Here is a 111,153-nt window from a genome sequence, read left to right on the forward strand (position 1 = left end):
GCTCGCTCGGACGTTGGAGGTCGGGCAGGAGCTCGGGGCGCTTGGGGCGATCGTGTCCGGGTCTGGGCCGACCTGTGCGTTCCTGGCTGCTGGGGAGGAGCAGGCTGAGAAGTTGGCTGTGGCCTTGATGGGGGCTGGGGTTTGTCGTACGGCGGTTACGGCCTATGGAGAGGTGCCTGGGGCTCAGATCATGGCCGCCTAGGTGGGTGAGAGCGCGTGGTCTGGTCAACCCGTTGATGGTGGGCGCCCGCTTACCGGGTCCGGTCTGAGCGGTTTGGTGACGAACCTCGATGGCTGGCTAGCCGGCTGGTTGGGCTTGAAGGATGGGCTGGACCTGGCCATGGGTGGCGGGAGGGCTCAGGCCGGGGCGGTGGTGCGGCTCGGCGGCGGTTCAGGTTGCTGTGCGGTGGTGGGGGGCGTGGGGGCCAGCCCTGGGTGCGCAGGCCAGGGGCTCAGCGGTGAGTGGTGCAGGCTAACTGAGCTCAGCGGTGTGTAGTGCAGGCTGGCTGGGATGAGCGGTGTGCGGTGCTAGCGGGCTGGGATAAGCGGCGGTGGTGCTGGAGGGCTGGGATAAGCGGTGTGTGGTGCTGGAGGGCTGGGGTCCAGGGATGGTGGTGCTGGCGGGCTGGGCTGAGCGGTGGTGACGTGGTGGGCTGGAGTTCAGTTGTGAGGTGTGCAGGCGGGGTGGGGCCTGGCGAGGGTGGTGTCGGCTCGGGCGGGGTGGGGCTGGGGGAGATGGGCGGTGTCGGGAGGCCGATACCCTTGGAGAGCCATGAATCTGGTCAATCTCGAGTCTGTTTCGCAAGCGTTCGGTCCCAAGCCGCTCCTCAGCGACGTCTCCCTCGGTATCGAGGCGGGCGAGCGCATCGGAGTGGTGGGCAGGAACGGCGGCGGCAAGTCCACGCTCATCGCGGTTCTAGCGGGCACCCTCAAGCCGGACAGCGGGCGGGTGACGCACACGAGGGGGACACGGATCGGGCTGCTGGCGCAGCGGGACGATTTCGATCCGGCGCAAGCCGTACGGGAGATCATCCTGGGGGATCGGCCTGAGCATGAGTGGGCCGGTGACCAGGGGATCCGGGAGATTCTGGCGAACCTGGTAGGGGACCTGGATCTTGACGCGAAGGCTGCTGAGCTGTCGGGTGGGGAGCGGCGGCGGGCGGCGCTGGCGAAGCTGCTGATCGACGAGCACGATCTGATCATGCTGGACGAGCCGACGAACCACCTCGACATCGAGGCGATCGCGTGGCTCGCCGGACATCTGGTGGCGCGGAAGTCGGCACTGCTGGTGGTGACGCACGACCGGTGGTTCCTGGACGCGGTGTCCACGCGGACCTGGGAGGTCGTGGACGGGCGGGTCGAGCGGTACGAGGGCGGCTACGCCGCGTACGTGCTGGCCAAGGCGGAGCGGGCCCGGATCGCGCAGGCGGCCGAGGAACGGCGCCAGAACCTGATGCGCAAGGAGATCGCGTGGCTGCGGCGGGGGCCGCCCGCGCGGACGTCCAAGCCGAAGTTCCGGATCGAGGCGGCGCAGGCCCTGATCGCGGACGAGCCTCCGGTGCGGGACACGGTCGAGCTGCTGAAGTTCGCGAGCGCGCGGCTGGGCAGGACGGTGTACGACCTGGAGGATGTGACGCTGCACGCTGGCGGGCCGGGGAGCGGGCCGCTGGTGCTGGATCGGACGACGTGGCAGTTCGGGCCGGGTGACCGGATCGGGCTGATCGGGGTCAACGGGTCGGGCAAGTCGAGCGTGCTGCGGCTGCTCGCCGATCAGGTGCAGCCCGACTCGGGGCGCGTGGTCCGCGGGCGGACGGTACGGCTGGCGTACCTGTCACAGGAGCTGGCCGAGCTGGACCCGACGCGCCGCGTGCTGGAGACCGTGGAGGAGGTGCGGAAGTACATCCAGGTCGGCAAGAAGGAGTGGAGTGCTTCGCAGCTCCTGGAGCGGCTCGGGTTCAAGGGCGACGCGCAGTGGAAGGTCGTCGGGGATCTGTCCGGCGGGGAGCGGCGGCGGCTGCAACTGCTGCGGTTGATCATGGATGAGCCGAACGTGCTGCTCCTGGACGAGCCGACGAACGACCTCGACATCGAGACGTTGAACGAGCTGGAGGACCTGCTGGACGGATGGCCCGGGACGCTGATCCTGGTGTCGCACGACCGGTACTTCCTGGAGCGGGTGACCGATCGGTCCGTGGCGCTGCTGGGGGATGGGCGGTTGTCCATGTTGCCCGGTGGGGTGGACGAGTACCTGGAGCGGCGGGCCGGGGGGAACGCGGTCACCGCTCGGGTGGCGGGGAAGGCCGCTGCCGGGGGTGGGGCTGTCTCTGAGGTGGTGGAGGCGCCTGGCCTGGATGCGGCGGGGTTGTCGGCCAAGGAGGAGCGGGAGCTTCGGAAGGAGCTCAACCGGTTGGAGCGGCAGCTCGACAAGCTTGGCGGGCAGGAGGCCAAGCTGCACGCGGCCATGGCGGATGCGGCCAGCGACTATGTGCGGGTGGGGGAGCTCGACGCGCAGTTGCGGGATGTGCTGGCGCAGAAGGATGCCGTTGAGGGCGAGTGGCTTGAGCTTGCGGAGCGGCTCGGGGAGTGAACAGCGGCTGCTCTGGCAGTGAGCCGTAGGACCTGAGGCCGGGCTCCTCTGGGTGGGGTGCGGGGGCCCCACCGGGGAGGCTGGGCGGGCGGCCAGGCCGGGTGGCCCAGAAGGTGGCCTCGGAGGGTGGTCGAGGCCGGGGCTCGTGCCGGGGAGTGGCTCGTGAGGGTGGCCCGGGCTCGTGGGGGGGCCCGGGGGCTGTCAGGTGTCGAAGGGGGCCAGGAGGGTGCGGAGGAGGTCGGCCAGGGAGCGCTGGTCGGCGGCGCCCAGGCCGGCCAGCAGTTCGCGCTCGCGGCGGAGCAGGTCGGAGAAGGCGGCGTCCACCCGCTCCAGCCCCTCGGGGGTGAGGGAGACGAGGACGCCACGGCGGTCCTCGGGGTCGGGGCGGCGGCGGACCAGTCCGGCCTGGGCCAGGCGGTCGATGCGGTTGGTCATCGTCCCGGAAGTGACCAGGGTGGCCCGCAACAGGGCCCCCGGCGAGAGCTCATAAGGCTTGCCCGCCCGGCGCAGGGCGGTGAGGACGTCGAACTCCCAAGGCTCGAGGTCGTGCTCGGCGAAGGCGGCACGACGGGCACGGTCGAGGTGCTTGGCCAGACGCGAGACCCGGCTGAGCACCTGGAGCGGCTCGACGTCCAGGTCGGGACGCTCCTGCCGCCAGGCGGAGACCAGCCGGTCGACCTCATCGGTGTTCATAGCGACAGAGTTTACTGTCTTGACGTCGAGATATCTCTCTTGATATCAATTATCTTCATGTCGAGAGATATCTGGGATCCGCAGGTCTACGCAACTTACGCCGACGAGCGCTCCCGGCCGTTCTTCGATCTTGTCAAAAGGATCGCCGCCGTGGAGCCGGAATACGTGGTCGACGCGGGCTGCGGTTCGGGCGAGCTGACCAGGACGCTGAAGGACCGCTGGCCCGACGCCGCGGTCCACGGGTTCGACTCCTCGCCGAAGATGATCGACAAGACGCCCGTGGACGTGGGTCTGACGTTCGAGGTGGCCGACGCGACGACCTGGCGCCCCGACCGCCCGGTGGACGTGCTGGTCTCGAACGCGCTGCTCCAGTGGGTGCCGACCCATCGCGAGCTGCTGGCCACCTGGGTGGGCCTGCTGGCGCCGAACGGCCGGCTGGCGTTCCAGGTGCCGGGCAACTTCGACGCCGGCAGCCACCGGCTGATCAGGGAGATGTGCCAGGCCGGCCGGTGGCGGTCCAAGCTCGGCGACCTGCCGCGGGAGCGCCCGGTGGACGACCCGGTGGACTACCTCGACCGGCTGACCGGCCTCGGCTGCCGCGTGGACGCGTGGGAGACGACCTACGTCCACCTGCTGCAGGGCGAGGACGCGGTGCTCAAGTGGATCTCCGGCACCGCGCTGCGCCCGGTGTTCGACCGCCTGACCGAGGCGGAAGCGCAGGAATTCACCCAGGAGTTGGGCGAACAGCTCAACGCCGTCTATCCGCGCAAGCCGTACGGCACGGCCTTTCCCTTCCGGCGAATCTTCGTGGTGGCCGAGAAATGATCGTCGCATTCCATCATGTGCTCCTGGCCGCACCGGCCGGCAGCGAGCCGCGGCTCAGGGAGTTCTACACAAGAATTCTCGGCCTGACCGAGGTGCCGAAGCCGCCGGAGCTCGCCAAGCGGGGCGGCGTCTGGTTCCGCGGTCCGGGGGTCGAGCTGCACCTCGGCATCGAGGAGGGCTTCGAGCCGCCCCAGAAGGCGCATCCCGCCTTTCTCGTCGATAATCTCGACGAACTCGCCCAGCTCATCCCCGGCGCCATTCCGGATGACCTTTTCCCGGGCTACCGGCGGATTTACGTCAAAGACCCGGTGGGGAATCGAATCGAGCTGCTCCAGCCCGTGTGATGTTCACCTTCGGGTGGCATGATTGTCCGAAATCAGCCGTCTAGGGGGTCTAGTGGGCATCGAGATCGAGGACAAGTTCGACGTACCGCCCGACTACCAGGTGCCGGATCTGAGCGGCCTGGCCGACCCGGTGCGGACGACGACCTACCAGCTCGTCGCCCTGTACTACGACACCCCCGACCTGCGGCTGGCCCGCCGGGGCATCACCCTGCGGCGGCGGCGCGGCGGCGCCGATCCCGGCTGGCATCTGAAGCTTCCCGCCGCCCGCGGCCGCCTGGAGATCGCCCGTCCGCTCACCCGGAGCGTGAAGGTCGTCCCGGAGGACCTGGCCGACCTGGTCGCGGGGTACACCCGCGGCGCGGACCTGCAGGTCGTCGCCGAGCTCGACACCAAGCGCACCGCCATCCGGCTCGGCAACCTGGTCGAGGTGGCCGACGACCGCGTCAAGGGCACGGCGCTCGGCCGCGAGCCGGTGCGCTGGCGCGAGGTCGAGGCCGAGGTGCTGGACGGCGACGAGAAGCTGCTGGCCAAGGTGGGCAAGCGGCTGCGCAAGGCCGGAGCCACGCCCGCGGCCGGAGCCAGCAAGCTCGCCCGGTTGCTGGAGCCCCAGCCTCTCGACCGGGTCGTCACCAAGTCCGGCAGCGCCGGCGAGGTCGTCATGGACTACCTGGGCACGCAGGTCGCCGCGGTGCTGTCCCAGGATCCCCGGGTACGGCAGGCGGAGAAGGACGCCGTCCACCAGATGCGGGTGGCGTCCAGGCGGCTGCGGAGCGCGCTGAAAGCCTTCAAAGTGGTCATCACCGGCACCGACCACCTTCAGGACGAACTGCGCTGGCTCGGCCAGGTGCTGGGCGAGGCCCGCGACCTGGAGGTCATGCGCGCCCGTTTCGCCCGTCACCTGCGCGGGCTCGCGCCCGAGCTGCTCGCCGGGCCGGTCCAGGCCCGGCTTGGCGACGATCTGCACGGGCGTGAGCAGCAGGCCCATGGCCGGATCCGTGAGGCGATGCGCGGTGAGCGGTACTTCGCGTTGCTCGACGGGCTCGATCGGCTGCTGGCGGAGCCGGAGTTGAGCAAGCGGGCCACCGCGCCGGCCACCGGCACGCTCAGGCGGGCCGCGGCCAAGGGGTGGGAGCGGGTGACGGAGGCCTACGACGAGGCTCAGGCGATCGAGGAGCCCGAGCGTCGGGAGCTGGCCATGCATGAGGTGCGTAAGGCGGCCAAGCGGGCTCGTTACACGGCTGAGGCGCTGAGTCCGGTGCTTGGCAAGCGGATGGCGGGGCTGGCGTCCGGGGCCAAGGCGATCCAGGAGGTGCTCGGGCGGCATCAGGATGGGGTGGTGGCGCAGGAGACCTTGCTCAAGGAGGCCGAGGTGGCTCGGCGGGCTGGGGAGGACACGTTCACGTACGGCCTGCTCATCGGGATCGAGCGGGCGCGGGCGGAGCAGGCGCACGCCGACTTTCCGGGGGTGTGGAAGAAGGCGGGCAAGAAGGTGGCCAAGTCGCTCTGAGCACCGCACGAGAAGGCCGCCGCACCAGAAAGGACAGGAGGGGGCACAGTCAGGCGGTGTGGTGGCGCTCTTCGGCGATCACCCGGCCGTCGGCGCGGTGCCGTACGGCGAGTTCGCCCTTCTCCAGCCGCAGCCCCAGCAGCTCCGTCAGCACCTTCCCGTGCGTGGAGAGCACGGCCGCCCCGGTGAGCCCGGAGACCAGGGCCGGGGTCTTGGCCGGGTCCATGCCCTCCTCGCTGAGCAGCGGCTCCAGGACCATGTCCGTGCTGTACGGCTCCAGCGTCTGCACGCACCGCAGGCTGGGCGAGCTCATCAGCAGTCCGGGTCCGTAGGCCGGCAGGATGCCCGCGAGCGTGCGCGCCTGGACGTGCCCCCGGGCGTCGAGCGGCCGCAGGTGGTCGGGCCCGTGCCAGGCCTCACGCGAGCCCGCGGTGCCGTGCCGTACGAAGATGAGCGGTTCGGAGGCGAGCGGCGCGGTGAGCAGCTCGCCGAGCAGGGCCCGGTCGCGGTCGTAGCTGAGCCGGTGGTGCGCCTGGTGCAGCGGCACCCACTTCAGGTCGTCGGCCTCGGGTCCGGGAGCGAAGTCGCCCGAGACGACGCGGGCCGACCAGTACCGCACCCGCTTGGGCTGGTCGAGGTGGAGGTAGTGGCTGGTAGGCAGGGGCCGGCCGAGCACGACGGTGAACCCGGTCTCCTCCTGCACCTCGCGCAGCGCGCAGGCCAGGTCGTGCTCGCCGGCCTTGGCCTTGCCCTTGGGGAAGGTCCAGTCGTCGTAGCGCGGCCGGTGGATGAGCGCGACCTCGGGAGCGTGCTCGTCGCCTCGCCAGACGACGGCGCCGGCCGCGCGGATCTCAGTTGTCAACGGTCCTCCACCGCCGGGTGCCGATCAGGTGGCTCTGCAGGTCGTCGCCGGGCTGGCGGGTCCAGGTGCCGTCGGAGTTGAGCCACCACGAGCTGGTGGTGTCGGCCATCGCGAGGTCCATGAGCTCGATCAGGTAGGCGCGGTGCTGCTGCCCGGTGACCTTGACCAGGGCTTCGACCCGCCGGTCGAGGTTGCGGCGCATGAGGTCCGCGCTGCCGATCCACACCTCTGGACGCCTGCCCAGTCCGAACTCATAAATCCGGGAGTGCTCCAAAAACCGCCCCAAGATTGACCGAACGCGGATGTTCTCCGACAGGTCGGGGATGCCGGGTCGGAGCGTGCAGATGCCGCGCACCCAGAGGTCGACCGGCACGCCGGCCCGCGACGCCCGGTAGAGCGCGTCGATCATCTCCTCGTCGACCAGCGAGTTGGTCTTGATCCTGATCCTGGCCGGGCGCCCGGCCGACTGGTGGGCGATCTCCCGCTCGATCCGCGCGAGCAGCCCGCCGCGCAGCGAGTGCGGCGCGACCAGCAGCCGCCGGTAGGCCGAGTGGTTGCTGTAGCCGGTGAGGTGGATGAACAGGTCGGTGACGTCCTCGCCGACCAGCGGGTCGGAGGTGAGCAGCCCGAAGTCCTCGTAGAGGCGCGCGGTCTTGGGGTTGTAGTTGCCGGTCCCGATGTGGCAGTAGCGCCGCAGCTCGCCGTCGGCCTCCTGGCGCACGACCAGGGCCAGCTTGCAGTGCGTCTTGAGCCCGACCACGCCGTAGACGACGTGGCAGCCGGCCTTCTCCAGCTTGCGCGCCCATTCGATGTTGGCGTGCTCGTCGAAGCGGGCCTTGATCTCGACCACCACCACGACCTGCTTGCCCGCCTCGGCCGCGTCGATCAGCGCGTCCACGATGGGGGAGTCGCCGCTGGTCCGGTAGAGCGTCTGCTTGATCGCCAGCACGTCGGGGTCGGCGGCGGCGGCCTCGATGAAGCGCTGCACGCTGGTGGCGAAGGAGTCGTAGGGGTGCTGGACGAGCAGGTCGCGCTCGCGCAGCACGGCGAAGACGTCGTCCTCGGCGTGCACGGCCTCGGCGGGCACGAAGGGCCGGTAGCTGAGCTCGGAGCGGTCGAGGTCGGCGATGGCGTGCAGCCCGCTGAGGTCGAGCGGGCCCTGGACCCGGTAGATCTCGTGCGGCGCCACGTCGAGTTCCTGGACCAGCAGGCGCAGCACCTCGGGGCTGATCGTCTCCTCGACCTCCAGGCGGACCGGCGGGCCGAAGCGGCGCTTGAGCAGTTCGCGCTCCAGGGCCTGCATGAGGTTCTCGGTCACGTCCTCGTCGACGTCGAGGTCCTCGTTGCGGGTGACGCGGAAGACGTGGTGCTGGACGATCTCCATGCCCTTGAAGAGCTGTCCGAGGTGGGCGGCGATCACGTCCTCCAGCGGGACGAAGCGCTCCTTGGAGGCGGCGACGAAGCGCGGGAGCTGGGAGGGCACCTTCACCCGGGCGAAGACGGTGTGGTCGTTGGCCGGGTTGCGCACCACGACGGCCAGATTCAGCGACAGTCCTGAAATATACGGAAAAGGGTGTGCGGGGTCGACGGCCAGCGGCGTGAGCACCGGCCGGATCCGCTCGCGGAACAGTTTGCGCAGCTCGGTGCGCTCCTCGCGAGCCAGGTCCTCCCACCGCACGATCTCGATGCCCTCGGCGGCGAGCTGCGGGCAGATGCGCTCGTGGAAGACGTCGGCGTGCCGCTTGGCCAGGCCGTCGGCGATGGTGCCGATGCGCGCCAGCTCCTCGCGCGGCTTGAGCCCGCTCTTGGTCCGCAACAACAACCCGGTGGCCATGCGGCGTTTGAGACCTGCCACCCGCACCCGGAAGAACTCGTCCAGGTTGCTGGAGAAGATGGCCAGGAAGCGCACTCGCTCTAGAAGGGGAAGCGAGGGATCTTCGGCCAGCTCCAGCACCCGTTCGTTGAACTGCAGCCAGCTCTCTTCCCGGTTGAGGAAGCGCTCCTGGGGCAGGGGCAGGTCATCTCCAGGGTGCAGCAGTTCCGCGGACATATTGGCTATATTGCCCAACTTCGTTGAACGGCACGTTAACTCCCGCTCAACGGATTACTCTGTCTGCCCCTCGACGACCGGTTCGATGAGTTGTTCCAGGGCCGGCTGCTCGGTGAGGATGCGCTCGACGGTGATCTGCTCGGCGCGTTCCTTGCCCGCGAGCCGGGCGGCGCGCTCGGCCAGCCGGGCCTCTCGCTGGCGCAGCTTCTCGGCGCGTTCCGCGGCCTTCTCCGCCTCGCGCAGTTGCCGCTCGCGCTCCTTCAGCGTGCGCTCGCGGGCCTTCTCCGCCTCGCGCTGCTCCTTGAGGCGGGCCTTCTCGGCCTCGCGGCGCTGGCGTTCGGCCTCGCGCGGGTCGAGTTCGGCGGCCGGCCGGGGCGGCAGCGTCCTGGGGATGTGGTTGCGGGTCGCGGCGGTGATCGCCGGGCTCGGGTTGAGTCCGGTCAGGCCGTTCCAGGCCAGGTTGACCAGGTGGGCCGCGACCTCCTCGCGGCTCGGCTTGCGCACGTCGAGCCACCACTGCCCGGTGAGCGCGACCATGCCGACCAGCATCTGCGCGTACATCGGCGCGAGCTTGGGGTCGTAGCCGCGGCTGACGAACTCGTCGGCCAGCACGTCTTCCACCTGGCTGGCGATCTCGCTGATCAGGCTGGCGAAGGTGCCGGTGCCGGAGGCGGCGTGCGAGTCGCGGACGAGGATCTGGAAGCCCTCGCTGCTCTCCTCGATGTACCGCAACAAGGCAAGGGCCGCGCGCTCCAGCTTGATGAGCGAGTGCGACGCGGCCAGCGCTTCGGTGATCATGCCCAGCAACTTCTGCATCTCGCGGTCGACGACGACCGCGTAGAGTCCTTCCTTACCGCCGAAATGCTCGTAGACCACCGGTTTGGAAACCTGTGCCGTCGCCGCCACCTCCTCTATGGAGGTGGCGTCGAATCCCTTTTCTGCGAAGAGCGAGCGGGAGATGCGGATCAACTGCTCCCGGCGCTCCCGACCGGTCATGCGTTTACGGGAGGTCACAGGTTCCATCATGCCGGTACTAGGAGATGCGCTTGGCGGCAAGGCGCTCCGCGGTGGGCCAGCGCACGTTGTAGGCCCAGCCCAGCTTCTCGAACATGCGGATCAGCTCGGCGGAGATGTCGAACTGGCCCTTGAGGGCGCCGTGGCGGGCGGAGGTGGGCTCGGCGTGGTGCAGGTTGTGCCAGGACTCGCCGAAGGACGGGATCGCGAGGATCCACACCTGGCGGGACTTGTCACGGGACTCGAACTGCTCGTCGCCGAAGACGTGGCAGATGGAGTTGATCGACCAGGTCACGTGGTGCAGCAGGCCGATGCGGACGAAGGAGGCCCAGAACAGCGCGGTGAAGGCGCCCCACCAGGACATGGTGACCAGGCCGCCGATGATCGCCGGGCCGAGGATGGAGAAGAGCGCGATCGGCAGGAAGGCCCGGTGCATCTTCATGATGTCGGGGTCCTTCATCAGGTCAGGGGCGTACTTCTCGCGGTTGGCGCGCTCGGCCTCGAACAGCCAGCCCATGTGGGCGTAGAGCAGGCCCTTGGTGAGGGCGCCGAAGCTGGTGCCGAAGCGCCACGGGGAGTGCGGGTCGCCGTCCTTGTCGGAGAACTTGTGGTGCTTGCGGTGGACGGCCACCCAGTCGAGGACGGACATCTCCAGGGAGAGGCTGCCCATGATGCCCAGGGCGATCTTCAACGGGCGCTTGGCCTTGAAGGAGCCGTGGGTGAAGTACCGGTGGAACCCGACGGTGACGCCGAGGCCGGAGAAGATGTAGAAGACGAACGCGATGATGACATCGGTCCAGGTCAGGCCCCATCCCCAGGCGAAGGGGACGGCCGCCGCGAGCGCGATCAGCGGGATCCCGACGACGAGACCGAAGACGACGAGTTCTGCCTTGGAGCGGCGGGACGGATCATGCTCGGGTTTCGGGGTCGGGGCCGGGCGTTCGACGGCGATGGTCATGGGCTACCTCTCACGACACAGATGGTGAAGTATGTCCGGGCTACGCAACCGTAACTTACGCCACCGTAGCTAAGGAACGGCTAAGAAGCGAATGTAGGGAAGGTGACGTTCTGTCCTGCCCCCTGATGTGCGTTCCATGCCTTGCCCAATTTCGGCTGGGCTGTTATAAGCCTGTCGAAGCGGCGAAGATCTCGGTCGGCTTGGGCGGTCGAAGGTCGGTAAGCTAGTTCCGGCACGCCGCGCGCGGCGTCCGATTGATCCCGGATCGTCTAATTGGCAGGACAAGTGGTTTTGGTCCACTTTGTAGGGGTTCGAGTCCTCTTCCGGGAGCCAACACGTTGCACGGGAGGCGGCGGGACGGCGCTGTGAGCGGGAAGGTATCCTCAGCGTGTCGGGAGGGTAGCCGTGCGGTAGCCGTACCGCACCAGATGCCCTGAACCGCCCAGTCACAGGGAGCCTCAGTCCGTGAGTGTGCCGCGCCCTAACCCGGTAAGCCCGGCCGCAGTGATCGTCCTCGCCGCAGGCGAGGGCACCCGGATGAAGAGCCAGACCCCCAAGGTCCTTCACGAGGTCTGCGGGCGCACGCTCGTGGATCACATGCTGGCCGCCGCCCGCGAACTCGACCCCGCCCAGCTCGTCGTCGTGATCGGTCACGCCCGCGAGCTCGTCGGCGGCCATCTGGCCGAGACCAGTCCCGACGCGCGGGCCGTCGTCCAGCGCGAGCAGCGCGGCACCGGCCACGCCGTACGCACCGTCCTGGAAGAGGTCGGCACGATCGCCGGCACCGTCCTGGTGACCTACGGCGACACGCCGCTGCTGCGCGGCGAGACCCTGGCGGGCCTGCTCGTACGGCACGCCGAGGACGGCAACGCGGTCACCGTGCTGACCGCCGAGGTCCCCGCGCCGACCGGCTACGGTCGGATCATCCGCGACGAGGCCGGCGCCGTGCTGGAGATCGTCGAGGAGAAGGACGCCACGCCCGCCCAGCGCGCCCTGCGCGAGATCAACTCCGGCGTCTACGCCTTCGACGGCCTGCTCCTGGCCGACGCGGTCAAGCGCGTCTCGACCGACAACGCCCAGGGCGAGGAGTACCTCACCGACGTGCTGTCCATCCTGCGCGAGGAGGGGCACCGGGTCGGCGCGCACGTGGCCGCCGACTACGTCGAGGTCGAGGGCGTCAACGACCGCGTCCAGCTCGCCTTCGCCCGCAAGGTGCTCAACCGGCGGCTGCTGGAGGCGCACATGCGCGCCGGCGTCACCGTGGTCGACCCCGAGAGCGTGTGGGTGGACGTCCAGGTCACGCTGGAGCCCGACGTCACCGTCTACCAGAACACGCAGCTCCGCGGCGCCACGCACGCCGAGACCGGCGCCGAGATCGGCCCCGGCGCCACGCTGACCGACACGCGGGTCGGCCCGGGCGCCAAGGTGCGCAACGCGGTGTGCGAGAGCGCGGTCATCGGCCCCGAGGCGCAGGTGGGCCCGTACGCCTACCTCAGGCCCGGCGCGGAGCTCGGCGTGCGGGCCAAGGCCGGCACCTTCGTCGAGATCAAGAACAGCACGGTCGGCGACCGCTCCAAGGTCCCGCACCTCACCTACGTCGGCGACGCCACGCTGGGGGTCGACGTCAACGTCGGCGCCTCCACGGTGTTCGTCAACTACGACGGCGTCGACAAGCACCGCACCACGGTGCGCGACGGCGCGTTCATCGGCTGCGACACCTCCCTCGTCGCGCCGGTGACCGTGGGCGACGGCGCCTACACGGCAGCCGGCTCCGTCATCAACGAGGACGTCCCCCCGGGAGCGATCGGGGTGGCCAGGGCGCGTCAGCGCACCATCGAGAAATGGGTCTTGCGCAGGCGCGCGGGCACGAAGTCGGCCGCGGCGGCCCAAAAGGCGCTGGCCGAGCAAGAACAGCAGGAGAGTGGCACATGAGCAGGCTTGGAAGCGGGCACGGGAGCGTGGCCAGGTGACGAGCATCAAGCAGCCCGGTGAGAAAGAGCTGATGTTCTTCTCCGGCCGGGCCTACCCCGAGCTGGCCGAAGAGATCGCCGAGCACCTCGGCATCTCGCTCACCCCCACCAAGCTGGTCGACTTCGCCAACGGCGAGATCTACGCCCGCTACCTGGAGTCGGTGCGCGGCAGTGACGCCTTCGTCATCCAGTCGCACACCCAGCCCATCAACAAGTGGATCATGGAACAGCTCATCATGGTCGACGCGCTCAAGCGGGCCTCCGCCAAGCGCATCACCGTGGTCATGCCGTTCTTCGGTTACGCGCGCCAGGACAAGAAGGGCCGCGGCCGCGAGCCGATCACCGCCCGCCTGATCGCCGACCTGTTCAAGACCGCGGGCGCCGACCGGCTCATGTCGATCGACCTGCACACCTCGCAGATCCAGGGCTTCTTCGACGGCCCGGTGGACCACCTGTTCGCCATGCCCGTCCTGGAGACCTACCTCAAGGACCGGCTCGACCTGGAGAACACCACGGTCGTCTCGCCCGACACCGGCCGCGTGCGGCTGTCGGAGCGCTGGGCCGACAACCTCGGCACCCCGATGGCCTTCATCCACAAGCGGCGCGACCTCGACGTCGCCAACTCGGTGAAGGTCAACGAGGTCGTCGGCAAGGTGCGCGGGCGCACCTGCGTGATCATCGACGACATGATCGACACCGCGGGCACGATCTGCAAGGCCGCCGACGCCCTCTACGACCAGGGCGCGACCAACGTCATCGTCGCCGCCACCCACCCGGTCTTCTCCGACCCGGCGGTCGACCGGCTGAAGAACTCCCGCATCTCCGAGGTCATCGTCACCAACACGCTGCCGCTGCCCGAGGAGAAGAAGTTCGACAAGCTGACCGTGCTGTCGATCGCCCCGCTGATCGCCCGCGCGATCACCGAGGTGTTCAACGACGGCTCGGTCACCAGCATGTTCGAGGGCGCCGTCTAACCGGCCCTCCCGCCGTCTGGCGGCCGGCCTGAGCGGGCCGCCGGACGGCGCTGAGGTCGCCGTGGTCCGGGAGGGCGGGTAGCCTATACGGGTTGCGCTCGTAACGCCTTCCGCTAGGGCGGGTGAGGGGGAGCGCAGTCACCTTCCTTCGCATCCCTAGGAGATGTCGTGTCCGAAGTCAAGATCGCCGCTGAGACCCGCACCACGTTCGGCAAGGGCGCCGCTCGCAAGATCCGCCGCGCCGACAAGGTGCCCGCCGTCCTCTACGGCCACGGCATCGACCCCAAGCACCTCACCCTGCCGGGCCACGAGATCCTGCTCGCCCTGCGCACGCCCAACGTTCTGATCCGCCTCGAGGGTGACGGCATCGACGAGATGGCCCTGCCCAAGGGCGTCCAGCGCGACCCGATCAAGGGCTTCGTCGAGCACGTCGACCTGCTCCTGGTCAAGCGCGGCGAGAAGGTCACCGTCGACATCCCGGTGACCACCGTCGGCGACGTCAACTCCGAGGGCATCCTCGACCAGCAGCTCATGTCGATCTCGGTCGAGGCCGAGGCCACGCACATCCCCACCGGCATCGAGGTGGACGTCGACGGCCTCGAGGTCGGCACCCAGATCACCGCGGGCGACCTCAAGCTGCCCAAGGGCACCACGCTCGTGGCCGAGCCCGACACCCTCGTCCTGCACGTGACCGCCAAGCCGACCGCCGAGGAGGTCGACGAGGAGACCGGTGGCGAGACCGCCGAGGCCGCCGAGGAGGCCGCCGAGGGTGGCGAGACCCAGGAAGAGGCCGCGGCGGAGTAACTCTCCCAGCGCCTGGAATCCGGGGCGGTCCGGCAGCGATCGAGCTGCGGGGCTGCCCCGTTTTCGCACGACCGCACGACACGAGACGGGAATGGGCGGATGGATCGCTGGCTGATCGCCGGGTTGGGCAACCCCGGCGCGGAGTACGCGGGCAACCGGCACAACGCCGGCTTCATGACCCTCGACGAGCTGGCCGCGCGGGCCGGCGGCCGGTTCAAGGCGCACAAGAGCCGCGCCGAGGTGCTGGAGACCCAGCGCGCGGTGCTGGCCAAGCCGCTGACCTTCATGAACCTGTCCGGCGGGCCGACCAAGTTCCTCGCCGACTTCTACAAGATCCCGGTCGAGCGGATCATCGTCGTGCACGACGAGCTCGACGTGCCCTACGGCGCGCTCCGCGCCAAGCTGGGCGGCGGCGACAACGGGCACAACGGGCTGAAGTCCATCACCAAGGCGCTCGGCAGCCGCGACTACCTGCGGGTGCGGTTCGGCATCGGCCGCCCGCCCGGCCGGATGGACCCGGCCGCCTACGTCCTGCGCGACTTCGCCACCGCCGAGCGCAAGGACCTGCCCTTCCTGGTGGACCGCGCGGCCGACCTGACCGAGTCGCTGATGGAGCGGGGTCTGGAGCCCACCCAGAACTCCTTCCACGCCATGGACCTGAACATTTCCGGCCCTCCTCGCTGATCCCCGCATAGGACCGTTCGCCCAGCCGCGCGGTTCACCCGCCGCTACGCTCTGGTCACCATCTGTTGACCGGCGGTCGTGGAGGCGTGCGTGAGCAAGGGCGAGGGGCTGATGACCGTCGTCCGGAGTGAGCCCGTCCTCAGCCGGCGGGCGGGCGCCGGCGGGCCCGGCTGGATCCGGCCCTACGTCTGGCTCGCCTTCCTGGCCGACCTCGGGTGCGCGGGCTTCGCCGCCGGGGTGGCCTTCCTGGTGCGGTTCGGCGAGGTGTCCACGTATGCCACGCCGTACGTCGTGCTGAGCCTGGCCCTGCCGCTGGTGTGGGTCTGCTCGATCGCGCTCAACCGGGCCTACGAGCCGCGCATGCTCGGCGTCGGCTCGGAGGAGTTCCGCCGGATCACGCGGTGCGGGCTGGTGCTGATCACCGGCCTGGCGGTCTGCGCCTACCTGACCAAGACCGACGTCGCGCGCGGCTACGTGGTGATCGCGTTGCCGCTCACCGTGCTGCTCACCCTGGTCTTCCGGTACGGCTTGCGCCGGGCCCTGCACCGGCGGCGCGCCCGCGGCCGGTGCCTGCGGCGGGTGGTCGCCGCCGGGCACCCCGAGGCGGTCGCCGAGCTGGTCGGATTGTTCCGCAAGGAGCGCTACCACGGCATGGAGGTGGTGGCCGTCTGCCTGCCGCGCGACGCGCCCGACGAGCGGGTCGCCGGGGTGCCGGTCGCGGGCGCCTTCGCCGACATCGCGCTGGCGGTGGGGCTGTACGACGCCGACACCGTCGCGGTGCTGGCCTGCCCCGAGATGGACGGCCTGGCGCTGCGCCGGCTGGCCTGGCGGCTGGAGCGCTCGCACACCGAACTGGTCGTCGCGCCCGCCCTGATGGAGGTCGCCGGGCCGCGCACCACGATCCGGCCGGTCGCCGGGCTGCCGCTGCTGCACGTGGAGCACCCCGAACTGGCCGGAGCCCGTCAGTTGCTGAAGAACCTGTTCGACCGCGCCGTCGCCCTGGCCCTGCTGGTCGCGCTGAGCCCGCTGCTGGTCGCGCTGGCGGTGGCCGTACGGCTCAGCAGCCCCGGCCCGGTGCTGTTCCGGCAGACCAGGATCGGCCGCGACGGCCGCCCCTTCACCATCCTGAAGTTCCGCACCATGTGGCGGGACGCCGAGAACCGCAAGATCACACTGACCAGCGACCGCGGCGGCGTGTTGTTCAAGATCCGCCACGACCCCCGGATCACCCCGCTCGGCACGCGCATGCGCCGGCACTCGCTCGACGAGCTGCCGCAGTTGCTCAACGTGCTGCGCGGCCACATGTCCCTGGTCGGCCCGAGGCCACCGCTGCCGGAGGAGGTCGCCCGCTACGGCGACGACGTCCGGCGGCGGCTGCTGGTGCGCCCGGGGCTGACCGGGTTGTGGCAGGTGAGCGGCCGGTCGGATCTGTCGTGGGAGGAGTCGGTCCGTCTCGACCTCCGGTATGTCGAGAACTGGTCCCTCATGCTCGACCTGCAGATCCTGTGGAAGACTTGGTCAGCCGTAGCTCGCGGACAGGGAGCGTACTGATGACGATTCGTGACGACCACGCGCTCGCCGCCGACCTGGCGGAGGAGGCCGGCCGGTCCCTGCTCCAGTTGCGCGAGCGCCTGGGGTTCGAGCATCCGCCCGCCCTGCGGGCCGAGGGCGACCGCAGCGCGCACCTGCTGCTGATGGAGTCGCTGGCGCGGCTGCGCCCGTCGGACTCGGTGCTGTCGGAGGAGGCCACGCGCGAGGAGCGCGGCGACCCCAGGCGGCAGCAGGCCCAGCGGGTCTGGATCGTCGACCCGCTGGACGGCACCCGCGAGTTCGCCGAGGAGGGTCGCGCCGACTGGGCGGTGCACGTGGCGCTGTGGGAGCGTGGCGAACTGGTCGCCGGCGCGGTGGCGTTGCCCGCGCAGGGCCGCACGCTGAGCACGGGCGAGCCGCCCAAGCTGCCGCCGTTCGACGGGGGCCGCTTCCGGATCGCGGTCAGCCGCACCCGGCCGCCGGAGTTCGTCCAGAAGCTCGCCTACCTGCTCGGCGCCGACCTGGTGCCGATCGGCTCGGCCGGGGCGAAGATCGCCGCGGTGCTGACCGGTGAGGTGGAGGCCTACGTCCACGCCGGGGGTCAGTACGAGTGGGACTCGGCCGCGCCGGTGGCCGTCGCGCAGGCGGCGGGGGCGCACACGAGCCGGATCGACGGCTCGGCGCTGACCTACAACCAGGTCGATCCCACACTTCCGGATATCCTTGTTTCCCTACCGGAACTAGGGCCAAGCCTTTTGGCCGGGATCCGCGATCTGCACCGCTAGAGGAGAACGAATGCTTCAGCGTGACTACACCACGTCGCAGCTCGATGTGCTAGAGGCCGAAGCCATCCACATCATGCGCGAAGTCGCGGCGGAGTTCGAGCGCCCGTGTCTGCTCTTCTCCGGCGGCAAGGACTCCATCGTCATGCTGCGCATCGCGGAGAAGGCCTTCTGGCCCGCCCCGATCCCCTTCCCGCTGATGCACGTCGACACCGGGCACAACTTCCCCGAGGTGATCGAGTTCCGCGACCGCAGGGCCGCCGAGCTCAACGCCCGCCTCGTGGTGGCCAGCGTCCAGGACTCCATCGACGCCGGCCGCGTGGCCGAGGAGACCGGCCGGCGCGCCTCGCGCAACCGGCTCCAGACCACCACGCTGCTCGACGCGATCGAGGAGCACGAGTTCGACGCGGTCTTCGGCGGCGCCCGGCGCGACGAGGAGAAGGCCCGCGCCAAGGAGCGCGTCTTCTCCTTCCGCGACGAGTTCGGCCAGTGGGACCCGAAGAACCAGCGGCCCGAGCTGTGGAACCTCTACAACGCCCGCATCCGCAAGGGCGAGCACATCCGGGTCTTCCCGCTGTCGAACTGGACCGAGCTCGACATCTGGGACTACATCCGGCGCGAGGGCATCGAGATCCCGTCGATCTACTACTCGCACACCCGCAAGGTCTTCGAGCGCGACGGCATGCTCCTGGCCGACAGCGAGTTCGTGACCCGCGGCGAGGACGAGCCGGTCTTCGAGGCCGTCGTCCGCTACCGCACCGTCGGCGATCTGACCATCACCGGAGCCGTGCAGTCCACGGCGGCGACGGTCGAGGAGATCATCGAGGAGATCGCGGCCACCAGGATCACCGAGCGCGGCGCCACCCGCGCCGACGACCGCTTCACCGAGGCCGCCATGGAAGACCGCAAGCGTGAGGGCTACTTCTAAGATGGACATTCTTCGTTTCGCCACCGCCGGTTCCGTTGACGACGGAAAGTCCACCCTGATCGGGCGCCTGCTCTTCGACTCCAAGGCGATCTTCGAGGACCAGCTCGAAGCGGTCGAGCGCACCTCGCGCGACCGCGGCACCGAGTACACCGACCTGTCGCTGCTCACCGACGGCCTGCGCGCCGAGCGCGAGCAGGGCATCACCATCGACGTGGCCTACCGCTACTTCGCCACGCCGCGGCGCAAGTTCATCATCGCCGACACCCCCGGGCACATCCAGTACACCCGGAACATGGTCACCGGCGCCTCGACCGCCGACCTGGCGATCATCCTGATCGACGCGCGCAAGGGCGTGCTGGAGCAGTCGCGCCGGCACGCCTTCCTGACCAGCCTGCTGCGGGTGCCGCACCTGGTGCTCGCGGTCAACAAGATGGACCTGGTCGACTACTCCGAGGAGCGCTTCGAGGAGATCCGCGAGGAGTTCACCTCCTTCGCCTCCAAGCTCAACGTGCCCGACCTGACCTTCATCCCGATCTCCGCGCTGCACGGCGACAACGTGGTCTCCCGCTCGGAGAACATGCCGTGGTACCACGGCTCCTCGCTGCTGCACCACCTGGAGAACGTGCACATCGCCTCCGACCGCAACCTGGTCGACGTGCGTTTCCCGGTGCAGTACGTGATCCGGCCGCAGAAGGCGACCGACCCGGCCTTCCACGACTACCGCGGCTACGCCGGCCAGGTGGCCGGCGGGGTGCTCAAGCCGGGCGACGAGGTGCTGCACCTGCCCTCCGGCCTGACCACGCGGATCGCCTCCATCGACACCTTCGACGGGCCGGTCGAGGAGGCCTTCCCGCCCATGTCGGTGACGCTCCGCTTCGAGGACGACATCGACATCTCCCGCGGCGACCTGATCTGCCGGCCGAACAACCAGCCGCAGGCCGCCCAGGAGCTGGAGGCCATGGTCTGCTGGATGACCGACGCGGTGAAGCTCGCGCCCCGCTCGAAGCTGACCATCAAGCACACCACCCGCGCCGCGCGGGCGCTGGTGCGGGACGTGCACTACCGGCTCGACGTCAACACGCTGCACCGCGACGAGAGCGCGGCCTCGCTCGGGCTCAACGAGATCGGCCGCGTCTCGCTGCGGGTGACGCAGCCGCTGTTCGTGGACGAGTACTCCCGCAACCGGCTCACCGGCGGGTTCATCCTGGTGGACGAGAGCAGCAACACCACCGTGGGCGCCGGGATGATCGTCGAGGCGCGCGGCTAGGACTCGCGGGCGGGCGCCAGGGCGGACAGGAAGCGGGCCGAGATCGGCGCCGCGACCGCCGACCCGGCGCCGCCGCCCTCGACGACCACGGCGAAGGCCACGTCGTCCCGGTAGCCGATGAACCACGAGTGCGAAGGGGGCTCCTTGCCCTCGCCGTACTCGGCGGTGCCGGTCTTGCCTGCCGTACCGGCGGGGAAGGGGACGGCGTGCGCCGTGCCCTCGTTCACCACGGCGGGCATGAGCTTGCGCAGCGCCGCGACCACGCCGCCCTCCAGCCGCCGGGGCTGGCCGCGCTCCGGCAACCAGCCGGCCGGCACCAGCCGGGGCGGCTGCCACACGCCGCTGGAGATCGCGGCGGCAACCGAGGCCATGTTCAGCGGGCTGGCCAGCACCCGGCCCTGGCCGATCGAGGCCGAGGCCAGGTCGGTGGCGTCCTTGGGAGCCGGGAACTCCGCCCGTACGGCAGGCACCCCCGGATCGATCGGCACGCCGAACCCGAAGTCCCCCGCGACCTTGGCCAGCCGGCTGCCACCCAGCGAGTCGACGGTCATCGCGCCGAAGGTCGTGTTGCACGAGTGCGCGAAGGCGTCGCGAAAGGGCAGGCTGCCGAAGTCGCGGAAGCCCGCGTTGTGGAAGGCGAAGCCGCCGATGTTCTGCTCGGCCGGGCAGCGGACCGTCTGCTCGGCCGACAGGCCGCCGGCCACCAGCGCGGAGGCGGTCACCACCTTGAAGGTCGAGCCGGGCGGGTACTTGCCGAGCAGCGCCCGGTCGAACCCGCCGCGGTTGTTGACCACGGCCAGGACCTCGCCGGTGGAGGCCTTGAGCGCGACCAGCGCGGCCGGCTTGCTGGTGCCCTCCAGCGCGGCGGCGCCGGCCCGGTGCACGGCCAGGTCGAGGGTGGTCCGGAGCGGCGAGCGCTTGGCGGCCTCGCGTTCGGCCAGCGTCTTGACCGCCCGGCCGTCCTCGATGAGCTGGATGCGGGCGGTGCGCGGCGGGGCGAGCCGGTCGGCGTAGCGCTCGCGCAGGCCGGCGACGAGTTGCTGGACCGAGCCCGGCACCTCGGTGCCGCCGATCGGGGCGCCGTCGGCGGCCAGGATCGGCACCGGCTGGGCCGCGTCGGTCACCAGGCGCAGCGTACGGCCGGGCTTGAGGTCGGGGTGCAGGGCGGCCGGGGTCCAGGCGACCTTCCAGGCGCGGTCCTGCTCGACCAGGCTCAGCCGGTTGGTGAAGGCCAGGTCCGGGCCCTTGCCGGTGAGCTTGGCCGTGAACTCCACCCGGCCATCCTCGGCGTCCTCGACCTCGAAGGCGAGCTGGTCGAGCTTGAGGTCGGCGCGCAGGCGGCGGTGCAGCCGCTCGAAGTCGGCCGGCGGGTCGGCGACCAGCTTGCGCATGGCCGGATAGTCCTGTCGCTGCCAGGCCGCGAGGTAGGCGCGCGCGGTCTCCTCCGGAGCCCCCTGCGTGCGCACCATCCAGATCACCCCGCCGGCGACCAACGCCGGCACCAGGGTGCCTGCGGTGATCCACGGCCAGCGGCGGCGACGACGTCCCCCAAAGTCAGTCATGCCGACGAGGACACCAGAGACCTCACATTCATGTCCAATACGGATATCAACCTCAGATCAATATATTTCTGGATATAGTGGCTGGTCATGGACCTCGTCCGGCACCTGCGCTACTTCGTGGCGGTGGCCGAAGAACTGCACTTCGGCAACGCCGCGATCCGGCTCGGCATGGCGCAACCACCCCTCAGCCAGCGCATCAAGCGCCTGGAGGAGGAACTCGGCGTCCGGCTCTTCGACCGCTCCGCCCGGCAGGTCCGGCTGACCGAACCGGGACGGCTGCTGCTCGGCGAGGCCCGCGAGATCGTGGCCCGCGTGGACAGGATGCGCGAGCTGGTGAAGGCGGGCGAGGGCGCGGTGCTCAAGGTGGGCGCGCCGCCCGACCTGGCCGCGGACGTGGTGGCCGCGATGGTCGCGGGCTTTCGCGAGCTGCGCCCGGGCGTCCGGCTCGCACCGGCCGAGATGTGGACGGTGGACCAGGTCAACGCGCTGGCCTCCGGGGCGCTCGACGTCGGGCTGGTGCGGCACCCGGTGACCGCGCCGGGACTGCGGTTCGGGCCCGAGCTCAGCCGGCCGCTCGGCGTGCTGCTGGCCGAGGGGGACGCGCTGGCGCGGCAGGCCGAGGTGCACCCGGCCGATCTGGCGGGGCGGGACCTGCTGATGCCGCCCGAGGAGGGCGAGCCGGGGTTCTGGGCCGAGACGCTGGCCGAATGCCGGCGGCGGGGCTATGTTCCTGCGGAGATCCACCAGGGGTCGGGGCTCGGCCTGGTCCTCGCCGGGGCGGCGGTGACGTTCTGGCCGGCGCCGGAGGAGCCGGGCCCGACCGGCCACGACCGTGCCGCCGGGCCGGCCGGTTCGGGCCGTCCGGACGGGCTGGTGTGGCGGCCGCTGCTCGGCGGGGCGTTGACCTGGCGGCTCTCGACCGCCTGGCGTAGCCCTTCGCCGGCGGTGCTGGACTTCGCGGCGGTAGCCGTACGGACACTCAAGGAGCGCGGCGGAATGGCAGAACGAGGCCCGGCGCCGATCCGGCGGGTCAGCCGCCGGCCGGGGACCCTGGCATGAGCGGGAAGCTGGACCTGGGCCCGATGTTCGCCGCGGCCGGGGTGGAGGGCTGGCTGCACGCGACCGACCTGGAGAGCGGGCGGGAGGTCGGCCACCGGCCGGACAGCGCGCTGCCGATCGCCTCGATCTTCAAGCTGCCGCTGCTGGTCGAGCTGAGCCGCCAGGCCGACGCGGGCGGGCTCGACCTGACCGAGCGCATCACCGTGGGACCCCGGCAGCGGGCCTTCGGCCCCACGGGCCTGTCGGTGATGCTCGACGAGGTCACCATCTCGCTGCGTGACCTGGCCTACCTGATGATCGCGGTGAGCGACAACACCGCGGCCGACGTGCTCTCGGCACGGGTGGGGCTGGAGGCGGTCAACGCCATGCTGCGGAGCTTCGGCCTCACACGCACCCAGGTCGTCATGAACACCACCAGCCTGTACGCCAGCATGGCCGAGGACACCGGCCACGACTGGCCCTACCAGGAGCCGGAGGACCTGGCCCGGATGCGCGTCCTGGACCCGGCCAGGGCCAACAGCAGCACCCCCCGCGAGATGACCCGGCTCCTCGGCCTGATCTGGACCGACTGCGCGGCCTCCCCGGAGCTGTGCGCGTGGATGCGCGGCCTGCTCGGGCTCCAGGTCTGGCCGCACCGCCTGGCCTCGGGCTTCCCGTACGACGACGTCGAGGTCAGCGGCAAGACCGGGAGCCTGCCGACGATCCGCAACGAGGTCGGCGTCGTGGAGTACCCCGACGGGGGCCGTTACGCCGTCGCGGTCTTCACCCGCGCCTTCAGCCCGGCCGCCAACCTGCCCCGCGCCGACGCGGTCATCGGCACCACGGCCCACCTGGCCGTCGACCACCTGCGCGCCGGGCGGGCCTAGCCCGGCAGGCGGACCGCGGCGTACTGCGTGGCCTGCGCGACCAGGCGTCCCTTGGCGTCCCAGACGTGCGCGGTCTCGTCCATGCGCTCGCCGACCACGTCGTCGGCCCGCAGCCGCACCCGCACCGCGCCGGGCGCGGGCAGCCGCCGCAGGTAGGCGGTGAGCTGGATGGTCGGCACCCAGCCGGGGATGCCGAGGTCGTAGGAGACCGGCGGCACCGGGTCGAGCGCGACCAGCAGCGAGAGCGGGTCCCAGTCGGAGCCGTCGGCCAGCCGCTGCCAGCCGGCGATGGACCCGGTACGGCCCGGCTGCCCCACGGCGAAGCCGAGGTTGCCGGGGTGCAGCCGCTGCTCGACGACGTCGAAGAGCGGGATGGTGAAGCCGCCCCCCGCGTCGGCGGGGCTGTGGAAGCAGGCCGCCTCCTCGGGCAGCTCGACCGGCTCCTCGCGGGCCCACCAGGAGTCCGCCTCGTCCAGCACGCCGAGGGTGAGTTGCGCGTCCAGGCAGATCCGGCCGCCCTGGACGAGCTGGGCGCGCAGGTTGGCGGTGGTGCGCCCGCTGCGCAGCGTCTCGACCCTGATCTCGGCCGGGCCGGGGCCGGGGGAGACGAGGAAGGTGCCGCTGATCGTGGTGAGGTGCGGGTGCTCCTGCCCGATGAGCGCGGCGCGGCCCAGGACGGCGAGCAGGTAGCCGCCGTGCAGCTTGGTGCCGACCGCCCACTGCGGGTCGAGGTCGGCGTGGAAGGTGCCGTCCTGCCCGGTGACCGCGGTGGCCTGTGTGAAGGTGCCCATCGTTTTGCCCCAATCTCTCCGGGATCAGGTTGACATCGTCAACCTGACGGTGTCAACGTGCCTGCATGCGACGGGTGAGAGCCAATCCGGGAGAAGGCGCGCTCCTGCGCGGGGAGATCCTGCGGGTGGCCGAGGAACTGCTGGCCGAGACCGGCACCGAGCAGGCGCTCACGCTGCGCGCGGTCGCCGCCCGCGCCGGGGTCTCTACGCCTTCGGTCTACCTGCACTTCAGCGGCAAGGAGGCGCTCATCGAGGCGGTGTGCCTGCGCGCGTGGGACGAACTGGCCGAGAGCATGCGCCTGGCCCGGGCCGACGACCCCTTCGCCCGGCTGGCCCGGCGCGGGCAGGCCTACGCGCGCTTCGCCCTGGCCCACCCCACCCAGTACCGCGTGCTGCTGATGCGCCCCGCCGACCACCGGGCCGCGCAGGCCTGCTTCGACCTCATGCTGGAGACCGTGCGCGACTGCGTCGAGGCGGGCGTGCTGACCGGCGAGCCGGAGAAGCTCGCGACCCGGATGTGGGCGGCCATCCACGGCTGCGTCTCGCTGCTGATCGCCCAGCCCGGCTTCCCGTGGCCGGAGGAGATCGACGACTTCGTCACCAACGTGGTGCGGATGGCCGGCTTCGGCACCGCGGTCGCCGAACGGCTGCCGCGGCGCGGGGTGCTGCCGACCCCCCGGCTCGGGCCGGCGCTGGACGCCGCCTGCCGGACCTTGACCGATCACGATCGGTGAGCGGCCGTAGGTAGATCGTTTGGGGATTCCACGGTGCAATGATTACTCTCTGCGCTAGCGTCTGCACGGTTCGTATTCGCTCTCCGTGAGGTCCGTGCTTCGTGTCTGTTCCGCAGGTGATCTTCCTGGGTGGCCTCGGCCGTAGCGGCACCACGCTGCTCGAACGGCTGCTGGGCCAGCTCCCGGGCGTCGCGCCCCTGGGCGAGGTGGTGCACCTGTGGGCCCGCGGCGTGCTGGCGGGCGAGCCCTGCGGCTGCGGGTCGGCCTTCGCCGCCTGCCGGTTCTGGCACGAGGTCGGCGAGCGGGCCTTCGAGGGCTGGACGGAGCCGCTGGCCCGGCAGATGCTCACGCTGCGTCACCGGGTCGACCGTACGCGCCGCATCCCGTACGTCGACCACCGCGACCTCGGCCAGTACGTCGAGGGCTACCGCCGGGTCTACTCCGCCGCCGCCGAGATCACCGGCGCAGGAGCGGTCATCGACTCCAGCAAGCACGCCTCGCTCGCCTTCTGCCTGCTCGCCGGCGGGGTGGACGTGCGCGTGGTGCACGTCGTGCGCGACCCGCGGGCCGTGGCGCACTCCTGGCGCCGCCGGGTGGAACGCCCCGAGGACGGCCGGCCGATGACCCGCTGGGGCGCGGTCCGCACCGCGATGCACTGGACCGCCCAGAACCTCGCGCTCGACCTGTTCACCCGGCAGGGCGGCCAGGTCACCCGGGTGCGCTACGAGGACCTGCTCGCCGAGCCGCAGCTCACCCTGACCCGCCTGGCCGGCACCCTCGGCCTGCCGTCGGCGCAGCCGCCGTTCCTGTCCGGCAGCACCGCCTACCTGCGTCCGGCGCACACCGTCTCCGGCAACCCGATGCGCTTCGCCGTCGGAGCCGTCGAGCTCTCCCGCGACGACGCCTGGCACGACGGCCTGCCGCGCCCGCAGCAGACTCTGGTGACCGGCCTCACCTGGCCGCTCCTGTCCCGGTACGGCTACCGCGGAGCCGCCGCATGAAGCCCTCGATCGGTGTGGTCGTCCCCACCACCGGCGACCGGCCCGACCAGCTCAGGGCCGCCGTCGAGGCGGTGCTCGCCCAGGCCTACGACGGCGAGCTCGACGTGGTCGTCGTGGTCGACGGCGCCGACGAGCGCAAGGTGGCGCACGACCTGGCCGACGTGCTCGCCCCGGCCGACGTGAGCGCCGACGCGGCCATGGGCGAGGTCTTCTCCGCCGGCCGCCGCGTCGCCACCGGCGTCCTGGTGCCCGCGCCCGTCCAGACCAGCCGCCCGCGCGTCCGCGTGCTGCCCAACCGGCTCAGCCCCGGCCTGCCCGGCTCGCGCAACACCGGCATCTCGGCCTGCGCGACCGAGTTCATCGCCTTCTGCGACGACGACGACCTCTGGCTGCCCGGCAAGCTCGCCGCGCAGGTCAAGCAGCTCGTGCTCAGCGGCGCCGAGTTCGCGAGCTGCGCCATCGAGGTCGCGTACGGCAAGCGCCGGGTCAGCCGCCTGGCCGGCACCGACACCGTGACGCAGGACGACCTGTCCCGCTCGCGCATGGTGATGGTGCACTCCTCGACCTTCCTGTTCCGGCGCGGCACCCTGTGGGCCGACGAGAGCGCGCCCGGCGGCCAGAACGAGGACTGGGACCTCGCCCTGCGCGCCGCCAAGCGCCAGCCCATCGTGCACGTCGACCGTCCGCTGGTCCGGGTCACCTGGGGGGCGTCGCACTACGCCACCCGGTGGGCCGACCGCATCGCCGGGCTGGAGTGGATGCTCGCCCGGCACCCCGAACTGGCCGTAGATCCGCGCGGCGCGGCGCGGATCTACGGTCAACTGGCCTTCCACCATGCGGCACTCGGCCAGCGCAGGGAGGCCGCGCGCTGGGCCAGGCGCACCCTGACCACCCGGCCCGGCGAACCCCGAGGGCCGCTGGCCCTGGCGGTCGCCGCCGGGCTGGTGCCCGCGCGCACCGTCCTGTCCCTGCTGCACGGCCGGGGGCGCGGAATATGACCGGCTGCTCCGCCGGGCCGGTCACGGGTTCCGGTGAGCGGGTGGTCGTCGCGGGGGTGGCGATCGACCCGCTCACCGAGAACCAGGTGGTCCAGCACGTCGTCCGGGCGCTGGCGGCCGGGCGGGGCGGCCACATCGTCACGCCGAACGTCGACATCTGCCGCCAGGTGGCCGGCAGCGCGCGGCTGGCGCGGCTGCTGGCGGAGGCCGAGCTGGTGCTGGCCGACGGCATGCCGCTGGTCTGGGCGGCCAGGATCCAGCGGCGGCCGTTGCCCGAGCGGGTGACCGGGGCCGACCTGATCTGGTCGCTGAGCAAGGCCGCCGCCCGGCACGGGCATCCGATCTACCTGCTGGGCGGCCCGCCCGGGATCGCCGAACAGGCCGCCGGGCAGCTCACTGCGCTGCATCCGCGGCTGAAGGTGGCGGGGGTGGACGCGCCGCCGTACGGGTTCGAGCGGAGCGAGGAGGGTCTCGCGCGGGTGCGGGAGGCGCTGGTCGCGGTCAAGCCGGAGCTCGTCTTCGTCGGGCTCGGCTTCCCCAAGCAGGAACAGGTGATCGCGAACCTGCGCGGCGACCTGCCGGGCGCGTGGTTCCTGGGCTGCGGCTCGGCCATCGCCTTCGCCGCCGGCGCGACCGCCCGGGCGCCGGAGTGGATGCAGGAGACCGGGCTGGAGTGGTTGTTCCGGCTGGGCGGCGAGCCGGGGCGGCTGGCTCGCCGCTACCTGCTGGACGACCTGCCGTTCGCCGCCCGGATGCTGGTGCGCGCCGCACTCGCCCGCCGGTAGCGGCGACGCCCCCTCGCCCGACCCCGTGACAGGATGTCCGGGTCGAGGTCGAGGAAGGTGCTCGCGGTGATCGTCCCCCTGCCCGGCGCGCGGGAGCTGTTCTCCCTCGATCCGGAGATCGTCCAGCTCAACCACGGCTCCTTCGGCGCCGTCCCGATCGAGGTGCAGCAGGCGCAGCGGCGCTGGCGGGACGAGCTGGAGCGGGCGCCCGACCGCTTCTTCGTCCGGTTGCCCGGCCGGCTCGCCGAGGCGCGCGGGCGGATCGCCGCCTTCCTGGGCACCGGCGGCGGGGCGCTGGTCGCCAACGCCACCGAGGGGGTGGCCGTCGCGCTCGGCTCGATCCCGGTCAGGCCGGGCGACGAGATCATCCACACCGACCACGGCTACGCCGCCGTCGAGCTCGCGTTGCGCCGGCACGCCGCCGAGACCGGCGCGGTGCTGGTCCGGGCCGAGCTGGGCGCCGATCCGGTGGCGGCGATCACCGGTGCGGTCACCGAGCGCACCCGGATCGCGGTCTTCGACCACGTGAGCTCGTCGGCCGCCCGGCTGCTGCCGGTGGCGCGGCTGGCCAAGGAGCTGGCCGCCCGCGAGGTGGTGACCGTCGTGGACGGGGCGCACGCGCCCGGCATGCTGCCGCTCGACCTCGACGCGCTGGGCGCCGACTTCTGGGTGGGCAACCTGCACAAATGGGCCTTCGCGCCGCGCCCGGCGGCCATGCTCGCCGTCGCGCCGCACTGGCGGGAGCGGGTGCGGCCGCTCGTGGTCTCCTATGGAGAGGGCTACCCGGCCTCCGTCGAGTGGCGCGGGACCGGCGACTACAGCTCGTGGCTGGCCGCGCCGGAGGGGCTGGCGGTGCTGGAACGGCTGGGGATCGAGCGCGTGCGGGCGCACAACGAGGCCCTGGCCGCCTACGGTCAGCGGGTGCTGGCCGAGGCGCTGGCGGGCGAGGCGGTCCCGGGGTGGCCGGGCGTGCCGATGCGCGTCGTACGGCTCGGCCCCGGGCTGGGCACGACCAGGGCCGAGGCGGATGCGCTGGGTGAGCTGGTGCTCGACCGGCTCGGCTACCAGATCAAGATCGAGCCGGGCGGGCTGCTCAGGTTGTCGGCGCAGATCTACAACACGACCGCCGACTACGACCGTCTCGCCGAGCGGCTGCCCGCCCTCCTGACCGGCCGGCGCTAGGGGCGGGGGACCTGGCGGAGGGGGACAGGGCCGCGGCGGGCGCTAGGTGTGGACGGGGCCGGCCAGGTCGCGGATGCGGGCCACCTCGTCCGGGGTGAGCCCGCGGGCGCCGGAACGCAGGGCCTGGCGCGAGTCCATCGGCCGGAACCCGGTGCGCGACAGGCCCGACCAGGCGAACCCGGGACCGGCCCCGGCCGGGGCGGTGCAGGCGCGGGTGATCCGGCGCCGCGCCCGAGGGCTCCAGGTCAGCCCCGCGTAGTGGTAGAGCTCCATGAACCCGGCGATCGGCGAGGCCGCCAGCGACTCGTAGCCGACCACCCGGATGCCGGGCGTCGCCTCCAGCACCTGCCGGGCGAAGCGCCACAACGCCACCGCCTTGGCGATGCGGTCCCCGGAGCCGGCCAGCGCGCGCAGCTCCAGCACGCTCGGGTGGTCGCGCACCAGGAGCGGCTGGTCGAGCAGCTCGTGGAAGTGGACCGTCCAGCCCAGCCGCTGCCAGCTCGCCACGAACGAGACCGGGTCGCGGACCAGGGCGATCACCTTGCAGCCCAGTTCGGTGGCGAACCAGCCGGCCGACAGGACCGCGAACGGGTCGTCCAGCAGGGCCCGCCGGCCGGTCAGCCTGCCGTACAGGAAGGCTCCGCCGTACCGGGCCAGCCGCCCGAGGTCGTACGGCGAGCGGTTGGCCCGCAGCTCGGCCAGGAAGCCGTACCGCAGGGCCACGGTGTCACGGAAGGCGGGCAGGAAGGCCGCGCTGTTCCCGTCGCAGATGTACTGGAACCGATGCGTGACCGAGGCCCGCAACACGCCGGGGCAGCGGCCCGGCGGATGTTGCGGGTTGAGCGGCTCGTTGACGTAGATCAGCTCGCCGCCCGCGGCCAGCATGCGCCCGGTCCAGCTCGTGCCGCTCCGCGGCAGGCCGGTGACCAGCACGGGCGTCATGTGAGGGCCCATTCGCGCACCCGCAGCGTGTGCCGCCCGAAGGGCCGCAGGCCGTAGCGCTGGTGGAGCTGCCACAGCGGCAGCAGGTTCTTGACCAGCACGCCGCCCGACCAGCCGACGGCCGCGCCGAACGCGCCGTGGGCGGGGATGAGCGCCACGTCCAGCGCGACCGTCACCGCCAGGGCGCACAGCAGATTGCGCAGGCTCGCGGCGGTGTGCCCGGCGGCGGTCAGCACCACGTCGACCATGCCGCAGGCGGTGGAGATCATCATGGTGGCCGAGAGCACCAGCGCGATCGGGATCGCCGCGTCGTAGCCCGCGCCGAAGATCCGCATCAGCCACGGCGCGACCGCGGCGTACCCCAGCCAGACCGGCCAGGTGAGCAGCACCAGCCACATCGTGGTGGTCTGGTAGAGCTCACGCGCCCGCGGCAGGTCGCCCGCGGCCATCGCCCGGACCAGCCGCGGCTGGGCCGCCTGCGCCAGCCCCTGGTTGGCGAGCTGCCCCACGACCCGGAACCTGGTCGCCGCCGCGTAGACCGCGGCCTGCGCCGGCCCGCCCAGCACGGCCACGATCACCAGGTCGAGCCGCTGGAAGACGGCCTGGATCGCCCCGGCCACGGCCCGCGGCCCGGTGTGCCGCCACAGGTCGCGCCCGGTGCCGGGCAGGTAGGGCGTGTGCGGCATCCGCCCGCGCAGGGCGGCCATGGCCAGCACGAGCACCACGCCGTACGGCACCGCCCACGCCACCGGCATCAGCGAGACCGCGCCCCACGCCGCGGCGCTGACCAGCACGAGCTGTGCGAAGGGCAGCAGCAGCCCGTCGCAGAGCACGGTCGGCCGCATGCTGCCGAAGCCCCGCGTCGCGGCGAGCAGGATGTCGGCGGCCACCATGACCGGCACGGCGTAGGCGAGCGGCCCCAGCACCGGCTCGAACAGCACCCCGGCGAGCACCGCCAGCGCCACCGAGGGCACCAGCGCCGCCCGCAGGTAACCCGAGATGCCGCGGTACCCGTAGGTCTCGGCCCGGGAGATGAAGAAGATCAGCCCGTTGCCCGCGTCCAGCCGGCAGATCCCGGCGGTCATGAGCGCCAGCGCCACCGCGGCGAGGAACGACCCGGCCTCCTCCAGGCTGGTGGTGCGGGTGACCACGACGACGAGCCCGAACTGCGCGAGCGCGCCGGCCGCCGCGCCGGCCAGCCCGGCCAGCCCGGCGCGCGCGAGGCTCACCGCCACGACGGCTCACCGCCCAGCCAGCGCACGAGCTGGGTGTCGTAGACCTCGAAGTGGTCGAGCAACGCCTGCCGGGTCGAGGCGGGCAACGGGCTCGGCCGCGGGCGGCTGTTGTGCCGCTCGAAGACCGGGTCGCCCATCCGGGGCACGCCCAGGAACTCCAGCACCCGCTCGTAGCTGCGCTCGGGCTGGGCGAAGAAGCGGTGGCTGTCCAGCACCAGGATGCGCTCGCGGCCGAAGAGCGGCTCCAGCCGGTCGAGCTGCTCGGCGTAGCGGCCACGCGCCAGGTAGGCGTGGTGGCGGTGCGAGTGGTGGACGGCGTGCGGCTCCTCGCGCAGCAGCCGCTCGGCCCCGGCCAGCCGCTTGGCCTCCAGCTCGACGGCGTACTCGAAGCTCGACTCGGTCTCGTAGCCGCGGGCCAGCTCGTGGGCGTGCGCGGAGTAGGCCCGCTCGACCGGGTCGCGCACGAGCACGATCAGCTTGACGCCGGGCAGGTCGTGCGCGATGCGGCGGCCGGCCAATGGGTGGAACAGGTAGTACGGGGAGGACTCGAAAGGCAGGGGGCGCCTGCCGTACCGGCGGCGGATCAGCGCCGCGCCGACGGTCAGCGGGAAGTGGCCGCGGTACCAGTCGAGGCCGCGCTCGTAGCCGGTGTCGAAGTAGTGCACGCCCTTGTGCAGCACCGGCTTGAGCAGCAGCGGGTGCTGGGCCAGCGCGCGGTAGAGCGAGGTGGTGCCGCACCGCTGCGCGCCCACGATGAGGAAGCCGGGCAGGACGCGGCCGGCGGCGGTGAGCCGCCCCGCCGCGCGCGACACCGACAGGACCGACCGCTTCATCGCGTTCACAGCAGTGCCTCCTGGTGGTCGACGAGCGGGTTGAGCCAGCGGTCCGGCGGGCCGAGCGGCTCGTGGCCGTCGGCGGCGTGCCGTCCGGCGAGTGTGATCAGGTAGGCGAGCGCGGTCCGGCGGGCCTCGGCGGCGCTGAGGCCGAACGGCTCCAGCGTGCGCAGCGCCCCGGCCAGACAGGCGCGTGCCGCGGTGGCCGGGTCCATCCGGCGCAGGCAGCGCTGGAAGTGGTGATGGAGCGCGTCGAAGCCGAGCGGCACGCCCAGCTCGTACCGCTCCCAGTCCCAGACCAGCAGCCGCCCGTCGGCCGAGGGCGCGACGTTCCACGGCGACAGGTCGCCGTGCCAGGCCCCAGGGCCGGTCGAGGCGATCTCGGCGACCGCCTCGGCGAGCAGCCCGGGAGGCACCCGGCCCGGCCGGACGGGCAGCGGCGCGAGCGCCAGGACCGCCTGCCCGCGCCAGGTGCCGTGGTGCAGCACGGCCGGCGGCACCACGGTCTTGAGCGGCAGGTCGGCCAGCCGCGCCAGCGTGGCGGCCTCGGCGTCGACCAGCGCCCGCGTCTGCGGCGTGTCGCCGATCTTGACGTAGGCGATCAGTCCGGAGGCGTCGTGCGCCTCCAGGATCGGCTTGCGGTTGGCCCGCCGGGCAGGGCGGACCAGCAGGACCGCGCGCACCGGCGTGCCGAGCACCTCGCTCAGGTGGCTCTCGATCGACCCCTCGACGGGCAGGTCGACCCGCGGCCCGAGCGCCGCGTGCCACCACCGGCGCGGGGCCAGCCGGCGGGGGAGCACGGCGTGCGGCAGCACACTGTACGGCCGGCAAGCCCCCGGCCCGGGATAGAGCAGGCTGATCGTCTGGCGCAGGTAGCGCAGGCGGAGTCGGGCATCTGTCAGCATGGCGCCTGGTTCCTCCAGAGGAGGGCGAAGGAGATGAGGTACAGGCTGAGCGGGGTGACCAGGCCGTCGTAGACGAACATGTAGAGCAGCACCAGGAGCATGACGAGCACGCCCGCCAGGCCGATGGGACTGCGGTCCGTCCAGTGGCGGCGCACGGCGCCCAGGAAGAAGGCGACGTAGAGCGCGGCTCCGGTGAAGCCCTGCGTGATGAGCAGGTGCCAGAGCTGCCCGTCGCTGCCGAGCGGCGGGTGGGAGCACTGCGGGCACCACGGGGTCTTGCCCGTGGTGACCGAGCGGTGGTTGCCCAGGGCGTTGCGGGTGTTGCCGTAGCCGATCACCGGCGAGTGGGCGGCCGCCTGGATCGTCGCCGAGACGGTGAAGCCCCGGATGTCGTTGCTGTGCGGGTTGTCCAGCCGCTGGGCGACCAGCGGGGCCAGCGGGCTCAGCAGGAACACCGCCGCGCCCGCCCCGGCGGTCAGGCACAACGTCAGGCGGGTGCGGGGGACGCGCACGATCAGGTAGCAGACGGCCAGGCCGAGGCCGATCCACAGGCCCCGGTTGAGCGAGTACACGACCGGGATCGTGGCCAGCGCGAGCATGACCGCCGTGAAGGTCCTGCGGCGCGGCCCGCCGTACACCCACCAGCCGACCACGAACCAGATCAGCAGCACCGACAGGTTGCTGCCCCAGGCGTTGGCCCACTCGAAGGGGGCCTCCGGGCGGGGTGAGGCGTAGCCCAGGACCTTCTGGGTCTGGGCGGCGGTGGGGTGGATGAGGTTCTGCACGAAGGAGTTGCCGGCGAGCCAGTCCGGGAGCAGCCGTTCGACCGGCGAGGTGAAGGCGAAGCCCGGCAGCAGCACGCCGAGCAGGCCGCCGGCGACGGTGGTGCAGAACAGCACGCCGAGCATCCGGACCAGCCGGAGCTGCGGGAGCTCGCGTTCGGTGAGGTTGCCCAGGTACAGGACCATGACCAGCATGGCCAGGTAGAGCGACAGCCGCATCAGGTAGCCGACGACGCGGCCGGTGCCGAGCTCGCCGTAGGTGCCGGGCGGCAGCTCGCCCAGCATGAGCGCGCTGATCAGGTAGCCGGCCAGCAGCAGCGCCCACAGGCCGAAGCCTTTGGGCAGCCGGATCGGGCGTCGCCGCCACAGGATGACGGCCATGGGGACGGCCAGGACGACCACCGACAGCCCGCCGAAGCCGAGCGCCCACCAGAGCGGATAGCCGACCAGCAGGGCCGTGATCGGCCAGGCGGGCCCTTTCATGCCTGGTCCGTGACCACGGGGATCGGGGCGGTCTCGCCGGGGTGGCCCGACGGCCGCGGGGCGGCGGGCGTCTTCGCCGCGGAGCGGGTGATCACGCCGACGACGGGGACCTCGTGGCGGCGAAGGTGGCGGGCGGCGGCTGCGACGTCGGTGGCGGTGGCCCGCCGGAGCGTGACCAGCAGCACCGCGGCGTCGGCCAGCCCGAGGTCGTGCACGCTCGAACCGTCGAGCAGGGCGAACGGCAACGCGAAGGGCAGCACCGGCTGCTCGACCGGCTCGCGGGGTACGGCGCGGACCAGCAGCCGTTCGCCCCGGCAGGAGGCGATCAGCGAGGAGGCCGGCTCGTGCGGGTCCGGCGCGGGTGCCGACAGGTCGGCCAGTACGGCCAGCCCGGTGAGTCGCTCGACGTCGGCGGCGGTGCGCAGCCGGGTGTCGAGCCGGTCGCGCAGGTGCGCCAGCCCGGTCCCGGCCAGCAGCCCGGCCATGAGCCCGGTGCCCAGGTAGAGCGGGGGACTGGGCCGGCTCGGCGCGGCGGGCGGCTCGGCCGGGCTGATGACCGTGCCCGGCGTCACCGCGACCGTCTTCAGCGCGTCGTACCTGGTGGTCAGGACGGTGGCCTGCCGGCTGAGCACGGTCTGCCGGTGCAGGGCGAGGGTGCGCTCGGCGCTGCCTCTGGTGAGCTTGGTGAGCCCGGCGACCACCTCGGTCAGCGAGGCGTTGACCTGCTTGATCTTGGTGTAGAGCGCCTTGAGCTGCGCGTCGAGCGCGTCCTGGGCGTTCTCCTTGCGGTGGGCGAGGTAGGCCTTGGCGTAGGCCCGCGCGTGCGCGGCGGCGAGCGCCGGGTCGGGCCCGGTGACCGCGATCGACAGGATCGCGGAGTTGGGCGGCACGGTGACCTCGGGGCGGGCGAGCGTCGTGGTCCCGGCCAGCTCGGCGGCCTTGGCCGCGACGACCGCCGACTGCGCGATCTGCGCCTCGGTGTCCAGGTTGAGCGCTTCCCGCTGCCGGGCGGTGACCTGGTTGTTCTGCTCCTGGATCCCGCTCGGGCTGACCAGCACCTGCGTGGTCGCGGTGTAGGCCGGCGGCACGAGCTGCAGGGCCAGCGCCGAACCCAGCCCGCCCAGCAGCACGCAGGCGAGGAAGAGCAGCCTGCGCCTGCGGAAGAGGGCGAGGTGCTCGGCCAGGTCCGTGCCGTGCGACGGGATCATGTAGGACTATTCCTTGTACAGTGCGTTGTCGAGTGACGACTCTGGGTCACTATAGGGTGGACCGACATTTCCCTGACTCAATACAGAAGATTTTCTCCGGTACGGCGAAGCGCCCTGGAGTACGTTGTCCCGATTTCCAGAATTTCGAGAATTCCGAGAAAGAGGTCCGGTTATTCATGCGGACAAAGGCTTATTTCCGGACAATAGCCTGCATTCTTGCGGCGGTGATTCCGGCCACCGCCTGCTCGGGCGCCCGTGGTGCGGCTCCGACCGCCACCGCCGCCCGCCCTACCGTGACCCCTCAGTCATGCGTCGCGACCGCCAAGCTGATCCCCTCCTGCGGCGCCTGGTGGGGTGTGGCGCCGGAGGTCTTCACCGGCCTGCGCCCGCGCCGCGCCCTCGAACGCGCCGAGCGGCGGATGGGCCGCAGCGCCGACATCCTGCACGTCTACCACCGGGGCAGCGAGCTCTTCCCCACCGCGCAGGAGATCGAGCTGGCCCGTGACCCGGAGACGCCGAGGCTGCTCCTGATCAACTGGAAGCCGTCCTTCGACCACACCTGGGCCGAGATCGCCGAGGGCGCGCTCGACAGCCGGATCGACCGGCTGGCCGCCCACCTGCGCACCCGCTTCCCCGAACGGTTCTTCCTCACCGTCCACCACGAGCCGGAGGACGACGTCTCGCCGGCCGAGGGCTCGGGCATGACCGCCGACGACTACGCCGCGATGTTCCGGCACGTCGTGCTCCGGCTGCGCGAGCGCGGCGTGCGCAACGCGGTGACGGTGATGACCTACATGGGCGCGCCCAACTGGGCCTCGCAGTCGTGGTTCGAGCGGCTCTACCCCGGTGACGACGTGGTCGACTGGGTGGCGATGGACCCCTACGCCGACGCGCGGGTCGCCGACTTCAGCGGCCTGGTGAACAAGACGCGCCGGGAGTACGCCCAGTGGCCGGGCTTCTACCGGTGGATGCAGCGCCGCTTCCCGGGCAAGCCGATCATGGTCGCCGAGTGGGGCGCCTTCGAGCGGCCGGGGCAGCCCGACTTCAAGCCGGCCTTCTTCGACTCCGTGCGGGCTCAGCTCGGCGGCTACCCGCAGATCAAGGCGCTGGTCTACTTCGACTCGCCGCGCGCGCCGCGGGGCGACACGCGCTTCGACGTCACTCCGCGGGCGGCTGAGGCGTTCGCGAGGCTGGCACGAGATCGGCGTTTCCACGCGACGCCGGTGCCCCGCCCTTGAGACGCCAGACCAGCACGCCGACCGGCACCGCCGCGGCCAGGATCCACAGGGTGGCGGTGTTGCCGACGCCGAGCAGTTTCAGCGCCGAGGCCAGCAGCACGTAGGCCAGCAGCGCGCGGATCACCCCGGCGGGGGCCCAGGCCGACAGCCGGGCGCCCAGGTAGACGCCGGGGATCGAGCCGATCAGCAACGACACGGTGAGATCCAGCCGGAAGTCGCCGAAGAACAGGTGGCCCAGGGCGGCCGAGGTGACCAGCGGGACGGCCTGCACCAGGTCGGTGCCGACCAACTCGTTGGCCCTGAGCATGGGGTAGAGCGCCAGCAGCGCCACGATGATCAGCGAGCCGGACCCGACGGAGGAGACCCCGACCACCAGCCCGCCGACCAGGCCGACCAGGACGGTAGGGACAGGGCGCACGGAGATCTCCCGTGCGCCGACCGAGCCGCCCCGGTCGCCGAACAGCGTCTTGAGCACCAGCCCGGCCACGGCCAGCAGCAGCGCCACGCCGAGCGCCGACTTGACCGCCCCCTGCACCGCCGCGCCCTCGCCGAAGGCGCGGATGAGGAAGACCCCGCAGAAGGCGGCCGGCACCGACCCGACGCACAGCCAGGCCACCAGACGCAGGTTGACCGTCCCGCGGCGCAGGTGGACCATCCCGCCCACCGGCTTCATCACGGCCGAGGTCACCAGGTCGCTGGAGACCGCGGCCAGCGGCGGCACGTTGAAGAAGAGCATCATCATGGGCGTCATCAACGCGCCTCCGCCCATCCCGGTCAGCCCCACGACGATGGCGACCAGGAAGGAACCGGCGACGAGCGGGAAATCGATCAACGTATCCAGCCTCCGCTGCGCAGGGCGCCGAGGACGCGGGCGACCGCGCTCTCGACCGGGACGTGCGTGGTGTCGATGACCAGGTCGGCGTCGTCCGGCTCCTCGTAGGGGTCGGACACGCCGGTGAACTCGGGGATCAGGCCGGCGCGGGCCTTGGCGTACAGGCCCTTGCGGTCGCGGCGCTCGCACTCCTCCAGCGGGGTCGAGACGTGCACCAGCAGGAAGTCGGCGCCGACCGCCTCGACCTGCTCGCGCACCTCCTCGCGGGTCGCGGCGTAGGGCGCGATCGGCGCGCAGATGGCCAGCCCGCCGTGCCGCGCCACCTCGGCGGCGACGAAGCCGATGCGCCGGATGTTGGCGTCGCGGTCCTCGCGGGAGAAGGTCAGGCCCTTCGACAGGAGCTGCCGCACCACGTCGCCGTCGAGGTAGGTCAGCTTGCGCGAGCCCTCCTCCAGCAGCGCGTCGCGCAGGCCGCGGGCGATGGTGGACTTGCCCGAGCCGGACAGGCCGGTGAAGAAGACCACCAGGCCGCGGCGGTGCGGCGGGCCGGGCAGGACGATCGGCTCGGGGCCGGGCAGGTGCTCGGTGGCGCCGTAGTTCTCCGCGACGTACTCGCGCAGCTCCAGGTCGATCTCCGGGTCCTCGCGGGGGGCCAGCGGCACCGCGACCACGGTGGCGTCGAGCTCCTTGGCCGACTTCAGCGCCGCCCGGACGATCGCGGGGCCGGCTTCGCCGTACACCAGGGGGAGCAGCAGGATCGCGGCGTCGAGTTCCTGCGCGGTGGCCCGGATCTCCGTCAGCGAGTCCAGGGGGCCGCGCATGGTGACCGCCAGCGCGGGCCGGCCGCCGAGTTCCTTGACGACCTCCGCGGGCGTACGGCGCAGCCGCGCGAACGGCCCGTGCTCGATCGGCCCCAGCGCCCTGACCTGCCCGGTGGCCACGGTGAGGACGGCCAGCGGCACGCCCTCGGGGTCGAGCAGGGTGACCTCCTCGGTCCCGGACCCGGCGGCGAGGTGGTCGGGCAGGTGGATGGTGACCGGGGCGGGCCAGGGCGTGCCGTCGGGCAGAGCGCCGGTCTCGGCGACCGCGTGCGCCTCGTCGTGGCCCATGAACCCGGTCAACGGCTGGAAGGCGCCGGAGAGCAGCAGCTCCAGGTCGGCGAGCTCGTGCGCGTCGGGGGTCCACTCCGCGTGTGTCATCCAACTATTCCGATCGACTTGGTAGGAAACAACTGTAACCGCTGAGACAAGTCTTACGGAAGGCACGCATAGTCCGGCCGCACTTGGCGCGTCTGGGAGGGTGACAACAATCCCCGATGGAGGTGATCGTGGACGCCGCACAGGAGCGAGGCTTCCGCGAGTTCGTCTCGACGCGGTCCCCCGCGTTGATGCGCCTGGGCTACCTGCTGGCGGGCGGTGACCAGCACGCGGCGGAAGACCTGCTCCAGGCCGCGCTGGCCAAGCTCGCCGCCAAGTGGGCGCGGGTGGACAGCCCGGAGGCCTACGTCCGGCAGATCATGTACCGCCAGCAGGTGAGCTGGTGGCGGACGGCCGGCCGGCGCGGCGAGGTCGTCCAGGCCGAACCGCCCGAGCGCGCCCAGGAGGGCCCCGCGCACCGCAGCGAGCTGCGCATGGTGTTGCGCGCCGCGCTCGCCAAGCTCACCCCGCGCCAGCGGACCGTGCTGGTGCTGCGCTACTTCGAGGACCTCACCGACCAGCAGGTCGCCCGCGAGCTGGGCGTCTCCGTCGGCACCGTCCGCAGCACCGCGCACCGGTCGCTGGCCCGGCTGCGCGAGATCGCCCCAGAACTGGCCAAGGAACTGGAGACCGTGGCATGACCGACCTGCTTCGCGAGGGACTGGCCGAGTGGGCCGACGAGGCCAGGACGCCGCACGACCTGGCCGACCGGGCGCTGCGCGGGCGCCGGAGGAAGCCCGGGCGCTGGCTGGCCGTGGGGGCGGCGGTGGCGACCGCGGCGGCGCTGGCGGCCGTCTTCGTGCCGGAACGCGAGCCCGCCACCCCGGACCCGGCCGCCTCGGTCACCGTCGAGGTGACCTACCCGCCGAGACCGGCGGCCGAGACCGACGTCAGGACCGACACCGAGAACAACCCGCCGAAGAAGCTGATCGCGGCCGGGCAGTACGCCGTCTCGGCCTACTTCACCTACCAGGCCGGGGAGTCCAACGGCGACCCGGTCAAGCGCCGCTGGTCGCTGTACGACCCGCGCAGCGGCGGCTACGAGGACACCGGCTGGGCCTGGGTGGACGTCGCCCCGGGACTCCACCTGGCCGCCGTGCTGGAGGGCGACGGCCTCGGCCGCCGGGTCGGCATCATGGACCTCACGACCAGGGAGGTCCTCCGGTGGATCGACCTGGAGCAGCCGGCCGGCTCGCTGGTGTGGTCGCCGGACGGCTCCCGGCTGCTGGCGACGACCTACTCGGAGTACCCCGACATGGTGCAGAAGGACGGTGAGCAGCACCCCGACGTGCATAAGCCGGTCAGGACCGGCTACTACCTGATCGACCCGGCGACCGGGAACGCCGAGCACCACGCGCTGCCGTCCATGGAGGACAGCAAGTTCGGCGACCCCGAGGGCAAGCCCTTCAACATGAACCGCCGCCAGGACCTCGGCTGGAGCCACGACGGCGTCCTGCTGTGGATGCCGACCGCCACCCAGCCCGCGAAGGTCTACCTCACCCTCGACGGTGCGCCCGCCGAGGCGCCGGACAAGGCCACCGCCGACTCCTACCGCAGCGAGCCGCGCTGGTCGCCGGACGGCACCAAGCTGCTGACCGGCGACGGCCTGCCCACCAAGGTCGTCGGCAGGGACGGCGCCGTCCTCGGCGAGCAGCGGCTCCTGCAGCAGTGGGCCTGGGCCGACGACGAGAACGTCATCGGCCTGGGCTGCTACCGGAAGTGCTCGAACGAGTTCCACAGCAGCCTGGTCATGACCAGCGTCGACGGCAAGAAGGTGACCGAGCTGTCGACCTACCAGAAGGGCGACGAAGGCCGCTGGTACCCCGTGCTGACGCGCCGCTAGATCAGCCGGGCGAAGTGGTTCTGCGGCTTGCGGATGACCATGGACAGCTCGTCGTGGGCCGAGGTGTAGCGGCCTCGGCTCATCCGGTCCACCAGGCCCACCGCCGCGGAACCCAGCCGGCCCATCGCCGGGCCGCCGGTGGTCCGCTCCTCGTCGGTGACCATGAGCCCGCGCGTCAGGCAGAAGGCGTGGATGCCGTCGCGTGAGGTCACCGGCTCGTAGCAGGCCGGCAGCGGGCCGGGCGTGCCGTCCATCACCACGTACGGCCAGGCCAGCCGCCGCGCCCAGCCGGGCACGACGCGGTCGCAGAAGCCGTAGGCCGAGCCGCGGTCGCGCATGCGCAGCAGCACCAGCCCGCCCGGCCGCAGCCCGTTGAGCATGCGGTCGAGCACGAGCTCGGTGTGCTGGATCCGCTCCAGCAGGAACGAGATGAGCACGACGTCGAAGGAGCGTGGCGGGATCGGCACCGACCGCAGGTCGCCGAGACTCCAGGCGTCGACGTCGTCGCTCCGTTCGAGCTGCTCGCGTACCGGCGCGAGGTCCTCGTCCACGGCGGTGACGCGCGCGTCGATCCGTTCGAGGTCGAGGCCGTGGCCGTACGCGCACCCGGCGTGGAGCACGTCGAGCCGCCGGCCCAGTTGCTCGGTCCACTGCTCGCGGATCCGCTGGCCGAAAAGATCCCCTGTCAGGCGCACCTCAGACATGTCACCCACAGTAGTCATTCGCTGTCGTTTCGTGCGGGATTTCTCGCTCCTGGGCGGCCACCGGATAGTCTGGGACACCAGAACCCCCGTGTCCGTCCTGGCCGGGGGTGGTCGTGTTGCCATCGTGGGGCTGTGGGCATGAGTCTTTCCGGTCTTCTTGATCTCGTCTCCGCCGACCAGAAACTGGCCGACGCGCTCGACGCGGGCGGGGACGCCGCGCTGATCGCGCCTGCCGCGCTGCGCCCGTTCGCGGTCGCGGCGCTCGCCGGGCGCGAGCGGCGCACGGTGCTGGCGGTCACCGCCACCGGACGCGAGGCGGAAGACCTCGCCTCCGCGCTGACCTCGCTGATCGATCCCGAGACCGTCGCGGTCTTCCCGGCCTGGGAGACCCTGCCGCACGAGCGGCTCTCCCCGCGCAGCGACACCGTCGGCCAGCGGCTGGCCGTGCTGCGGCGGCTGGCGCACCCGGTCGAGGGCGACCTGGCGGCCGGGCCGCTGACCGTGATCGTCGCGCCGGTGCGCGCGTTGCTGCAGCCGATCGTGAAGGGTCTGGGGGACCTCGAACCGATCCGGCTGCGCGCGGGCGACGACGCCGACCTCGACGACGTGGTCCAGCGGCTGGTGGAGAACGGCTACCACCGGGTGGACATGGTGGAGAAGCGCGGCGAGGTGGCCGTGCGCGGCGGGCTGCTCGACGTCTTCCCGCCGACCGAGGAGCACCCGCTGCGGCTGGAGTTCTGGGGCGACACCGTCGAGGAGATCCGCTGGTTCAAGGTGGCCGACCAGCGTTCGCTGGAGGTGGCGGTGGACGGGCTGTTCGCGCCGCCGTGCCGCGAGCTGCTGCTGACGCCTGCCGTACGGGAGCGGGCCCGTGAGCTGTCGCGCGAGCACCCGGCGCTGGCCGAGGTGCTCGACCAGCTCGCCGAGGGCTCGCCGGTGGAGGGCATGGAGGCCTTCGCGCCGGTGCTGGCGGGGGAGATGGACCTGCTGGTCGACCACCTGCCCAAGGAGTCGGCGGTGTTCGTCTGCGACCCCGAGCGCATCCGCGGGCGCGCCGAGGAGCTGGTCCGCACCTCGCAGGAGTTCCTGGAGGCGTCGTGGATCAACGCGGCGGCCGGCGGCGAGGCGCCCATCGACCTCGACGCGGCCGCGTTCCGTTCGCTGGAGGAGGTGCGCGAGCACGCCGACGCGCTGGGCCTGCCCTGGTGGTCGATCGCGCCCTTCGGCACCGGCGTCGAACTGGAGGCGCACGACAGCGAGGCCTACCGCGGCGACACGCGCAAGGCGCTGGAGGACATCAAGGGCTGGCTGGCCGAGCGCAAGGCGGTCGTCCTGCTCAGCGAGGGCCACGGGCCCGCCGAGCGCATGGTCGAGCTGCTGCGCGGCGTGGACGTGCCGGCGCGGCTGGAGGAGTCGATCGACCGCGCGCCCGAGGCGGGGATCGTGCACGTCAGCACGGGCCTGCTGGAGCACGGATTCATCACGCCCGGCCTGGCGGTGCTGACCCACCTCGACCTGGTCGGCCAGAAGGCCTCGACCAAGGACATGCGCCGGCTGCCCTCGCGCCGCCGCAACATGGTGGACCCGCTGCAGCTCAAGGTGGGCGACTTCGTCGTGCACGAGCAGCACGGCGTGGGCCGCTACGTCGAGATGGTGCAGCGCACCGTGCAGGGCGCCACCCGCGAGTACCTGGTGATCGAGTACGCCAAGGGCGACCGGCTCTACGTGCCGACCGACCAGCTCGACGAGGTCACGCGCTACGTCGGCGGCGAGGCGCCCACGCTCAACCGCATGGGCGGCGCCGACTGGGCCAAGGCCAAGTCGCGGGCGAAGAAGGCGGTCAAGGAGATCGCGGGGGAGCTGATCCGGCTCTACAGCGCCCGGATGGCCTCGCCCGGTCACGCCTTCGCGCCCGACTCGCCCTGGCAGCGCGAGATGGAGGACGCCTTCCCCTACGCCGAGACCGGCGACCAGCTCGAGGCGATCGACGAGGTCAAGCGCGACATGGAGCGCCCGGTCCCGATGGACCGGCTGATCTGCGGCGACGTGGGCTACGGCAAGACCGAGATCGCGGTGCGCGCGGCCTTCAAGGCGGTCCAGGACGGCAAGCAGGTCGCCGTGCTGGTGCCGACCACGCTGCTGGTGCAGCAGCACCTGTCCACCTTCAACGAGCGTTTCTCCAACTTCCCGGTGACCGTCAAGCCGGTCTCCCGCTTCCAGACCGACGCCGAGGTCAAGAACACGCTGGAGGAGCTGCGCGAGGGCAAGACCGACGTGGTGATCGGCACGCACCGGCTGCTCAACCCGGAGGTGCGCTTCAAGAACCTCGGGCTGATCATCATCGACGAGGAGCAGCGCTTCGGCGTCGAGCACAAGGAGGCGATGAAGCACCTGCGCACCCAAGTGGACGTGCTGGCGATGTCGGCCACGCCGATTCCGCGGACCCTGGAGATGGGCCTCACCGGAATTCGTGAAATGTCCACCATTCTCACGCCGCCGGAGGAGCGGCACCCGATTCTGACCTTTGTCGGGCCTTACGACGAAAAGCAGATCGCCGCAGCCATTCGCCGGGAATTGATGCGCGACGGGCAGATCTTCTTCGTGCACAACCGGGTCGCCTCGATCAACAAGGTGGCCTCCCGGCTGAAGGAACTCGTCCCCGAGGCGCGCATCGCCGTCGCGCACGGCCAGATGAACGAGCACCAGCTCGAACAGATCATGGTCGGCTTCTGGGAGCGCGAGTACGACCTGCTGGTCTCGACGACCATCGTCGAGTCGGGCCTCGACGTGCCCAACGCCAACACCCTCATCGTCGACCGGGCCGACAACTACGGCCTGTCCCAGCTCCACCAGCTCCGCGGCCGGGTCGGCCGGGGCCGCGAGCGCGGCTACGCCTACTTCCTCTACCCGCCCGAGCGCCCGCTGACCGAGACCGCGCACGAGCGCCTGGCCACCATCGCCCAGCACACCGAGATGGGCGCGGGCATGTACGTCGCGATGAAGGACCTGGAGATCCGCGGCGCCGGCAACGTGCTCGGCGCCGAGCAGTCCGGCTTCATCGCCGGCGTCGGCTTCGACCTCTACGTCCGGCTGATGGCCGAGGCGGTCCAGGAGCAGAAGGCCAAGCTCTCCGGCGAGAGCGAGCCGGAGGAGCGCCCCGACGTGCGGGTCGAGCTCCCGATCAACGCGCACATCCCGCACGACTACGTCACCTCGGAGCGGCTGCGCCTGGAGGCCTACAAGCGCATCGCGGCCATCGCCTCCGAGGAGGACATCGCCGCCGTGCGCGAGGAACTCACCGACCGGTACGGCAAGCCGCCCGTCCAGGTGGAGAACCTGCTGGCCGTCGCCAGGTTCCGGATCAACGCCCGCAGGGCCGGCCTGACCGACGTGGTGCTCCAGGGCGCCAACATCAAGTTCAGCCCGGTCGTGCTGAAGGAGTCGCAGCAGGTGCGCCTCCAGCGGCTGTACAAGAGCGCGATCCACAAGCAGGCCGCCGAGACCCTGCTCGTGCCGGTGCCCAAGACGAAACCGGTGGGCGGGCAGCCGCTGCGCGACCTGGATCTGCTCAAATGGTGCGGCGACCTGGTCGAGGCGATGTTCCTCGAGCCCGCACGGGTAAGCTAGCCGCGGTTTGTTCGGAAAGGGAACTCTTACCGTGAAGTCGATTCGTATGGCCGCTGCCGCGCTGACGGCCGGTATCGCGCTGACCGCCTGCTCCACGCCCGTCGAGGCCGGGGCCGCGGCCGTCGTCGGCAAGGAGCGCATCGCCGCCCAGGACCTCAACGCCAGGGTCCAGGAGCTGCAGACCGCGATGCAGACGGCCAAGATCAATCCCGCTGAGATCGGGATCCCCCTCAACCAGGCCGTGCTCTACCGCATGGTCGACAGCAGCCGCTCGCTCCAGGTCGCCGCCGCCAGCGGCGTCCAGGTCACCGAGGCGGAGATCGACCAGTTCGTGGCCGCGGCCGAGCAGCAGGCCCAGGGCATGTCGGTCAACGAGCAGCTCATGCGCAGCGCCGTGCCGCCGAGCATCGGCCGCACCTACCTGCGCAGCATCATCTCGGTGCAGAAGCTGATCCAGAAGTTCGGCGGCGGCACCGACCAGGCGGCGCAGGAGCGCGCCACCGAGCCGCTGGGCAAGGAGTTCCAGAAGTTCAAGGTGACCTACAACCCCCGCTACGGCGCCTTCGACGCCCAGCAGCAGGGCTTCGTGGACACCGGCCGCTTCGGCAAGCTCACCGCCACGACCCAGCCGCAGACCCCGCAGGGCTGACATGCCGCTCGTCGTCGTCGTCACCTCGCCCCGGGTCGCCCCCGGCCTGCTCAGCCACCGGGCCTGGCAGCTTTTGACCTCGGGGCCGGTGCTGACCGCGGTCGACGACCATCCGGCCCTGCCGTACCTGCGGGAGGCGGGGGTGGACCTCCAGGTCGTGACCCCCGACCCGGCGGCGACCGCGCGGCGGGCCGCCGGCGAGACCGTCGTCTGGCTCGACGCCGCCGAGGAGCTCATGCGCGCCTTCGGGCACGCCGCGCTGGCGCTCGACGAGCCGCCCGAGATCGAGGTCGTGCCCGGCTCCTACGACCTGCCCGGGGCGCGCGTGCTCGACCTGGTGTCGGTCATGGACCGGCTGCGCGCCGAGTGCCCGTGGGATCGCAAGCAGACCCACGCCTCGCTCGTGCCGTACCTCATCGAGGAGGCCTACGAGGTCCAGCACTCGGTGGAGATGGACGACCTCGACGGGCTGCGCGAGGAGCTCGGCGACGTGCTGCTGCAGGTGGCCTTCCACTCCCGGGTGGCCGAGCACTTCGACATCGACGACGTGGCCGCCGGGATCGTCGACAAGCTGGTCCGGCGGCACCCGCACGTCTTCGCCGACGTCCGGGCCGACACGGCCGACGACGTGAACGCCAACTGGGAGGCGATCAAGGCGGCCGAGCGGGCGGACAAGGACGTCTTCGACGGCGTGCCCACCGGCCAGCCCGCGCTCTCGCTCACCGCCCAGCTCATCAAGCGGGCCGAACGCTCCGGCGTGCCCGACTCGCTGGCCCACGCGGTCGGCCAGGGCGTGGCACGCGAGCTGTTCGACCTGGTCAGGCGCTGCCTGGAGGCCGGGCTCGATCCCGAGGCCGAGCTGCGGGCCGCGGCACTGACCTACCGCGACCGCGTGCTCAACTGGGAGTCGCGCTAGCCCTCAGCCGGCCAGCACCTTGCGCAGCGTCTGCGCGAAGTCGCCGGGGTGGGTGACGAAGCCGACGTGCTCGCCGGGGAAGACCGCCGGCTCGACGCCGAGCTGTTCGGCGAGCACGGTCGAGGTGCGGTGGGTCACCAGCGGGCCCGACTCCTCGCCGATCCCGACGACCACCCTGGCCGCGCCCGCTGCCACCGCCCGCAGGTCGGGCCGGTGGCTGACCGTGCCGCGCAGCTCGTGGTTGTAGAAACGGGCGGCCTCGGCCTCCTCCCTGGCCTGATCCTCCGGCGACTTCTCCTCGGGGTCGCCCATCACCATCTCCATCTGGTCGAGGTCGTAGCCGGCGTTGGCCATGAACGCGGCCATGGCCGCCCCGGCGCCCTCGCGGTGGAAGGTGTCGATGATGTGCTGGGTCGCCGCCCGCTGCTCGGCGGCGTCGGGGAGCAGCTCCAGCAGCGGCGGCTCGTGCGCGACCAGCACGCGGAGCCGGCCCGGGTGCCGCTCGGCCAGCGCGAGCCCGGTGACCGCGCCGCCGCTGCTGCCGAGGAAGTCGGCGGTGTCGGCGCCCAGCGCGTCGAGGATCGCCACGACGTCGTCGGCGCGCAGCTCGGGCGTGGTGTCCTGTTCCGGGTCGGTGACCGTGCTGCGGGAGACGCCGCGCGGGTCGAGGGTCACCACGGTGTGCTCGTCGGCCATCAGCTCGGCCAGCGCGGCGAAGGACGGGGCGTCCATCGGCGAGCCGGCCAGCACGAGGACCGGGCCGTTGCCGCGCACCTCGTAGCAGATCCGGGCGCCGGGGACGTCGAGATAGTTGACCGCTTCCATGCTGATCAATCCTCTTCCTGCCGAAGTTCGTCTGAAGGGGAGACCGCGGGGACACGCGGAACTCATCGGTGAGGTCGCGGAAATTTAGGAGGAATGTCAGGATCGTGCGCTGACTGATGCGGGACGAGGCGGGGGAGGCCCATGACGCGGGCGCGAGCGCTGGGGCGTGGCGAGCTGCGGGAGATCGCCGGCTACCGCCTCACCTCGGTGCTGGGCGACGGCGGCCAGGGCACCGTCTACCTGGGCCTGGCCCCAGACGGCGGCAAGGTCGCGGTGAAGGTCCTGCACGCCCGCCTGCTCGGCGACCGGCGGGCCGTGCGCCGCTTCCTCGCCGAGGCCGCCACCGCGGCCAGGATCGCCGGCTTCTGTACGGCCCGCGTCCTGGAGTCCGGGCTCGACGAGGAACGGCCCTACCTGGTCAGCGAGTACGTGGACGGGCCCTCGCTGGCCGAGCTGGTCACCGCCCGCGGGCCCCTGCGCGGCGGCGAGCTCGACCGGCTGGCCGTGGGCACCGCCACCGCCCTGGCCGCCATCCACGGCGCGGGGATCGTGCACCGCGACTTCAAGCCGGGCAACGTGCTGCTCGGGCCGGACGGGCCGCGGGTGATCGACTTCGGCATCGCCAGGACCGCCGACGCCGCCACCACCGGGACCAGCTCGATCATCGGGACGCCCGGGTACATGGCGCCCGAGCAGATCGCCGGGGAGCCGGCGAGCGCGGCCTCCGACCTGTTCGCCTGGGCGGCGACCATCGGGTACGCGGCCTCCGGGCGGTCGTTGTTCCACGGGGAGTCGATCCCCGCGGTCATGCACCGCATCCTCAACGCCTCGCCCGACCTGGCCGCGGTGCACGAGCCGTTGCGGTCGGTGCTGGAGTCCTGCCTGGACAAGGACCCCGCTCGGCGGCCCGACGCGCAGGAGGTCCTGGACCTGCTGCTGCGCCGTACCGGGGCCGGGCAGCACGCGGCGCCCCGCCCGCCGGCCGGGAAGCAACCGCCGGCCGGGAAACATTCGCCGGCCGGGAAGCATTCGTCGGCCGGGAAGCCGTCGGCGGGCGGGAAGCGGCGGGCGGGCGGGAAGCAGCCGACGGACGTGCGGCGGCCGGCCGGACGGCTGACCCGGCGCGGCTGGACCGTGCTCGCCGCCTCGCTGGCCGCCGCCATGCTCGCCGGGACGTTCCTGTGGCGCGAGCAGACGCTGACCACGTCCCCGGTGGTACGGCCCGGCGCCCAGACCCCGATCACGCAGCCCTCTGCCTCCCAGCCCCAGACGAGCACCGGGCGGGTGTTCGGCTCCTCCGGCCTGACCGCGCACGCGCTCGGCGTGGCGGAGGTGGACGGCAAGCCGCTCGTGGTCGTCCCCGACGAGACCAAGGAAGTCGTCGAGCTGTGGGACCCGGACGCCGGATCCCTGTGGGAGGACCTGCCGCTCAGCCCCGCCCGGCAGGTCGTGACCGTCGCCGCGGGCCCGGTGACGACCGAGGCGGGCGACGACACCGTCACCGCCTGGACGGACGAGACCGGCACCCTGCGCACCTACTTCAGCCGAGCCGACCGCAGCGGGCCGTTCTACCACTGCGGCGGCGGGCCCGCCCGGCTCGCCCTCGCCGGATCCTCGGTCTACGCCGGCTGCGCCGACGGCAGGATCATCGAGACCGACCTGCTCGGCCGGCGCGCGCCGAAGGTGCGGCACACGGTGAAGGGCCGCATCCTCACCCTCGGGTGGGACGGCGAGCAGATCGTGGCCGGCACCGACCTCGGCGAGGTGCGACGGGGCCCGGAAACCACCGTGCTGCCGGAACCGGTGCACGCGGTGACCGTGCTAGAGGGCGGGCGGCTCTCGGTGACCACCGAGACGCGCACCCAGACCTACTCGGCCGACTTCCTGGCCGTGGGCGAACCGGTCGAAGCCGGCGGGCCCCTGGTCGTGACCGCCGGGGACGGGACGGTCGTGGACGGCAGGCGCGGGCTGGTCGTGCACTCGCCCGACGGCCGCACCCGGCGGCTCCTCGCCGCGGGGCACAAGATCACCGCAGTGGCCGCCGGGCTGGACCTCGTCGCCGTGGCGGTCGACGGAGGCCGCGTCAGGACCTGGACGCTGGGGCGGTAGCCGTACCAGCAAGTAGACCTCGATAGGCTGCTGACGCAACAGCCCTTCGACTCTTAGGAGCGCCTGACGTGGCTACCATCGAGGTCGTCTACGCCCGCGAGATCCTCGACTCCCGTGGTAACCCGACCGTCGAGGTCGAGGTCGTCCTCGACGACGGGAGCACCGGCCGCGCGGCCGTGCCCAGCGGTGCGTCCACCGGCGCCTTCGAGGCCGTCGAGCTGCGTGACGGCGACGACCGCTACGGCGGCAAGGGCGTGGAGAAGGCCGTCCTCGCCGTCACCGACGAGATCTTCGACGAGATCCACGGCGTCGAGGCCGAGGACCAGCGCATCGTCGACCAGATCATGATCGACCTGGACGGCACCCCCAACAAGGGCAAGCTGGGCGCCAACGCCATCCTCGGCGTCTCCCTGGCCGTGGCCAAGGCCGCCGCCGAGAGCGCCGAGCTGCCGCTGTTCCGCTACCTCGGCGGCCCCAACGCGCACGTCCTGCCGGTGCCGATGATGAACATCCTCAACGGCGGCGCCCACGCCGACACCAACGTGGACGTCCAGGAGTTCATGATCGCGCCGATCGGCGCGGAGAGCTTCCGCGAGGCCCTGCGCATGGGCACCGAGGTCTACCAAGCGCTCAAGTCCGTGCTGAAGGAGAAGGGCTACGCCACCGGCCTCGGCGACGAGGGCGGCTTCGCCCCCAACCTGCCCAGCAACCGCGACGCGCTCGACCTCATCCTCGTCGCCATCGAGAAGGCCGGCTACACCCCGGGCCAGGACATCGGCCTCGCCCTCGACGTGGCCGCGTCCGAGTTCCACAAGGACGGCGTCTACACCATCGACGGCAAGGGCCTGTCCGCCGACGAGCTCATCGCCTTCTACACCGAGCTGGTCGACTCCTACCCGCTGGTCTCCATCGAGGACCCGCTGGACGAGAGCGACTGGGACGGCTGGAACAAGATCACCCAGGCGCTCGGCTCCCGCGTGCAGCTCGTCGGCGACGACCTGTTCGTCACCAACCCCGAGCGGCTGGCCCGCGGCATCGAGGAGGGCACCGCCAACGCCCTCCTGGTCAAGGTCAACCAGATCGGCACGCTCACCGAGACCTTCGACGCCGTCGACCTGGCCCACCGCAGCGGCTACCGGTGCATGATGTCGCACCGCTCCGGCGAGACCGAGGACACCACCATCGCCGACCTCGCCGTCGCCACCAACTGCGGCCAGATCAAGACCGGCGCGCCCGCCCGCTCCGACCGGGTCGCCAAGTACAACCAGCTGCTGCGCATCGAGGAACTCCTCGACGACGCCGCCCGCTACGCGGGTCGCGCGGCTTTCCCTCGGTTCCGGCGCTAGGTTTTTGTACGGCTCGCGCCGCATGTCTGGCGCGAGCCGTGCCCCCGGACCCGGACACTGGAGCTAGCGCATGAGTGACGAGGCGAGGCCCGGCGACCGTCGAGACCACCCGGCGCCCCGACCCACCCCACCCGACCCCCACACCCCCTCAGGCCGCCCACGGTCTTCCGGTGGTGGGCGGTCTACCGGTGGCGGGCGAGGCTCGGGGCCGGACCTCCCCGACCTCCCCGACCTGTCCGCCGACTCCGCTCGTGAGGATGGCGGCCGGTCAGATGGTGGTTCCGCCCGTGTGGGTGGCGGCCGATCGTCCGGTGGTTCCGGTCGTGAGGGTGGCGGCCGGTCGGCTGGCGGGGCCGGTCGTGACGGCGGGTCGCGGAGTTCTGGATCCCGGGCCGGTGGCTCGGGGCGGGACAGCCGGTTGCGGGCGGTCAGCGGCTCCGGCCGTGGGACCGACCCGCACTCCCAGGACGACACGGACCGCCCCGCCCCCACGAGCGGCCGCCCCAGGCGCCCCGCCCGAGACGCCGAACCGCCGCCCGCCAAGCGCCCCCTCCGGGACGGCGACCCCGCCACCCCGGGACGCCCGCCACGCGACGGCGGCCCCGCTGCGGCCGGCCGGCCCTCCCGAGAGACGGTTCCCTCAGCCGGGGGCCGCCCTCCACGAGAGACGGGCCCCGCTGCGGCGGGCCGACCAGGCCGGGACGGGAGCCGGAGCGGCTCGGGCCCCGACGGCCGACCGGGCCGGGACGGGAGCCGGAGCGGCTCGGGCCCCGACGGCCGACCGGGCCGGGACGGGGTCCGGGCGGCTGCGGCGTCCGAAGGGCGGCCGGCCGGGGACGGCGGGCCGGGCTCTGAGGACGAGCTGCTGCCTCTGGCCGAGACCCCCGACCCAACCCCCCGCCCACCCCGAGGCCCCGGCAGCCCACCGAGGCCAGGCGGCCCCGGCAACGGGGGGCCCAGGTCGGGCGGCCCCGGCAACGGGGGCCCCAGGCCCGGGAACGGTGCAGGAAAGGGTAACCCTCCCGGAAGGCCGCGGCGACCGCAGCTCACCGGCCGGGCGGCGATCCTGGCCGTGGTGGTGTGCGCGATCGCGATGAGCCTCGCCTACCCCGTCCGGGAGTACATCTCCACCCGCCGGGACGTGGCCAGGCTGGAGGCGGAGCGCGACCGGGTGGAGGCCGAGCGGCTGCGCGTGGAGGAGGAGCAACGCCGGGTCCTCGACCCAAACTGGACGAAACGCGCCGCCCGGGAACGCCTGCACCTGTGCGATCCGGGCGCGAAGTGCTACCTGGTCCCCAAGGCGAAGCAGAACGAGGGACCGGTGGCGGCCAAGCAGGACACCGCGGCACCGCCGTGGTACGAGACGTTGTGGGAATCCGTGGTGGCCGTGGACACGGCCAGGCAACCGGATTCGGGGGGACCAAGTGGAAGCCAGTGACATTCAGGCGGTAGAGCTCCAGCTCGGCCGCGTGCCGAGGGGACTGCGCGGCGTCGCGCACCGATGCCCGTGCGGGCGGCCGGACGTGGTGGAGACCGCGCCCAGGCTGCCGGACGGCACGCCGTTCCCGACGTTGTACTACCTGACTTGCCCGAAGGCCGCCTCGGAGATCGGCAAGCTGGAGAGCGCCGGGGTGATGAAGGAGATGCAGGCCAGGCTGGCCGACGACCCCGAGCTGGCGGCGGCCTACCAGGCGGCGCACGACGACTACCTGGCCCGCCGGGACAAGGCGGCACAGGAGGAGGGCGTGGAGCCGCTGCCGCCGGGCACGCAGAGCACGGGCGGGATGCCGCTGCGGGTGAAGTGCCTGCACGCCCTGGTGGCGCACGAGCTGGCGGTGCCGGGGAGCAACCCGTTCGGGCGGGAGGCGCTCGACCTGCTGCCGGAGTGGTGGGCCGACGGGTCGTGCGTGTGCGTGCAGTCGGACGAGAGCGGCAGCTTCACCACCATGGTCTCGGTGCGGCTGGAGGACGAGGCGTGACCCGCGTCGCGGCCATCGACTGCGGGACGAACTCGGTCAGGCTCCTGATCGCCGATCTGGCGGACGGCACGCTGACCGATGTCGAGCGGCGGATGGAGATCGTCCGCCTGGGCCAGGGCGTCGACCGGACCGGCCGCCTGGCGCCTGAGGCGCTCGACCGGACCTTCGCCGCCATGCGGGGCTACCGCAAGCTGATCGACCAGCACGGCGCGGTGGCCACCCGCGTGGTCGCCACCAGCGCGACCCGGGACGCCGCCAACCGGGACGAGTTCGTGGCCGGGGTGCGGGAGATCTTCGGCGTCGAGCCCGAGGTGGTCACCGGGGGCGAGGAGGCGCAGCTCTCCTTCACCGGGGCCACGCGTGAGCTGGGTGAGGGCGCGGGCGGGGGACCGTACCTCGTGGTGGACATCGGCGGCGGCTCGACCGAGTTCGTGGTGGGGGAGCGGTCCGCCGAGGGGGCGATCTCGGTGGACATCGGTTGTGTCCGGCTCACCGAGCGTCACCTGAAGGACGCCGGTGACCCGCCGGGCGCGGGTGCGCTGGAGGCGGTGGTGGCCGACATCGAGGCGGCGCTTGACCGGGTGGCTGACACGATCCCGGTCGGGCAGGCGACGACGCTGGTCGGGCTGGCCGGTTCGGTGACGACGGTCGCGGGGATCGCGCTCGGCCTGGCGGAGTACGACCCGGAGCGGATCCACCACTCCAAGATCGCGGCGCCGCAGGTCCACGAGGTGACGCGGAGCCTGCTGGCGATGACGCACGACGAGCGGGCGGCGCTCGGGGTGATGCATCCGGGGCGGGTGGACGTGATCGGCGCCGGGGCGTTGATTCTTGACCGGATCGTCAGGAGGTTCGGGTTCGGCGAGGTGGTGGTGAGCGAGCACGACATCCTGGACGGCATCGCCTGGTCGCTGGCTTGAGCGTGGGGCGAAGTTCGTGGTAGGAGATTTTCCCGGCCCCGTACCGCGGGGCATCCGCCGTACAACGGAGTATTTCCGCAGGTAGCGCACTCGAGGCCGAAAATTACTCCGGACTCCGTCCCGAAATAGCGACATTTGGGGGCGGTAGTCCGTATTGAGCGTGCAATCTGTTTTGTGCTTTAGTAAAGAGGCTTTGCGGGGGCTTTGCCATCTGGCCGTGCACAGAAAGTGACGGCGTGGCGACCGTTCCCGAGCGTGTCTTTCCTCCTAGGAATGGAGCACTCTCACATGAAGTCTCTCGGTTTGGCCCGTCGAGTGGCGGCGCTGGGCGCCACCACCGCGGTGCTGGCCACCATGGTCACGGGGTTGATGGCCGGCTCCGCGCAGGCGGCCACCTCGGTGACGGCTGGGAAGGCCACCCAGTCCGCCGCCGCCCCCAAGCCCAAGGTCTCGGTCTCCACGCCCACGGCGAAGGAGCGGAACTACGAGGGCAGTTGTCCCACCCGGGTGGACTTCTCCGCCCAGGTCAAGCTCAAGCTGACCGGCGGGAAGACCGTCCTGGCCTACCGCTGGCTGCACGGGGACGGTTCGGCGAGCAAGGTCAAGACGCTGAAGCTGAGCGGTAAGGGCACCAAGTCCGTCACCGTCCGGCAGTCGCTGACCTTCAACGGCGACGTCAAGGGCGCCGAGGTCCTGCAGGTCCTCAGCCCGCGCAAGGTGACCTCCAAGAAGGGCTACTTCTCGGTCGACTGCGCCGACGAGCGTGTTGCCGCCCCGCGCGCCAACAACGCCTACGCCCGCGCCTGGGTCAACCCTGACGTGTACGTCGGCACCTGCACCCCCGGTGACAAGATCTACTTCACCGGTCTGATCAAGGTCGACGACCCGCGCTGGGTGAAGTACCGCTGGATCCTGAACGGCCGCGCGGTCGACGGCGGTGCGGTCAAGGTCTGGAACACCCGCAAGGTCGGCTTCGGCTTCTCGCCGCGCGAGAGCCACCACGGCTGGGCCGTGCTGGAGCTGCTGGGCCGCGACGCCCACGACTCCAACCGCGTCCACTACAAGGTCGTCTGCAAGGACGAGGCCCCGGCCACCAAGGTGTCCGTCTCGGGTCTGACCACCGCGGCCGACCACGGTAGCTGCCCGACCGGCAAGGTGAGCGCCCACGCGACGGTCTCCTCGACCGGCGCCGGCAAGGTCACCTACACCTTCGCGATCGACGGCAAGAGCCACAGCGGTTCGGTGGAGTTCGCCGCCGCCGGTTCGAAGACCGTCGAGATGCCCGCGGTCGTGCTGAGCGACCCGACCAAGGCCGGCCGCATGACGGTCAGCGTGGTCGGTCCGCACAACTCGGACAGCATCGCGCAGGACTACGCCGCGCCGTGCAAGACGAACGACCCGATCGCCCTCTCGGTGGACCTGACGGTCTCCCAGAACGAGTGCAAGACCGGCCAGAACCCCTCGGGCAAGGCCGTCGGCACCGTCACCCTCAAGGGCAAGGTCGAGAAGGCCGTCGTCGTGAACGTCTCGCTCGGTGGCACCACCACCGCGCTGACCTTCACCGCCGAGGGCACCCAGTCGATCCCGGCGCAGGACATCAGCGCGGCCTCCGGCTCGCTGACCCTCACCGCTTCGGCCGGTGCGGTCTCCGCCTCCGACAAGGAGGACTGGAGCTTCACCTGCAAGCCGACTGAGGTTCCGAAGCCGGACGACACCAAGACCCAGGACAGCTAAGCCCTGAGGTTTTCGACCGGACGGCACTCCGTGAGGAGCGCCGTCCGGTTTCTTTTGCCCGCAGAAGCGCCCAGAACGCACGTAGCGGCCCGTTCCCGGGCGCGGACGAGCAGGGCCACCCTCCCGCGCTCACCGCGGCCTGAGGCCGAACGTCGCGCCGCGCTCCGGAACCGGCGGGCGGGTGCGGCACCATCGGGGGCATGAGTTTCGTACCGCCCGGCAGCGGCTGGCCCGACGACCCGGCCACTCCCGAGACCCCTGTCGCCCACGACCCGGCGGAGGTCGCCGAGCTGGCGGACGCCTGCCGTACGCTCGGGGAGCTCACGGCGCGGCAGTCGGTGTGCCGGGCGTGCCCGCGGCTGGTGGCCTGGCGCGAGGAGGTGGCCACGGTCAAGCGGCGGGCCTTCGCGGAGGAGACGTACTGGGGGCGGCCGATCGCCGGGTGGGGGTCGGAGGAGCCGCGACTGCTGATCGTCGGCCTGGCCCCGGCGGCGCACGGCGGGAACAGGACGGGGCGCATCTTCACCGGTGACCGCAGCGGCGACTGGCTGTTCGCCTCGTTGCACCGCACCGGCTGGGCGGCCCAGGAGACCAGCACCTACGCCGGGGACGGCCAGGAACTGCTCGGCGCCCGCATGCTCGCCTCGGTGCGCTGCGCGCCACCGGCCAACAAGCCGCTGCCGGAGGAGCGCGCGGCCTGCTTCCCGTGGCTGGTGCGCGAGGTGGAACTGGTGGCCGGCTCGACGCGGGTGATCGTCGCGCTGGGCGGCTTCGCCTGGCAGGCGCTCTGGCCCGCGTTGCGCGAGGCGGGCTACGCCCTGCCCAAGGCCCGCCCGCCCTTCGGGCACGGCGTGGAGGTCGATCTGCGGTACGGCGAGGCAGCCGTGAAGCTGATCGGCTGCTACCACCCCAGCCAGCAGAACACCTTCACCGGCCGGGTCACCGCCCCGATGCTGGACCAGATCTTCCGCCGCGCCACAGAGGTGTGACGAGGCACACGTAGGCAGGGGAATGCACGAAACACCCTTCGTGGTTTACGCTTGTGAATGCTTTCACAAGCTTCCACTTAAGGAGTGGGTCAGGGTGAAGGACATCTTGATCGTCGGTGGCGGGTACGTCGGCCTCTACACGGCGCTGGGTCTGCAGCGCAAGCTCGGCAAGGAGCTGAAGAGCGGCAGCGTCCGACTCACGGTCATCGACCCGCAGTCCTACATGACCTACCAGCCGTTCCTGCCGGAGGCGGCGGCAGGCAACGTCTCGCCGCGGCACATGGTCGCGCCCCTGCGCCGCCTGCTGCCGAAGGTCCGCATCCTCAACGGCCTGGTCACCAAGGTGAACCACGCCGGCAAGACGGCCACCTTCCAGCCCGCCGAGGGCGAGTCGATCGAGCTCGGCTACGACGTTATCGTCATGGCCGCGGGCTCGATCTCGCGGACCCTGCCCATCCCGGGCCTGACCGACGTCGGCATCGGCTTCAAGTCGGTCGCCGAGGCGATCGCCCTGCGCAACCGCGTCCTGCACCTGCTGGACGTGGCCGAGTCGACCGAGGACGCGGAGCTGCGCCGCCGGGCGCTCACCTTCGTCGTGGTCGGCGCCGGCTTCGCCGGGGTCGAGGCCCTGGCCGAGCTGGAGGACATGGCCAAGGACGCGACGCGGTACTACCGCAACATCAGCGCGAAGGACATCCACTGGGTGCTGGTCGAGGCCAGCAACCGCATCCTCCCCGAGGTCGGCCCCGAGATGGGCCGCTGGACCCTGGAGCAGTTGCGCGAGCGCGGCATCGACGTGCGGATGGAGACCCGGCTGCTGTCGGCGGTGGGCGGCCGCATCGAGCTGTCGGACGGCACCGCCTTCGACGCCGAGACCCTCGTCTGGACCGCCGGCGTCAAGCCCAGCCAGGTCGTCAACGCCACCGATCTGCCGGTGGACGAGCGCGGCCGCATCCGCACCACCACCCGCCTCAACGTCGAGGACACCCCGGACGCCTTCGCCGCCGGCGACATCGCCGGCGTGCCCGACGTCACCGCCCCCGGCGAGTACTGCGCGCCCAACGCCCAGCACGCCGTACGGCAGGCGAAGGTCCTGGCCGACAACATCGTGCGGCACCTGCGCGGCCAGGCGCTGAAGGAGTACCGCCACAAGTACGTCGGCTCGGTCGCCGGCCTCGGCCTGCACAAGGGCGTGGCCAACGTCTACGGCGTCAAGCTCCGCGGCTTCCCGGCCTGGTTCATGCACCGGACCTACCACCTGTCGCGGGTGCCCACCCTCAACCGCAAGGTCCGCGTGGTCGTGGACTGGACCCTCGCGCTGCTGTTCAAGCGCGAGACCATCTCGCTCGGCGAGATCGAGCACCCCCGCGACGGTTTCCGCGCGGCGGTGAACAGCTAGGTTCCGGCCCGGCTCGCGCCCCGGTGTGCTACGGCACGCCGGGGCGCGGTCGTTTGCCGCAAAGGCGGTTGCCATGGTCACGGAAGCGCGTCAGGATCGATGCTGATGCCATTCAAAACCTTCGGCTTTCACCCCGAACCCGGACCACTCACCGCACATCTGACATCTGTGACGGCTGATGCCAAGTTGTGCTCCTCGGAAGCATGGTCCGAATCGTATGATTGCCGCGCCCCCGTAGCCCAATGGCAGAGGCAAACCCCTTAAAAGGGTTGACGTGCGGGTTCGACTCCCGCCGGGGGCACTGGCATGCCCTCGTAATTGGACAATCATTACTTTTGTCCGCATTTAGGGTGGGAACTCAGCGGCGGAGCCGCTCGTTGAACAGTCTCGATTGAACTCGGATCCAAACGTGAGTGACCCCTGCGGGGCCCGTCCCTTAAGGTGATCGCACAGGTCGCAGCGTGGAGGCAGCGATGGAAAGCAAGAACCCGGTCTTCAGCCGGTCCCAGTACACCCACCCGCAGGGCGGATGGGCCGGACCGCCCCCCACCCCTGACCAGTTGCACGGCATGTACGACCAGCCTGCCTACCAGGCCCCGGCGCCGCCCGCGTACCGGACGATGACCCTCGACGACGTCGTGGTCAAGAGCTTCCTCACGCTGGGCACGCTGGTCGTCGCCGCCGCCGCGTCATGGGTGCTCAAGGTGCCGGTCGGCGTCGCCGCCGTCGCGGCGCTCGTCGGCGTGGTCCTCGGCCTGATCGCCTCGTTCAAGCAGAGCACCAACCCGGCGCTGATCCTCGGCTACGCGCTGTTCTACGGCGTCTTCGTCGGTGCGATCAGCCGTAGCTTCGAGGACACCTTCTACGGCGTGGTCCTGCAGGCGGTGATCGGCACGGTGCTCGCCTTCGCGGGCACGCTGACCGTCTACGCCCTGAGGATCGTCCGGGTCACGCCGAAGTTCGTCCGCTTCGTGATCGCGGCGTCCATCGGCGCCCTCGGCCTGATGCTGATCAACCTGGTGGCCGGGATCTTCATCCCCGGCGGCCTGGGGCTTCGCGAGTTCGGCTTCCTGGGCGTGGCCTTCAGCCTCGCGATGATCCTGCTCGGCTGCTTCTTCCTGCTGCTCGACTTCAACGACATCGAGCGTGCGGTGCAGGGCGGGGCGCCGGCCAAGTTCGCCTGGCAGTGCGCCTTCGGGCTCACGCTGAGCCTGGTCTGGATCTACCTCGAGATTCTTCGCCTGGTGAGCTTCTTCTCCAGCAGCGACTGACCCAGCAGCACCACAGCCCCCGTCGACCTGCGGCGGGGGCTGTTTTGTTCCCCCGGATCTCGCTGCGCGTTTCGCTCACCGCAACGCCCCGGCAACCAAACGCTGCCGCCTGGGGGGTTGCCTTTCTGGTGTGGGTATTGCAGTGTCGAGCAAAGAAGCCAATCCGTGGAGGTGCCCATGTCCTTGAACCACTCACCGGAGACGCAGACGAAGCTGATCGCAAGGGTCCCGACCATCACGGGACGCGAACTCCCAGAGTGGTTTCAAGCCATCGACAACGGCCCATCGTTCCTCCGCTGTGACGAGCGGGCCAACTGGCTGGCCGACGAGCACGGTCTGACCCACGGCTACGCCGCGGCGATCGTCCTCGAGCACGAGCGCCACCGCCGTACCCGGATGGGATTCATCTAGAACCTCATCGTCGTCCCTCCGCGCCCGTGCCGGCCTCGCCGGTCCGGGCGCGCGATCATGTAGGGATGGAACTGGCTACCGCGCGCGACTTCCTGCGCGACCACCACCGCGCCGTCCTGCTCACCACCAGGGCCGACGGCGGGCCCCAGATGTCTCCCGTGCTCGTCGGCCTCGACGCCGAGGGCTACGCGGTGATCAGCACGCGCGAGACCGCGGCCAAGTGCCGCAACGTCCTGCGCACCCCCGGGGTCGCGCTCTGCGTGCTCAGCGACGGCTTCTTCGGGACCTGGGCGCAGATCGAGGGCACCGCCGAGGTGATCAGGCTGCCCGAGGCGATGGAGCACCTGGAGAACTACTACCGGGGCATCTCCGGCGAGCACGAGGACTGGGACGACTACCGCGCGGCCATGGAACGCGAGCGCCGGGTCGTCATCCGGGTGAAGCTGACCAAGGCCGGCCCCGACCGGCACGGCTGATCCGGACAACAGGCCCGGCCGCCTGGGGCGACCGGGCCTGCCGTACTCCGGAGCAGGTCAGCTCAGGCGCTCCAGGAGCATGGCCATGCCCTGGCCGCCGCCGACGCACATGGTCTCCAGGCCGATCGACTTGTCGTGGTGCTGGAGGCTGTTGATCAGCGTGGAGGTGATCCGGGCGCCGGTCATGCCGAACGGGTGGCCGACGGCGATGGCGCCGCCGTTGACGTTGAGCCGGTCGATCTCGATGCCGAGGTCCTGGTAGCTGGGGATGACCTGGGCGGCGAAGGCCTCGTTGATCTCGACGAGGTCCACGTCGTCGATGGCCATGCCGGCGCGGGCGAGCGCCTGCCGGGAGGCCTCGACCGGGCCGAGGCCCATGATCTCGGGGGACAGGCCGGTGACGCCGGTGGAGACGATGCGGGCCAGCGGCGTGATGCCGAGCTCGGCGGCCTTGGTGTCGCTCATCACGATGACCGCGGCGGCGCCGTCGTTGAGCGGGCAGCAGTTGCCCGCGGTGACCGTGCCGTCGGGGCGGAAGACCGGCTTGAGCTGGGAGACCGCCTCGTAGGTGGTGCCGGCGCGGGGGCCGTCGTCCTTGCTGACCACGGTGCCGTCGGGGAGCGTGACGGGGGTGATGTCCTTCTGCCAGAAGCCGTCGGCGAGCGCCTTCTCGGCGAGGTTCTGGGAGCGCACCCCGAACTCGTCCTGCTCCTGCCGGGAGACGCCCTTGAGCTGGGCGAGGTTCTCGGCGGTCTGGCCCATGGCGACGTAGATGTCGGGGACCGTGCCGTCCTCACGCGGGTCGTGCCAGGTCTGGCCGCCGCCGGCGAAGGTCTTGGTCCGCTCGCGGGCCTGGTCGAACAGCGGGTTCATGGTGTCGGGCAGCGAGTCGGAGTTGCCCTTGGCGAACCGGGAGACGGTCTCGACGCCGGCGGAGATGAACACGTCGCCCTCGCCGGCCTTGATGGCGTGGAAGGCCATCCGGGTGGTCTGCAGCGAGGAGGAGCAGTACCGGGTGATCGTGGTGCCGGGGACGGTGTCCAGGCCGAGCATCACCGAGACGACGCGGGCCATGTTGAAGCCCTGCTCGCCGCCGGGCAGGCCGCAGCCGAGCATCAGGTCGTCGATCGTCGTGGGGTCGAGCTGGGGAACCTTGGCCAGCGCTGCCTGGATCATCTGGACGGTCAGGTCGTCGGGGCGGATGCTCGCCAACGACCCCTTGAACGCACGGCCGATAGGCGAACGTGCGGTTGCGACGATTACTGCCTCGGGCATGGGGTTCTCCTCTTTCTGGGCTCCATTCGCGAGGTTACCGTCTGGTAGCCCGGTCGCTGGGACCCGGGGGTGGGTAGAACAGAATTTTGTACTGTTAGCGGAAAAAGCGAAAGGCCGGACGGGTGACAACCGTCCGGCCTTCGCGGTGGGGCGGGCTCAGCCGTACATGCCGGGAGTGGTGGGCGTGCCGTCGTTGAGCCCGTGGACGGCGCCCTTCTCGTCGCGCCACAGCCGCCAGCCGTTCTGGCTGCCGGTGAACCACGACGGCGGCGCGGCGTCGGCCGCGCCGGCGCGCTTGCCGGTGGACAGGTCGTACTGGCAGACCGAGGCGACCGAGTAGAAGCCGGGCATCTGCTGGCGCAGCGGCAGCGGCTTGGGGTCGGTGACGCAGAAGGACCAGCCGCGCTGCTCCTCGACCGGCAGCTCCTTGCCCGTGGCCAGGTCGAAGTTGGTGCCCTTGGTGTTGTGCTTGAGGAAGCCGAGCCGGTCCATGGTGTCGGGGAAGGCCAGCCACCAGCCGGAACCGGGCACCTGGCCGGCGGTGATCTGCCCGGCGACCCGGCCGCTGTCGGCCTCCAGCCGGGCGAAGCCGCCGTACTGCCCCTGCTGGTCGACCGGCCGCACGATGGGCGCGTAGCCCGGGTTGCCGCTCGGGTAGACGCGGACCACCGAGGGCCGCATCCAGTTGATCGACCCGTCGGCGATCTTCAGCGAGAACAGGCCGAAGGTAGAGGTCTTGCGGGTGCGCGGGTTGGTGTACGGGGCCACGTAGCCGACCAGGTTGTCGCCGGTCGCGCCGAAGGCCCAGCCGCCGGACATGTCGATCCCCGGGCCGAGGGCCTGCGCGATCGGCTGCTGCCACTGGATCTTGCCGGTCTTGAGGTCGTAGGACTCGATCATCGGGTTGGCGGCCAGTCGCAGCAGCAGCACGCGCGCCTGGTCGGACCACTCGACCTCGGCGATGCCGGGCAGCGACCACATCGTCTTGCCGGTGTTCGGGTCGAGCACGACCACCCGGGCGGTCTTGAGCGCGGTGTGCTCCGACAGGCAGAGGTACGGCCCGCAGCGCTGCGGCCCGAAGGTGGAGTGCACCGGCCGGGTCCACTTCTGCTTGCCGGTGCGCGCGTCGCGGGCGGTCAGCGCCGCGTTCCAGCGCCCCTTCTTGATCGGGTCGAGCGAGGCGATCACCGCCTGGTCCTGGCCGGTCTCGACGACGGCCGGCGCGGAGACGCCCATGCCCGGCAGCCGACCGGCCATCGTGGTCGGCGCCGCCCACAACTTCTTGCCGTTGACCTGGTCGAGCGTGACGGTCTCCAGGGCGCCGTCGGGCTTCATCGAGGTCGTGGCCACGACGCCGCCGCCGGTGGCCATCCGGCTCACCGCGTTGACCTGGGTGTTGTGCCAGACGGGGAACTCCGCGGTGGCGGCGTCGCTGCCGGAGCAGGCGGCCAGGGCTAGCATTCCGGCGAGTGCAATGCTGAGGTTGGCGGCCGGTGTCGCACGGAACACGGTCAATCCACTCCTAGGGGGGTTGACGGCTCCGGCGCGGAGAATCAGGGACGACGGCGCAGCATCGTCACCCACCTGCCGTAGGGACCCGTCGCACGGCCTTCGACGCGGGTCGCGCTGACTTCGGTGCCCGGCTTCTCCGCGGCGGTCGCCGCCGCAAGGTAAATCGGTTGCAGTCCTTCGCCACGGGCGGGTCGAGGCTCGGGCCACAACTCCAACGCAGCGCATACAGACGGTAGCACCGCGTAAGCGGCCTGCGCGTAGCCTCGGTCACTTGGGTGGAAACGGTCGGGTCCGAACATTTCGTGGGGGTTCGTTAGGAATTCCGGGCCGAGCAGGTCGGCGAAGGCCACCGTCCGGCCGCCCGCCTCGACCACCGCGACCGTCTGCGCGGCGGCCAGTTGCCGGCTCCAGCGCCGCGTCACCCAGCGCAGCGGCTGCGCGATCGGGCGGATGCTGCCCAGGTCGGGACAGGTTCCGACGACGACCTCCGCGCCGGCCTCCCGCAGCCGCCGCACCGCCTTGGCCAGATGGCGTACGGCTGTCGCCGGCGGCGTCTGCGTGGTGACGTCGTTCGCCCCCACGAAGATCACCGCGATGTCGTGCTCCTCCTTCAGCGCCCGGTCCACCTGGCCGCGCAGGTCCACCGAGGCGGCTCCCGACTTGCCGACCACGCGCAGCCGTACCGGACGTTCGGCGACCGCGGCCAGCCCGTTGGCCAGCAGGACGCCCGGCGTCCGTGCCGGGTCGGTCATGCCGAGACCGACCGAGGTGGAATCGCCCAGCATGACCAGCTTGATCGGTTCGCCGGGAAAGTCGCCGTAGAGCCCGTCGGCAGGCGGGCCCTCCATGCCGTGCGGCCGGCCGATCACCCGCCGGGCGACCATGCCCTCGGCCAGCAGCAGCCCGTACGCGGTCACCCCCAGCGCGGTCAGGCCGCCCCCGCCCACAGCGGCCGCCGCCGCGATCCTGCGCGCCGTGCGCGCCACCCCTGGAGTCCAGATCATTCGTCGTCCGTCCCCCCCAAGACCTCGTGGGTCTTCGCCCCCTGCTGCTCCGCGACGGTAGCGTTTGAAAGGAAACTAACCGAGCTCCGGCCACCCAATCGGACTCGGACCGAGCAAGCGGCAAAAGAAGGTGAACACCTCGGTGCGCGTTTACGATTCCCTGGTCGAGCTCATGGGCAACACCCCGCTCGTCCGGCTGCACAAGGTCTCCGCGGGACTGCCCGCTCAGGTGCTCGCCAAGGTCGAATACTTCAACCCCGGCGGGTCGGTGAAGGACCGCATCGCGGTCCGGATGATCGAGGCGGCCGAACAGTCCGGCGCCCTGCGCCCCGGCGGCGTCATCGTCGAGCCCACCTCGGGCAACACCGGCGTCGGCCTGGCCATCGTGGCCCAGCAGAAGGGCTACCGGTGCGTCTTCGTGGTGCCCGACAAGGTCGCCCAGGACAAGGTGGCGGTGCTCCGCGCCTACGGCGCCGAGGTCGTGGTCTGCCCCACGGCCGTCTCGCCCGACCACCCCGACTCCTACTACTCCGTCTCCGACCGGCTGGCGCAGGAGATCCCGAACGCCTGGAAGCCCGACCAGTACTCCAACCAGCAGAACCCCGAGTCGCACTACCACTCGACCGGGCCGGAGATCTGGGAGCAGACCGAGGGCCGCATCACCCACTTCGTGGCGGGCGTCGGCACCGGCGGCACCATCAGCGGCACCGGGCGCTACCTCAAGGAGGTCAGCGACGGGCGCGTGAAGATCATCGGTGCTGACCCGGTCGGGTCGGTCTACTCCGGCGGCACCGGCCGTCCCTACCTGGTCGAAGGCGTCGGCGAGGACATCTGGCCGGCCACCTACGACACCGAGATCTGCGACGAGATCATCGCGGTGTCCGACAAGGACTCCTTCAACATGACCCGCAGGCTGGCCCGTGAGGAGGCGCTGCTCGTCGGCGGCTCCTGCGGCATGGCCACCGTCGCCGCCCTCCAGGTCGCCGCCCGCTCCGGGCCCGACGACGTGGTGGTCGTGCTCCTGCCGGACGGCGGGCGCGGGTACCTGTCGAAGATCTTCAACGACGACTGGATGGCCGACTACGGCTTCCTCACCACCTCCTCCGACGAGGGGCTCGTGGGGGACGTCCTGGCGCGCAAGGGGTCGGGGCTGCCCGAGTTCGTGCACGTCCACCCGCACGAGACCGTGGGGTACGCCATCTCGATCATGCGCGAGTACTCGGTGTCGCAGTTGCCGGTCATGAAGGAGGAGCCGCCCGTCATGGCCGCCGAGGTCGTCGGCGCCGTCGTCGAGCGTGACCTGCTCGACGCCCTCTACCGGGGGCGGCTCGTGGCCGACGCCCTCATCGCCGACCACATGTCCCAGCCGCTGCCCACCATCGGCGCGGGGGAGCCTGTGGCTCGTGCGGTGGAGGCCTTGGAGAAGGCTGACGCTGCCGTCGTCCTGGACGATGGCAAGCCGAGTGGGGTCATCACCCGGCAGGACCTCCTCGCCTTCCTCGCGAGTCGCTGACCCTTTGCGTGGCTTAGTCGCTCTTCTTTCCGGGCCACTCAACTTTCCTCCCGTCTTTCGGGGGTGGGTGAGTGGCCCCCGGCCTTTTGGACAGCCGCCCCGTCCTTTCCGCCGCACTTCTCCCGAGGACCGCCCCGGCTGCCCCGCCGTACAGGATCACCTCCCGCTGCCCTGTCTTCCCGCCGCATAGATGCGCGGGGGTTAGGCGGGTGGGCGGGCGCCCCGCAGGTAGGTGGGGTCCGCAGGTGGGCGGGCAGCCAGGCGGACGGGCAGTCCGGTGGGCGGCCAGGCAACAGGGCTGGGAAAAGGGCTGTTGGGTGGGAGACTGCGCGTGGTGGGAGGGCGGGTGTACGGCGGGGCGTCCGTTACGGCGGCCCACCCCTCCCTCCACCGATGCGGCGAGAAGTCCTGCGGTGGGTGGTGATCCTGGGCGGTGGTCAGCCGTCTGACTACCCCACCGATGCGGTGAGGAGGCCGCGGTTCTGGGCGGTGGGCGGGAGGGTACGGCGAGGCGAACGGGGCCCAGCCTCACCCCCGGAGGGGGAACTCCGCGACAACCTCCCAAGCCCCCTCAGCCGTAGGCCCCGCCCACAACCGCCCGTCCAGAGCCTCGACCCGCTCAGCCATCCCGACCAGCCCGAACCCACCCCCCAACCGCTTGATCCGGGGGTCGGCCGAGGAGCTGTAGTTCCGCACCCGCAACCGAACCCCCGGCCCAGGCGGAAGAAGCACCGCCACGGCCTCGGCCCCGCCGACAAGACGCAGATCGGCCTCGATCCACCCGGTCCCGGGAGCATGCTTGCGGATGTTGGTGAGCGCCTCCTGCAACACCCGGTACACCGTGTTCATCACCTCAGGCGGCAAAGACCCGTTGGACAACCCCTGCCCGATCTCCAAAGCCACCTGCGGCCCGTTGGCGGCGAAGTTGTCGGCCAGAACCCGCAGGTCGGCCAGGGAGGTGCCGGGCCGGCGGGCGGCCTCGTCGTCGGCACGCAACACCCCGACCAGCCGCCGCATGGAGGTGAGCGCGTCCGCTCCGGCGTTGGCGATGGCGTCGAGCGCGGGCACCACAGCCTCGGGCTTGAGCTCGGCGACGGTACGGGCGGCCTGGGCCTGGACGACGATGCCGGTGATGTGGTGCGCGACCAGGTCGTGGAGTTCCCGGGCCAGCTCCAGCCGTTCGGCTCGCCGTACGGAGGAGAGGGCCTCGGTCCGGCGGTCCTGCTGGATGCGGATGTACAGGCCCACGCCTTCGGCCATCGACCAGCCGACGAACAGCACGAACGAGAAGGCCAGTCCCGAGGAGTTGGCGTTGGAGTCGCGGCCGACGCCTTCGGCCATGAGCACGATGAGGGCGACGAAGGAGAGCAGGACGGCGTGGCGCATGGGCGTGACGTGCCGCAGGATGCCGATCGTCAGCAGGAGCAGCGCGCCGCTCTCGGCGGTGCCGGGCACGCCCGGGGTGTTGGTCAGCGCGATGAGGGCCGAGGTGCCCAGCGACATGGCCAGCAGGGCGCAGTAGCCCTGGATGCGGTAGCGGCGGCGCAGGATGAGCGCGACCAGGCCGGTCACGCCGCAGATCGGCACCAGCCACTGCACGCCTTCCACGCCCACGGCGACCGCCAGGTCGACCAGGAGCATCAGGCTGAGCCAGCCGATCATGGCGATCTCGCTGAGCCGTTGCGCCCAGTAGACGAAGCGTTTGGAATCCCCCACGTCACCAGAGCCTAAGCCGGAAGTCTGACTGCCCATATCAACCGTTCGGCCGACCCGCCAGGGTCAGGACCGGTCCTTCAGCGGAGGCCGGGGCGGGGGTGGCCGGGCGATGCTGAAGAGGTCGGAAAGGGGATGAGGACATGGTGGTCATCGGGTTCGCGATGCTGGGCCTCGGAATGGTGGTCGCGGTGCTGCTGGCGCTGGCCGACCCGGTGCTGCTCTCGCGGATCAACGGGGAGCCTGCCGAGGGGTCGAGCGGCCGGCACATCAACGCGCCCAGGATCGGTGGCGAGGTGGTTCCGCTGCCGCAGCGTCCTGCGGGGCGCGAGACGAAGGCGGCCTGAGGGATCAGGCAGGTGGCGAGCCCGTGCGGGCCGGGTCGGGGGACCCGGAGGCACGGGCTCGTGCCATGCGGGGCGACACCCGAAGGCATGCCGGGTGACACGCGAAGCGCGGGCTCGTGCCGTGGGGGCGGGGCGGGGAGGTCAGGGGCGGATCCGGGATAGCGTGAGGGCATGAGCAACGGTTTCGAGACGCTGGCTATCCACGCCGGGCAGGAGCCCGACCCGCTGACCGGCGCGGTCGTGCCGCCCATCTACGCGACGTCCACCTACAAGCAGGACGGCGTGGGCGGCCTGCGGTCCGGATACGAGTACAGCAGGTCGGCCAACCCGACCCGCACCGCGCTGGAGGAGGCGCTGGCCGCGGTCGAGGGCGGCGTGAAGGGCATGGCCTTCGCCTCCGGCCTGGCGGCCGAGGACACCGTCCTGCGCGCGCTGTGCCGCCCGCAGGACCACGTCGTGATCCCGAACGACGCCTACGGCGGCACCTACCGGCTGTTCGCCAAGGTGAACGAGCCGTGGGGCCTGCATTACGACCCGGTCCCGCTGGGCGACCTGGACGCGGTGGCCGCCGCGATGACGCCGAAGACCAAGCTGATCTGGGTCGAGACGCCGACCAACCCGCTGCTCGGCATCTCCGACATCGCCGCGCTGGCCGAGCTGGCGCACGAGGCCGGGGCGCTGCTCGTGGTGGACAACACCTTCGCCTCGCCGTACCTGCAGCGGCCGCTGGACCTGGGCGCGGACGTCGTCGTGCACTCGACGACCAAGTACATCGGCGGCCACTCCGACGTCGTCGGCGGCGCGCTGGTCACCAACTCGGCCGAGCTCGGCGAGAAGCTGGCCTACCACCAGAACGCGATGGGCGGCGTCGCCGGCCCGTTCGACTCGTTCCTGACGCTGCGCGGCCTCAAGACGCTCGGCGTGCGGATGGACCGGCACAGCGACAACGCCGAGCGCGTGGTCGACCTGCTGCTGGCGCACCCGAAGGTGAGCCAGGTGCTCTATCCGGGCCTGCCCGAGCACCCGGGGCACGAGGTCGCCGCCAAGCAGATGAAGCGCTTCGGCGGCATGGTGTCCTTCCGGGTGACCGGCGGGGAGGCCGAGGCGGTCGAGATCTGCAACCGCACCAAGCTGTTCACACTGGGCGAGTCGCTCGGCGGCGTCGAGTCGCTGATCGAGCACCCCGGCCGGATGACGCACGCCTCGGCGGCGGGCTCGCCGCTGGAGGTGCCGAACGACCTGGTCCGCCTGTCGGTCGGCATCGAGACGATCGACGACCTGCTGGCCGACCTCAGCGAGGCGCTCGGCTGATCTGCGGACCCGCCCCGGGCCGGCCTCAGCCCGGGGTGGGGACGATCATGAGGATCAGGATGACGATCCAGATCAGCGAGATCACGCCGCTCAGCGCGGCGATGCGGCCGTTCTGGACCTTGGCGTCGTCCTCGATGGTCTCGCTGGACAGCACCCGTACGGCGCCGCGCAGGTCGCGGTCGATGATGAACAGCAGCACCAGCGCCACGATGAACAACGTCATCGACGCGCTCATGTACCACTGCCCGAGGAGCCGCTCCACACCGCCGAGCCAGGCGCCGAAGAGGAAGACGCCCAGCGTGCCGAGGCCGTAGATCCGGGTCGTGCGCGCGAGGTTCTCCAGGACGGGCACGTTGCCCTTACGGATGGCCCGTGGCGCCGCCATGGTCACGGCGGTCAGCGGCCCGATGGTGAAGATGGCGAAGGCGATGTGCAACCACAGCAGGGCTGTGGACATCCCGTGGAACGACATGCCGACGAGAGTAGTCGCCCAGGATCTTCCCGGGCGACATTCACTCGGCGGGAGTCGCCTCCACTGGCTGCTCCTCCGGCAGGACGGAGGGGCAGCGCATGCAGGCCTCCCAGGCGACGATGGCGACGATCATGAGCGTCACCAGAAGAATCATGGCGATCATAAGGCCGTCCCCCTTCCCCCGAAGGCTGCGGAATATCATCCGTAATGACTAGGACGCACCGGCTCAGGAATAAGTTCAGCGCCGGTAGGGTTGAGAACTGTTCATTTCCCTCACCGCTTAGGCACAAAGGGGTGCCGTCGTGGCCATCAGGCACGTGGATCCGTACACCGGCGAATGGCTGGGCCAGCCGGTTTCCTATGTCCGGCAAGTTGTGACCGAGCTCGGCGGCGCCGAGTGGTGGGCCGGGCCTTGCGATCCGCGTCAGGCGACGGTGTTGCTCGGCGACGGTTCGGCTCTGGTCTGGGACGAGGAGTGCGGGTGGCGTCTCGGCGCGTTCGTCTCCGGCGGGCCCGACCGGCACACCGAGCTGGCCGGGGTGCGTTACCTCGGCGGCGGGCTGCTGCCGCGGCCCGAGCGGGTGCCCGAGTCGCTGGCCGACGCCCGCGCCGGGGTGGGCGCGAGCTCGGCCTGGCGGCCCTGCTACCGCTCGCACCGCAACTGCCGCGACGGCTTCGACGTGGCGCTCGACTACTACAAGCGCCTCAGCCTCACCGCCTGACCCCCGATCCAGCGCCTCAGCGTCTGACGCGGCGCTGGCGCAGGAAGTCGCTGACCACGTACTCGCCCAGCCGGTCGGCGCTGGGCGACAGCACCCGGCCGCCGTTGCGCCGGGCCACCTCGCCGACGAACTCCTTGAGCCGCTCGTCGGCCGCCAGCATGAACACGTTGATCGTCGCCCGCCGCCGGGTCATCTTGTCCACCTCGGCCAGCGTCAGCTCCAGCGTCTCGCGCGAGGGCGGCCACTCGAAGGCCGACTGCCCGTCGCGCAGCAGGTGCGCGGTGGGCTCGCCGTCGGTCACCACCAGCACGACCGGCTCGAAGTCGGGGTGCCGGTCGAGGTGGCGGCCGGCGATCAGCAGCGCGTGGTGCAGGTTGGTGCCCTGGACCATGTCCCAGTCGAGCCCCGCCAGCTCGTCGGGCTGCAGCACTCGCGCGTAGTTGGAGAAGCCGACGATCTGCACGGCGTCCTGCGGGAACTTCGAGGCGACCAGCGTCTGCAGCGCCAGCGCCGTCTCCTTGGCCGCCGCCCACGTGCCGCGCAGCGCCATCGAGTACGACAGGTCCACCAGCAGGCAGACCGCCGCCGCGCTGCGTCGCTCCGTCTCGGCGACCTCGAAGTCGTCGACGGTCAGCCGCACCCCGGTGGTGGTACGGCTGCCGCGGCTGCGGATGCCGTTGACCAGGGTGCGCACCACGTCGATCGGCTGCTCGTCGCCGAACCGCCACGGCCGGGTGGCGCCGGTGAGCTCGCCGGCCGCGCCCGCGTCGTGCTGGTCGTGGTCGCCGCGCCGGCCGGCCTCCAGCGAGGTGAACACGCGGCGCAGGGCCGTCTCGCCCAGCCGCCGGACCGCCTTGGGGGTGAGTTCGAGCTTGCCGCGGCGGCGCTTGAGGTAGCCCTGCTCCTCCAGTTCGCGCTCGATGCGCTTGAGCGCGGCCAGGTCGTCCACGGCCGAGCGGCCCAGGGCGCGGCGGATGGCCTCCTCGTCGATGTCCTCCAGCCGGGCGCCGGGGGAGTCCTGGCGCAGGGCGGCTTCCAGCTGGTTGAGGTCGGCCAGTTCCTCCAGGGCGGTGACCGCGTCGGCCATGCCCATCGGCTCCTCGCCGGTCAGCCGTTCGGGGCTGTTCCAGGCCAGGTCGGGGCGGCGGGTCATGAGCTGGTCGCCGAGCCGGCGCATCTGCTCGGCCAGCCCGGCCTGCTCCAGCGTCTGGGCCATCAGGTTGGCCAGCTCCTCGCGCTGGCCTGGGGTGAGCGAGGCCAGCATCCGCTGGGTGGCGGCGGCGCGGCGGGCGAGCAGGTCGACGAGCTGCTCCAGCGTGCGGGGACGCTCGGGGAACAGGTCGCCGTACTCGCCCATGAAGCGGTCGAAGTCCTCCTGGGTGTGCTCGCCGCGCGAGTCGCGCTCCAGCATCTCGTTGAGGTCGGTCATCATCCGGCGGACCCGTTCCATGGCCGCCGGGTCGGGGTCGGCCAGCGCCTGCCGGATGCCCCTGAACTGGCTGTCGAGCACTTCCTGGCGCAGCAGCGCGCGTAGTTCCTCGAAGGTCTGCCGGGCGGCGGCCGAGCGCCACTGGTAGGTGCTGAGCTGCTGGATGGCGCTGGCGGTGTCGTCGGGCAGGCCGTCCAGCTCGGACTCGCGCAGCCGGGCCTCGTCGGAGGGGTCGGGGAACAGCTCGGCGCGCTCCTGGCCGATCGCCTTGTCCAGCAGCGCCCTGGCGCGCTCCAGCGTGCCGTCCAGGCGGCCGCTGTCGCGCAGCTCGCGGCGGCGGCGCCGTACCTCGCGGAGCATGTCGTCCAGGCCCCTGCTGTCGGTACGGCCCGGCAGACCGCGGCGGAGCAGGTCGCGCAGGGCGTGCACCGGCGTCGAGCCGGACAGGATGGCGTCGCCCATCTCGTCGAGGGCGGCCCGCACGTCGTACGGCGGAGCCAGCGGGTCGGGGCCGTCGTGGTACTCGCCATAGCGATAGGCCATGAGGCCACGCTACGGCACCCGCAGCGTGGCCGCTAATGTCCGGGCATGTCCGCCCTCGTCGGGCGACCGGCGCGTCAGGCGTCGCCGAAGACCTCCCGCACCACGAGGGCCATGCCGAGGACGTCGTAGTACTCGACCTGGGCCAGCCAGGTGTACTTGTGCCCCTTGAGCGCCCGGTTGAGATCGGCCGCCGAGCAGGCCTTCTTGCCGAGCCCGTTGCGGTCGGCGTTGACCGGCTCGCCGGTGAGCCAGCCGGCGTTGCACTTGGCGGTCACCCGGTAGAAGGTCAGGTGGCCGTTGTAGCCGAGCTTGCGGCCGTTGAACAGCAGCGTGTTGTCGTCGAGCCGCTTGAGCTGGCCGCGCTGGGTCTTGGAGGCGAAGTCGAAGTTGAGGAACTCCCGCACCCGGATCGCCTTGCCGCCGCGGTACTCGATCCGCACGGTCTCAGGCCCGAGGGCCAGCGCCCAGCCGATGTCCTTGGCCGGGCAGCGGGTCTTGCCGAAGCCCTGCTTGTCCAGGTTGAACTGGCCCTCGGACTCCTTGAGGTGGCACTCGACGTACACGCGGGAGAAGGCGGCCCCGGTGTAGTCGAGGCGGATCTCCTTGGCGCCCTTCTTGTGCTTGAGGGCGTAGCGGGCGGGCTGGCCCTTGGGCTTGGCGTAGGTGGCGGTCATGGGCGTGATCCGCAGGTGCCCGGCGCCGTCCGCCCAGGCCACGCCGTACAGGGTCTGGGTGGGGGCGGCGGCGGGCGCGGACAGCAGCCCGAGGACGAGTGAGGACGCGGCGAGCACGTGCATGGTGGCGGTTCCCCCGGAGGTGGCCGGACATCGACACCCTTAGGACGCGCGAGACCGCCGCGATGTTCACGTCCGGTAGGTGATCACTCCGTCACTGTCGTCCTTGGACAGCCGGCGCATCAGGTAGAGGCCTTCCAGGGTGAATTCCAGGGCCGCGGCGGCGTGGCCGGGCGACTCCTCCTCCAGCCCGAGCCGCGACATGATCTTGGCCAGGCCCTCGACCGGGCCGATCTGCCGCAGCAGCTCGCCGGCGGGCACGAGCTCGCCGGACTCCACCTGGTTGCCCTCGGTGAAGCGGTCGGTGAGCGCGGTGAGGTCCATGCCGCCCAGTCGGCCGCGGAAGGTCTCGGCGGTGGCCCGGCGCAGCAGGTGCGAGAGCACCTCCAGCTCGCGGCCCTCCTCGCTGACCTCGAACTCCACCTTGCCGCGCAGGCTGTGCACGACGACGGGCAGGTCGCAGACGCGGGCGACGGCCTGTGCCTCGCCGGTCAGCGCGGCCCGCCGCACCGCGGAGGCGGCGGCGGTCTCGGCGGCGGCGATGGAGAAGCGGGCCGAGACGCCCGAGCGGGTGTCCACGGCGGTGGACTCGCGCACCAGCCGGGTGAAGCGGGCCAGCACCTCGATGAGGTGGCCGGGGACCTGCGCGCCGATGTCGGCCCGCGACTCCTGGCGGATCAGCTCCAGCTCGTGCTCGATGGTGAGCGGGTAGTGGGTGCGGATCTCGGCGCCGAAGCGGTCCTTCAGCGGGGTGATGATCCGCCCGCGGTTGGTGTAGTCCTCGGGGTTGGCGCTGGCGATGAGCAGCAGGTCGAGCGGCAGGCGCAGGTTGTAGCCGCGCACCTGGACGTCTCGCTCCTCCAGCACGTTGAGCAGCGAGACCTGGATGCGCTCGGCGAGGTCGGGCAGCTCGTTGACGGAGAAGACGCCGCGGTTGGTGCGCGGGACGAGGCCGTAGTGGACGGTTTCGGGGTCGCCCAGCGTGCGCCCCTCGGCGATCTTGATCGGGTCGATGTCGCCGATCAGGTCGCCCACCGAGGTGTCGGGGGTGGCGAGCTTCTCCCCGTAGCGCTCCTCGCGGTGTTTCCATGCCACCGGCAGCTCGTCGCCCAGCTCGGCGGCCAGGCGGCGGCAGCGGGCGCAGACGGGCGCGTAGGGATGGTCGTTGATCTCGCAGCCCTCGACGACCGGCGTCCACTCGTCGAGCAGGCCGGTCACCGTGCGGATCAACCGGGTCTTGCCCTGGCCCCGCTCGCCCAGCAGGACGAGGTCGTGCCCGGCCAGCAGGGCGCGTTCGAGGTGGGGCAGGACGGTGTCGTCGAAGCCGACGATCCCGGGGAAGCGCGGTTCGCCTGCGCGGAGCCTGGCCAGCAGGTTGTGGCGTATTTCGGCTTTCACGGTGCGATGAACGTGGCCGCTCTCTCGCAACTCGCGGAGAATCCGTGGCTGTTGCACGGGAACGAGACTACGTGTCCCGGCGCGAGTTCGCATCGTGGCGAGTTGGGAGAAATCGCTGATCTCGCCATCGGCGGGGCTCTTGACCAATTCGTACGCGTGCATCCCATCGTTCTGGGGAGGATGCAGGTGTGGCAGTGTTGACGAGCCGTTTCGCCGACGGATTGGCCGTCGGAGCGGACCTGGTGGCCGCGGCCGAGTCCGCCGTGACCCAGGCGCTGTCGCGGCTGAGCGGGCCCGCCGATCTGGTCTGCTTCTTCGTCTGCGGCGAGGATCCCGACGAGGTCACCCGGGCCGGCCTGCGCGCGATGGCGGTCGCGGGCGGGGCCAAGGTGATCGGCTGCAGCGCCACGGGCGTGATCGGCGAGGGGCGCGGCGTCGAGCTGGTGCCCGCGGTGAGCGCGTGGGCGGCCTCGCTGGAGGGCGCCGAGCTGACCACCTTCACCCTGGAGACGCTGACCGCCGAGGACCGCTTCGTCGTGGTGGGCCTGCCCGAGCGCGGCCCGGAGGACCGGGTGGCGATCCTGCTGGCCGATCCCTACAGCTTCCCGACCGACGCCTTCGTCGAACGCTCCGGCGAGGCGCTGGGCGACCTGCCGCTCATCGGCGGCCTGGCCAACGGGCTGGCCGGGCGCGAGTCCGTGCGGTTGTTCGCCGACGGCGAGGTCTACACCGAGGGCGCGATCGGCGTGCTCATCGGCGGCCAGGTCAAGGTCAGCACCGTGGTGAGCCAGGGCTGCCGGCCGATCGGCCCGACCATGGCCGTCACCCGCGCCGAGGACAACCTGCTGCTGGAGCTGGCCGGGCAGCCCGCGCTGGCCCGCCTGGAGGACATCGTCAGCGAGCTGGACGAGGAGGACCGCGAGCTGGTCGCCTCGGGGCTGCAGATCGGCCTGGCCATGAACGAGTACGCCGAGCGGCACGAGCGCGGCGACTTCCTGATCCGCGGCGTGCTCGGCATCGACCCCGAACGTGAGGCGGTCGCCATCGGCGACGTCGTCGAGCTCGGCCGGACCGTGCGCTTCCAGGTGCGCGACGCCGAGACCGCTGACGAGGACCTGCACTCGCTGCTCGACGCCCACCGCGAGCGGCTGGGCCAGGTGGACGGGGCCCTGCTGTTCTCCTGCAACGGGCGCGGCTCGGCCATGTTCGGCAGCGCCGACCACGACGCCGTGGCCGTGCGCGACACCCTCGGGCCGGTCGGCGTGGCCGGGTTCTTCGCCGCCGGCGAGGTCGGGCCGGTCGCCGGCCACAACCACGTGCACGGATTCACCGCATCGGTCCTAGTGTTCTCCTCGTGATTCTCGCGATCGACATCGGCGGCACCAAGATGGCCGCCGGTCTGGTCTCCGCCGACGGCACGGTCGTGGACTCGCGCCGCACCGCCACCCCGCAGGGCGCCGGCGCCGAGGCGTTGTGGGCCACCCTGGAAACCCTCATCGAACCGTACGGCGAGGCCGACGGCGTCGGCGTGGGCTGCGGCGGTCCGATGACCTGGCCGGAGGGGGCGGTCTCGCCGCTCAACATGCCCGGCTGGCGCGGTTTCCCGTTGCGCGCCCGGCTGGCCGAGCGCTTCGGCGAGGTGCGCATCCACAACGACGCCATCTGCGTGGCCGCCGCCGAGCACTGGCGTGGCGCGGGGCGGGGGAGCGCGAACATGCTCGGCATGGTCGTGTCCACCGGGGTGGGCGGCGGGCTGATCCTCGGCAACCGGCTCATCGACGGCGGCAGCGGCAACGCCGGGCACATCGGGCACGTCGTGGTCGAGCCGGTGGGCGGGCCGGTCTGCGGATGCGGCGGCTCGGGCTGCCTGGAGGCCATCGCCCGCGGCCCCGCCCTGGTCGAGTGGGCCCTGGCCCACGGCTGGACCCCTGGCACCCGCTCCACCGACGGCGACGAGGCCCGCCAGGCCGGCGCGGCTCATCGAGAGGACCGCCCGGCCGGCGCGGCCTATCGCGAGGATCGCCCGGTCACCGGGCGGGACCTGGCCGCCGACGCCGAGGCGGGGGACGAGGTGGCCCTGGCCGCGCTGGCCCGCGGCGGCTGGGCGCTGGGCGTGGCCATCGCCTCGGCGACCGCGCTGGGCGACCTGGACGTGGTGACGATCGGCGGCGGCGTCTCCCAGGCCGGGCCGCTCATCTTCGGCCCGCTGGAGGCCGCCCTGCGCGAGCACGCCCGGCTCGACTTCACCCGCCGCGTGCGGGTGCTCCCCGCGGCCCTGGGCCAGGACGCCGGCCTGGTGGGCGCCGCGGCCCTGCTCCTGGCCGAGAGCCGCTACTGGAACCCCTGAACGCCGCCGGCCCGGCTCAGATGCCCCGCCCCCACTCCCGGTCCATGATCTCCCCGACCTCCTTCTGCTTGGGCCGGGCGGCCTCGTCGAACTCCCGGCCGCAGTCCAGGTCGGCGAGCGCCGTCCTGACCTCCTTCGCGAAGTACGGCTTCGCCTCCTCGGGCGTCATCCGGGGCATGTAGTTCATGGTGGCCTTGGGGTACTGCTTCTTCCCGAGCGCCCAGAGCTCGTCGAAGATCAGGTCGGAGGCGGCCCGGCCGATCTTGCTGGGCTTGGCCGAGGTGACCTTGATCCCCTGGCCCTTGAGGCAGTCGGCGTAGGCGACGGCCAGGTCGGCGAGCCGGGCGTCGCCGTCGAGCAATCGGGCGGTCACCGCCTCCCAGGCCTTCGAGTACTGCTCGCTGTGATCCACGTAGCCCTTGACGGTCTTGCCGGTCTCCGCCTTGACGCGTTCGACGAAGCACTTCTCGCTGGCCTTGAAGTAGGAGGCCGCCTGGCTCTCGGACAGCTTGCTGGTGATCTTGTCGTTGGGGTTGTCGTCGTACATGGAGGCCGGGTTGGCCTGAGGGTCCTTGGGCATGACCAAGGCGGCGAAGGCGTGGAAGCCGTACTTGGCCCGGTACCGCTTCGTGGCCTCGTAGTCGCCGTTGTCGAGCTTCGCGGCGTCGGCGGTCTTGGGGCGTTTCGGCACGAAGGGCACGTAGCGGAAGCCCTTGCGTTTCATGCAGGCCGCCTTCCACTCCTCGGCCGCCCGCTCCTGCTCCTCCAGGCTCTTGGCGGTGGCGGTGGCGGAGGGGCTGGCTGGGGCGGGGCCGCCTGCCGTACCGGCTGGGGCCCCCGCCGCACAGCCGGTCACGACAAGCAGCAGGAGCGGTAAGACGGGGCCGGATCGGGTGAGGCCCATGGGTTCTCCTATCTGAGGGCGTCGACGGGTTCCATCCGTGCCGCCCGGAGGGCGGGGTACAGCCCGGCCAGGAGGCCGACGAGCGCCCCGGCCAGCGGCGCGGCCACGGCGAGCCGCGCGTCGAGCACCGGGGTCCAATGCTTGGCGGCCGAGACCGCGACGATCGCCGCCACGCCGAGCGAGGCGCCGATCACCCCGCCGGTCAGGCCGGTGAGCGTGGACTCCAGCAGGAACTGGGCGGCGATGTGCCGCCGGGCGGCGCCCAGCGAGCGGCGCAGGCCGATCTCGCTGACCCGCTCCATGACCGTCACGAGGGTGACGTTGGCGATGCCGACCGCCCCGACGACCAGCGACACCAGGCCGAGGATGAGGAAGAGCGCGTTGACGTCGTCCTGCACGCCGTCGCGGGCCCGGGTGGGGCTCGGCGGTGACAGGACCTGCAGCATGCCCTCGTTGCCCGGGCTGAGCGCGAGCGGCGCCTGCCGGGCGATGAGGTCGGCGGCCCCGAGGCTGGTGTTGATCAGCACCCGGGTGACGGTGGTCAGCCCGAAGCGTTTGCCGATGGTCGGCGGGACGAGCACCGCGCCGGCGAGGTTCTTCTCGCGCCGCAGGTCGCCGAGGATGCCGATGACCGTGTAGGCGTGGTTGCCGATGAAGACGGCGGGCGCGCGGTCCAGGCGGGTGACGCCGAGCATCTTGGCGGCCTGCTGGCCGAGCACGACGACGGGGTCCTTGCGGGCCAGGTGCCCGGCGTCGTAGAAGCGGCCCTGGAGCAGCCGGCCCTTGACCGCGGCGGGCAGGGCGGGCCCGGCGGCGACCACGCTCAACGTCTGGTCGGTGACCCGGGTCGGGTCGAGCAGGTTGTTGGAGCGGACGCTCAGGTTGGCGCTCTTCTTGCTCTCGCCCAGCGCCTCCGCCGAGGTCACCCCGCGCAGCCGGGTCACCTGCGCGACGGCGTCCCAGCCGACGAGCGGCTTGGCCGCGTCCTCGGGCACCTCGACGGTCACCGAGGTGGCGACCAGCTCGTCGAAGCGGCCGACGATCTGGTTGCCGGCGGTCGCCGCGACGCCCAGCGTGATCACCAGCGTGGTGATGCCCAGGACGGTGCCGAGCGTGGTCAGCGCCGAGCGCACCGGGCGGGCCAGCATGCCGGCCATCGCCTCGTCGAGCAGGTCACGGGGATGCATGGCGGCTCACACCTCCGCCAGCACGCCGTCGGTGATCCGCACCCGGCGCTCGGCGCGGTCGCTGACCTCGGTCTCGTGGGTGATGACCACGATGGTCAGGCCCTGCGCGCGCAGCTCGTCGAACAGGTCGAGGACCGCGGCGGTGTTGCGGCTGTCCAGGTTGCCGGTGGGCTCGTCGCACAGCAGCAGTGACGGGCGGCCCAGCAGGGCGCGGGCGATGGCCGCCCGCTGCCGCTCGCCGCCGGACAGCCGGTCGGGCAGGAAGTCCACCCGGTGCGACAGGCCCACCTGCTCCAGCGCGCGCAGGGCCCGCTCGCGCCGGCCGCGGCGGGGGTGCCTGCCGTACACCTCGGCGAGCATGACGTTCTCCACGACGCTGCGGTGGGGTAGCAGGTGGAAGGATTGGAAGACGAAGCCGATCCGGCTGCCGCGCAGCTTGGTGCGGGCGCCGTCGCGCATGGTGGTGGTCTCGATGCCGTCCAGCCGGTAGCTGCCCCGGGTCGGCCGGTCGAGCAGGCCGAGCACGTTGAGCAGGGTGGACTTGCCCGAGCCCGAGGGTCCGACGATGGCCAGGTAGTCCGACCGGCGCACGCTGAGCCGTACCTCCGACAGGGCCCGCACCGGGGGTTCGGTGGGGAACTCCTTGGTCAGCTCGTCGAGTTCGATGACCGGGGGATCGTCAGGCACTGTTCACCACCACCCGGTCGCCTTCCTCCAGGTCGCCGGTGACCTCGACCTTGCCGTCGGCGGTCAGCCCGGTGCGGACCTCGACCTCCTTGGTCTGGTCGGGCGCGACCTCGACCTGCACGCGGGGCCGGCCGTCGGCTGCGGTGATCACCGCGGCGACCGGCACGACCAGCACCGGCTTGTCGGTGGCGCCGACGGTGATCCGGACGGTGACCGTCGCGCCGGACAGGCCCTTGAGGCCCTTCATCGAGTCGGGCGTGATCAGCACCGGCTCGGAGCTGAGCGGGCCCTCCTCCTCCTGCTGCTGCGGCTTGTCCTCGGCGGCCAGCTCGGCCTTGTCGCCGACGGCGGTCACCGTGCCGGGCAGCTTGCGTCCGGACTCGGTCTCGATCTCCGCCGTCAGGCCCTCCTTGAGCAGGTCGGACTCGGTCACGTCCACCGAGCCGCTGACCACGAAGGAGGAGCTGGTCACCGTGGCGAAGGCCTTGTCCACGAGCTCGCCGGCCTTCACCCCGGCCTTGTGCAGCCGCGCGGGCAGCTTCGGCAGGAAGACCACCTCGCCGGGCGGGATCGTGGTGCCGTGCGTGCGCGAGAACTCGGCCAGGAGGGCCCGCGCGGCCGACAGGTCCCGCTTGGCGTTGGCCACCTTGAGCCTCACCGGCGACAGCTCCCGCGCCTGCCGCAACGCCTGCTCGGCACTGGCATGGGCCTCCTCGGCGACCCGGACGGCCTTGCGCAGCTCGGTCAGCCGCTTGGCGCGCGCCAGCCGGGCCTCCTCCCGCGCCCGGCTCAGCGCCGCCCGCGCGGAGGCCAGATCGGCGCGGGCGTTGGCCAGCTTGAGGTCCAGCAGGCTGGTGTCCACCGGCGTCGGCTGCGGCGCGGGCGTCGTCGTGGCCGCCGGCGTCGGCTGGGTCAGGGCCGCCGCCAGCTCCTGCTCCGCCGCCAGCACCTTCTCCTCAGCCGCCCGTACGGCTGCCGCCGCCGCCTCCAGCTTGGCCTCGTCCTCCGGGGTGTACTCCTGCTCCTCGGCGGTCGCCAGCGCCTTCTCCGCCTCGCGCAGGTCCTGCTTGGCGTTGTCCAGCTTGAGCTTGAGCGGCACCACGTCGTGCCCCCGGTCGAGCTCCTTGCGCTGGGTCAGCAACGTCTCCTCGGCGGCCTGGACCGCCTTGCGCAGCGTGTCGAGCTGCTGGCGCTGCTCCAGGGTGGGCTGCTGGGCCTCGTAGCCGCGCCTGGCGTAGAACTTCCGCACCGCCGCGACCGTGGCCTGGTCGAACACCCCGGTCCTGGGCGCGCCGAAGCCCAGCTTGCGCAGCGCGCGCTGCAGTTGCCTGACGTCGGAGCCCTTGGCGCCCGGGGCCAGGGTGCGGTGCATCGGCACCTTGCCGGTGAAGGCGAAGACCGGGCGGCCGTTCACCTCCATGAGCACGCCGCCCTCCTTGACCCGGCCGGGCTGGGGAGCCCGGGTGGCGCGCTGGGCGGTGTCGCTGCCGCCGACCACCCCGGCGAGCGTCACCGGGAGCGGCGAGCCGTACTCCATGGTTCCGGCGACGACGACGGTGCTGACCAGCTTGCGGCGCTCGACCGGGGCGGTGACCAGCGACGGCTTGGGCGGCGTGCGCAGCGCGGCCTCGTCGGCGGGCGAGCGCAGGCGGGTGCTGACCACCCAGCCGCCGGCCGCGACCAGTAAGACGGCGGCCAGGACGAGCAGCAGCTTGACGCGTCGCGATCGCATCTCAGACGCGCACCAGCCCGTACTTGTCGAGGATCACGGCGTAGAGCCCGTTGTAGACCGGGTTGAAGGCGGCGAAGAAGTCCTTGCCGCACTCCAGGTCGTCCATGGCGACCTTGATCTCCTTGTCCAGCAGCGGCCGGGCCACGGCCGGCGGCACCTGGGGGAACTTCGAGGGGTCCTTGGGGTCGCCGTACTCGGCGATGAGCGCGTCGTACTCGGGGCTGAAGTGCTCCCAGACCCACGAGGTCAGCTCGCTGGGCTTGGTGCGCCGGATCGGGTACCCCTTGCCTTTGAGACACTCGGCGTAGGCCGCCGCCAGCTCGACGAACCTGGCGTCGCCGTCGACCTGGGCGTTGATCCGCTGCGTCTCCTTGTCCATGAGCTCGTAGTAGGCGAGCTGCGACTTGACGCTGATGCCGAAGACCTCCCGGACCGCGGTCACGAAGCACGCCTCCTTGGCCTGGTCGTAGGACTCGGCCTGGGCCGCGGAGAGCGAGTCGCGGATGGCCACGTTGGGGTTGGCCTCGGCGGGCATCACCTTCTGGCCGCCGGGCAGCTCGTTCGGGTAGACCCAGACGGAGAAGATCTGCAGGCCGAGCTTGGCGCGGATCTCCTTCATCGCCTCGTAGTCGCCGTTGTCGGCGCGCTTGCTGACCTCGGCCTGCACCCGCGGGGTCGAGATCGCCACGTACTTGAAGCCCTTCCGCTTCATGCAGTCGGCGATCACGGCTTCACGCTCGCGGCGCTTGTCGTTGACCGTGGTCGCGGTGATGCTCGGCGCGGGGGCTGCGCTCCCTCCGGTCCCGCTGGGGGCGGCGGCGCAGCCGGCGAGCAGCGCCAGGCCCAGCGCGCCGCTGACGATCAGTCGGGTGGACACAGAGGGTGCTCCGGTTCAGAGGGGGTGCGGGAGTTTTCCGGCAGGCCGGACAGAGCTCGCGCCGGCGGAGGCGGATCTCAGGTCAGAATGCGCAGATGGCCCCCAGCGTGCGGCTGGTGACCAGGGCGGCGGCCTGCTGCATGCGCCGGGCCTCGGCCGCCACCAGGCCGCTGCCCTCGGGGGTGATGCGGAAGTAGCGTCGCCGGCGGCCGTTGACCACCTCTTCGCGTTCGACCACGATCACGCCGTGGGCGGCCAGCCGGTCGAGCGCGCCGTACAGCGTGCCGACGGCGAGCACGACCCGGTCGTGGGTGAGCGCGGCGACCCGTTTGAGGATGGCGTGCCCGTGGAGCGGGCCGTCCAGGAGTGCGGCGAGCACGTAGTACGTCTGCTCGCTCATGGCGGCGGCATCCCTGGGCATGGCGGCACGATATTCCGTTTCGCGGAGTATCGTCAAGGGCCGGGCTCAGTCGAGCGCGTGCCTCCGCTGCCGGTACGGCACCGCCGCCGCGGCGAAGGTCATGAACCCGAGCAGCCCCCAGTACCCGAGGTGCTGCCCGGTCAGGTCGCTGAGGTGCTGGGCCATCTCGGTGGAGACGGCGACGAGGTAGAGCGCCCCGCCGAGCGCCCAGCGCGGGTCGCGGGCGAGGTAGCCGGCCCACACGCCGGCCCCCAGCAGGGCCGCCTCCAGGATCAGCCGGCTGAGGCTGAGCGGGTAGCCGAGGTCGCGGTCCATCCACTCCGGCCCCATCCAGGCCAGCGCCGGCGCCAGCGCCAGCCACCAGCCGGAGCGCACGTGCCCGGCCCGCCGGGAGGCGAGTGCGATCAGGCCCACCGCCACCAGCACGTAGGTCGCGCTCACCGCGAACGGCGTGGTCGACCTGAACAGCGGCTGGTCGGTGAGCAGGTCGGGATAGACCGGCAGCAGGGTGAGCTCGAAGAACTGCTGCCCGTCGGAGATCGTGAAGGCTTTGACGCCGGTCAGCGCCACCAGGGGCAACGCGATCAGGTGATGGCCGCGCAGCACGGCCAGGAGCGCGGCCAGCGAGAGGGCCGTCCAGATCGGGACCGACCCGGTGTAGGGCAGGAACGCCGCCGCCTGCGCCACCATGATCGCGGTGAGGCCCAGGTGCAGCCCGTCCCACCACGGGTTGGTGCGCGTGTTCGCCCGCACCCTGGCCTGCACCCCGCCGACGACCAGACCTGCGCACTCGCGGGCCGCGGGCAGCGTGCGGCCGGGTTCCGCGGTCTCCAGCAGGACGTCGAGTAACTCGTCGCCGTGCGCGTCCCGGTAGTCGGCGGGATAGAACCGCAACATCGCGCGGTAACGCCGCTCCAGGCGCGTCATGCGAATTTTCGGTTCATGACCAGGGAGGCGGCTTCCATCATCCGCCGCGCCTCCGCCTCCAGCAGGGCCCGGCCGGTGTCACTGATCCGGAAGTAGCGCCGCCCGCGCCCGTTGACGACCTCCTCGCGGTCGACCACGATCACGCCGCGGTCACTGAGCCGTTCGAGGATGCCGTAGAGCGTGCCGACCGACGGCTTCACCCGGCCGCCGGACAGCCCGGTGACCACCTTCATGATCGCGTGACCGTGCAGCGGTCCGTCCAGGAGCGCGGTCAGCACGAAGTACATGGGCTCGCTGACTTCGTCGGTACCCCTCGGCATGTCGCTGAACATAACACGCGTCCCGCGGGGGCGCAGGAGCGCTCAGGCGGGCCGCCGGGGCTGGAAGAGCCAGGCGTCGAAGAGGCTGTCGAGCTGCTTGCCGGACCGCTTCTCGGCCAGCGCCACGAACTGCTCGGTGCTGACGTGCCGGTGCCGGTTGGTGGTCGCCCACTCCTTGACCAGCTTGAAGAAGACCTGGTCGCCGACGGCCTTGCGGAGCGCGTGCAGAGTCATGCCCCCGCGGGTGTAGACCGACTCGTTGAACAGGTCGCCGGGCCGGGCCTTGCCGGGCGGGTAGGCCCACATCGGGTCGGAGGCCGGCCGGGCGCGGAAGCCGGCGAAGATGGTCTCGGCGGTGCTCCGGCCGCTGTGCTCCGACCAGAGCCACTCGGCGTAGGTGGCGAAGCCCTCGTTGAGCCACAGGTCGCGCCAGCGCTTGATGGTCAGCGAGTTGCCGAACCACTGGTGGGCCAGCTCGTGCGCGACGATCGACTCGTCGGGGTCGAAGCCGCCGTACATCGGCTTGGTCTGGTTCTCCAGCGCGTACCCGGCCGGGAAGTCGTCCACCACGCCGCCGGTGGAGGAGAACGGGTAGGGGCCGAAGACGGTGGCCCAGTAGTCGGTGATCTTCCCGGTGTTGGTGTGGAGCCGGTCGAGCGCGGAGCGGAAGCGCGGGTCGGCCGCGGCCAGGTTGGGGATGCCGGCCGGGGTCCTGCCCTGGCGCAGCTCGAACTTGCCGAGCGTCATCGTGGCCAGGTAGGTCGCCATCGGGTGCCGCTCGCGCCAGTGGTAGGTGGTCTTGCCGCCGGAGGTCGCCGCGGGCCGGCTCATCTCGCCGTTGGCCAGCGCCACCAGCCCCTTGGGCACGGTGATCTCGAAGTCGAAGCGCGCCTTGTCGGCCGGGTGGTCGTTGGCCGGGAACCAGGTCTTGGCGCCGTTGGGCTCGCAGGTGACGAAGGCGCCGTCCTGGGTGGGGATGAAGCCGTAGGTGCCGAGGTTGCTGGAGTCCTTCACCGGCTGGGGGCGCCCGGAGTAGGTGATCACGGTGGTGAAGCGGGCGCCGTCGGCGATCGGGGCGGCGGGCACGATGGTCAGCTCGTCGCCCTTGCGGTCGAACGTGGCCTTGGCTCCGTCCACGCTCACCTGGTCGACGGTCAGCCCGGCCAGGTCGAGGTTGAAGCGGCTCAGCGCCTGCTTGGCGCTCGCCTGGACGGTCGCGGTGCCGGTGAGGAAGCGCCGGCCCGGGTCGTAGCCGAGCTTGAGCCCGTAGTGGGCGACGTCGTAGCCGCCGTTGCCGTCGAGGGGGAAGTCGCGGTCGCCGATGCCCGGCGCGCCGGCGTCCTGCACCGGGGGGCGGGCGGCGGGGGTGGGCGCGGCGCTCCCGCCTGAGGGAGAGCAGGCGAGCGCGCTCAGCAAGACGGTGACCACCGCGAGTGACCTCATGGAACAGGAAGCCTACGACAGGCGGGCCACTCGCTCAGGCATCTACGACGAGCGTCTTCGCCGCCTTGTCGTGCAGCGCCTGCTTGCGCTCGTCGAACAGGATCCAGCCGAGGTTGACCAGGCTGCCGATGCAGCACAGCCAACCCAGGACGACTTCCACGAACTGCCGCAAAGCGGCTTGACCGACGCCGACCGGCACCCCGGTGACGTCCACCACCCGGATGCCGAAGGCCTTCTTGCCGACCGTCTGGCCGTTCCAGAACGAGTGCAGCAGCCAGTAGTAGAGGAAGGAGATCACCCCGGCGGCGAAGACGTGCTCGACCGGGACCCGCTCCCAGATCCCCAGGCTCTCGTTCCAGACGTCCCGGTAACTGGTCCAGCTGAACGGCGAGGAGACGATCCCCACGATGATCATGTCGAGGATGCCTGCGAAGAGCCGCCGCCAGCGACCCGCGAGTGGTGCCATGTCGCCAAGATCACCATTCGCGGGTCAAGGGAAACCCGGCGATTCCTACAGGTTGCCGCGACGCTCCTGCTCGCGCTCGATCGCCTCGAACAGGGCCTTAAAGTTGCCCTTGCCGAAGCCGAGCGAGCCGTGCCGCTCGATCAGCTCGAAGAAGACGGTCGGCCGGTCCTGCACCGGCTTGGTGAAGATCTGCAGCAGGTAGCCGTCCTCGTCGCGGTCCACCAGGATCTTGCGCTTCTTGAGCTCCTCGATCGGCGCCCGCACCTCGCCGATCCGGGCGCGCAGCTCCGGGTCGTCGTAGTAGGAGTCGGGGGTGTCCAGGAACTGCACGCCCGCCGCCCGCATGTGGTCGACGGTGGTGAGGATGTCGTTGGTGGCCAGCGCGATGTGCTGCACGCCCGGACCGCCGTAGAAGTCGAGGTATTCGTCGATCTGCGACTTCTTCTTGCTGATCGCCGGCTCGTTGAGCGGGAACTTGACCTTGCGGGTGCCGTCCGCGACCACCTTCGACATCAGCGCCGAGTACTCGGTCGCGATGTCGTCGCCGACGAACTCCGCCATGTTGGTGAAGCCCATGACGTGCCGGTAGAACTCCACCCACTCGTCCATCTTGCCGAGCTCCACGTTGCCGACGCAGTGGTCGACCGCCTGGAACAGCCGCCCGTTCTTGACGTCGGGCGCCGCCACGAGCGGCTTCGCCGGGACGTAGCCGGGCAGGTAGGCGCCGGAGTAGTTGGACCGGTCGACCAGCGTGTGCCGCGTCTCGCCGTAGGTGGCGATGGCCGCGAGCACGACCTTCCCGTTGTCGTCCTCGATCGTGTACGGCTCCGCCAGCCCGCGGGCGCCCTGCGCGACCGCGTGCGCGTAGGCGGCCTCCACGTCGGGCACCTCGATCGCCAGGTCGATGACGCCGTCGCCGTGCTCGGCCACGTGCCGCGCCAGCCAGGTGCCGGGCCGGATCGAGGAGCGGAACTCGAACCGGGCGCTGCCGGAGGTCAGCACGTAGGCCGCCTCCTCCCGGCTGCCGTTCTCCGGGCCTCGGTAGGCCACCAGCTTCATGCCGAAGGCGGTCGAGTAGTAGTGGGCGGCCTGCTTGGCGTTGCCCACCGCGAAGACCACCGCGTCCATGCCGTTCACCGGAAAGTTGTCGCTCATAGGGCCAACGATTCATTTTGATGGGCGGGTTGTGCAACAGTTGCCTAAATGAGTGGACAATGTGCCCATGACGATCGACGAGCTTGACGCCAAACTGCTCAATCTGCTCGCCGCCGAGCCGAGGCTCGGCGTGCTGGAGTCCTCCCGGCGGCTCGGCGTCGCGCGTGGAACGGTGCAGGCCCGGCTCGACCGGCTGGCCGCCCGCGGGGTGATCACCGGCTACGGGCCGGACGTCTCGACGCAGGCGCTCGGCTACGACGTCACCGCCTTCGTCACCATGGAGATCCGGCAGCTCGCCGGGCACGACCCGGTCGCCGACCGGCTCGCGCTCATCCCCGAGGTGCTGGAGGTGCACACCATCACCGGCGGCGCCGACCTGCTGTGCCGGGTGGTCGCCCGGTCCAACGCCGATCTGCAGCGGGTCATCGACCAGATCGTGGAGATCCCGGGGGTGCTCAGGACCTCCTCCACCATCGTGCTCGACACGCCCGTGCCGTACCGGATCCAGCCTCTGGTCAGCGACGTTCCGCGCCGCCGTACGAGCTGAGCACCGTTACCCCTCGTTTATCCTTTCGCCACACAGTAGTGATCGGGGGGGTTTGCGCGTGCGGTTGCCGAAACGCCGGGTGGTTCGCTGGATACTCATCGTCATGGGGGCCGGCCTGGTGACGGGGCTCGGGCTGTTCGCCGTGGCGTGGGCGATGACCCCGATCCCCGACAGCACGCAGAAGCAGGCCACCGCGCAGGGCTCGGTGATCTACTACCGCGACGGCAAGACCGTGCTGGCCCAGCAGGGTGTCAACCGCAAGAACGTGCCGCTGGCCAAGGTGCCGCAGCACGTGCGCGACGCGGTGATCGCCGCCGAGAACCGCTCGTTCTACGACGACAGCGGCGTCTCGGTGAAGGGCACCGCCCGCGCCCTGTGGTCCACGGTCACCGGGCAGCAGCTCCAGGGCGGCTCCACCATCACCCAGCAGATGGTCCGCAACTACTACAGCGGCCTGAGCCAGGAACGTTCCGTGGTGCGGAAGTTCAAGGAGATCCTCATCTCCCTCAAGGTCGACCAGTCCAAGTCCAAAGACTGGGTGCTGGAGCAGTACCTCAACACGATCTACTTCGGCCGCGGCGCCAACGGCGTCCAGGCCGCCGCGCAGGCCTACTTCGGCAAGAACGTCGAGCAGCTCAGCACCGCCGAGGGCGCCTACCTCGCCGCGGTCATCCAGCAGCCCAGCCGCTTCGCCGACCCCAAGGGCGACGAGCTGGCCGCCGCCAAGGCCCGCTGGCAGTCGGTGATCGACGCCATGACGCAGACCAGGGCGCTCACCCGCGAGCAGGCCGCCGCCGAGACCTTCCCCACGCTCAAGGCGCCCAAGAAGCCCTTCGAGCTCAAGGGCCAGGGCCAGTACATGCTCGACCAGGTGCGCGCCGAGCTCAACCGGCGCGGCTACACCGACGAGGACATCAACGGCGGCGGGCTCCGGGTCGTCACCACCTTCGACAAGAGCCTCATGGCCGCCGCCGAGCGCGCGGTCAAGAGCGTGCTGCCGGCCGGCACGCCCAAACAGGTCCGCACCGGCCTGGCCGCCGTCGATCCCGCCACCGGCGAGGTCGTCGCCTTCTACGGTGGGCGCGACACCGACAACCAGTACGACAACGCCTTCTCGGCCAAGGTGCAGGCCGGCTCGACCTTCAAGGCCTACACGCTGGCCGCCGCGCTCGACAACGGCTTCACCCTCCAGTCGCGGGTGGACGGCAACTCGCCCATGCGGGTCGCCGGGGCGCGCATCCCCAACTCCGGCGGCGCCTCCTACGGCCAGGTCACCCTGGTCAGAGCCACGCAGAGCTCGGTCAACACCGCCTTCGTCGACCTCGGCCAGCAGGTCGGCCTGGACAAGGTGGTCAAGGTCGCCCAGGCGGCCGGGCTGCCCGCCGAGCAGCTCCGCCCGCACGCCTCGGCCGCCACCCTGCCGCTCGGCGTCGCCTCGGTCAGCGCCGTCCAGAACGCCTCCGGCTTCGGCGCATTCGCCAACAACGGCGTCCACGTCGAGGCGCACGTCGTGCGCTCGGTCACCGACTCCAAGGGCCGCAAGGCGACCATCACGCCCACCCGCGCCACCGTCGTCACCAAGCAGGCCGCCGCCGACACCACCTACGCGCTGGAGCAGGTCGTCACCTCCGGCACCGGCACCTCGGCCCGCCTGTACGACCGGCCGGTGGCCGGCAAGACCGGCACCACCGACGCCTCGGCCGCCGCCTGGTTCACCGGCTACACCCCGCAGCTCTCCACCGCCGTCAACCTCTTCCGCGACGACAACAAGACCGTCGTCGTCGGCGGCAGCGCGCAGTACGGCGGGCAGATCCCCGCCCAGATCTGGCGGGCCTTCATGAGCGAGGCGATGGACGGCAAGCCGGTCGTCCCCTTCCCCGAGCCCTCCACCCCGGTCTACTCCTACGACCAGGGCGACGACACGGGCCGCCAGGAGGAGACCCCGTCCCAGGACCCGTGGGAGGACGAGGACTTCTGGGAGGACGAGAACGGCGGCGCCCCCCAGGACCAGGACACCACCGAGATCACCCCCATCGTCCCCGACGCCCAGGGCGACGGCCCCACCGACCAGGCCCCGTCCGACCAGAACGACCAGAGCCCCGGCCAGAACGGCCAGAACCAGGGCGGCGACGACGGCCGCCAGGACTTCGGCCCACCCAGCCAGGACGACACCCCGTCCACGAGCCAGACCACACCCACCGGCTGACCCGGCCTCCGGCCGCTATCGTGGTCAGCCACGGGTTGGAGGGGCATGGCTAGTGTTTTCCTCAGCCACCGCGTCCCGGACGAGGACGCCGCGGTACGGCTGGCCACCGACTTACGCGGGCGTGGCCACGACGTCTGGCTGGACACCTGGGAGATCGGCCTGGGCGACTCCATCGTGGGCCGGATGAACGAAGGGCTGACCGGTTCGGCCTACGTCGTCCTGTGTTACTCCGATCACGGCGTCGCCACCCCGTGGATGAGCCGGGAGTGGATGTCGGCCCTGGCCCGCCAGCTCGACGGCGCGGGCGTCCGGGTCCTGCCGGTCCGGCTGACCGGCGGCTCGCCACCCGCGATCCTCGCCGACGTGAAGTACGCCGACCTCACCACGGACTGGGCGGGCGGCGTCGACGCCCTGCACCGGGCGCTCAGGTGAGCCGTGCGCGGACAACCTCTCTACATCGTGTGCGCCCAGGGCGAGGAACCGCTCGCCGAGCGGCTGGCCGAACCGCTGCGTGAGGCCGGCTACGAGGTGACGCACAGCGGCACCGTCGAGGTGGGGGAGTCGCACGTCGGCACGGCGGCGCGAGCACTGAGCTCCGGAGCGCCGATCGTGTTGTGCGCGACCACCCGCGCGGTCGGCAGCGCGTGGGCGCACCAGATCGTGAACGCCGGCCACTCCGACGGCGACAGCCGGGTCTTCGTCGTCCAGATGGAGAAGCAGGCCTACGTCGAGCAACTGGCCGTCCGCGCCAAGGTGGCCCGCTACCACGAGGACCCGGCCGCCGGCCTGCGTGACCTGCTCCAGGCCCTGGCCAAGCGCTTCCCGCCGGTCCCGGCCGCGCCGGACCCCGCCCCCGCCCGGCCGTCCGGCGGCAACGGCCAGTACCTCGACGAGCCCAGCCCGGCGGCGACCCCCGACCACCGCGCGATCGAGCGCTTCCGCGGGCAGCTTCGCGAGGAGGCCGTCGTCCGGTTGCCGGCCGCGCTGAGCCCGGCGGAGTTCCTCGCCCGCGCCGAGGTCTGGTCCGACGGGCGGCTGACCCGCGCCGGCGCCCTGCTGTTCGGCGTCAGCCCCACCGCCGCCTGCTCGTCGGCGATGGTGAAATGCGTGCGCTACTACGGTCTCGACCGCTCCGCGCGCCGCGACATCGAGGACTGCCTCGGTCCCCTGCCCGACCAGATCGTCGCCGCCCGCGCCTTCGTCGCCCGGCATGTACGGCGCGGCGAACGGCCCAGCGCCGAGCAGGCCGAGGCCGCCCCGGTCTACGACTACCCGATGATCGCGGTGCGCGAGGTGATCGCCAACGCGGTGGTCCACCGCGACTACTCCAGGGCCGAGGCCTGCGTGCACGTCCGGGTCTTCGACGACCGCCTGGAGATCAGCAGCCCAGGCGACTGGCTGGGCAAGGACCTGCCCGAGGGCGAGCCCCAGGAGCTGACCGGCTTCGACGGCCAGTCGCTCAAGCGCAACTACCGCCTGGCGCACCTGCTGTCGCTGGTGCGGCTGGTCGAGGGCGAGGGCAGCGGCATCCCGTCGGCGCTGCGCGACTGCCGCAGCGAGCGCAGCCCGACACCGGCCGTGGCGAAGGAGGGCGGCTTCATCACGGTCACCCTGTGGCCCTGCCCGCCCGAGGAGCCGCCCCCGGCCAAGTCCGCCGTCCCGCCCCTGCCCGCCGACCTGCCGCCGGGCACGCCGCACTTCGTCGGCCGCCAGGCCGAGCTGGACGCCCTGCTGGCCATGGACACGTCCGGTGCCGCGCCCCTCGTCACCGTGATCTCGGGGATGGGCGGGTCGGGCAAGACCGCCCTGGCCCTGCACTTCGCCCGGATCGCCCGCGAGCGCTTCCCTGACGGGCAGCTCTACGCCGACCTGGGCGGAGGCGACCGGTCGGACGTCGCCACGATCCTGCGGCGCTTCCTCCTGGCCCTCGGGGCGGACCCGGACACGCTGCCCGAGGACGTCCAGGAACGCGCGGCGCTCTTCCGCGGCCAGGTGGCCGGTCGCCGGATGCTGGTGCTCCTGGACAACGCCGGATCGGAGCAGCAGGTCCAGCCCCTGCTGCCGGGCACGCCGGGGCCCACGGTGCTCGTCACCAGCCGCCGGGGGCTTCCCGGGCTGGCCGCGAGCGTCGGCGCGCGACAGGTGAGCGTCGCCGACCTGCCCGCCGCGGAGGCCGTCGAGCTGCTGGCCCGGCGGCTGGAACCCGGCCGGGCCGAGGCCGAGCCGGAGGCGCTCGCCGAGCTGGCCCGGCTCTGCGGCCACCTGCCGCTGGCCCTGGCCATCGTGGCCGCCCGGGCGAGCGCCCAGCCGCTCCTCCCGCTGGCCGCGCTGGCCGACGACCTTCGCGACACCCGCGGGCGGCTGAACGAGCTGCAGGCCGGCGACCTGAACGTGCGGGCGGTGTTCTCGCTGGCCTACGGCACGCTCACCCCGGCAGCCGCGCGCATGTTCCGCCTGCTCGGCCTGCATCCGGGGCCGGAGTTCAGCGCCGCCGCCGCTGCGGCCCTCGCCGGGCTCGACCTGGCCGAAGGGCGGGCCGCGCTCCACGAGCTCCGTGCCGCCTCGCTCCTGGGCCAGGTCTCCGCCGACCGGTACCGCCTGCACGAGCTGCTCCGCAGCTACGCCCGGGAGGAGTCGCTGGCCGCCGACCACCCCGAGGAGCGACGCTCAGCCCTGCTCGGCATGCTCGACCACTACATCGAGCGCGTCTCGGCGGCCGAGCCGGAGTGGCTGCACCGGGAAAACCACATCGTGGTGTCCCTGGTGGCCATCGCCGCGGCGGAGGCCCTGGACGACCGGGTGGGCCTGCTGGCCCAGGGGATCACGCCCTACCTCGACCAGCAGGGCCGCTGGCGCGAGCTCCGTAACAGCCACGAGATCGCCCTGGCCGCCGCCGAACGCCTGGGCGACCACGCCGCCGTCGCCGACGCCCGGTCCGGCCTGGGGCTGGCCTACGCGCAGCTCGGCCGGTTCCAGCAGGCCGTCCAGTGCTTCACGCAGGCGCTCACGGGCTACGAGCGGCTGGGCGACCGGGGCGGGGCCGGACGCACCCGGCTCGTGCTGAGCGAGCTGCTGGAGCGCCACGCCGGGCGGGCCGAGGCCGCCTCCCATGCCGAACTGGCCCTGACCGCCTTCCGGGCCATCGGCGACCGGCACGGCGAGGCCCGGGCGCTCACCCAGACGGCCACGCTCCTGGCCGAGCAGGAACGCTACTCCGAGGCCCTCGCCCTGCTCGGCGCCGCGCTGGAGCTCTACCTCGACCTGAACGACGTCGCCGGTGAGGCGCGGGTGCTGGAGGAGCTGGGGCAGCTCCTCCAGCACCGCGGCGAGCCGGCCGAGGCGCTGGACCACTACGGCCGCGCCTTGGTCCTCTTCGAGGAGACCGGCGACCGGTACCGCGAGGCGGTCACGCTCGGCCGGGTGGGCGACCTGCGCGCCGAGACCGGCGCGGCGGCCCAGGCGCGCCAGGCGTGGCGGCGGGCCCACGACCTGCTCGCCGAGTTCGGCGACCCGGAAGCCGAGGTGCTCCGGTCGAAGCTGGGGGACGAGGGCCGGTCTCCGGACGAGTGGCCGACGATCGTGGCGATCGAGGCCCGGGGGATCCCCGGCCGCAGGCAGACGAGCCTGGTCCGCTCGGCCTTCACCCGCGCGGGCATCGCGTTGAACGCATGCCGCCTGGTGGAGCACGAGGACGGCCTGCTGATCCTCGCGCCCGGCGAGCTGCCCAAGGCGCCCTTCGCCGAGGCGCTGGCGCGGGAGCTGGCCTGGGTCTGGACCGGCCCGAGGGGCTCGGCGCTGCGGGTCGCCGTGCACGCGGGCGAGGTGCGCGAGACCGACGACGGACCGGCCGGCTCCGCGCTCGCCTACACCCGGCTGCTGGCCGCCGGGGTCCCGGCGATCGAGGGGACGATGTCGTTCGTGTTGTCCCCCTGGTTCTACGAGCACGTGGCGCAGCCGGGCGGGTACGGCCTGGTCTCCCTGCCGCTGAAGCAGGCCGAGGCGACGGCGTGGCGACAGTGCTTCCCGGAGGACGTCTGACCTCAGCCGCCCGAGGTCAGCGGCGTAGTTCGGCGCGTAGGTCCTCCGGGGTGGTGACCGGCAGGCGGCAGGCGAAGTTCCGGCACACGTACGCCGCCGGGGCGCCGTCCACCGGGGTGCGGCCCTCCAGGAGCGGCACCGCGCCCGGTCCGGTGGCCAGCACGAGGGGGACGCCGGACAGCAACGCCGCGCGCTGTAGGGCACGGGTGCGCGGGTCGGCGGGGTCGCCGACGATCGCCACCTCGACCGGGCCGGCCTGGGCGGCGACGGCGACGGCCAGGCCCCAGCCGGCGAAGCGGGCGTGCCCGCGGGCGAGCACCGAGACGGTGGCCAGGGCCGCGAGCGCGGCTTCACGGTGGCGTGGGGAGCCGGTCAGCGCCGAGTAGGTCAGCAACGCGCCGGCGGCGGCGAACTGGCCCGAGGGGGTGGCGTTGTCGGTCGGGTCCTGGGGCCGCTGGAAGAGCCGCTCGGCGTCGTCGGCGGTGTCGTAGAAGCCGCCCTCCCCGTCGGCGAAGTGCTCCAGGACCACCTCCAGGAGCGCCCCGGCCAGCTCGTACCAGCGCGGCTCGCCGCTCACCCCGAAGAGGGCGAGCAGGCCCTCGGCCAGGTCGGCGTAGTCCTCCAGCACGCCGGCGTTGTGGCCGGCGCGGCCGTCGCGGGAGGTGCGGACCAGCCGGCCGTCCCGCCAGTGCACCTCGTCGAGCAGGCGGGCCGCCGCGGTGGCGGCGTCGATCAGGTCGGGGCGGTCGAAGAGCAGGCCGGTCTCGGCGAGCGCCGCGATGGCCAGGCCGTTCCAGGCCGCGACCACCTTGTCGTCACGGCCGGGCCGGACGCGGAGCTCGCGGGCGGCCAGCAACGCCTGCCGTACGCGGTCGTAGCGGGCGCGGTCGCCGGGGTCGGCGAGGAGCTGGAGCACCGAGGAGCCGTGCTCGAAGGTGCCGGTGACCTCGAACAGCTCGGCCGCCCAGGCGCCGTCCTCGGGCCCAAGTACCTCGGTGAGCTGCTCGGGCGTCCAGACGTAGAAGCGGCCCTCCTCGCCCTCGCTGTCGGCGTCGAGCGCCGAGGCGAAGCCGCCCTCGGGCGTGCGCAGCTCGCGCAGCAGCCAGTCGGCGGTCTCCAGGGCGACCCGCCTGGCCAGCGGGTCGCCGGTCACGGCCCACCAGTGGCTGTAGACGCGCAGCAGGAGCGCGTTGTCGTAGAGCATCTTCTCGAAGTGCGGCACGACCCACTCGGCGTCCACGCTGTAGCGGGCGAAACCGCCGCCGAGCTGGTCGTACAGCCCGCCGCGCGCCATCCGCTCCAGCGTGGCCCCGCTCATCTCCCGCTCGCCGTACCGCAGCAGGAACTCCAGCGCCATGGACGGCGGGAACTTGGGCGCGCCCCCGAACCCGCCGTTGACCCCGTCGAACGCCGACCCCAGATGCTGTACGGCAAGCTCCAGCGTCTCGGCGGTGGGCGCCGGCCCCTTGGGCAGCGCGGTGCCGGCGTTGAGCACCTCGACGACCTTGGCGCCCTGCTTGAGCACCGAGTCACGGTCGTCGGTCCAGGTCTGGTGCACGGCGACGAGCAGCCGCTGGAACTGCGGCCGGGGGAAGTAGGTGCCGCAGTAGAACGGGTCGCCGCCGGGCGTGGCGAAGACCGTCATCGGCCAGCCGCCCTGCTGGATCATCGCCTGCGTCGCGGACATGTAGACCGCGTCCACGTCGGGCCGCTCCTCGCGGTCGACCTTGATGTTGACGAAGAAGGTGTTCATCAGCTCGGCGGTGGCCGGGTCCTCGAAGCTCTCGTGAGCCATGACATGACACCAGTGGCACGCGCTGTAGCCCACGCTGATCAGCAGGGGGACGTCGCGCTCGCGGGCGGCCTCGAAGGCCTCGGGCCCCCATTCGTACCAGTCGACGGGATTGTCGGCATGCTGGAGGAGGTATGGGCTCGTGGCGTTCCGCAACCGGTTCACCGGTTCAGCCTAACCAGGCCGTCGCGGGCCGGGGTATGCCGACATCCGGGGGTCAGGGCGTAGTCTCCGTGAGCGTGGACCTCGATTACGTGTGCGCGCACGCCGGCCGTTCCCCGCTGGCGCTGACCAGGCGGGACGTGGCCAGGGCGCTGCTGGCCGTACCGTCGGGGGTGGCGCTGGTGGCGCTGCCCGACCTGCGCAAGGAGCTGCTGGCGGCGGGCAACCCGCTGTCGGTCACGTTCTGGGAGAGCGCCAAGGCCACGCTGAGCTCGATCGAGGCGGGCCAGGCCACCGTGGGGGACGTGCAGCGGTGGCTGGAGGCGACCGGCACGGAGCCGATCCTGCTGACCTCCACCTACTTCCTGTGGCCGGAGGAGGACGAGCGCGGCCCGGTGGCCGAGGAGATGCACGCCCGGCTGGTCGCGGAGCTGGAGGCGCTGGTCGAGGCGGGCACGATCGACCCCGACGCGCTGGCACGCGGCGAGGGGACGGCCCGGCGGACCTACGAGCAGGTGCAGGAGGCGTGGCTGAACACGCCGCTGCCGGACGGCCGCGTCCCCGAGCACGTCGTCGCCGAGGAGCAGGACGCCGAGCTGATGGCGGGCTGGGACGAGCAGGAGGAACTGGCGCTGAGCGAGCTGCGCCGCATCCTGGACGAGCTGCCGGCCCGGCCCGGACGGCCGCAGGCGGCGCTGGAGGCCGCGGCTAGCAGGCTGCGGCAGGTGCTGGACTTCCCCGGCTACCCGGGCAACGTGCTGCGGGCGTGCGCGGGCTTCGACGACCGGGCGGTGCCCGAGGGGGCCGAGGAGCTGTGGCTGGCGGTCACCGCCGGGGTGGCCGGGCCGATCTCCGACCTGCCGGAGGAGGACGACGACCCCGAGGAGTTCGGGCGCCTGGACGAGGAGCTGACGCCGGAGGACGAGGCGCTGGCCGCGCTGTGTTCGATCTCGCACGCCGACTGGCTGGCCGTGGTGGCGGCGCTGGCGCGGCTCGGGCCGGGCACGCCCGCCTCGCCCGAGCGGCTGGCCCGGCTGGTGGCCGACTCCGTGGACGTGGAGCAGGCCGACGACGAGCCGGACGACGTGGAGACGCTGGAGGGACTGTTCGTCCAGGTGGTCGCGCTCTGGGCGCACCTGGGCGTGGTGGACGAGGACGAGGCGCTCACCCCGCTGGGCTGGTGGGGCCTGCCCGCCGCGCTGGAGCGCGCCTGGTCGCCGGAGTGAGCCTCAGGCCGGGGCGAGCAGGTCCTTGTACTCCGGGTGCCGCTCGATGAACCGCGAGATGTACGGGCACAGCGGCCGGACGGTGAGGCCCGTGTCGCGCGAGACGTCGAGGGCGTGCTTGACCAGCTTGCCGGCCAGCCCCTGCCCCTCGTGCTCCGGGAAGACCTCCGTGTGCGTGAACACCACGGTCGTGCCTCGGAGCTGGTACTCGGCGAAGCCGGCGAGCTCCCCGTCCAGGGTGATCTCGAACCGGCTCCGCTCGGGGGCGTCGGTGACTTCCAGGCCCATGTCAGTCCTTGTCGAGGTCGGCTTCGCGCGGAACTTCGATCTTCGCCATCTGCTTGTTCATCGACTTGATGAGGAAGTAGAGGGCGACGCCGATGAGCGCCACGACCAGGAAGGCGATGACCCCGGGGCCGTACGGGCTGTTGGCAACGCTGCTGTTCACCCTTCCAGACTACTCAGCCCTGGAGAGCTCCTCACAGTGGATGCCCGCGAACAGGTCGCCCTCGGGCAGGTCGGTGTCGACCAGCGAGCGCGCCAGGTGGTAGTCCTCGGTCGGCCAGATCTCCTGCTGCAGTTCGCGCGGGCAGGAGAAGAACCAGCCGTCCGGGTCGATCTGGGTGGCGTGCGCCAGCAGGGCGTTGTCGCGCTGCTCGAAGTAATCGGCGCAGGGCACGCGGGTGGTCACCGGCCACTTCTGCGGGCGGTCCTCCCAGCGGGCGATCCAGTCGGCGTACGGCGAGCCGATCCCGCGCTCGGTCATGGCCTCGTGCAGGGCCTCGAACCGGGCCTTGGTGAAGCCCATGTGGTAGTAGAGCTTGAGCGGCTGCCACGGCTCGCCGGTGCCCGGGTAGCGGTCGGGGTCGCCGGCCGCCTCGAACGCCTCGACCGAGACGCGGTTGGTCATGATGTGGTCGGGGTGCGGGTAGCCGCCGTCGTCGTCGTAGGTGATGATCACGTGCGGGCGGAACTCACGCACCGCGGCGATCAGCGGGGCGGCCGCCTTCTCCAGCGGCTGCAGGGCGAAGCAGCCCTCGGGCAGCTCCTCCTCCTCGCTCTCCGGCAGGCCGGAGTCGATGAAGCCCATGAACTGCTGCTTCACGCCCAGGATCTCGCGCGCCCGCTCCATCTCCAGCCGGCGGACCTCAGCGATGTTGGCCACGACCTCGGGGCGGTCCATCTTGGGGTTCAGCACCGAGCCCCGCTCGCCCCCGGTGAGCGTACAGACCAGCACGTCCACGCCTTCCGCGACATAGCGTGCCATCGTCGCGGCGCCCTTGCTCGACTCGTCGTCGGGGTGCGCGTGGACTGCCATCAGTCTCAGGGGTGCACTCACAGTTGGGATCCTCAGATAGTTTCACATCGGGCGTCGGGCGCAGGGGCAAGACCCCCGCGGGCGACAATTGTCTCGGATAACGCCGAGGAAGTGCAGGGAGATTCCGCCATGGCCACCAGAGATGTCGAGAACGGTCCAGTTCTCGGCACCCCCGACGACTTCCCCGACCGGCCGCAGCGACAAGGACGCCTGGTCGTGCACGTCGTCATCGGGGTGCTGGTGGCGATCTTCATGGGCGGATGGGGGTATGTGGTCTGGATCGCGACCGGCGACGCCGGCGTGCCGAGCCGGGTGCTCACGTTCAACGTGAAGGCGCCCGACCGCGCCGAGATCACCTTCGCCCTCACCAAGCCCGACGAGCGCACGGCCCGCTGCCGGATCCAGGCCCTGGACAAGAACCACGTGGAAGTCGGCAGCAAGGAAGTAACGATTGCCGCTGGTGAGGGTATGAACCAACTCAAGGAGAGCCTGCAGACCAGTGCTCAGGCGTCTTCCGTCCACATCCAGTACTGCAATCTCGTATAGTGAGACATTTGGGGAAGCGATCGAACGGCTGACTTGTTAGCCTTTCGCAATTCAGCGGACCCAACTGACAGGGCCCCCTAGGCAAGCAAGGAGAACCCGTGGCCGACTCGCGCGATGAGAACGTCACCTGGCTGACGCAGGAGGCGTACGACCGCCTGAAGGCGGAGTACGAGCACCTCTCGGGCCCCGGGCGCGTCGACATCGCCAAGAAGATCGAGGCCGCCCGCGAGGAGGGCGACCTGAAGGAGAACGGCGGCTACCACGCCGCCAAGGACGAGCAGGGCAAGATGGAGGCCCGCATCTTCCACCTCCGGCAGATCCTCGACAACGCCAAGGTCGGCGAGGCCCCCACCACCGAGGGCGTGGTGGGCCCCGGCATGACCGTCACCATCCGGTTCGAGGGTGACGAGGACGAAGTCACCTTCCTGCTGGCCTCCCGCGAGGAGAGCGGGGCGCCGATCGACGTCTACTCGCCCAAGTCCCCCCTCGGCGCGGCGATCAACGGCAAGAAGATCGGCGAGCGGGCGACCTACGCCATGCCCAACGGCCGCCAGAACACGGTCGAGATCCTCGAGGCTGTGCCGTACGTCGGCAACTGACCCCAGAAGAACGGATCCGCCGGGCCCCCTTAGGCCCGGCGGACTTTTCGCATGGGATCAGGGGGGACCTGGCCTATCTGTTCCGCCGTTTCCGCCGGCGTCCCCCCGAGCCCGTCCCGCAGCCGCTGCCCTACTGGGGCGCTCCGCCGCCGCAGCCGCCCCGCCGGCGTGACCACCGGCGGTTCGTGCCCTACATCGCCGGCACGCTGACCGCCGTCCTCATCGTCGACCTCCTGCTGCTGTACGGCCCGGCGGCCCCCGAGCCCGAGCGCGTGGCGCAGCAACGGCCACGGACCTCACCGGCCGCCGAGATCGTCCAGCCGCCCCCGTCGCGCCCGGCCGTCGCCCCGCTGGGGGAGCTGCGCAAGCCCAACCTGTTCGTGGTGACGCGCAAGCCGTTCACCATGGACCAGCTCCGCAAGGTCGCCGCCCAGCGCGGCGTGCGCGCGCTGGAGCTGGCCGACGCCGCCGCGGTGACCATCGACGGCAAGCGGGTGCAGACGCTCGGCATCGACCCCTCGACCTTCCGCGCCTTCACCCCCAAGGTCACCGCCTCCTCCGACGCGTTGTGGAGCACGGTGGCCGCGGGGGACATCGCGGTCTCCTTCGTGCTGGGCACCGACGGCGGCCTCACCCTGCGCCGCAAGGTCCGCGGCCCGCAGGGTCCGCTGCGGGTGGGCGCCTACGCCACCACCGGGCTGGGCGCGGTCGACGCGCTCGTCTCCAAGCGCACCGCGCGTGACCTCGGCCTGCCGCGCGACAACGCGCTCATCGTCAGCGCGCCCGAGACCGACTCCGCGGCGCTGCGCCGCAAGCTGCTGCGCCTGCTGCCCAGGGGCACGCAGATCGCCACGGTCAACCCGGTCGCGCCGCCCACCGCCACGCTCCAGGTCACCCCGCTCATGTCGGTCTCGCAGCTCCAGACCGCGTTGCAGGCCGCGTACGGCAAGCTCGGCCGCCCCTACGTCTGGGGCGCGGAAGGGCCCGACAGCTTCGACTGCTCCGGCCTGGTGCAGTGGGCCTACGCGCAGGCCGGGATCAAGATGCCGCGGGTGACCCACCAGCAGTGGGTCGCCGGGCCGCAGATCCCGCTGGCGCAGGCCCAGCCCGGCGACCTCATCTTCTGGCGGCACGACCCCACCAACCCCGGCTACATCTCGCACGTCGCCATCTACTGGGGCAACGGGCAGATGTTGCACGCGCCGCGCACCGGCGACGTCGTGAAGCTCGCGCCGGTGACGACGAAGAACCTCGCCGGGGTGGTGCGCATCAGCCCGCAGGTGGCGGCGCGGGTTCGCTGAGCCGGCGCGACTCGGCGGCGGTCCAGGCGAAGACGCCTCGGGCCATCAGCGAGGGTTCGGTCTCGGCTCGCCTGCCGTACACCTCGGCTCTGATCTCGTGCAGGGCCGGGTCGTCGGGCGCGGCCTGGACGGCGAGCTCGGCCAGGTGGCCGGCGAGGCGGGCGTCGCCGTCGGCCAGCGCGGTGCGGGCGGCCTCGGCCAGGCGGGCGGGGCCTCCGGCGAGTTCGGCGAGCTTGGCGGCCAGCACCGCGTCGGGGGCGGGTTTGAGCCGGGCCGGGTTGCCGTCGTACCAGCCGCCGTACAGCCGCCAGAGGTTGCGCACCACGAACTCCGGCTCGTCGTAGAGCGCCTGCAGGTAGGGCCGGTCGCGCAGCCGCTCGGGGGGTCGCACGGCCTGGACGATGGTGTCGAGGCGGGCGCCGGAGTTGAGCAGGTCGAGGGTCTGCTCGACCATGCTCTCCAGCCACTCGGCGGTCTCGACGAGCGCCTGCTCGACGCGGTCGGCGCCGAAGATCGGGGCGCCGTGGGAGGGCAGCATGATCTCGGCGCGCAGGGTGGCCATCCGGCGCAGCGCGATCGCCCACTCGCGCGGATAGCGCTGCACCTTCTGGGGGTTCCCACAGTTGGGCGAGACCCAGATGAACAGGTCGCCGGGCAGCAGGATCCGGGCTTCGGGGACGAAGGCGACGGTGGCGTCGTCGGTCTCGCCCTTGGCGTGGAAGAGCTCGAAGGTCCACCCGCCGCGTTGGAGCGTGAGCTCGTCGCGGTAGGTCAGGTCGGGGTGACGGTAATCGAGCGGCCAGGTGAGGTCCGGGATCTGGAACTGGCGCTGGTTGATGACGGCGTTGTAGCCGTTGGTGAGGACGTAGCGGTCGAAGCGCTCGGCGACCGCCTCGTGGGCGACCACGGTGACCGGGCCCTCGGCGTCGAAGGGGCCGACGCCCGAGACGTGGTCGATGTGGCCGTGGGAGAAGATCGCGGTGCCCAGCGGCTCGACGGCCCAGGCGCGGACGTCGGTGTGCAGCTTCTGGGCGCCCATGGGGTTGCCGGTGTCGAAGAGGACGAGTTCGCCCTCGCCGCGGAAGACGACGGAGTTGCCGAAGCCGCTGACGAAGCCGACGCCGTCGAGCACGTCGGCGACGGGACGGCGGCCGGCCGCGAGGGCGGCGATGTTGTCGAGGCGTTCGCCGCGCCAGACGGCGTCCGCGTGTTGCCGGAGATCCACCCGTGACTCCTTCTCCCAGAACTTTGTTCCGGCCATCATGACGCGCCTGTCAAGACCTTGGCAGTGCCGGGAAACGATGTAATGTTGATTACATGGATAGTGACGAGGTAGTAGCCCAGCTCCGCGGCTGGTTCACCGGCCGCCTCCCGGAGGACTGGTTCACCGGTCCGGTCGAGCTCGTGATCGACCGCGAGGAGATCGCCGTCATCGGCACCCTGCCCGAACCCGCCACCGAGTCCGAGGTGGAGAAGGCCGCCCAGATCGACGGCCTCATCCGGCGCTTCCGCGAGGAGACCCGCGAGCGCCGCATCGAGATCGCCCGCGAGGCCGAGCGCCGCTTCCGCCGCAAGGTGGCCTGGGGGGTCGCCTGCGGTGGCGACACGGTGATGTTCACCACACTGTCCGTGCCCGTGATGACCCGGTTGCGGCAGTCCGAGCGCCAGGTTCTCGACACGCTGGTGGCCGCCGGCGTGGCGCGCAGCCGCAGCGACGCGCTCGCCTGGTGCGTGCGACTCGTCGGCCGGCACACCGACACGTGGCTGAATGATTTGCGCGACGCGCTGCAGCATGTGGACCGCGTGCGCGCCGCCGGACCCGATGTCGGCGGCCAGAAAATGGACTAAACCATTTCCGGCATTGGTTTAGACCACCCTGAATGGACTGAACCAGTCGATGAATGGTTTTAGTTAATCTGCTTCTCTGTGGGTAGGCTCCCCCAATCACCTGCGGCGACAGCCGTACAGAGGTCTATGCCAATTGGCCTTTGCGGCACATTGTCGTTAATGATGTCTGGGCCGCAGGGAGAGAGTGGAGGAGCCGCCGCCGTGTCCGTATCCGTCGAAGTGAAAGCCCCCACGACCAATGCAGAATTGGTCGCGTGGGTCAATGAGATCGCTGCCCTGACCCAGCCTGACCGGATCGAGTGGTGCGACGGGTCCGAGGCGGAGTGGACCCGCCTGACCAACCTGCTCGTGGAGCAGGGCACCTTCACCAGGCTGTCCAAGCGCCCCAACAGCTTCTACGCCAAGTCCGACCCGAGCGACGTGGCCCGCGTCGAGGACCGCACCTACATCTGCTCCGAGCGCGAGCAGGACGCCGGCCCCACCAACAACTGGATCGCCCCCGCCGAGATGCGCCGCACCTTCGGCGAGCTGTTCCAGGGCAGCATGCGCGGGCGCACGATGTACGTCGTGCCCTTCTGCATGGGCCCGCTGGGCGGCGACATCTCCCAGCTCGGCGTGGAGATCACCGACTCGCCGTACGTCGTCGTCTCGATGCGCATCATGACCCGCATGGGCGAGCCGGCGCTGCGGCTGATCGAGGAGCGCGGCGAGTTCGTCAAGGCGGTGCACTCCGTCGGTGCCCCGCTGGAGCCCGGCCAGCAGGACGTGCCCTGGCCGTGCAGCAGCACCAAGTACATCAGCCACTTCCCCGAGACCCGCGAGATCTGGTCCTACGGCTCCGGCTACGGCGGCAACGCCCTGCTCGGCAAGAAGTGCTACGCCCTGCGCATCGCCAGCGCCATGGCCCGCGACGAGGGCTGGCTGGCCGAGCACATGCTCATCCTCAAGCTCACCCCGCCCAGCGGCGAGACCCGCTACGTCGCCGCCGCCTTCCCCAGCGCCTGCGGCAAGACCAACCTCGCCATGCTCCAGCCGACCATCCCCGGCTGGAAGGTCGAGACGGTCGGCGACGACATCGCCTGGATGCGCTTCGGCGACGACGGCCGCCTGTACGCCATCAACCCCGAGGCCGGCTTCTTCGGCGTCGCCCCCGGCACCGGCCAGACCACCAACGCCAACGCGGTCAAGACGCTGTGGGGCAACAGCATCTTCACCAACGTCGCCCTCACCGACGACGGCGACGTGTGGTGGGAGGGCCTCACCGACGAGCCCCCCGCGCACCTGACCGACTGGAAGGGCCGCGACTGGACGCCGGACTCCGCGGAGCCGGCCGCCCACCCCAACGCCCGCTTCACCACCCCCGCCGCCCAGGCGCCCACCATCGCGCCGGAGTGGCAGGACCCCAAGGGCGTGCCCATCTCCGCGATCCTGTTCGGCGGCCGCCGCGCCACGGCGGTCCCGCTCGTGACCGAATCGCTGAGCTGGCAGCACGGTGTCTTCCTCGGAGCCAACGTCGCCTCCGAGAAGACCGCCGCCGCCGAGGGCAAGGTCGGCGAGCTGCGTCACGACCCCTTCGCGATGTTGCCGTTCTGCGGCTACAACATGGGCGACTACTTCGGCCACTGGCTGAAGATCGGCCGGCGTGAAGGGGCCAAGCTGCCCCGGATCTACTACGTGAACTGGTTCCGCAAGAACGAGCAGGGCCAGTTCATCTGGCCGGGCTTCGGCGAGAACAGCCGCGTGCTCAAGTGGATCGTCGACCGCCTCAACGGCGAGGCGTCGGCCGTGCCGACCCCCATCGGGTTGCTGCCCAAGGAGATCGACACCGAAGGGCTGTCGATCTCCGAGGACGACCTGACGACGCTGCTCAGCGTCGACAAGGAGGTCTGGCGCGAGGAGGCGTCGCTGATCCCGGCGCACTTCGACAAGTTCGGCACGCACCTTCCCAAGGAACTGTGGGAGGAGTACAACGCTCTGCTGGACCGGCTGGCCTGATCCCCTGGCGGAACCCCATGGGAGGTGCTAAGCGTCTCCCATGGGGGATTTCCTGAGGCTGGGCGTCGGCATCGGCTGGCGCGCCGAGATCGATCTGACCGTCGAACGGCTGCCCGGCGTCGACTTCGCGGAGGTCGTCGCCGAGCACCTGCACCCTCCGCACCTGCCCGAGTCCCTCCAGGTGCTCCGCTCCCGCGGCCTGCCGGTCGTCCCGCACGGCGTCAGCCTGGGCGTCGGCGACGCCGCCCGGCCCTCCGCGGTACGGCTGGCGCATCTCGCCGCCTGCGCCGAGGCGCTCGGCTCGCCCCTCGTCAGCGAACACCTCGCCTTCGTGCGAGCCGGCGGCCTGGAAGCCGGCCACCTCCTGCCCGTCCCGCGCACCCGCGAGGCCCTCGGCGTCATCGTCGAGAACGTACGGCAGGCCCAGGACTCCCTGCCGGTGCCACTCGCCCTGGAGAACGTCGCCGCCCTCTTCGGCTGGCCCGAGGACGAGCTGACCGACGCGCAGTTCCGCACCGAACTGGTCGAACGCACCGACGTCCTGCTGCTGATCGACGTCGCCAACCTCTACACCAACCAGGTCAACCTCGGCCTGTCCGCGCTCGACGCGCTCGACGACCTGCCCCTGGAACGGCTGGCCTACGTGCACGTCGCCGGAGGCGAGGAACACGCCGGGATCTGGCACGACACCCACACCCACGCCGTCCCCGAACCCGTGCTCGAGGTTCTCGCCGAGCTGTGCGCGCGGACCTCGCCTCCAGGGGTTCTACTGGAGTGGGATGACGACTACCCGAGCGACGCGGCGCTCGCCGCCGAACTCGGCCGGATCCGGAAGGTCGTGGGCCATGGACCGTAACGACGCCGCCTACCTCAGCGGCGGGCGCCGGCGCGTCGCGCTGGCCGTACTCGTCGGGCTCATCCAGGACGGGCGGTTACGCCTGTCGCGCGGGTCGTGGCTGATGCCCGTCTCCGGGGCCGTCGCCCGGGACCCGATCGAGCGCCTGGCCCTGGAGCGGGCCGACCACCTGCACGCCATCTGGCGGCGGGTCGAGCAGGGCGTCTCGGCCCGGGCCGCCGAGGCGCGGTTGCGGGAGCAGGGGCTGGCCGTCCGCGGCCTCTTCGGGCTTCGGGCCACCGACTCGGGTCGTTCGGCGCTCGCCCTGCTCGTTCAGACCGCCGATCCCGTCATGGCCGTTGCCCTGGGGGGTATCCCGGCCATCGTGGACCCTGAGGTACGGCTCGCCTTCACCACCGCCACGGCCGCCCGCGTCCCTCGCCGCGTCGGCCGCGTCCGCACCGGCGGACGCCCTCGAGCGGGTCGCGGCTCCGGCTCAGCCACCGGCTGCGGCGGCGGTTGCGGTGGGAGCAGCGGCGGGAGCAGCGGTGGGAGCAGTTGCGGCAGCGGAGGCGGCGGCGGAGGTTGCGGCGGCGGCGGAGGCTGCGGTGGTGGCGGGGCTTGACCCGTCGCCCGAGCGGCCCGCCGAGCGGGAGGCTGGGGCGCGGGGGCGGTTGGCTGAGGGGCAGGCCCGGGTGGTGGCCGCGCTGGTTGCCCGGGGTGAGGTGCCCGCCGGGTTCGATCCCGCGCGGATGGCGGTGCAGGCAGCGAGCCTGGTGGCCAAGCGGCGCGCCGTCGTCGCCCGGCTGCGGCCTGACCTGCGGGAGATCGCGGGGGCCGGCTACGCCCGCGAGTTCGCCGCCTACGCCGCGGCCAGGACGGAACCCCCGACCGGCTACCGCGCCGACGCCGAGGACTTCGCGACGTGGCTGCGGAAACGGCACCCCCAGTCGCGGTGGCGACGCTGGATCCGACGTCTCTCCCCGTAGCCGGTAGTGGCGCTGGACCCTTAACCGAGGGCCGGGCTCTTGTCCTGACCGGTCGAGAGATCCTATGTTTGCCGCGTGATTGTGGACGCGCACCAGCACTTCTGGTCCCTGGAGAGCGGCCGGTACGGCTGGCTGACCCCCGAGTTCGGCGTGCTGTACCGAGACTACGCCCCGGAAGACCTCCAACCTCACCTCCACCAGGCGGGCGTAGACCGCACGGTGCTGGTCCAGGCGGCAGACTCGCTCGCGGAGACCGACGCGATGCTCGCCCAGGCCGACCGGCACGAGTTCATCGGCGCGGTGGTGGGCTGGTTGCCGCTCACCGACCCGGCGGCCACCGCGACGGCCCTCGGCACCTACGGAAAGCACCCCAAGTTCGTAGGCGTCCGCCACCTGATCCACGAGGAGCCGGACCCCGACTGGCTGGTGCGGGAGCCGGTGCAGGAGTCCCTGGGCCTGCTGGCCGAGCACGGCCTGAGCTTCGACGTGGTCTCCCTGCTCCCCAGGCACCTGGAGCACGTGGTGACCACCGCCGCCCGCCACCCGGGCCTGAGACTGGTGATCGACCACCTGTCCAAGCCGCGGATCAAGGACGCCGGCTGGGAGCCGTGGGCCGGGCAACTGGCCGAGTGCGCCCGGTTCGCCAACGTCCACGCCAAGGTCTCGGGCCTGGTGACCGAGGCCGACCACGAGCGGTGGACCCTCGACGACCTGAGGCCGTATGTGGCGCACGCGCTGGCCTGCTTCGGCCCGGAGCGGCTGATGGCGGGCAGCGACTGGCCGGTGTGCCTGCTGGCGGGGGACTACGAGCGGGTGTGGGACGCCTACCGTACCCTCCTGAGCGGGAGCGACACGGCCAGGGTCCTGGGCGGGACCGCGCGGGAGTTCTACCGCTTTGACCGCTGAAAAGCCGTTTAACAGGTGATAACCAGGAAACGTCAGTGACGTGGGAGGACTGCGTTGTGTGGACGGCTCCTATCTGACCGTCACGCCGGTGCCGTGCAAGGACAGCGTCGGCGTGCCCTACGAGATCACCCTCGCGCTGCACCGGGACGGCTCGCCGTACGGGACCGTGGGGGAGCGGTGCGGGTGGTTCCTCGCGCGCCTGGCGCGCGGGGTGGACGAGGCGCGGGCGGAGGCGAGCTGGCCGGACCCGGAGGACAGGTTCCCCGATGACGGCGAGCTGTTCGCCTTCCGCTACCGCACCAGGCTGGGCTCGCCGGGCGGTGAGCTGCGCTGCCAGTTGCGGACCATCCCGATCTGGCAGCCGGAGGGCCGCTGGTTGCTGACCAGGCGGGCCTACCTGGAGGCGTGGGGCACGCAAGGGGTGGGGCTGCGGGCGGTGCTGTCCTCCTCGGAGCTGGCGGCCTTCGTCGGCGAGCTGCTCGCCGAGGCCGAGGCGTGCCTGGGCGGGCGGGATCTGGCCAGGAATCCGATTGAGGGGGCGGGCAGCCACTAAACCCGGCGATAATTGCCTGTTGAGGCGGTTCCGACACCGGGGAGGGCTCCGTGGGCCTGCGCGATTTGGTCTACCGGCTGTATGAGCGCCGGCTGGAGTCCAAGCTGTCCAGGGACAGCATGCCGCGCCACGTCGGTGTGATCATCGACGGCAATCGCCGCTGGGCGAAGTCGCGCGGGATCGCCGACGTCAGCCGGGGGCACCGCAGCGGCGCGGACAAGATCTCCGAGCTGCTGACGTGGTGCGACGAGGCCGGGGTCGAGGTCGTGACGGTCTGGATGCTGTCCAGCGACAACCTCAACCGGTCCAAGGACGAGCTGGACGCGTTGTTGCTGATCATCGAGGAGACGGTCCAGGGACTGGTCGGCGCGGGGTGGCGGGTCTGCCCGGTGGGCGCGCTTGACCTGCTCCCCGACAGGACGGCGAATGTCCTGAAAAATGCCAAGGAAGTCACCTCGCATCGTCCTGGTCTGATTGTGAACGTTGCGGTTGGGTATGGTGGAAGACGTGAGATTGCCGATGCGGTGCGCTCACTCCTTCAGGAGCACGCCAGCAAGGGGGCGACCATCGAGGACCTCGCCGAGGTTCTCGATGTCGAGCACATCGCCGAGCATCTCTACACTCGCGGCCAGCCGGACCCGGACCTCCTCATTCGCACCAGCGGGGAGCAACGGTTGTCCGGCTTTTTGCTGTGGCAGAGCGCCCACTCGGAGTTCTACTTCCACGAGGCCTACTGGCCCGACTTCCGGAGAGTGGACTTCCTCCGGGCGCTCCGCGACTACGCCGCGAGGCATCGGCGTTACGGCTCCTGAAACTGGGTATCCAGGTCGTAGCGTCGAACGCTCTGGAGAGGGCCCGCCTTTGCATCTGCACCTGCTGAGGGGGGCCGGGATCCGGCGCCTCTCAGAAGGCACGGGCCCGGTCCGATTCCCACCTCGTCTGCAGGGTGCCCGCCCCACCGGGCGCCCGGGGGAGAATGCGTGGCAGCAAACCCTCAGTCCAAGCGCACCTACGTCTTGGACACCTCTGTCCTCTTGGCCGACCCGGCGGCGCTGACGCGCTTCGCCGAACACGACGTGGTCCTCCCGATCGTGGTGATCACTGAGCTGGAGGGCAAACGGCACCACCCGGAGCTCGGCTACTTCGCCAGGAAGGCGCTGCGCTACCTCGACGACCTGCGGGTCCGGCACGGCAAGCTGGACGAGGCCATCCCGGTCGGCGAGGGCACCATCCGGGTCGAGCTCAACCACAGCGACCCGTCGATCCTGCCCGCGGGCTTCCGCCTCGGGGACAACGACACCCGCATCCTGACCGTGGCGCGCAATCTCGCCGCGGAAGGGGCCGACGTGGTGCTGGTCTCCAAGGACCTGCCGATGCGGGTCAAGGCGGCCTCGATCGGCCTGGCCGCCGAGGAGTACCGCGCGGAGCTGATCGTCGAGTCCGGCTGGACCGGCATGGCGGAACTGAACGTCACCACCGAGGACGTCGGCTCGCTCTTCGAGCAGGGCAGCGCCGAGCTGGAGGAAGCCAGGGAACTGCCCACGCACACCGGTCTGCGGCTGCTGTCGGCCAAGGGCTCCGCACTCGGGCGCGTGCTGCCCGACAAGTCGGTCAAGCTGGTGCGCGGCGACCGCGAGGTGTTCGGCCTGCACGGCCGCTCCGCCGAGCAGCGCATCGCGCTCGACCTGCTGATGGACCCGGAGATCGGCATCGTCTCGCTCGGCGGCCGGGCCGGCACCGGCAAGTCGGCGCTGGCGCTCTGCGCGGGCCTCGAAGCCGTCCTGGAGCGCCGCCAGCACCGCAAGGTGATCGTCTTCCGCCCCCTGTACGCCGTCGGCGGCCAGGAGCTCGGCTACCTGCCCGGTGGCGAGGGCGAGAAGATGGGCCCCTGGGCGCAGGCGGTCTACGACACGCTGGGCGCGGTCACCACACCTGAGGTGATCGAGGAGGTGCTCGACCGGGGCATGCTGGAGGTGCTTCCGCTGACGCACATCCGCGGCCGGTCGCTGCACGACGCGTTCGTGATCGTGGACGAGGCCCAGTCGCTGGAGCGTGGGGTGCTGCTCACGGTGCTCAGCCGGATCGGCGCCAACTCGCGCGTGGTCCTCACCCACGACATCGCCCAGCGCGACAACCTGCGGGTGGGGCGGCACGACGGCGTGGTCGCGGTGGTGGAGAAGCTGAAGGGCCACCCGCTCTTCGCGCACATCACGCTGACCAGGTCGGAGCGCTCGCCGATCGCCGCGCTGGTGACCGAGATGCTGGAGGATCTCACTCTCTGATCAGCGTGAGATCGTCCCGGCAGCGGAACGACCCGTAGAGGTCGTCCTCGTTGCCACGGTAGATCTCGACACGGAGAAGGTTCTCCCAGTTCCGCACGGCGGTGCAGGTGATCTGCAGGGCGGCCTTCTCCGTGATCTTGCTGTGTTTGTAGACGAAGACCTGGAGCGTGGTCCGGCGGGAGTCCAGGTCCCTGGGCGAACCCTCGGACGAGCGCGGCGGCGTGTTGGCCCAGTCGTAGAACATCTCGGCCATGGCGGTCTCGTAGCCCCGGCGGCGGGTGTCGAACAGGCGCTTCATCAGCTCGTCGATGTCGGCGTTGCGCAGGTGCACCGGGGCCAGGACCGGCCTGCCGTACTTGTAGAGGACGATCCGGTGGGGCAGCGGCGGGATCTGCACCACCGGCGCGGGGACGGCCACGCTCGTCACGTCGCCCGGGGACAGCCCGCAGCCGGCCGCCAGCAGCACCGGCAGCAGGAGGGCGATCAGCCGGCGCCTCATGCGGGGGGCAGCCAGACCGTGAAGAGTGTGCCGGGCTGCTGCTGCCGTACCGAGATGGTGCCGCCGTGCAGCTTGGCGTTGGCGCGGGCGATGGCCAGCCCGAGCCCGCTGCCGTGGCTGCGGCTGCGCCCGCCGTCCACCTTGTAGAACCGGTCGAAGATGTACGGCAGAGCCGCGGCCGGGATGCCCTTGCCGTGGTCGCGCACCTTCACCTCCAGCCCGTTGGCCGTGCTCCTGGCAGTGATCATGACCGGCGGCCCGCCGTGCTTGAGCGCGTTGCCCACCAGGTTGGCGATGATGACGTCGAAGCGCCGGGGATCGACGTCGAAGGTCAGCCCCGGATTGGCGTTCATCCGCACCTTGTCCTGCCACCCGCGCAGTTCGAGGCAGCTCACGATCTCCTCGGCGATGTTCACCGGTTCGAGGTTGAGCGTGGCGGTGCCGGCGTCGAAGCGGCTGACCTCGATGAGGTGCTCGACCAGCTCGCTCAGCCGGGAGATCTCCTTGAGCACCAGCCGCACGGCCTGGGCGGGCTCGTCCGGCAGCCGGTCGGCCTCGTCGGAGAGCATGTCGGTGACCGCGGTCATCGCGGTGAGCGGGGTGCGCAGCTCGTGGGAGACGTCCGCGACGAAGCGCCGCGACATCGCCTCCAGGTTGCGCAGTTCGGTGACGCTGGCCTCCAGCGCGGCGGCGGCGTCGTTGAAGCGGACGGTGAGGTCGGCCAGCTCGTCCTGGCCCTGGACCGGCAGCCGGGTGTCGAGCTGGCCGTTGCCGAGGGCCTGGGCGGCGGCGCTGAGCTGGCGGACCGGCAGCAGCACGCGCCGGGCGGACACTAAAGCGACGGTCAGCGCGATGAGGAGCGTGATTGCGCCGGCCTGGAGCAGCGCCCCGCGCAGGAAGGCGAGCTGCTGCAGGTCGTTCTTGAGCGGCACGAACCTGAAGACGCGCATCCCGGTCGGCTCGGGCCGGTTGAGCTCGTCGGCGCGGAAGACCTCGGTGCCGACGATCAGCCACAGGTCGCCGCGGATGTACTTGCGCTGGCTGACGAAGCCGGCGCTGGCCCGGCCGCGCAGCTCCTGGGGCAGGTCGCGCTCCTCCATGACGTGCTCGGAGTCGCTGTAGACGTTGCGCTCGTAGACCACGATGACGTGGCCGCCGGGCGTGTCCAGCTCGTTGGCCAGGTGCTGGAGGTCGGCGTCGCGCGGCCGTTCCTCGCCTTCGCGGAGCCGGCCGAACGGAAATTTGATCTTGACCAGTTCCCTGGTCATCAGCTCGACCGTGTTGTCCTCGGTCCGCTTGACCAGGGCGTTCTTGGCGAGCTCGAAGCCGATGCTGGCGACCAGGAACGACGAGATCACCGCGACGAGGGTGAAGGTGATCACCAGTCGCGCGCGCAGGCCGGT

Annotated in this window: 103 protein-coding genes and 2 tRNA genes (2 of these 105 running past the window's edge); 62 read left to right on the plus strand and 43 right to left on the minus strand. The window is 71.5% G+C overall.

Features of this window, described 5'->3' with window-relative positions; genetic code table 11:
• Together ACIBG7_RS33215 and ACIBG7_RS33220 are read left to right on the plus strand one after the other, a co-directional pair.
• A protein-coding gene (locus ACIBG7_RS33215; RefSeq protein WP_397338749.1) for a 4-(cytidine 5'-diphospho)-2-C-methyl-D-erythritol kinase crosses the window boundary here: on the plus strand, positions 1-202 show its 3' end. It extends 707 nt beyond the left edge of the window; only the last 202 of its 909 coding nucleotides appear in the window; its start codon lies beyond the left edge, outside the window; its stop codon occupies positions 200-202.
• A gap of 570 nt (positions 203-772) precedes the next feature.
• Positions 773-2,587 carry an ABC-F family ATP-binding cassette domain-containing protein gene (locus tag ACIBG7_RS33220; protein ID WP_357923161.1) on the plus strand — a complete coding sequence of 605 codons (1,815 nt, stop codon included), beginning with the start codon at positions 773-775 and terminating at the stop codon, positions 2,585-2,587.
• Between the two features lie 201 nt (positions 2,588-2,788).
• Here ACIBG7_RS33220 and ACIBG7_RS33225 read toward each other — a convergent pair whose 3' ends face one another.
• Complete coding sequence (locus ACIBG7_RS33225) at positions 2,789-3,280, minus strand: MarR family transcriptional regulator (protein ID WP_357923163.1); 492 nt, start codon at positions 3,278-3,280, stop codon at positions 2,789-2,791.
• 57 nt (positions 3,281-3,337) lie between these two features.
• On the opposite strand from ACIBG7_RS33225, the gene ACIBG7_RS33230 reads away from it, so the two are divergent.
• Genes ACIBG7_RS33230 through ACIBG7_RS33240 form a run of 3 tightly spaced genes read left to right on the plus strand, consistent with a single transcriptional unit; the run spans position 3,338 to position 5,956 of the window.
• On the plus strand, positions 3,338-4,105 hold the full coding sequence (locus ACIBG7_RS33230) for a trans-aconitate 2-methyltransferase (RefSeq protein ID WP_397338750.1): 768 nt from the start codon (positions 3,338-3,340) through the stop codon (positions 4,103-4,105).
• A complete protein-coding gene (locus ACIBG7_RS33235; RefSeq protein WP_397338751.1) occupies positions 4,102-4,449 on the plus strand; it encodes a VOC family protein in 348 nt (115 codons plus the stop codon). The genes ACIBG7_RS33230 and ACIBG7_RS33235 overlap by 4 nt, the downstream gene beginning before the upstream one ends.
• Positions 4,450-4,501: 52 nt before the next feature.
• A complete protein-coding gene (locus tag ACIBG7_RS33240; protein WP_397338752.1) occupies positions 4,502-5,956 on the plus strand; it encodes a CHAD domain-containing protein in 1,455 nt (484 codons plus the stop codon).
• 49 nt (positions 5,957-6,005) lie between these two features.
• On the opposite strand, the gene ACIBG7_RS33245 is transcribed toward ACIBG7_RS33240, so the two are convergent.
• Genes ACIBG7_RS33245 through ACIBG7_RS33260 form a run of 4 tightly spaced genes read right to left on the minus strand, consistent with a single transcriptional unit; the run spans position 6,006 to position 10,840 of the window.
• Positions 6,006-6,818: an NUDIX domain-containing protein gene (locus tag ACIBG7_RS33245; protein ID WP_397338753.1), complete on the minus strand. Its 813-nt coding sequence runs from the start codon at positions 6,816-6,818 to the stop codon at positions 6,006-6,008.
• Positions 6,808-8,868 (minus strand): RNA degradosome polyphosphate kinase, encoded by a 2,061-nt coding sequence (locus tag ACIBG7_RS33250; RefSeq protein WP_357923173.1) that lies wholly within the window; start codon positions 8,866-8,868, stop codon positions 6,808-6,810. The genes ACIBG7_RS33245 and ACIBG7_RS33250 overlap by 11 nt, the downstream gene beginning before the upstream one ends.
• 54 nt (positions 8,869-8,922) lie before the next feature.
• Positions 8,923-9,864, minus strand: coding sequence for a TetR/AcrR family transcriptional regulator (locus ACIBG7_RS33255; RefSeq protein WP_357923175.1), 942 nt, complete (start codon positions 9,862-9,864; stop codon positions 8,923-8,925).
• Positions 9,865-9,901: 37 nt separating this feature from the next.
• A complete protein-coding gene (locus tag ACIBG7_RS33260; RefSeq protein WP_357923177.1) occupies positions 9,902-10,840 on the minus strand; it encodes a fatty acid desaturase in 939 nt (312 codons plus the stop codon).
• Positions 10,841-11,098: 258 nt separating this feature from the next.
• On the opposite strand from ACIBG7_RS33260, the gene ACIBG7_RS33265 reads away from it, so the two are divergent.
• The 9 genes from ACIBG7_RS33265 to cysN all read left to right on the plus strand — a co-directional run bounded on the left by ACIBG7_RS33265 (position 11,099) and on the right by cysN (position 19,779).
• A tRNA-Gln gene (locus ACIBG7_RS33265) sits at positions 11,099-11,173 on the plus strand.
• A gap of 132 nt (positions 11,174-11,305) precedes the next feature.
• Positions 11,306-12,772, plus strand: a complete 1,467-nt coding sequence (gene glmU / locus ACIBG7_RS33270; protein ID WP_397338754.1) for a bifunctional UDP-N-acetylglucosamine diphosphorylase/glucosamine-1-phosphate N-acetyltransferase GlmU — start codon at positions 11,306-11,308, stop codon at positions 12,770-12,772.
• Positions 12,773-12,806: 34 nt separating this feature from the next.
• Positions 12,807-13,784, plus strand: coding sequence for a ribose-phosphate diphosphokinase (locus ACIBG7_RS33275; protein WP_357923180.1), 978 nt, complete (start codon positions 12,807-12,809; stop codon positions 13,782-13,784).
• A gap of 168 nt (positions 13,785-13,952) precedes the next feature.
• Positions 13,953-14,588 (plus strand): 50S ribosomal protein L25/general stress protein Ctc, encoded by a 636-nt coding sequence (locus tag ACIBG7_RS33280; RefSeq protein WP_357923182.1) that lies wholly within the window; start codon positions 13,953-13,955, stop codon positions 14,586-14,588.
• 99 nt (positions 14,589-14,687) lie between these two features.
• Positions 14,688-15,272, plus strand: a complete 585-nt coding sequence (gene pth, locus ACIBG7_RS33285) for an aminoacyl-tRNA hydrolase (protein WP_357923184.1) — start codon at positions 14,688-14,690, stop codon at positions 15,270-15,272.
• Positions 15,273-15,383: 111 nt separating this feature from the next.
• Positions 15,384-16,823: a sugar transferase gene (locus ACIBG7_RS33290; RefSeq protein ID WP_397338820.1), complete on the plus strand. Its 1,440-nt coding sequence runs from the start codon at positions 15,384-15,386 to the stop codon at positions 16,821-16,823.
• Complete coding sequence (locus ACIBG7_RS33295) at positions 16,823-17,587, plus strand: 3'(2'),5'-bisphosphate nucleotidase CysQ (RefSeq protein ID WP_357923186.1); 765 nt, start codon at positions 16,823-16,825, stop codon at positions 17,585-17,587. The genes ACIBG7_RS33290 and ACIBG7_RS33295 overlap by 1 nt, the downstream gene beginning before the upstream one ends.
• A gap of 10 nt (positions 17,588-17,597) precedes the next feature.
• A complete protein-coding gene (gene cysD / locus ACIBG7_RS33300; RefSeq protein WP_357923188.1) occupies positions 17,598-18,512 on the plus strand; it encodes a sulfate adenylyltransferase subunit CysD in 915 nt (304 codons plus the stop codon).
• A gap of 1 nt (position 18,513) precedes the next feature.
• Positions 18,514-19,779 (plus strand): sulfate adenylyltransferase subunit CysN, encoded by a 1,266-nt coding sequence (cysN, locus tag ACIBG7_RS33305; protein WP_357923190.1) that lies wholly within the window; start codon positions 18,514-18,516, stop codon positions 19,777-19,779.
• Here cysN and ACIBG7_RS33310 read toward each other — a convergent pair.
• The gene (locus ACIBG7_RS33310; protein WP_397338755.1) at positions 19,776-21,341 is read right to left on the minus strand and encodes a penicillin-binding transpeptidase domain-containing protein; all 1,566 of its coding nucleotides are present in this window, start codon (positions 21,339-21,341) and stop codon (positions 19,776-19,778) included. The genes cysN and ACIBG7_RS33310 overlap by 4 nt on opposite strands.
• Before the next feature lie 87 nt (positions 21,342-21,428).
• Here ACIBG7_RS33310 and ACIBG7_RS33315 point away from each other — a divergent pair, with 87 nt between their 5' ends.
• Together ACIBG7_RS33315 and ACIBG7_RS33320 are read left to right on the plus strand one after the other, a co-directional pair.
• Entirely contained in the window at positions 21,429-22,400 is a 972-nt protein-coding gene (locus ACIBG7_RS33315; RefSeq protein WP_397338756.1) for a LysR family transcriptional regulator, read from the plus strand.
• The gene (locus tag ACIBG7_RS33320) at positions 22,397-23,266 is read left to right on the plus strand and encodes a serine hydrolase (RefSeq protein ID WP_397338757.1); all 870 of its coding nucleotides are present in this window, start codon (positions 22,397-22,399) and stop codon (positions 23,264-23,266) included. Before ACIBG7_RS33315 ends, ACIBG7_RS33320 begins: the two co-directional genes overlap by 4 nt.
• Here ACIBG7_RS33320 and ACIBG7_RS33325 read toward each other — a convergent pair.
• Positions 23,263-24,057 (minus strand): thioesterase family protein, encoded by a 795-nt coding sequence (locus tag ACIBG7_RS33325; protein ID WP_397338758.1) that lies wholly within the window; start codon positions 24,055-24,057, stop codon positions 23,263-23,265. The two genes, ACIBG7_RS33320 and ACIBG7_RS33325, sit on opposite strands and share 4 nt — an antisense overlap.
• Before the next feature lie 65 nt (positions 24,058-24,122).
• Here ACIBG7_RS33325 and ACIBG7_RS33330 point away from each other — a divergent pair, with 65 nt between their 5' ends.
• The 5 genes from ACIBG7_RS33330 (at position 24,123) to ACIBG7_RS33350 (ending at position 28,757) form a co-directional block, all read left to right on the plus strand.
• Positions 24,123-24,791 carry a TetR/AcrR family transcriptional regulator gene (locus ACIBG7_RS33330; RefSeq protein ID WP_357923200.1) on the plus strand — a complete coding sequence of 223 codons (669 nt, stop codon included), beginning with the start codon at positions 24,123-24,125 and terminating at the stop codon, positions 24,789-24,791.
• Between the two features lie 101 nt (positions 24,792-24,892).
• Positions 24,893-25,792 (plus strand): sulfotransferase, encoded by a 900-nt coding sequence (locus ACIBG7_RS33335; protein ID WP_357923202.1) that lies wholly within the window; start codon positions 24,893-24,895, stop codon positions 25,790-25,792.
• Complete coding sequence (locus ACIBG7_RS33340; RefSeq protein WP_397338759.1) at positions 25,789-26,790, plus strand: glycosyltransferase family 2 protein; 1,002 nt, start codon at positions 25,789-25,791, stop codon at positions 26,788-26,790. The genes ACIBG7_RS33335 and ACIBG7_RS33340 overlap by 4 nt, the downstream gene beginning before the upstream one ends.
• A complete protein-coding gene (locus ACIBG7_RS33345; protein ID WP_397338760.1) occupies positions 26,787-27,575 on the plus strand; it encodes a WecB/TagA/CpsF family glycosyltransferase in 789 nt (262 codons plus the stop codon). The genes ACIBG7_RS33340 and ACIBG7_RS33345 overlap by 4 nt, the downstream gene beginning before the upstream one ends.
• Before the next feature lie 66 nt (positions 27,576-27,641).
• Positions 27,642-28,757 (plus strand): aminotransferase class V-fold PLP-dependent enzyme, encoded by a 1,116-nt coding sequence (locus ACIBG7_RS33350; protein WP_397338761.1) that lies wholly within the window; start codon positions 27,642-27,644, stop codon positions 28,755-28,757.
• 42 nt (positions 28,758-28,799) lie between these two features.
• Here the strand turns inward: ACIBG7_RS33350 and ACIBG7_RS33355 are convergent, their stop codons facing one another.
• The 6 genes from ACIBG7_RS33355 to ACIBG7_RS33380 are packed head-to-tail and all read right to left on the minus strand — an operon-like array spanning position 28,800 to position 35,145.
• Positions 28,800-29,699 (minus strand): sulfotransferase, encoded by a 900-nt coding sequence (locus tag ACIBG7_RS33355; protein ID WP_397338762.1) that lies wholly within the window; start codon positions 29,697-29,699, stop codon positions 28,800-28,802.
• Entirely contained in the window at positions 29,696-30,934 is a 1,239-nt protein-coding gene (locus ACIBG7_RS33360; protein ID WP_397338763.1) for a lipopolysaccharide biosynthesis protein, read from the minus strand. Before ACIBG7_RS33360 ends, ACIBG7_RS33355 begins: the two co-directional genes overlap by 4 nt.
• Positions 30,925-31,767: a sulfotransferase domain-containing protein gene (locus ACIBG7_RS33365; RefSeq protein ID WP_357923327.1), complete on the minus strand. Its 843-nt coding sequence runs from the start codon at positions 31,765-31,767 to the stop codon at positions 30,925-30,927. The genes ACIBG7_RS33360 and ACIBG7_RS33365 overlap by 10 nt, the downstream gene beginning before the upstream one ends.
• A gap of 5 nt (positions 31,768-31,772) precedes the next feature.
• Positions 31,773-32,672, minus strand: a complete 900-nt coding sequence (locus ACIBG7_RS33370) for a hypothetical protein (RefSeq protein WP_397338764.1) — start codon at positions 32,670-32,672, stop codon at positions 31,773-31,775.
• Positions 32,666-33,937, minus strand: a complete 1,272-nt coding sequence (locus tag ACIBG7_RS33375) for a hypothetical protein (protein ID WP_357923216.1) — start codon at positions 33,935-33,937, stop codon at positions 32,666-32,668. The genes ACIBG7_RS33370 and ACIBG7_RS33375 overlap by 7 nt, the downstream gene beginning before the upstream one ends.
• Positions 33,934-35,145 (minus strand): Wzz/FepE/Etk N-terminal domain-containing protein, encoded by a 1,212-nt coding sequence (locus tag ACIBG7_RS33380; RefSeq protein WP_397338765.1) that lies wholly within the window; start codon positions 35,143-35,145, stop codon positions 33,934-33,936. The genes ACIBG7_RS33375 and ACIBG7_RS33380 overlap by 4 nt, the downstream gene beginning before the upstream one ends.
• Positions 35,146-35,369: 224 nt before the next feature.
• Between ACIBG7_RS33380 and ACIBG7_RS33385 the strand changes: the two genes are divergently transcribed.
• Positions 35,370-36,383 carry a glycoside hydrolase family 26 protein gene (locus ACIBG7_RS33385; RefSeq protein ID WP_397338766.1) on the plus strand — a complete coding sequence of 338 codons (1,014 nt, stop codon included), beginning with the start codon at positions 35,370-35,372 and terminating at the stop codon, positions 36,381-36,383.
• On the opposite strand, the gene ACIBG7_RS33390 is transcribed toward ACIBG7_RS33385, so the two are convergent.
• Entirely contained in the window at positions 36,304-37,215 is a 912-nt protein-coding gene (locus ACIBG7_RS33390; protein ID WP_397338767.1) for a sulfite exporter TauE/SafE family protein, read from the minus strand. The genes ACIBG7_RS33385 and ACIBG7_RS33390 overlap by 80 nt on opposite strands.
• Positions 37,212-38,414: an adenylyl-sulfate kinase gene (gene cysC / locus ACIBG7_RS33395; RefSeq protein ID WP_357923224.1), complete on the minus strand. Its 1,203-nt coding sequence runs from the start codon at positions 38,412-38,414 to the stop codon at positions 37,212-37,214. The genes ACIBG7_RS33390 and cysC overlap by 4 nt, the downstream gene beginning before the upstream one ends.
• A gap of 128 nt (positions 38,415-38,542) precedes the next feature.
• On the opposite strand from cysC, the gene ACIBG7_RS33400 reads away from it, so the two are divergent.
• Positions 38,543-39,052, plus strand: coding sequence for a SigE family RNA polymerase sigma factor (locus ACIBG7_RS33400; RefSeq protein ID WP_397338768.1), 510 nt, complete (start codon positions 38,543-38,545; stop codon positions 39,050-39,052).
• Positions 39,049-40,254: a hypothetical protein gene (locus tag ACIBG7_RS33405; RefSeq protein WP_397338769.1), complete on the plus strand. Its 1,206-nt coding sequence runs from the start codon at positions 39,049-39,051 to the stop codon at positions 40,252-40,254. The genes ACIBG7_RS33400 and ACIBG7_RS33405 overlap by 4 nt, the downstream gene beginning before the upstream one ends.
• Here the strand turns inward: ACIBG7_RS33405 and ACIBG7_RS33410 are convergent.
• The gene (locus tag ACIBG7_RS33410) at positions 40,251-40,958 is read right to left on the minus strand and encodes a class I SAM-dependent methyltransferase (protein WP_357923230.1); all 708 of its coding nucleotides are present in this window, start codon (positions 40,956-40,958) and stop codon (positions 40,251-40,253) included. The two genes, ACIBG7_RS33405 and ACIBG7_RS33410, sit on opposite strands and share 4 nt — an antisense overlap.
• 138 nt (positions 40,959-41,096) lie before the next feature.
• Here ACIBG7_RS33410 and mfd point away from each other — a divergent pair, with 138 nt between their 5' ends.
• From mfd to ACIBG7_RS33425, 3 genes are read left to right on the plus strand one after another with little or no spacing between them, the layout of a single operon-like run.
• A complete protein-coding gene (gene mfd / locus ACIBG7_RS33415) occupies positions 41,097-44,585 on the plus strand; it encodes a transcription-repair coupling factor (RefSeq protein WP_397338770.1) in 3,489 nt (1,162 codons plus the stop codon).
• Positions 44,586-44,616: 31 nt separating this feature from the next.
• The gene (locus tag ACIBG7_RS33420) at positions 44,617-45,234 is read left to right on the plus strand and encodes a SurA N-terminal domain-containing protein (protein ID WP_357923234.1); all 618 of its coding nucleotides are present in this window, start codon (positions 44,617-44,619) and stop codon (positions 45,232-45,234) included.
• Position 45,235: 1 nt separating this feature from the next.
• Positions 45,236-46,150: a MazG family protein gene (locus tag ACIBG7_RS33425; protein ID WP_357923236.1), complete on the plus strand. Its 915-nt coding sequence runs from the start codon at positions 45,236-45,238 to the stop codon at positions 46,148-46,150.
• 3 nt (positions 46,151-46,153) lie between these two features.
• On the opposite strand, the gene ACIBG7_RS33430 is transcribed toward ACIBG7_RS33425, so the two are convergent.
• Positions 46,154-46,975, minus strand: coding sequence for an alpha/beta fold hydrolase (locus ACIBG7_RS33430; RefSeq protein ID WP_397338771.1), 822 nt, complete (start codon positions 46,973-46,975; stop codon positions 46,154-46,156).
• Positions 46,976-47,116: 141 nt separating this feature from the next.
• Between ACIBG7_RS33430 and ACIBG7_RS33435 the strand changes: the two genes are divergently transcribed.
• The 12 genes from ACIBG7_RS33435 to ACIBG7_RS33490 all read left to right on the plus strand — a co-directional run bounded on the left by ACIBG7_RS33435 (position 47,117) and on the right by ACIBG7_RS33490 (position 59,609).
• Positions 47,117-49,084 carry a serine/threonine-protein kinase gene (locus ACIBG7_RS33435; RefSeq protein ID WP_397338772.1) on the plus strand — a complete coding sequence of 656 codons (1,968 nt, stop codon included), beginning with the start codon at positions 47,117-47,119 and terminating at the stop codon, positions 49,082-49,084.
• 68 nt (positions 49,085-49,152) lie between these two features.
• A complete protein-coding gene (gene eno, locus ACIBG7_RS33440; protein ID WP_357923241.1) occupies positions 49,153-50,430 on the plus strand; it encodes a phosphopyruvate hydratase in 1,278 nt (425 codons plus the stop codon).
• Positions 50,431-51,505: 1,075 nt separating this feature from the next.
• The gene (locus ACIBG7_RS33445) at positions 51,506-51,868 is read left to right on the plus strand and encodes a septum formation initiator family protein (protein WP_397338773.1); all 363 of its coding nucleotides are present in this window, start codon (positions 51,506-51,508) and stop codon (positions 51,866-51,868) included.
• Positions 51,855-52,409 carry a DUF501 domain-containing protein gene (locus ACIBG7_RS33450; protein WP_397338774.1) on the plus strand — a complete coding sequence of 185 codons (555 nt, stop codon included), beginning with the start codon at positions 51,855-51,857 and terminating at the stop codon, positions 52,407-52,409. Before ACIBG7_RS33445 ends, ACIBG7_RS33450 begins: the two co-directional genes overlap by 14 nt.
• Positions 52,406-53,329, plus strand: a complete 924-nt coding sequence (locus ACIBG7_RS33455; protein WP_397338775.1) for an exopolyphosphatase — start codon at positions 52,406-52,408, stop codon at positions 53,327-53,329. The genes ACIBG7_RS33450 and ACIBG7_RS33455 overlap by 4 nt, the downstream gene beginning before the upstream one ends.
• Positions 53,330-53,617: 288 nt before the next feature.
• Entirely contained in the window at positions 53,618-55,063 is a 1,446-nt protein-coding gene (locus ACIBG7_RS33460; RefSeq protein WP_357923249.1) for a hypothetical protein, read from the plus strand.
• Positions 55,064-55,263: 200 nt separating this feature from the next.
• Positions 55,264-56,052: a uracil-DNA glycosylase gene (locus ACIBG7_RS33465; protein ID WP_397338776.1), complete on the plus strand. Its 789-nt coding sequence runs from the start codon at positions 55,264-55,266 to the stop codon at positions 56,050-56,052.
• Between the two features lie 94 nt (positions 56,053-56,146).
• Positions 56,147-57,451, plus strand: a complete 1,305-nt coding sequence (locus ACIBG7_RS33470) for an NAD(P)/FAD-dependent oxidoreductase (RefSeq protein WP_357923253.1) — start codon at positions 56,147-56,149, stop codon at positions 57,449-57,451.
• 228 nt (positions 57,452-57,679) lie between these two features.
• Positions 57,680-57,752, plus strand: a tRNA-Leu gene (locus ACIBG7_RS33475).
• Between the two features lie 172 nt (positions 57,753-57,924).
• Positions 57,925-58,722 carry a Bax inhibitor-1/YccA family protein gene (locus tag ACIBG7_RS33480; RefSeq protein WP_357923255.1) on the plus strand — a complete coding sequence of 266 codons (798 nt, stop codon included), beginning with the start codon at positions 57,925-57,927 and terminating at the stop codon, positions 58,720-58,722.
• A gap of 177 nt (positions 58,723-58,899) precedes the next feature.
• Positions 58,900-59,133, plus strand: a complete 234-nt coding sequence (locus ACIBG7_RS33485; protein WP_357923329.1) for a DUF4287 domain-containing protein — start codon at positions 58,900-58,902, stop codon at positions 59,131-59,133.
• 65 nt (positions 59,134-59,198) lie between these two features.
• The gene (locus ACIBG7_RS33490) at positions 59,199-59,609 is read left to right on the plus strand and encodes a PPOX class F420-dependent oxidoreductase (protein WP_397338777.1); all 411 of its coding nucleotides are present in this window, start codon (positions 59,199-59,201) and stop codon (positions 59,607-59,609) included.
• Positions 59,610-59,666: 57 nt separating this feature from the next.
• Here the strand turns inward: ACIBG7_RS33490 and ACIBG7_RS33495 are convergent, their stop codons facing one another.
• The 3 genes from ACIBG7_RS33495 to ACIBG7_RS33505 form a co-directional block, all read right to left on the minus strand.
• Positions 59,667-60,884, minus strand: coding sequence for an acetyl-CoA C-acetyltransferase (locus ACIBG7_RS33495; RefSeq protein ID WP_397338778.1), 1,218 nt, complete (start codon positions 60,882-60,884; stop codon positions 59,667-59,669).
• A 156-nt stretch (positions 60,885-61,040) separates the two neighbouring features.
• Complete coding sequence (locus ACIBG7_RS33500) at positions 61,041-62,345, minus strand: PQQ-binding-like beta-propeller repeat protein (protein ID WP_397338779.1); 1,305 nt, start codon at positions 62,343-62,345, stop codon at positions 61,041-61,043.
• Positions 62,346-62,437: 92 nt separating this feature from the next.
• Entirely contained in the window at positions 62,438-63,400 is a 963-nt protein-coding gene (locus ACIBG7_RS33505; RefSeq protein WP_357923261.1) for an SGNH/GDSL hydrolase family protein, read from the minus strand.
• Positions 63,401-63,542: 142 nt separating this feature from the next.
• Here ACIBG7_RS33505 and ACIBG7_RS33510 point away from each other — a divergent pair, with 142 nt between their 5' ends.
• Entirely contained in the window at positions 63,543-64,913 is a 1,371-nt protein-coding gene (locus ACIBG7_RS33510; RefSeq protein ID WP_357923263.1) for a cystathionine beta-synthase, read from the plus strand.
• 528 nt (positions 64,914-65,441) lie between these two features.
• Here the strand turns inward: ACIBG7_RS33510 and ACIBG7_RS33515 are convergent.
• The gene (locus tag ACIBG7_RS33515) at positions 65,442-66,629 is read right to left on the minus strand and encodes a sensor histidine kinase (protein WP_397338780.1); all 1,188 of its coding nucleotides are present in this window, start codon (positions 66,627-66,629) and stop codon (positions 65,442-65,444) included.
• A 140-nt stretch (positions 66,630-66,769) separates the two neighbouring features.
• On the opposite strand from ACIBG7_RS33515, the gene ACIBG7_RS33520 reads away from it, so the two are divergent.
• Both ACIBG7_RS33520 and ACIBG7_RS33525 read left to right on the plus strand, forming a co-directional pair.
• Complete coding sequence (locus ACIBG7_RS33520; RefSeq protein ID WP_397338781.1) at positions 66,770-66,973, plus strand: hypothetical protein; 204 nt, start codon at positions 66,770-66,772, stop codon at positions 66,971-66,973.
• 171 nt (positions 66,974-67,144) lie between these two features.
• Entirely contained in the window at positions 67,145-68,284 is a 1,140-nt protein-coding gene (locus ACIBG7_RS33525; protein ID WP_357923269.1) for a cystathionine gamma-synthase, read from the plus strand.
• A gap of 25 nt (positions 68,285-68,309) precedes the next feature.
• Here ACIBG7_RS33525 and ACIBG7_RS33530 read toward each other — a convergent pair whose 3' ends face one another.
• A complete protein-coding gene (locus ACIBG7_RS33530) occupies positions 68,310-68,756 on the minus strand; it encodes a hypothetical protein (protein ID WP_357923271.1) in 447 nt (148 codons plus the stop codon).
• Positions 68,757-69,058: 302 nt separating this feature from the next.
• Between ACIBG7_RS33530 and ACIBG7_RS33535 the strand changes: the two genes are divergently transcribed.
• Positions 69,059-69,478, plus strand: coding sequence for a DUF6292 family protein (locus ACIBG7_RS33535; RefSeq protein WP_357923273.1), 420 nt, complete (start codon positions 69,059-69,061; stop codon positions 69,476-69,478).
• Between the two features lie 16 nt (positions 69,479-69,494).
• Here ACIBG7_RS33535 and ACIBG7_RS33540 read toward each other — a convergent pair whose 3' ends face one another.
• The 3 genes from ACIBG7_RS33540 to ACIBG7_RS33550 all read right to left on the minus strand — a co-directional run bounded on the left by ACIBG7_RS33540 (position 69,495) and on the right by ACIBG7_RS33550 (position 73,735).
• Positions 69,495-71,450, minus strand: a complete 1,956-nt coding sequence (locus ACIBG7_RS33540) for a VWA domain-containing protein (RefSeq protein ID WP_397338782.1) — start codon at positions 71,448-71,450, stop codon at positions 69,495-69,497.
• Positions 71,451-71,524: 74 nt separating this feature from the next.
• A complete protein-coding gene (locus ACIBG7_RS33545; protein ID WP_397338783.1) occupies positions 71,525-72,247 on the minus strand; it encodes a hypothetical protein in 723 nt (240 codons plus the stop codon).
• Positions 72,248-72,313: 66 nt separating this feature from the next.
• On the minus strand, positions 72,314-73,735 hold the full coding sequence (locus ACIBG7_RS33550; RefSeq protein WP_357923279.1) for a sigma 54-interacting transcriptional regulator: 1,422 nt from the start codon (positions 73,733-73,735) through the stop codon (positions 72,314-72,316).
• Between the two features lie 95 nt (positions 73,736-73,830).
• Between ACIBG7_RS33550 and ACIBG7_RS33555 the strand changes: the two genes are divergently transcribed.
• Positions 73,831-75,000, plus strand: coding sequence for an FIST N-terminal domain-containing protein (locus tag ACIBG7_RS33555; RefSeq protein WP_357923281.1), 1,170 nt, complete (start codon positions 73,831-73,833; stop codon positions 74,998-75,000).
• Positions 74,997-75,989: an ROK family protein gene (locus ACIBG7_RS33560; protein WP_357923282.1), complete on the plus strand. Its 993-nt coding sequence runs from the start codon at positions 74,997-74,999 to the stop codon at positions 75,987-75,989. Before ACIBG7_RS33555 ends, ACIBG7_RS33560 begins: the two co-directional genes overlap by 4 nt.
• Positions 75,990-76,005: 16 nt before the next feature.
• Here ACIBG7_RS33560 and ACIBG7_RS33565 read toward each other — a convergent pair whose 3' ends face one another.
• The 11 genes from ACIBG7_RS33565 to hppD form a co-directional block, all read right to left on the minus strand.
• The gene (locus tag ACIBG7_RS33565; RefSeq protein ID WP_357923284.1) at positions 76,006-76,893 is read right to left on the minus strand and encodes a hypothetical protein; all 888 of its coding nucleotides are present in this window, start codon (positions 76,891-76,893) and stop codon (positions 76,006-76,008) included.
• 8 nt (positions 76,894-76,901) lie between these two features.
• A complete protein-coding gene (locus ACIBG7_RS33570; RefSeq protein ID WP_397338784.1) occupies positions 76,902-78,080 on the minus strand; it encodes an ABC transporter permease in 1,179 nt (392 codons plus the stop codon).
• A 6-nt stretch (positions 78,081-78,086) separates the two neighbouring features.
• Complete coding sequence (locus ACIBG7_RS33575; protein WP_357923288.1) at positions 78,087-78,767, minus strand: ABC transporter ATP-binding protein; 681 nt, start codon at positions 78,765-78,767, stop codon at positions 78,087-78,089.
• Positions 78,760-80,499: a peptidoglycan-binding protein gene (locus ACIBG7_RS33580; protein WP_397338785.1), complete on the minus strand. Its 1,740-nt coding sequence runs from the start codon at positions 80,497-80,499 to the stop codon at positions 78,760-78,762. Before ACIBG7_RS33580 ends, ACIBG7_RS33575 begins: the two co-directional genes overlap by 8 nt.
• A 1-nt stretch (position 80,500) precedes the next feature.
• A complete protein-coding gene (locus ACIBG7_RS33585; RefSeq protein ID WP_357923292.1) occupies positions 80,501-81,376 on the minus strand; it encodes a hypothetical protein in 876 nt (291 codons plus the stop codon).
• A gap of 82 nt (positions 81,377-81,458) precedes the next feature.
• A complete protein-coding gene (locus ACIBG7_RS33590) occupies positions 81,459-81,797 on the minus strand; it encodes a PadR family transcriptional regulator (RefSeq protein ID WP_357923294.1) in 339 nt (112 codons plus the stop codon).
• 45 nt (positions 81,798-81,842) lie between these two features.
• A complete protein-coding gene (locus ACIBG7_RS33595) occupies positions 81,843-82,724 on the minus strand; it encodes a hypothetical protein (protein ID WP_397338786.1) in 882 nt (293 codons plus the stop codon).
• Entirely contained in the window at positions 82,721-83,044 is a 324-nt protein-coding gene (locus ACIBG7_RS33600; protein WP_357923298.1) for a PadR family transcriptional regulator, read from the minus strand. Before ACIBG7_RS33600 ends, ACIBG7_RS33595 begins: the two co-directional genes overlap by 4 nt.
• A 42-nt stretch (positions 83,045-83,086) precedes the next feature.
• The gene (locus ACIBG7_RS33605) at positions 83,087-84,487 is read right to left on the minus strand and encodes a M1 family metallopeptidase (protein ID WP_397338787.1); all 1,401 of its coding nucleotides are present in this window, start codon (positions 84,485-84,487) and stop codon (positions 83,087-83,089) included.
• Between the two features lie 34 nt (positions 84,488-84,521).
• Positions 84,522-84,953 carry an RDD family protein gene (locus tag ACIBG7_RS33610; protein ID WP_397338788.1) on the minus strand — a complete coding sequence of 144 codons (432 nt, stop codon included), beginning with the start codon at positions 84,951-84,953 and terminating at the stop codon, positions 84,522-84,524.
• Between the two features lie 45 nt (positions 84,954-84,998).
• Positions 84,999-86,108 carry a 4-hydroxyphenylpyruvate dioxygenase gene (hppD, locus tag ACIBG7_RS33615; RefSeq protein ID WP_357923302.1) on the minus strand — a complete coding sequence of 370 codons (1,110 nt, stop codon included), beginning with the start codon at positions 86,106-86,108 and terminating at the stop codon, positions 84,999-85,001.
• Positions 86,109-86,175: 67 nt separating this feature from the next.
• Here hppD and ACIBG7_RS33620 point away from each other — a divergent pair, with 67 nt between their 5' ends.
• The 4 genes from ACIBG7_RS33620 to ACIBG7_RS33635 all read left to right on the plus strand — a co-directional run bounded on the left by ACIBG7_RS33620 (position 86,176) and on the right by ACIBG7_RS33635 (position 92,899).
• Entirely contained in the window at positions 86,176-86,655 is a 480-nt protein-coding gene (locus tag ACIBG7_RS33620; RefSeq protein ID WP_357923304.1) for an Lrp/AsnC family transcriptional regulator, read from the plus strand.
• A gap of 103 nt (positions 86,656-86,758) precedes the next feature.
• The gene (locus tag ACIBG7_RS33625) at positions 86,759-88,861 is read left to right on the plus strand and encodes a transglycosylase domain-containing protein (RefSeq protein WP_397338789.1); all 2,103 of its coding nucleotides are present in this window, start codon (positions 86,759-86,761) and stop codon (positions 88,859-88,861) included.
• Between the two features lie 45 nt (positions 88,862-88,906).
• Complete coding sequence (locus tag ACIBG7_RS33630; protein WP_357923308.1) at positions 88,907-89,293, plus strand: toll/interleukin-1 receptor domain-containing protein; 387 nt, start codon at positions 88,907-88,909, stop codon at positions 89,291-89,293.
• Between the two features lie 3 nt (positions 89,294-89,296).
• Positions 89,297-92,899, plus strand: coding sequence for a tetratricopeptide repeat protein (locus ACIBG7_RS33635; protein WP_397338790.1), 3,603 nt, complete (start codon positions 89,297-89,299; stop codon positions 92,897-92,899).
• A 16-nt stretch (positions 92,900-92,915) separates the two neighbouring features.
• Here the strand turns inward: ACIBG7_RS33635 and ACIBG7_RS33640 are convergent, their stop codons facing one another.
• The gene (locus ACIBG7_RS33640; protein WP_397338791.1) at positions 92,916-94,856 is read right to left on the minus strand and encodes a thioredoxin domain-containing protein; all 1,941 of its coding nucleotides are present in this window, start codon (positions 94,854-94,856) and stop codon (positions 92,916-92,918) included.
• Positions 94,857-94,930: 74 nt separating this feature from the next.
• Between ACIBG7_RS33640 and ACIBG7_RS33645 the strand changes: the two genes are divergently transcribed.
• Positions 94,931-96,079, plus strand: a complete 1,149-nt coding sequence (locus ACIBG7_RS33645; RefSeq protein WP_397338792.1) for a hypothetical protein — start codon at positions 94,931-94,933, stop codon at positions 96,077-96,079.
• A gap of 3 nt (positions 96,080-96,082) precedes the next feature.
• Here ACIBG7_RS33645 and ACIBG7_RS33650 read toward each other — a convergent pair whose 3' ends face one another.
• Genes ACIBG7_RS33650 through mca form a run of 3 tightly spaced genes read right to left on the minus strand, consistent with a single transcriptional unit; the run spans position 96,083 to position 97,397 of the window.
• Entirely contained in the window at positions 96,083-96,367 is a 285-nt protein-coding gene (locus tag ACIBG7_RS33650; protein WP_357934724.1) for a GNAT family N-acetyltransferase, read from the minus strand.
• Between the two features lies 1 nt (position 96,368).
• Complete coding sequence (locus tag ACIBG7_RS33655; RefSeq protein ID WP_397338793.1) at positions 96,369-96,527, minus strand: hypothetical protein; 159 nt, start codon at positions 96,525-96,527, stop codon at positions 96,369-96,371.
• Positions 96,528-96,536: 9 nt separating this feature from the next.
• A complete protein-coding gene (gene mca, locus ACIBG7_RS33660) occupies positions 96,537-97,397 on the minus strand; it encodes a mycothiol conjugate amidase Mca (protein WP_397338794.1) in 861 nt (286 codons plus the stop codon).
• A gap of 129 nt (positions 97,398-97,526) precedes the next feature.
• Here mca and ACIBG7_RS33665 point away from each other — a divergent pair, with 129 nt between their 5' ends.
• From ACIBG7_RS33665 to ACIBG7_RS33675, 3 genes are all read left to right on the plus strand, one after another.
• On the plus strand, positions 97,527-97,943 hold the full coding sequence (locus ACIBG7_RS33665) for a DUF4307 domain-containing protein (protein ID WP_357934716.1): 417 nt from the start codon (positions 97,527-97,529) through the stop codon (positions 97,941-97,943).
• Between the two features lie 98 nt (positions 97,944-98,041).
• A complete protein-coding gene (gene greA, locus ACIBG7_RS33670; RefSeq protein ID WP_357934713.1) occupies positions 98,042-98,542 on the plus strand; it encodes a transcription elongation factor GreA in 501 nt (166 codons plus the stop codon).
• A 185-nt stretch (positions 98,543-98,727) separates the two neighbouring features.
• Positions 98,728-99,843: a C40 family peptidase gene (locus ACIBG7_RS33675; RefSeq protein ID WP_357934710.1), complete on the plus strand. Its 1,116-nt coding sequence runs from the start codon at positions 98,728-98,730 to the stop codon at positions 99,841-99,843.
• Here ACIBG7_RS33675 and ACIBG7_RS33680 read toward each other — a convergent pair.
• Positions 99,812-101,068 carry an alkyl sulfatase dimerization domain-containing protein gene (locus ACIBG7_RS33680; protein WP_397338795.1) on the minus strand — a complete coding sequence of 419 codons (1,257 nt, stop codon included), beginning with the start codon at positions 101,066-101,068 and terminating at the stop codon, positions 99,812-99,814. The two genes, ACIBG7_RS33675 and ACIBG7_RS33680, sit on opposite strands and share 32 nt — an antisense overlap.
• 92 nt (positions 101,069-101,160) lie before the next feature.
• Between ACIBG7_RS33680 and ACIBG7_RS33685 the strand changes: the two genes are divergently transcribed.
• The 9 genes from ACIBG7_RS33685 (at position 101,161) to ACIBG7_RS33725 (ending at position 109,251) form a co-directional block, all read left to right on the plus strand.
• Positions 101,161-101,691 carry a hypothetical protein gene (locus ACIBG7_RS33685; protein WP_357934705.1) on the plus strand — a complete coding sequence of 177 codons (531 nt, stop codon included), beginning with the start codon at positions 101,161-101,163 and terminating at the stop codon, positions 101,689-101,691.
• A gap of 162 nt (positions 101,692-101,853) precedes the next feature.
• On the plus strand, positions 101,854-103,686 hold the full coding sequence (locus ACIBG7_RS33690) for a phosphoenolpyruvate carboxykinase (GTP) (protein ID WP_397338821.1): 1,833 nt from the start codon (positions 101,854-101,856) through the stop codon (positions 103,684-103,686).
• A gap of 40 nt (positions 103,687-103,726) precedes the next feature.
• Positions 103,727-104,542, plus strand: coding sequence for a DUF692 domain-containing protein (locus ACIBG7_RS33695; protein ID WP_397338796.1), 816 nt, complete (start codon positions 103,727-103,729; stop codon positions 104,540-104,542).
• Positions 104,532-105,146 carry a TIGR04222 domain-containing membrane protein gene (locus ACIBG7_RS33700; RefSeq protein ID WP_357934696.1) on the plus strand — a complete coding sequence of 205 codons (615 nt, stop codon included), beginning with the start codon at positions 104,532-104,534 and terminating at the stop codon, positions 105,144-105,146. The genes ACIBG7_RS33695 and ACIBG7_RS33700 overlap by 11 nt, the downstream gene beginning before the upstream one ends.
• Entirely contained in the window at positions 105,133-105,510 is a 378-nt protein-coding gene (locus ACIBG7_RS33705; RefSeq protein WP_397338797.1) for a hypothetical protein, read from the plus strand. Before ACIBG7_RS33700 ends, ACIBG7_RS33705 begins: the two co-directional genes overlap by 14 nt.
• 75 nt (positions 105,511-105,585) lie before the next feature.
• Positions 105,586-106,416, plus strand: a complete 831-nt coding sequence (locus tag ACIBG7_RS33710; protein ID WP_357934690.1) for an amidohydrolase family protein — start codon at positions 105,586-105,588, stop codon at positions 106,414-106,416.
• Between the two features lie 58 nt (positions 106,417-106,474).
• A complete protein-coding gene (locus ACIBG7_RS33715; protein WP_397338798.1) occupies positions 106,475-106,969 on the plus strand; it encodes a hypothetical protein in 495 nt (164 codons plus the stop codon).
• A gap of 50 nt (positions 106,970-107,019) precedes the next feature.
• Positions 107,020-107,781 carry an isoprenyl transferase gene (locus tag ACIBG7_RS33720; protein WP_357934686.1) on the plus strand — a complete coding sequence of 254 codons (762 nt, stop codon included), beginning with the start codon at positions 107,020-107,022 and terminating at the stop codon, positions 107,779-107,781.
• Between the two features lie 168 nt (positions 107,782-107,949).
• A complete protein-coding gene (locus ACIBG7_RS33725) occupies positions 107,950-109,251 on the plus strand; it encodes a PhoH family protein (RefSeq protein WP_357934684.1) in 1,302 nt (433 codons plus the stop codon).
• On the opposite strand, the gene ACIBG7_RS33730 is transcribed toward ACIBG7_RS33725, so the two are convergent.
• Positions 109,241-109,750: a hypothetical protein gene (locus ACIBG7_RS33730; RefSeq protein ID WP_357934681.1), complete on the minus strand. Its 510-nt coding sequence runs from the start codon at positions 109,748-109,750 to the stop codon at positions 109,241-109,243. The genes ACIBG7_RS33725 and ACIBG7_RS33730 overlap by 11 nt on opposite strands.
• Positions 109,747-111,153, minus strand: the 3' portion of a protein-coding gene (locus ACIBG7_RS33735) for a HAMP domain-containing sensor histidine kinase (RefSeq protein ID WP_357934678.1). It continues 15 nt past the right edge of the window; 1,407 of the gene's 1,422 nt are visible here — the last part of the coding sequence; its start codon lies beyond the right edge, outside the window; it ends in the stop codon at positions 109,747-109,749. Before ACIBG7_RS33735 ends, ACIBG7_RS33730 begins: the two co-directional genes overlap by 4 nt.

The sequence above is a fragment of the Nonomuraea sp. NPDC050328 genome (genome assembly GCF_044459405.1).
In the GTDB taxonomy this organism is placed as follows: domain Bacteria; phylum Actinomycetota; class Actinomycetes; order Streptosporangiales; family Streptosporangiaceae; genus Nonomuraea.

What these genes read in the sequence shown, in the direction of transcription:
- ACIBG7_RS33465 (WP_397338776.1), top strand. Translation starts at nt 55,264, where the DNA reads ATGAGTTTCGTACCGCCCGGCAGCGGCTGGCCCGACGACCCGGCCACT.
- ACIBG7_RS33625 (WP_397338789.1), top strand. Translation starts at nt 86,759, where the DNA reads ATGGGGGCCGGCCTGGTGACGGGGCTCGGGCTGTTCGCCGTGGCGTGG.
- ACIBG7_RS33690 (WP_397338821.1), top strand. Translation starts at nt 101,854, where the DNA reads ATGTCTGGGCCGCAGGGAGAGAGTGGAGGAGCCGCCGCCGTGTCCGTA.
- ACIBG7_RS33260 (WP_357923177.1), bottom strand. Translation starts at nt 10,840, where the DNA reads ATGACCATCGCCGTCGAACGCCCGGCCCCGACCCCGAAACCCGAGCAT.
- mca (WP_397338794.1), bottom strand. Translation starts at nt 97,397, where the DNA reads ATGGCAGTCCACGCGCACCCCGACGACGAGTCGAGCAAGGGCGCCGCG.
- ACIBG7_RS33570 (WP_397338784.1), bottom strand. Translation starts at nt 78,080, where the DNA reads ATGCATCCCCGTGACCTGCTCGACGAGGCGATGGCCGGCATGCTGGCC.
- ACIBG7_RS33500 (WP_397338779.1), bottom strand. Translation starts at nt 62,345, where the DNA reads ATGCTAGCCCTGGCCGCCTGCTCCGGCAGCGACGCCGCCACCGCGGAG.
- ACIBG7_RS33580 (WP_397338785.1), bottom strand. Translation starts at nt 80,499, where the DNA reads ATGCGATCGCGACGCGTCAAGCTGCTGCTCGTCCTGGCCGCCGTCTTA.
- ACIBG7_RS33610 (WP_397338788.1), bottom strand. Translation starts at nt 84,953, where the DNA reads ATGGCACCACTCGCGGGTCGCTGGCGGCGGCTCTTCGCAGGCATCCTC.
- ACIBG7_RS33250 (WP_357923173.1), bottom strand. Translation starts at nt 8,868, where the DNA reads ATGTCCGCGGAACTGCTGCACCCTGGAGATGACCTGCCCCTGCCCCAG.
- ACIBG7_RS33405 (WP_397338769.1), top strand. Translation starts at nt 39,049, where the DNA reads ATGACCGACCTGCTTCGCGAGGGACTGGCCGAGTGGGCCGACGAGGCC.
- ACIBG7_RS33220 (WP_357923161.1), top strand. Translation starts at nt 773, where the DNA reads ATGAATCTGGTCAATCTCGAGTCTGTTTCGCAAGCGTTCGGTCCCAAG.
- ACIBG7_RS33600 (WP_357923298.1), bottom strand. Translation starts at nt 83,044, where the DNA reads ATGCCGAGGGGTACCGACGAAGTCAGCGAGCCCATGTACTTCGTGCTG.
- ACIBG7_RS33330 (WP_357923200.1), top strand. Translation starts at nt 24,123, where the DNA reads ATGCGACGGGTGAGAGCCAATCCGGGAGAAGGCGCGCTCCTGCGCGGG.
- ACIBG7_RS33530 (WP_357923271.1), bottom strand. Translation starts at nt 68,756, where the DNA reads ATGTCGTTCCACGGGATGTCCACAGCCCTGCTGTGGTTGCACATCGCC.
- ACIBG7_RS33345 (WP_397338760.1), top strand. Translation starts at nt 26,787, where the DNA reads ATGACCGGCTGCTCCGCCGGGCCGGTCACGGGTTCCGGTGAGCGGGTG.
- ACIBG7_RS33380 (WP_397338765.1), bottom strand. Translation starts at nt 35,145, where the DNA reads ATGATCCCGTCGCACGGCACGGACCTGGCCGAGCACCTCGCCCTCTTC.
- ACIBG7_RS33620 (WP_357923304.1), top strand. Translation starts at nt 86,176, where the DNA reads ATGACGATCGACGAGCTTGACGCCAAACTGCTCAATCTGCTCGCCGCC.
- cysC (WP_357923224.1), bottom strand. Translation starts at nt 38,414, where the DNA reads ATGACACACGCGGAGTGGACCCCCGACGCGCACGAGCTCGCCGACCTG.
- ACIBG7_RS33485 (WP_357923329.1), top strand. Translation starts at nt 58,900, where the DNA reads ATGTCCTTGAACCACTCACCGGAGACGCAGACGAAGCTGATCGCAAGG.
- ACIBG7_RS33295 (WP_357923186.1), top strand. Translation starts at nt 16,823, where the DNA reads ATGACGATTCGTGACGACCACGCGCTCGCCGCCGACCTGGCGGAGGAG.
- ACIBG7_RS33375 (WP_357923216.1), bottom strand. Translation starts at nt 33,937, where the DNA reads ATGAAAGGGCCCGCCTGGCCGATCACGGCCCTGCTGGTCGGCTATCCG.
- hppD (WP_357923302.1), bottom strand. Translation starts at nt 86,108, where the DNA reads ATGAGCGACAACTTTCCGGTGAACGGCATGGACGCGGTGGTCTTCGCG.
- ACIBG7_RS33520 (WP_397338781.1), top strand. Translation starts at nt 66,770, where the DNA reads ATGGTGGTCATCGGGTTCGCGATGCTGGGCCTCGGAATGGTGGTCGCG.
- ACIBG7_RS33650 (WP_357934724.1), bottom strand. Translation starts at nt 96,367, where the DNA reads ATGGGCCTGGAAGTCACCGACGCCCCCGAGCGGAGCCGGTTCGAGATC.
- ACIBG7_RS33410 (WP_357923230.1), bottom strand. Translation starts at nt 40,958, where the DNA reads ATGTCTGAGGTGCGCCTGACAGGGGATCTTTTCGGCCAGCGGATCCGC.
- ACIBG7_RS33605 (WP_397338787.1), bottom strand. Translation starts at nt 84,487, where the DNA reads ATGAGGTCACTCGCGGTGGTCACCGTCTTGCTGAGCGCGCTCGCCTGC.
- ACIBG7_RS33495 (WP_397338778.1), bottom strand. Translation starts at nt 60,884, where the DNA reads ATGCCCGAGGCAGTAATCGTCGCAACCGCACGTTCGCCTATCGGCCGT.
- cysD (WP_357923188.1), top strand. Translation starts at nt 17,598, where the DNA reads ATGCTTCAGCGTGACTACACCACGTCGCAGCTCGATGTGCTAGAGGCC.
- ACIBG7_RS33630 (WP_357923308.1), top strand. Translation starts at nt 88,907, where the DNA reads ATGGCTAGTGTTTTCCTCAGCCACCGCGTCCCGGACGAGGACGCCGCG.
- ACIBG7_RS33355 (WP_397338762.1), bottom strand. Translation starts at nt 29,699, where the DNA reads ATGACGCCCGTGCTGGTCACCGGCCTGCCGCGGAGCGGCACGAGCTGG.
- ACIBG7_RS33565 (WP_357923284.1), bottom strand. Translation starts at nt 76,893, where the DNA reads ATGGGCCTCACCCGATCCGGCCCCGTCTTACCGCTCCTGCTGCTTGTC.
- ACIBG7_RS33460 (WP_357923249.1), top strand. Translation starts at nt 53,618, where the DNA reads ATGAAGTCTCTCGGTTTGGCCCGTCGAGTGGCGGCGCTGGGCGCCACC.
- ACIBG7_RS33290 (WP_397338820.1), top strand. Translation starts at nt 15,384, where the DNA reads ATGACCGTCGTCCGGAGTGAGCCCGTCCTCAGCCGGCGGGCGGGCGCC.
- ACIBG7_RS33435 (WP_397338772.1), top strand. Translation starts at nt 47,117, where the DNA reads ATGACGCGGGCGCGAGCGCTGGGGCGTGGCGAGCTGCGGGAGATCGCC.
- ACIBG7_RS33370 (WP_397338764.1), bottom strand. Translation starts at nt 32,672, where the DNA reads ATGCTGACAGATGCCCGACTCCGCCTGCGCTACCTGCGCCAGACGATC.
- pth (WP_357923184.1), top strand. Translation starts at nt 14,688, where the DNA reads ATGGATCGCTGGCTGATCGCCGGGTTGGGCAACCCCGGCGCGGAGTAC.
- ACIBG7_RS33325 (WP_397338758.1), bottom strand. Translation starts at nt 24,057, where the DNA reads ATGGGCACCTTCACACAGGCCACCGCGGTCACCGGGCAGGACGGCACC.
- ACIBG7_RS33425 (WP_357923236.1), top strand. Translation starts at nt 45,236, where the DNA reads ATGCCGCTCGTCGTCGTCGTCACCTCGCCCCGGGTCGCCCCCGGCCTG.
- ACIBG7_RS33525 (WP_357923269.1), top strand. Translation starts at nt 67,145, where the DNA reads ATGAGCAACGGTTTCGAGACGCTGGCTATCCACGCCGGGCAGGAGCCC.
- ACIBG7_RS33365 (WP_357923327.1), bottom strand. Translation starts at nt 31,767, where the DNA reads ATGAAGCGGTCGGTCCTGTCGGTGTCGCGCGCGGCGGGGCGGCTCACC.
- ACIBG7_RS33480 (WP_357923255.1), top strand. Translation starts at nt 57,925, where the DNA reads ATGGAAAGCAAGAACCCGGTCTTCAGCCGGTCCCAGTACACCCACCCG.
- ACIBG7_RS33730 (WP_357934681.1), bottom strand. Translation starts at nt 109,750, where the DNA reads ATGAGGCGCCGGCTGATCGCCCTCCTGCTGCCGGTGCTGCTGGCGGCC.
- ACIBG7_RS33230 (WP_397338750.1), top strand. Translation starts at nt 3,338, where the DNA reads ATGTCGAGAGATATCTGGGATCCGCAGGTCTACGCAACTTACGCCGAC.
- ACIBG7_RS33225 (WP_357923163.1), bottom strand. Translation starts at nt 3,280, where the DNA reads ATGAACACCGATGAGGTCGACCGGCTGGTCTCCGCCTGGCGGCAGGAG.
- ACIBG7_RS33255 (WP_357923175.1), bottom strand. Translation starts at nt 9,864, where the DNA reads ATGACCGGTCGGGAGCGCCGGGAGCAGTTGATCCGCATCTCCCGCTCG.
- ACIBG7_RS33685 (WP_357934705.1), top strand. Translation starts at nt 101,161, where the DNA reads ATGGATAGTGACGAGGTAGTAGCCCAGCTCCGCGGCTGGTTCACCGGC.
- cysN (WP_357923190.1), top strand. Translation starts at nt 18,514, where the DNA reads ATGGACATTCTTCGTTTCGCCACCGCCGGTTCCGTTGACGACGGAAAG.
- ACIBG7_RS33545 (WP_397338783.1), bottom strand. Translation starts at nt 72,247, where the DNA reads ATGCACGTGCTCGCCGCGTCCTCACTCGTCCTCGGGCTGCTGTCCGCG.
- ACIBG7_RS33540 (WP_397338782.1), bottom strand. Translation starts at nt 71,450, where the DNA reads ATGGCCTATCGCTATGGCGAGTACCACGACGGCCCCGACCCGCTGGCT.
- ACIBG7_RS33340 (WP_397338759.1), top strand. Translation starts at nt 25,789, where the DNA reads ATGAAGCCCTCGATCGGTGTGGTCGTCCCCACCACCGGCGACCGGCCC.
- ACIBG7_RS33505 (WP_357923261.1), bottom strand. Translation starts at nt 63,400, where the DNA reads ATGATCTGGACTCCAGGGGTGGCGCGCACGGCGCGCAGGATCGCGGCG.
- ACIBG7_RS33430 (WP_397338771.1), bottom strand. Translation starts at nt 46,975, where the DNA reads ATGGAAGCGGTCAACTATCTCGACGTCCCCGGCGCCCGGATCTGCTAC.
- ACIBG7_RS33700 (WP_357934696.1), top strand. Translation starts at nt 104,532, where the DNA reads ATGGACCGTAACGACGCCGCCTACCTCAGCGGCGGGCGCCGGCGCGTC.
- ACIBG7_RS33315 (WP_397338756.1), top strand. Translation starts at nt 21,429, where the DNA reads ATGGACCTCGTCCGGCACCTGCGCTACTTCGTGGCGGTGGCCGAAGAA.
- ACIBG7_RS33590 (WP_357923294.1), bottom strand. Translation starts at nt 81,797, where the DNA reads ATGCCCAGGGATGCCGCCGCCATGAGCGAGCAGACGTACTACGTGCTC.
- ACIBG7_RS33550 (WP_357923279.1), bottom strand. Translation starts at nt 73,735, where the DNA reads ATGCGAACTCGCGCCGGGACACGTAGTCTCGTTCCCGTGCAACAGCCA.
- mfd (WP_397338770.1), top strand. Translation starts at nt 41,097, where the DNA reads ATGAGTCTTTCCGGTCTTCTTGATCTCGTCTCCGCCGACCAGAAACTG.
- ACIBG7_RS33320 (WP_397338757.1), top strand. Translation starts at nt 22,397, where the DNA reads ATGAGCGGGAAGCTGGACCTGGGCCCGATGTTCGCCGCGGCCGGGGTG.
- ACIBG7_RS33595 (WP_397338786.1), bottom strand. Translation starts at nt 82,724, where the DNA reads ATGACGCGCCTGGAGCGGCGTTACCGCGCGATGTTGCGGTTCTATCCC.
- ACIBG7_RS33490 (WP_397338777.1), top strand. Translation starts at nt 59,199, where the DNA reads ATGGAACTGGCTACCGCGCGCGACTTCCTGCGCGACCACCACCGCGCC.
- ACIBG7_RS33695 (WP_397338796.1), top strand. Translation starts at nt 103,727, where the DNA reads ATGGGGGATTTCCTGAGGCTGGGCGTCGGCATCGGCTGGCGCGCCGAG.
- ACIBG7_RS33235 (WP_397338751.1), top strand. Translation starts at nt 4,102, where the DNA reads ATGATCGTCGCATTCCATCATGTGCTCCTGGCCGCACCGGCCGGCAGC.
- ACIBG7_RS33665 (WP_357934716.1), top strand. Translation starts at nt 97,527, where the DNA reads ATGGCCACCAGAGATGTCGAGAACGGTCCAGTTCTCGGCACCCCCGAC.
- ACIBG7_RS33310 (WP_397338755.1), bottom strand. Translation starts at nt 21,341, where the DNA reads ATGACTGACTTTGGGGGACGTCGTCGCCGCCGCTGGCCGTGGATCACC.